The sequence below is a fragment of the Solirhodobacter olei genome, from assembly GCF_004010155.1.
Classification (GTDB): domain Bacteria; phylum Pseudomonadota; class Alphaproteobacteria; order Rhodobacterales; family Rhodobacteraceae; genus Solirhodobacter; species Solirhodobacter olei.
In genome coordinates this window covers 224055-322490 of sequence record NZ_RRYH01000007.1, presented here as the reverse complement: position 1 = coordinate 322490, position 98436 = coordinate 224055, and the positions used below count along the sequence as shown (strand labels likewise).

Sequence of the window (98436 nt, the reverse complement as noted above, 5' to 3'; positions counted from 1 at the left end):
CGATGCCGTCAGGGGAGGGCGGCAACCATCCCATCTTGGGCCAGGCGAAGACCCTGCTCCCTTCCTGGCACGTATCGGCTTTCCGGCGCAAAAGGTGATCGTTCGACCGGGCCATAAGGACGTGGGCCCCCGAATAAGCAAGGGCATCGGCAACCGGGCGGAACTGGCCGAGGCCATGGCGCAGGCGAGCCGTCTTTCGCCCGACCGCAAGGCGTTCGTGCAGACCGACATGCGCGCCCGTTGCAATCCGCGCAGGATGGAGACGCTTGGACGGCTCGCACAGAAACTGGCCGCGCGGCTGGAAGCGCCGTGCCCTGCCTGCGCCGCCCCCGGTTTTGGCCGAACCTCGGTCGAGAGAGGCCTGCCCTGTTCATGGTGCGGAGAGCCGACACACCTGGTGCGCGCCGAACTCTGGAGTTGCTGCGCATGCGCATACCGCGAGGATAGGCCGCGCTGCGATGGGCGCACGGAGGCAGACCCGGGTAGCTGCCCCCGCTGCAATCCCTGAGTGGAAAACCCCGCCGGCAGCGACCGACGGGGTCTCGATTTACATCTTGGGCATGATCACGCTGTCGATGACGTGGATCACACCATTCGAGGCGCTGATGTCGGGTTGGGTCACCTTGGCGTCGTCCACCATCACCGCGGGTTCGGTGTGGATCGTGACCTCAGACCCCTCGACGGTTTTCGCCATCATCCCATCGGTAAGGTCCGTCGACATCACCTTGCCGGGCACGACGTGGTAGGTGAGGATCTTGACCAGCTTGTCCTTGTTTTCGGGCTTGAGCAGGTCCGCGACGGTGCCCGCGGGCAGCTTGGCAAATGCCGCGTCAGTGGGCGCGAACACGGTGAGGGGGCCTTTGCCCTTCAGCGTCTCCACAAGGTCGGCGGCCTTAGCCGCGCTGACGAGGGTGTTGAAGCTGCCGGCTGCGACAGCGGTATCAACGATGTCCATCTCCTCCGCATGGAGCGGGGTAGAAGCGAGAGCGGTCACGGCGAAGGCCGTGGCAATGAACGTCCTTCTAAGCATGTCTTCGTCTCCGGTTGGGCATCCGTTTTGGAATGCATCAGGAATACGCGGCATGTGAGGGGTTGGATCACGGAAGCGTGATGTCAATCGTCCCGATCCGGGCGTGCCGGTTTTCCCGCCATCGTCTTCGAAGGCACGTTTCGCGGGACGGACAGCCCGATAGGCCAGATCCGCTGATCCAAAGTTGGGAGAGCGCCCCAAAAAGGGAGACCATCCAGACAATCGTCAAGTTGGGAAAATTGGTCGGAGTGAGAGGATTCGAACCTCCGACCCCCTGCTCCCGAAGCAGGTGCGCTACCAGGCTGCGCTACACTCCGACCGGTGCGCGGGAGTTATCGCCTCGCGCAGGCATTTGCAAGGGGTCAAGGACGCGCGCGGCCCCGGGAAAAGAGAGAAGGGAACCGCGCCGCCGGTCCCGTGTCAGGGCGGGCGCGGATATTGAGGGCTGGGCGATTCTCGGAGACCGTCGCGCGGCTCTCGCGGAACACAATGTAGAGGCCGGAGGCGACGATGACGGCAATGCCCAGCGCGGTCGTCGCATCGATTCGTTCGCCGAAGAACAGGTAGCCGTAAAGCGCCGCCCAGATGATCTGGGAATATTGCATCGGTGCGACCATCATCGCCTCTGCCGTTCGATAGGCCGCGATCATGCAGAGGCCGGCGAGGATGGCGAACAGCGCGATCAACGCCATGCCGCCGAGGTCGATCACCGGCATCGGCAGGTAGACCACTGGCATCAGCGCGCCCATGACAAGGAAGTTCGCCATCATCGGGTAAAGCAGGATCACTGCGCTGCGCTCCTCCTGCCCGATTTTGCGCGAGATGATCGAGGAGGTCGCCCCCCCGAGCGCAGAGATCATCGCGGCGATATGGCCAAGGCCGATCGGCTCCGCGCCGGGGCGCAGTACGATCAGCACGCCGACGAGGCCGGTGATCACCGCAATGCCGCGGCGCAGGCGCACCCGCTCTCCCAGAATCGGGATGGCCAGAACGGTGATCAGCAGTGGCGAGGCGAAAAGCATCGCGTAGACCTGCGCAAGCGGCAGCACAGAGAAGGCGTAGAAGGCCCCTGCCCCGGCGGTCATGTCGGAACAGATCCTCAGCGCGATCCACCAGGGATGCTTCGGGATGAGATTGGCGTCGGTCCGGTCGCGCATGAGCATGACGGTGACCACCGGGAAGCTCATCAACGTGCGGAAAAAGATGATCTGGAATGCGGAATAGGACCCGCCCAGATGCTTGATGATCGCATCATGAGTAGAGAACAGCGCGAAGCCGAGGAGCGCGAATAGCACACCCCGAACACTGTGATTCATCCGCATGGGTGAAGGCCTGCCGAACGGGTCATCGGGATGTTAGCGCTGTCGCAGGAGGATGCCCAGAGCGGGCGTTGCCTCAATTCTCGGTTGTCTCGGGCGCCGGGTCGGGGCGCATGGGGGCCGGCAGGCCCCCAGCTTCGGCGGGCGCGCCGCGCGGGTCGCGCGCGGCGCTGCCGGGATCAGAGGCTCGCGTCGAGCGCGGCGAGGACGGCGTCGCCCATGCCGGTGGTGGAGACGGGCACGCCGCCTTCCGGGCCCATCAGGTCGGCCGTGCGCACACCGTCGGCCAGCACCTTCTCCACCGCCTTCTCCAGCCTGTCGGCCTCGGCGCCAAGATCGAAGGAGTAGCGCAGCGCCATCGCGAAGCTGAGGATGCAGGCGATCGGATTGGCCTTGCCCTGCCCCGCGATGTCCGGGGCGGAACCGTGGACGGGTTCGTAAAGCGCCTTCGGCCGGCCGTTCTTCATCGGCGCGCCGAGCGAGGCGGAAGGCAGCATCCCGAGCGAGCCGGTCAGCATCGCCGCGCAGTCCGACAGGATGTCGCCGAAGAGGTTGTCCGTCACGATGACGTCGAACTGCTTGGGCGCGCGCACCAGCTGCATGGCGCCGTTGTCGGCATACATGTGCGAGACGGCGATGTCGGGATATTCCTCGGCCGCGATCTTGGAGACGACATCCCGCCACAGGACGCCCGATTCCATCACGTTGGCCTTTTCCATCGAGCAGAGCTTCTTGCTGCGCTTGCGCGCCAGCTCGAGCGCGGCACGCGCCACCCGGGCGATCTCGCTTTCGGTATAGCGCTGGGTGTTGATGCCCACGCGCTCGTTGCCCTCGGTGAAGATGCCGCGCGGCTCGCCGAAATAGACCCCGGAGGTCAGCTCGCGCACGATCATAATGTCGAGCCCGGCGACCACGTCCTTCTTGAGCGAGGAGAAATCGGCCAGCGCGTCGAAGCATTGCGCGGGGCGGAGGTTGGCGAAGAGGTCCATCTCCTTGCGCAGGCGCAGAAGGCCCCGCTCCGGCTTCACCGAGAAGTCGAGATTGTCGTATTGCGGCCCTCCGACGGCGCCGAGCAGCACGGCGTCGACCGCCTGCGCCTGGGCCATCGTGTCGTCATGCAGGGGCGTGCCGTACTTGTCGTAGGCGCAACCGCCGACGAGGCCTTCGGAGACATCGAAGACGATCCCCCGCTTGGCGCCCAGCCAGTCGATGACGCGACGCACCTCGGCCATGACCTCGGGGCCGATGCCGTCGCCGGGCAGGATCAGAAGGGAGGGATTGGACATGTCGTGCTCCTCGAAAACGTTGGTTCCGCCTAGCCCGCAGCCGCGGGAATTTCAAGCGGCGGTCAGGGGGGCGAGCCCTTCGGCCAGCGCATCCCAGACCCGGCGCAGCCTGGGCGTGTGACGCAGCGCCTCCGCCGCGGTCAGCCAGAGCGGCAGGCTCGGCAGCGGCAGATCGGGCACGATCCTGCGCAGGCCCGGGGTGGCATGCCCGATGGCGAGCTGGCCGATGCCAATCCCGGCACCGGCGGCCAGCATCGCCCAGCCCGCCGCCTGATCGTCGCAGCGCAGGCCGAAGTCGTGGCGGCCCATCTGCCACCCGTAGGCCCGCAGGCCCTGAATCAGAAGCTCCGACCGGTCGAGGCCGATCCAGTCGTGGCCGCGCAGATCCTCGACCGTTTCGGGCACACCGCGGCGGGCCAGGTAGCTTTCGGCCGCGAACAGGCCCAGCGGGCTGTCGCCCAGGTGCCGGGCGATCAGTGCGCCCTGCTCGGGGCGGTACATGCGGATGGCGATGTCGGCCTCGCGCCACAGCAGGTTGTCAGAGGCGTCGGTCGGGTTGAGCTCCAGCTCGATCTCCGGCGCTTCGGCGCGCAGGCGCGCGAGGATCGGCGGCAGCACGAAATGCGACACGATCAGGGAGGCGCTGATCCGCACCGTGCCGGCCAGCCGCGCGTCGCGCCCGGCAGCGGCAAGCGCCAGCCGTCCCGCCGCCGCACGCATCTCGCGGGCCGGGGCGATCAGTCCCGCGCCCTCCTCGGTCAGCGCGAGGCCCTTGGCGTGGCGACGGAAGACCGGGAAGCCGAGCGACGCCTCAGCCGCCTGCACCTGCCGGCCGAGCGTTGGCTGGCTGAGGCCCAGCTCGCGCGCCGCGGCGGAGAGCGAGCCCGTCTCTGCCACGGTCAGCAGGATGCGGATCTGGGACCAGTCGAGCGGGTCTGAGCTATGCATAGATGAATGAATAACATGCAGCATCGGCGAATTTCAATGCATGCGCGCATGGCTTAGCAATTCACCGATCAACGCGAACAGGAGAGAGCCATGACCAAGACCGTCCTCGTGCTCGGCGCCTCTGGCGGCTTCGGCTGCCGCGCCGCCGAAGCCTTCGACGCCGCCGGATGGGAGGTGCGCCGCTACCGCCGCGGCACCGACATCCATTCCGCCGCGAAAGGTGTCGATGTCATCGTCAACGGGCAGAACCCGCCGATGTATCACAACTGGCGGGTGCTGGTCCCGCAGATCACCGCCCAGGCCATCGCCGCCGCGAAGTCCTCCGGCGCGACGCTTCTGGTGCCCGGGAACGTCTATGTCTACGGCGATACGCCCGGCCCCTGGTCCGAGGCGACACCGCATCGCTTCACGGCCCGGAAGAGCCGGATCCGGTCGGAGATGGAAGCCACCTACCGCCGTGCGGTGCAGGAGGACGGGATCCGCGTGATCCTGCTTCGCGGCGGCGATTTCATCGACCCGGAGAACCCCGCGACGGTAATGAACATGCTGATCCTGAAGCGGCTGAAGCGGAACCGAATGACCCGTATGGGCCCGATGGGCACCGCGCGGGCCTATGCCTACCTGCCCGACATGGCCCGCGCCGCGGTGGCGCTGGCCGAAAAGCGCGACACGCTTTCGGCCTATGAAGAGGTGAACATGCCCGGCCTGACCTTCACGCTCGACGCGTTCCGCCTGGAAATCGGGCGCCAGACGGGCCGGACCCCGCGTGTCTACGCCTTCCCCTGGTGGGCGATGCGGCTCGCGGCACCGTTCCACGAGCTTTCTCGGGAGCTGCTGGAGATGCGTTACCTCTATCGCACCCCGCACAGGATGGCGGGCGAGGCCTTCGACCGCCTGCTGCCCGGCTTCCAAGAGACCGCGTTCGAGGAGGTCGTCGCCCGCGAGATCGCGGCGCTTGTGCCGGATCCGCGCGCGCCGCGCGCGACGGGGCGCGCAGCGGCCTGAGGGATCGCGTCAGCCGGCCGGGCCGCCGAAGCGGCCCGCCGGATCAGGCGGGCTGAAAGGAGGCGCGTTCGGCGGCGCGATTCTGGCGGCGCTTCTCGCGGATCATCTGCGCGATCCGTCCCATCGCGATGCCGCGCATGAACAGGCTCGCCGGCAGGAAGGCCCAGGCCGAGACCGTCCAGACCAGCGTCTGCGGCGAAGAGAGCGTGATCGGCTGGAACGACGACATCGCCAGCTTCACCACGGCCGGGATCAGGAAGGGCAGCAGGAAGCCCAGCGCGATGTTGAACCGCGCGTCGCGTTCCAGCCGGGCCACCACGTCGCCGCCGGCGGTGGGATCGAAGGTCGGCAGGTTGACCCAGACGTTGAACGCGCCCAACCGGTTCGGCCAGTTGAAGATCTTCAGAACGATCACGAAGACCGCCAGCATGACGAGCGAGATGAGGTAGGCCATCCCCGCAGCCGTGCGCACCAGCATGACATGTTCGACCGGTGTCTTTGCCGGCAGCATCAGCGTGATCAGGCGCACCGGGCTGTAGGGCACGTCGATCGCCCCGCCCACCAGCGTGCCCACGGCCTTCACGAAGGCGCCGAAGGGGGTGGGATCGGTCTGCGCCTGGCAGATCACGGTGATCAGGAAGACGCTCAGGAACAGCGCGAGGAAGCGGATGCGGTTGAAGGGCGGCGCGTAGCGGAACTCGATCAACCCGGGATAGGTCGATGCGTATTCGGCAAACGTCAGCGCGCCGGCGAAGAGGCCGAAGAAGGCCACCACCTGCGTCGAATCACTGTTACCCTGCGACAACATGAGCGACGGAGTCGCGATCAACAGCATAACCAATACGGCACGCACAAACGCGCCCGGAATCCTCTGGAGCACTGCCCGTCTACCCTCAACCCGGCCGGGGGAGGTACGATGCCGCCCCCTTTTTCCTTGTCGATCGCGCCAATTATGGCGCTGCGCCTCATTCGTGCCCAATTTTTGCCTACTTTCCCAACCCTAGCAATCCCTTGTTGAGAAAAGCGTGCCGGTTCGGCGGTTTGAGGGCGATTCTGTCGCCGCAATGCATCAATATTGCAGCGAAAAGGGGGCGCCCGATCCGGACGCCCCCTCATTTTTGCCCAGATCTGGATCAGACCCAGGGGCGCAGCGTTTCCGCCTTCGCCTCAAACGTGTCGATCGCCGAGGCCTTCTCCAGCGTCAGACCGATATCGTCCAACCCGTTGAGAAGGCAATGCTTCTTGAACGGATCCACCTCGAAGTGGAAGGTGTTCCCGTCCGAGGAGGTGACCGTCTGGCTTTCCAGATCCACGGTGATCCGCGCGTTCGACCCCTTACGCGCATCCTCCATCAACTCGTCGATGGCCTCTTGCGGCAAAACGACCGGCAGGATCCCGTTCTTGAAGCAGTTGTTAAAGAAGATGTCGGCAAAGCTCGTCGAGATAACGCAGCGGATGCCAAAATCGAGAAGCGCCCAGGGCGCATGCTCGCGCGAGGAGCCGCAGCCGAAATTATCGCCCGCCACGATGATTTCAGCATGGCGATACGCCGGCTGGTTGAGCACAAAATCCTCACGCTCGTTGCCATTGTCGTCATAGCGCATCTCGTCGAACAGGTTCTTGCCGAGGCCCGAACGCTTGATCGTCTTCAGGAACTGCTTGGGGATAATCATATCGGTGTCGATATTGACCAAGGGCATCGGGGCCGCGACCCCGGTGAGCTTTTCGAACTTGTCCATGCTCAGGCCTCCTCGCCCATCAGCTCGCGCACATCGGTCAGATGCCCCGTCACGGCGGCAGCCGCCGCCATCGCCGGGCTCATCAGATGCGTCCGGCCCCCGCGGCCCTGGCGGCCCTCGAAGTTCCGGTTCGAGGTTGCCGCACAGCGCTCGCCGGGCGAGAGCTGGTCGGGGTTCATCGCGAGGCACATGGAGCAGCCCGCGAGGCGCCATTCGAAGCCCGCGTCGATAAAGATCTGGGCCAGCCCTTCCTGTTCAGCCTGCTCGCGCACAAGGCCGGAGCCCGGCACCACCATCGCTCGCATGCCGGGGGCGATCTTCTTTCCCTTCAGGACGGCGGCAGCGGCGCGCAGGTCCTCGATCCGGCCATTGGTGCAGGAGCCGATGAAGACGGTGTCGATCTTGATATCCGTCAGCTTCGTGCCCGGCTTCAGGCCCATGTAGTCGAGCGAGCGCTTCGCCGCCTCGACCTTTCCGCCGTGGAAGCTCTCCGGCGCCGGAACCTCGCCGGTGATCGGCAGCACGTCCTCGGGCGATGTGCCCCAGGTGACGACCGGGGCGATATCCTCGCCCTTCAGCGTTATGACCTTGTCGAAATGCGCGCCCTCGTCGGAGAAGAGCGTCTGCCAGTAGGCCATCGCCGCTTCCCACTTGGCGCCCTTCGGTGCGTGGGGCCGGCCCTTGACGTATTCGAAGGTCTTCTCGTCCGGCGCGATGAGGCCCGCGCGGGCGCCGCCCTCGATCGCCATGTTGCAGACCGTCATGCGGCCTTCCATGGAAAGCTCGCGGATCGCCTGGCCGCAATATTCGATGACATGGCCGGTGCCGCCCGCGGTGCCGGTCGCGCCGATGACCGAGAGCGTGATGTCCTTCGCGGTGACCCCGGGGCGGAGCGACCCGGTGATCTCCACCTTCATGTTCTTTGATTTCTTCTGAATCAGCGTCTGGGTGGCGAGCACATGCTCGACCTCCGAGGTGCCGATCCCGTGCGCCAGCGCGCCGAAGGCGCCGTGGGTCGCGGTGTGGCTGTCACCACAGACCACGGTCATGCCCGGCAGGGTCCAGCCCTGCTCCGGCCCGATGATGTGGACGATGCCCTGTCGGATGTCCGAGACCGGGTAGTAGACCACCCCGAAGTCCTTGGCGTTCTTGTCGAGCGCCTCGACCTGGATGCGGCTTTCCTCGTTCTCGATATGCCCCTCGCGGCCCGGCGTGGTCGGGACATTATGGTCGGGCACGGCGATGGTCTTTTCCGGGGCGCGGACGGTGCGGCCGGTCATCCGAAGGCCTTCGAAGGCCTGCGGGCTGGTGACCTCGTGCACCAGGTGCCGGTCGATATAGAGCAGGCAGGTTCCGTCGGGGTCCTGCTGGACGACATGATCGTCCCAGATCTTGTCATAGAGTGTGCGTGGAGCGGACATGGCTCATTCTTTCGCTTGAAGGTTACGACATCGGGTGCGGGCGCGCAGAGGGGCGCCGGCGGCTCAGAGTCGAGCGAGTACGGAGCGAGCTGCCCCGTAGAAGCGCCAAGGAAGGCGGGCGCGGTCGCCGATGTCGAAATAGCGCGTCATGCGCCGTAGATAACGCCAGCGCCCCTGTCAGGCAAGGCTGCTGGCGCGACGGGCCGGTTCCGTGCAGAATGACCCAAACGGGACCGGCATGAACCAGTTGCAACCGATCGCCCAAAGCGCGCAGGGCCTGTTCGCACAGGTCCTTCTGGTGCTGCAGCGGCTTCTGCTTCCGGCGCGGCTGGATCAGGTGCTGCTGCTGATCGTGCTGGTGGCGGCGGCGCAGCTCACGAAACGGTTTGGCGGCCCGGTCTTCTACGCCTGGATGAAGGGGCTGGAAGGGCGGCCGAAATGGCAGCTTCGTACCCTCATCCTGCTGCATAAGCGCCTCGCCATACTCAGTTTCGTTGTGCTCTCCTGGACCGCCGTGGCAGTGCTGACGCAGATCAGCCCGTTCCCCTCGCGTCGCTACGTGGTCACGATCGCGGCGACGCTGGCGACGGCCTGGTTCGTCGTCGGCCTTGCGGGGCGGGCGATCCGCAACCGCTTCCTAAGACGGCTGGTGACCTGGGGGGCCTGGGCCTATGTCACGCTGCATTTCCTGGGGCTGATCGAACCGACGGCGAATTTTCTGGACGAGTTCGCAATCACCCTCGGCGGCTTCCGCCTGTCCGCGCTGGCGGTTCTGAAGGCGCTGGTCGTCACGGGGATCCTGTTCACCGGGGCGCGGCTTCTGTCGCAGACCGCCACAAAGAGGATCGGCGAGAACGAGGATATCTCGCCCTCGATGCGCGTGCTGGCCGTGAAGTTCCTGCAGATCGTGCTTTACGGCTCGGCCTTCTTCATCGGGCTGAAGGCGGTAGGGTTCGACCTGACCGGCATCGCGGTCTTCTCCGGCGCGATCGGCGTCGGTCTGGGCTTCGGCCTTCAGAAGGTGGTCTCGAATCTCGTCTCGGGCGTGATCATCCTTCTGGACAAGTCGGTGAAGCCCGGCGACGTGATCTCGCTGGGCGAGACCTTCGGCTGGATCAACGCGCTTGGAGCGCGCTACGTTTCGGTCGTCACGCGGGATGGCAAGGAATACCTGATCCCGAACGAGGACCTGATCACCGGCCAGGTGGTGAACTGGTCGCATTCGAATGACTTCGTGCGGCTCGACGTGTTCTTCGGCACTGCCTACGCCGACGATCCCCACAAGGTGCGCCAGATCGCGGTGGAGGCCTGCGCGACGGTGAAACGGGTACTGAGGACCCGCGCGCCGGTCTGCCACGTCGTCGGGTTCGGCGACAGTTCGGTCGATTACATCCTGCGGTTCTGGATTTCGGACCCGACAGAGGGGCTGACGAATATCCGCGGCGCCGTTTACCTGGCGCTCTGGGATGCGTTCAAGGCCAACGACATTTCCTTTCCCTTCCCGCAGCGCGAGGTCCGACTTCTCAGCCACGACGCCCACGACCGCGCGCCGCCCCTGCCGGGGGACTAGGCCGCTTCAAGAAGCGCACGCAGAGGTGTGGGGATCCGCTCACTCACCCTGCCCCCTTTCCGGCGCCTCAGTAGAGCGGGCCTACAACCAGCCTCCTCCCCGCTGCGCGGAGCGAGAGCTTGCGATCCACGGCGACCTTCGCCCAGTCCGAGGTCGCGCCATCCGGCCAGACCACGCGCACCTCCGCGGCATCGGCCGATCCGAGGCCGAAATGGATCGGCGTCATGTGGCCCGAGGCATGGCCGCCGCCGACATCGATCTCCTGGTCCTGCATCCCGGCCTTGGTGCGCACCTGGACCCAGGCACCGACGGCATAGGCGTTGCCGCCCTTGTCCATCCGCGGCTGAACCTCCAGCCAGTGGTTGGCGGTGGGCGTGTCGTTCTGCCAAAGCTCCATCGGCGCGCGGCGGTTGACCACGACGAGGTCCAGCAGCCCGTCCCCGTTCAGATCCACAAGCGCCGCCCCGCGCGACCGCGCGGTGGTGCCGACCCCGGCCACATCGGCCTTTTCCACGAACTGCCCGTCCGGCTGCTGGATCAGCAGGTTGTTCGGGTCTTTCGAGGCGTTCGACATCATCTGGTCGACGTTACCCTTGGCGATGAAGAGATCGGCACGCCCATCGTTGTTCACGTCCGCGAACTCCGCGTGCCAGCCGGTGGAGGGGCGCCCGTCATCCCCCTTGTAGGGCCGCTGCGCATAGGTGCCGATCGAATACGGCGCGGGCGAGAGCGCCCCGCCGGAGTTGATCTGAAGCAGCTGGTCCCCCATCGAGGTTGTCATGATGTCGGGATAGCCGGTTCCCTTCAGGTCCGCGCTCGCGATCCCCATGCCCCAGAGCGAGACATGCGGCCAGCCCTCTGCCTCAGTGAATTCGCGGGGGGGCGAGGAGAGGTGCCACATCTGCTCGTACCCGCCCTTGACGTAATACTGCCGGTCATTGGCGATCCTGAGCGTCCGCTCGCCATTGTGCCGCCAGTCGGAGATCAGCATGGAAAGGGCGCAGAACCCCGGCTTCAGCGGGATCTTGGCCCCGAACTTCCGCCCCTCGGGCCGGATCAGGTAATTCACGTCGCAGGCGAAGAAGGGCCCGTTCGGGTTCTTGCGGTCGACGTAGTTGCCCACCGCGATGGTGGGCCAGCTTTGCCCCTTGTCCCAGGTGGCGGAGAAGGAAGTGGTCCACTTGTCCCCGGGATCGAGGCCCCAGGCCTTGGTGACGTCGGTGAACGTGCAATCCGGCCCGCCCTTCAGTATCTCGTTGCCGCCGACCCGCATCACGAAAAGATCGACCCAGCCGTCGCCGTTGATGTCGATCGGATAGGCGCCGGTCGTCTCGCTGATCGCGGGGATCTGGCCCAGCTTGAAGCTGATCGGCGCGCCGGGGTGCGCGGTGGTGTTCACGAAAAGCCGCGAAGGGCCGGAGCCGCCGGCCACATACATGTCGGGATAGCCGTCGTGATTGCAGTCCATGACCGCTACACCACCGCCGACGAAGTGCTCCCACCCGCCGGAATAGACCTGTACCGCCGGCAGCGCCTGCGCGTGGCTGGTGAAATGCGGATCGGACGGCCCCGGCAGCGCGGCGGCGGCAAGGGCGGAGAGGAACCAGAGCACAAGACCCTTCATTGCGCCGCGACCTCGCGCGCCGTCGTCAGCTGCGCCTCGGTCACTTCCGACAGCGCCAGCGCCGCCGCGCCATGGGCCCAGAGCATGTCGCCCCAGGCGTGGATCTCGATCTTCGGCGCAGGGCGCCCGGTATTCAGCATCAGGGCCTCCATCTCGGCCAGGGTGTCCGCGGCGTAGAGGTAGTCATAGCGCATCCGCTCGCCCGAGAGGATGATGAGTTCCGGATCGAAGAGATTGACGACATTGGCGAGGCCGACCGCCAGGTACCTCCCCGCCCGCCGGAAGATCGACCGCGCGGCGGCATTGCCGGCCTTGGCATGGTCGTAGAGGCTTTCGAGCAGCACGCCGACCGGCTGACTCTCGCGATGGGTCCAGTTCAGCGCGGTCGTGGCCTCGCGCACCAGCGCGTAGTCGGCGACATAGGCCTCCAGACAGCCGCGCTGGCCGCAGCGGCAGAGTGCCCCGTCGAGTTGCACTTTCGTGTGGCCAAGCTCCATCCCGAGCCCCTGCGCCCCGCGATAGAGCCGGTGGTTGAGCACCAGCCCCATTCCGACGCCATGCTCGATGGTAAGCACCGCGAAATCGGGCAGCTTGCGGCCGACGCCGAACCACAGCTCTGCCATGGCGACGAGGTTGGCGTCGTTGTCGATATGGACGGGCAGGCCGAAGCGGGCGGTGGCGGCGGCGGCGAAGGGGGCGGGCAGCTCGGCCAGGACCGGCGACCACAGTACCAACCCCGCCGCGCGACTGACGAAGCCCGGCACGCCGATACCCACTGCGCTCAGCTCCCGCCGTGCGAGGCCGGCCTTGGCGCAGACCTTGTCGAGCAGAAGCTCGCCCGCATCGAGCAGCGCCGACATGTTCATCGCGCCCGGCACGCGGGGCACCGAGTCGCTTGCGATCAGACGGCCCGAGAAATCGACGACCACCGCGGTATGTTCGCGGTCCGAGAGCTTCATGCCGGCGGCGTAATGCGCCTCCGCCCGCACGCCCAGCGCCACGGCGGGGCGGCCGCGGCCGGTCTCGGGGTCGCGCGGGGCGCGGACCTCTTTGATCAGCCCGGCCTCGATCAGCTCCGAGGTGGCGGTGGTCACCGAAGCCGGGCTGACGCCCAGGTCCTTGGCAAGCTGCACCCGGGCGATCAGCCCGGCGGCGCGGACGCGCTCGAACACCTGCTGGCGCAGCGGGCGCAGCACCTCGGAGGGCGGCGGAATGAGGGGGCCGCAACCGGTCACGGCGCCGGCCGATTCCATCCTGGCCACGGTAGCGCGCGGCGTCATTTATTCGGCCTCCGAACAAAAAGGCAGGTCTGCGATGCCAGTTTCGCCGAAAAATTCCTGCAGCGCAGCAGTTTTCGCCCAAAGCCCGCACATCACAATACATCACGAATCATTTTTATTTTGACAACTAAATTTATTGCCGCCATCCTCGATTGGTCCCGGCGTGTTTGCCGGACAGGCCTACGCAGGCCGCATCCATTAGGGAGGATCACATGCGTAAATCGTTCCTGACCACCGCCGTGCTGGCGGTTGGTCTTTCCTTTCCGCTGGTCGCGAATGCGCTCAAGGTCGGGGTGAGCTGGTCCAACTTCCAGGAAGAGCGGTGGAAGACGGACGAGGCCGCGATCAAGGGCGCGCTGAAGTCCGCCGGCGCCGATTACATCTCGACCGACGCCCAATCGTCCTCGGCCAAGCAGATCACCGACGTGGAGAGCCTGATCTCCCAGGGCGCCAACGCCCTGATCATCCTGGCGCAGGACAACAAGGCCATCGCCCCGGCGATGAAGGCCGCCGCGGACGCCGGGATCCCGGTCATCGCCTATGACCGCCTGATCAGCGACCCGCGCGCTTTCTACCTGACCTTCGACAACATGGAAGTCGGCCGGATGCAGGCGGCGGAAGTGCTCGCCGCCATGCCGCACGGCAACTACGTCTTCATCAAGGGCTCGCCGACCGACCCGAACGCGGACTTCCTGCGTGAAGGCCAGCAGCAGGTCCTGGAGCCGTTCATCGACTCCGGCGAGATCAAGGTGGTGGGCGAGCAGTACACCGACGGCTGGCTGCCCGCGAACGCCCAGAAGAACATGGAGCAGATCCTGACCGCGAATAACAACAAGGTCGACGCGGTCGTGGCCTCCAACGACGGCACCGCCGGCGGTGTCGCCGCTGCGCTGGCCGCCCAAGGCATGGTGGTTCCGCTCTCCGGTCAGGACGGCGACCACGCCGCACTGAACCGCGTTGCGCTCGGCACGCAGACCGTCTCGGTCTGGAAGGACTCGCGCGTCCTCGGCAGGAAGGCGGGCGAGATCGCCGTCGAACTCGCCAAGGGCACCAAGATGGACCAAATCAAGGGCGCCACGAAGTGGAACTCGCCCGATGGGACGGCCATGACCGCCGAGTTCCTGACCCCGCAGGCGATCACCAAGCACAACCTCGACGTGGTGGTGAAGGCCGGCTGGATCACCAAGGCGGAGCTCTGCCAGGGCGTGAAGAACGGCCCGGCGCCCTGCAACTGAGCCGGGACTGCCCTTCAAGACTGACCTGAAGCGCCGCCCCGACCCTGTCCGGACCTCGCGTCCGGGCCGCGTCCGGGGCGGCGCAACCCTTCAGAGGCCTCTTCCGAGGATCATCTCCATGACCGCATCGGCCGATGTCGCGGGCGCGCCCCGCAAGAAATCCTTCATCGAAACCCTGGAACTCGACACCCGCATGCTGGGCATGGTGGTGGCGTTCATCGTGCTGACGGTGGGCTTCCACCTTGTCACCCACGGCCTGTTCCTAACCCCGCGCAACATCTTCAACCTGACGATCCAGACGGTTTCCATCGGTATCATGGCCACCGGCATGGTTTTCGTGATCGTGATGCGCGACATCGACCTGTCGGTCGGCTCGCTGCTCTGCCTGTGTTCGGCGGTGATGGGCCTGCTGCAGGTCCGCCTGCTGCCCGACATCGGCATCCCGCTCGGCAGCCCGCTTATCGCGCCGCTGGCGATCGTGTCCGGGCTCGCCGTGGGCGCGATCATTGGCGCGCTGAACGGCTGGCTGGTGGGCTATCTCGCCGTGCCCTCATTCATCGTCACGCTCGGCGGTCTCCTGGTCTGGCGCAACGTCGCCTGGTACATCACCAGCGGCCAGACGCTGGGCCCGCTGGACGACAACTTCCAGCTCTTCGGCGGCATCAACGGTACGCTGGGTGCGCCGGCCTCGTGGGCCTTCGGCATCCTCGCCTGCGCCGGCGCGCTTTACGCCCTCTGGCATGGCCGCCGCGCCAAGATCCGGCACGAGTTCCCGGTGAAGCCGGTCTGGGCAGAGGTGGTGATCGCCGCGGTGATCGTCGTCGCCATTCTCGGCTTCGTCTGGATCCTGAACTCCTACCAGATCCCGCCGGCCGTGCTGCGGCGCCACTTCGCCGCGATCGGCAAGCCGATGCCTCAAGGCTATGCCGACGTCTACGGGCTTCCAATCTCGGTCTTCCTGCTGATCGCGGTGGCCATCGCGATGACGCTGGTCGCACTGAAGACCCGCTTCGGTCGCTATGTCTTCGCCACCGGCGGCAACCCCGACGCGGCAGAACTTTCGGGCATCAACACCAAGCTGCTTACGGTGAAGGTCTTCGCGCTGATGGGGGCGCTGGCCGCGCTTTCGGCCGTCGTCGCCTCTGCCCGGCAGACCTATCACACCAACGACATCGGCACGCTGGACGAGCTGCGCACCATCGCCGCCGCCGTCATCGGCGGCACGGCGCTGGCCGGCGGTGTCGGCACGATCTACGGCGCCATCCTCGGCGCGCTGATCATGCAGGCGCTGAACTCCGGCATGGCCATGGTGGGGGTCGACTCGCCGTTCCAGAACATCGTCGTCGGCAGCGTCCTTGTGCTCGCCGTCTTCGTCGACATCGTCTATCGCAAACGCACGGGGGCCCTGAAATGACGGCCATGAACGAACGCGGCACGCCCCTTGTGGAGATGCGCGACATCTCCATCGCCTTCGGCGGGATCAAGGCGGTCGACCATGTCTCGGTCGACCTCTACCCCGGCGAGGTGGTCGGTCTTCTGGGCCACAACGGGGCCGGCAAATCGACCCTGATCAAGTGCCTGTCGGGCGCCTACCACCAGGACGCGGGCGAGATCTTCATCAACGGCCAGAAGGCCACGATCAACAACCCGCGCGACGCCCGCGCCTACAATATCGAGACGATCTACCAGACGCTGGCGCTGGCCGACAATCTCGACGCCTCCTCGAACCTCTTCCTGGGGCGAGAGCTGGTGACGCCGATGGGCTTCGTGGACGACGCCCACATGGAGGCCGAGACGCGCAAGATCATGCACCGTCTCAACCCCAACTTCCGCAAGTTCAAGGACCCGGTCTCGGCCCTCTCAGGCGGGCAGAGGCAGTCCGTGGCGATCGCCCGCGCGGTCTATTTCAACGCGCGCATCCTGATCATGGACGAACCCACCGCGGCCCTTGGCCCGCATGAGACGCAGATGGTCGCGGACCTGATCCACGAGCTGAAGCGTCAGGGCCTCGGCATCTTCCTCATCGACCATGACATCCATGCGGTGATGGAGCTTTGCGATCGGGCCAGCGTGATGAAGAACGGCCAACTTGTCGGAACCGTGAACGTCAAGGACGTGACGGAAGACGACCTTCTGGGCATGATCATCCTAGGGAAACATCCGGAAAAGGCCGCATAAAATGTATCTCGGGCTCGATCTGGGCACTTCGGGCCTCAAAGCCATCCTCATCGATGACGCGCAGAAGATGGTGGCGGAGGCTTCGGCCCCGCTCACCGTCAGCCGGCCAGCCGACGGCTGGTCGGAACAGTCGCCGGCGGACTGGATCGCCGCCGCCGAACAGGTCTTCGACGCGCTGGCCGCACAGCATTCGCTGTCGGCCGTGCGCGGCCTGGGCCTGTCTGGGCAGATGCACGGGGCGACGCTGATCGACGCCTCCGGCGAGGTGCTGAGACCCTGCATCCTTTGGAACGACACCCGCGCCTTCGCCGAGGCGGCGGAACTGGACGCCGATCCGGTGTTCCGCGAGGTTACCGGCAACATCGTCTTCCCCGGCTTCACCGCGCCGAAGCTGGTCTGGGTCCGCAAGCACGAGCCGAAGATCTTCGACCGCATCGCCAAGGTGCTGCTGCCGAAGGATTACCTGCGGCTCTGGCTCACCGGCGATCATGTCGCCGAGATGTCGGACGCGGCGGGCACCAGCTGGCTCGACACCGGCGCGCGGGACTGGTCGGACGGGCTTCTGGCCGCGACAGAGCTGTCGCGCGACAATATGCCGAGGCTGGTCGAAGGTTCCGAGGTGTCGGGCATGATCCGGCCGGAGCTTGCTACCCGCTGGGGCCTGCCGCGCAACGTGGTGGTGGCCGGTGGTGGCGGTGACAATGCGGCCTCGGGCGTCGGCGTCGGCGTGGTGCGGGCGGGCGAGGCCTTCGTCTCGCTCGGCACCTCGGGTGTCCTCTTCGCGGCGAACGACGGCTACCAGCCGGATCCGGAAACCGCCGTCCATACCTTCTGCCACGCCCTGCCGGACACCTGGCACCAGATGGGCGTGATCCTCGCCGCGACTGACGCACTGAACTGGTTCGCTGGTCTCGTCGGCTCCGACGCGGCGGATCTGACCGGCGGCCTCGGAGCGCTGGAAGTCCCGGGCAAGACCCTGTTCCTGCCCTATCTCGGGGGTGAGCGGACACCCCTGAACGATGCCGCGATCCGCGGCGCCTTCCTGGGTCTCGAGCATGCGACCGACCGCGCGGCGGCGACGCGGGCTGTGCTGGAGGGCGTGACCTTCGCCATCCGCGACTGCCGGGACGCGCTGGCCGCGACCGGCACGAAGATCGAGAGCCTGCAGGCCGTCGGTGGCGGCTCGCGGTCCGACTACTGGCTGAAGGCGATCGCGACGGCGCTCGGCACGCCCGTGCAACTGCCCGTCTCGGGCGATTTCGGCGGCGCCTTCGGCGCGGCGCGGCTGGCCCTGATGGCCGCGACCGGTGCGGGCGCAGAGATCGCCACCGCCCCGGCCATCGCCAGGGTCATCGAGCCCGAACCCAATCTTTCCGCGGCATTCGACGCGGCCCATGCCCGTTACCGTACCGCCCAGCGGGCGGTGTCGGGCCTGACCTCCTGAGGACTGACCATGAGTGACTTTTTCAAGGGAATCCCGGCACTTCGCTACGAGGGGCCGGACAGCGCCAACGATTTTGCCTTCCATCATTACAACCCCGACGAGGTGGTGATGGGCAAGCGGATGGAGGATCACCTCCGCTTTGCCGTGGCCTACTGGCATTCCTTCGCCTACGAGGGCGGTGACCCGTTCGGCGGGCGCACCTTCCAGCGGCCCTGGTTCGACGGCGGCATGGCCGGCGCCAAGCAGAAGGCGGATGTGGCCTTCGAGATGTTCGACCTGCTCGGCGCGCCGTTCTTCTGCTTCCACGATGCCGACGTACGCCCGGAAGGCGCTGATTTCGCAGAGAATACCCGCAACCTGGAAGAGATTGTCGACTATTTCGCCGCCAAGATGGAGCGGTCCAAGACGCGGCTTCTCTGGGGCACGGCGAACCTCTTCACCAACCGCCGATACATGGCGGGCGCGGCGACGAACCCCGATCCGGACATCTTCGCCTTCGCCGCGGCGACGGTGAAGACCTGCATCGATGCGACCCACAAGCTCGGGGGCGAGAACTACGTCCTGTGGGGCGGGCGCGAAGGGTACGAGACGCTGCTGAACACCGACCTCGGGGCCGAGGCGGAGCATATGGCGCGGTTCCTGCACATGGTCGTCGACTACAAGCACAAGATCGGGTTCAAGGGCACGATCCTGATCGAGCCGAAGCCGCAGGAACCCTCGAAGCATCAATATGATTACGATGTTTCAACGGTTTACGGGTTCCTGAAGCGGTTCGGGCTGGAGAATGAGATCCGTGTGAACATCGAGCAGGGCCATGCGATCCTCGCCGGGCACAGCTTCGAGCACGAGATCGCAATGGCCACGAGCCTGGGCATCTTCGGGTCGATCGACATGAACCGGAACGACTACCAGTCCGGGTGGGACACCGACCAGTTCCCCAACAACGTGCCGGAGGTGGCCGTGGCCTATTACGAGATCCTCAAGGCCGGGGGTTTCACCACGGGCGGGACCAATTTCGACGCGCGAATCCGCCGGCAAAGCCTTGATCCGGAAGACCTTATCCTGGCGCATGCCGGCGCGATGGACGTCTGCGCGCGCGGCCTGAAGGCGGCCGCGGCGGCGCTGGAGGACGGGTCCCTGGAGGCCGCGCGCAAGGCGCGCTACGCGGGCTGGGAGCGGGCTGAGGCGCAGGAGATGCTGGCCTCGGGAACGCTCGACGGGATCGCCGCGCGGGTGCTCAAGGACGGGATCAACCCGCAGCCGAAATCCGGGCGGCAGGAGCGGCTGGAGAATATCTGGAACCGCTTCGTCTGAACCGACGCGGGGACCAAACGGTTGGGAAAGCAGGAAAAATAGGGGCACCGATAGAGCACCGATTTGCTACCGCTTTCGCACCGTAAGATACCGTATTTCGGGACGGTGGGGCGGCGCTTCGCACAACGCCCCGCCGGGCGGCGTGAATCCTGCCCCGTCATGCCCTAGGTATGGCGGGCAGTGACCACAGGAGCGCACGATGCATCCCGACCTTTTTCTGATCTTTCTTGCGGCCTCGGCGGCCGGGGCGGCGACGGGCGTGCTGTTCCCGCCCGGCGCCTGGTACAGTTCGCTGAACAAGCCCACCTGGACGCCGGGGCGCTGGGTGTTCCCGGTCGCCTGGTCGGTCCTCTACCTGCTGAGCAGCTATGCGGCGAGCCGGGTGGCGGCGCAGCCCGGCAGCGGCATGGCGCTGGCCTTCTGGGCGATGCAGATCGCGTTCAACACGCTCTGGACCCCGGTCTTCTTCGGCGCGCACCGGATGCGGATGAGCCTTGTCGTGATGGCGATCCTCTGGCTGGCGGTGGCGGCGATGTTCGTGACCTTCTGGCCGCTCGACTGGGTGGCGGGGCTGCTGGTGCTGCCGTATCTCGGCTGGCTGACGCTGGCGGCGGCGCTGAACCTCTGGATCGTGCGGAACAACCCGAGGGACGGGACGGCGGGCTGAGGAGGGGCTGCGCCCATCCGCGGGGGGGGCGGTGAACGGTGCGCAATGAATGCGCACCCTACGGCGTCTTGCTCGGATAAGAGGGCCGGTGCCCGCCCGTCAGGCCGGAGGCGTGCCAACGTATGGTGGCGCACCGAAGGTGCGACGGGGCGGACGGGCGCTGGCCCCGCGGGGCTCTCGCACCGCTGTTTCGGGCCGAGGGGCCCACTCCCCCGCGAAGGCGCTTGCAGACTCACCCGCGCTGGCCTATATCGCCTTCAACAGCGGCGCTTCGGGGTCCAAACCTGAAGCCCACCGGAGGGATGGACGGGCCGCGCGCCCGTCTTTTTATTTTCGGATGCCGGATGACCGACCTGATCGCCAAGACTGCCATCGACCGGCGCCTCGCCGAGATCGTGACCCCGACCATCGAGGGGCTCGGCTATGAACTGGTGCGCATCCGCCTGATGGGCGGCAACACCCGCACGCTGCAGATCATGGCCGACCGCCCCGAGGGCGGCATCGAGGTCGAGGACTGCGCCAAGATCTCTACCGCCGTGTCGGCCGTGCTGGACGTTGAAGACCCGATCGAGGAGAACTACGTCCTCGAGGTCTCCTCCCCCGGGATCGACCGGCCGCTGACCCGGCTGAAGGATTTCGACATCTGGTCCGGCTGGGAAGCGCGGATCGAGACCACCGAGCTGATCGACGGCCGCCGCCGCTTCAAGGGGTTCCTGCAGGGCACCGAGGGCAACGAGGTGCTGATCGAGATCGAGGGCGGCAAGGACGAGGACCCGGTGACGATCGGCCTGGACTTCGACTGGCTCTCGGACGCGAAGCTGGTGCTGACCGACGAGCTGATCACCGAGATGCTGCGCCAGAAGAAGGCCTCCGGCGTGATCGACGAAAGCCAGTTCGACGAGATCGAAGACGACGAGGATGAGGGCGGCGACGAGGACACACCCGCGCCCGTGAAACACTGAGCCCCAGGAGACGATGATGGCAATCACCTCTGCCAACCAGCTGGAACTTCTGCAGACCGCCGAGGCGGTGGCGCGGGAGAAGATGATCGACCCGGACCTGGTGATCCAGGCGATGGAGGACAGCCTCGCCCGGGCGGCAAAGTCGCGTTACGGGGCCGAGCTGGACATCCGCGTGCATATCGACCGCAAGACCGGCCGCGCCACCTTCACCCGCGTCCGCACCGTCACGCCGGAGGAGGAGATCGAGAACCACTCCGCCCAGCTGACGCTGGACCAGGCGAAGCGGATCAAGCCGGATGCCGAGATCGGCGAGGAGCTGATCGACGAGGTGCCGCCGGTCGAGATGGGCCGGATCGCGGCGCAGTCGGCCAAGCAGGTGATCCTGCAGAAGGTCCGCGAAGCGGAGCGCGACCGCCAGTTCGAGGAATTCAAGGACCGCAAGGGCACGATCATCAACGGGATCGTCAAGCGCGAGGAATACGGCAATATCGTCGTCGATATCGGCCGTGGCGAAGGCGTGCTGCGCCGCAACGAGAAGATCGGCCGCGAAAGCTATCGCCCGAACGACCGCATCCGCTGCTACATCAAGGATGTGCGCCGCGAGGCGCGGGGCCCGCAGGTCTTCCTGAGCCGCACCGATCCGCAGTTCATGGCCGAGCTGTTCAAGATGGAAGTGCCGGAGATCTACGATGGCATCATCGAGATCAAGGCCGTCGCCCGCGACCCGGGCTCGCGCGCCAAGATCGCCGTGATCTCCTATGACGGTTCGATCGACCCGGTCGGCGCCTGTGTCGGTATGCGCGGCAGCCGCGTCCAGGCCGTGGTGAACGAGCTGCAGGGCGAGAAGATCGACATCATTCCGTGGAACCAGGACCAGGCCACGTTCCTTGTGAACGCGCTTCAGCCGGCCGAGGTTTCCAAGGTCGTCATCGACGAGGAAGCCGGCAAGATCGAGGTCGTGGTGCCGGACGAGCAGCTGTCGCTCGCCATCGGGCGGCGCGGGCAGAACGTGCGGCTGGCGTCGCAGCTGACCGGGCTCGATATCGACATCATGACCGAGGCCGAGGAAAGCCAGCGCCGGCAGGCCGAGTTCGCCGAGCGTACGCAGCTGTTCATCGACACGCTGAACATCGACGAGATGATGGCGCAGCTTCTGGTCGCCGAAGGCTTCACCAACCTCGAGGAAGTGGCCTATGTCGAGCAGGACGAGCTGCTGTCGATCGACGGTTTCGACGAGGACACCGCCGAGGAGCTGCAGGCCCGCGCCCGCGACTTCCTGGAAGAGCAGAACCGCAAGGCGCTGGAACATGCCCGCGAGCTGGGCGTGGAGGACAGCCTGGTTCAGTTCGAGGGGCTGACGCCGCAGATGGTGGAAGCGCTGGCCGAGGACGGGGTGAAGACGCTCGAGGACTTCGCGACCTGCGCCGACTGGGAGCTGGCCGGCGGCTGGACCACAGTCGACGGCGAGCGCCAGAAGGATGAGGGCGTCCTCGAAAAGTTCGAGATGAGCCTGGAGGAAGCCCAGCACCTGATCATGACCGCTCGGGTCATGCTTGGCTGGGTCGACCCGGCGGAGCTGGAAGCGCTCGATGCCGAGCCTGAGGAGGGCGAGGCGCTCGAGGGTGCGGCCGCCGAGGGCGCGGAGGAGGCCTGAGAGCATGACGCGCGGCGGCGCCGGAAAGGCGGCGGACGAGCCTGAGCGCCGCTGCATCGTGACTGGAGAGGTTCAGCCCAAGGGTGGGCTGATCCGCTTCGTCGTCTCGCCGGCCGGCGAGGTCGTTCCCGACATTCTCGGGCGGCTGCCAGGGCGGGGCATCTGGGTCTCTGCCGACCGGGCGGCGATCGAGAAGGCGGCGAAGAAGGGACTGTTCGCGCGTGCGGCCAGGCAGGCCGTGACGGCGCCCGAGGGGCTGGCGGCGGATGTCGAGGCCCAGCTCGCGCGCCGGGTGGTCGATCTGGTCTCGCTCGCGCGGAAAGCGGGCGAGGCGGTCGTCGGCTACGAGAAGGTGAAAGACTGGCTTGGCAAGGACCGCGCGGCGGTCCTGATCCAGGCCTCGGACGGGTCTGAACGGGGCAAGTCAAAGCTCCATCCACCGGCGGGTCCGGACAGCCTCATCGGCTGTCTGAGCCGTCAGGAAATGGGTTTGGCATTCGCCCGGGAACATGCGATACACGGCGCGCTTGCGGCTGGTGGACTCGCAACCCGTGTTGTAGAGGAAGCGGCAAAGCTCGCGCGGTTGCGCGGGCTGAACGGCGGCGGCGCTGCCGGGAAGGATACGAAAGACGCATGAGCGATACTGACGGCAAGAAAACGCTGGGGCTGGGAACGCGGTCGGGTCAGGTGAAGCAGAGCTTCAGCCACGGCCGGACGAAGAACGTCCTGGTTGAGACCAAGCGCAAGCGCGTTGTGGTGCCGAAGCCCGGCCCGGCCGGGGGTGCTGGTGCAGGCAAGGCGGGGCCGGTCGGCGACCCGTCGCGCCGTCCCGCGGGCATCAGCGATGCGGAGATGGAACGCCGGCTGAAGGCGGTTCAGGCCGCCAAGGCGCGCGAGGCCGACGAGACGGCCGCGCGCGAAGCCGAGGCGCGCGCCCGCGAGGAAGAGCGCCAGCGCAAGCGCGAGGAGATGGAAGCCAAGGAGCGCGAAGAGCGCGAGCTGGCCGAAGCCCAGAAGCGCAAGGCCGAGGAAGAGGCCCGCGCCAAGGCGGAAGCCGAGGCCGAGGCCGCCCGCGAGGCGGCTGCCAAGTCCAGCCCGGCTGCGGCCGCGGCCCCGGGCGAAGCGCCCGCCGCTCCGCGCGGCGGCGCCCCGGCCCGGCCCCCGGTCCAGCGCAAATCCGAGCGCGAGCGCGAGGAACGCGGCGACAACCGCAACGGCAAGGGCCGTGCCGGCGACGAGGGCCGCCGCGCGGGCAAGCTGACCCTGAACGAGGCGCTTGCGGGCGAAGGCGGGCGTCAGCGCTCGCTGGCCGCGATGAAGCGCAAGCAGGAGCGGGCCCGCCAGAAGGCCATGGGCATGAACGTCAAGGCCGAGAAGCAGGTCCGCGACGTGCAGCTGCCGGAGACGATCATCGTCTCCGAGCTTGCCAACCGGATGGCCGAACGGGCCGCCGACGTGGTCAAGTCGCTCATGAAGATGGGCATGATGGTCACCATGAACCAGACCATCGACGCCGACACCGCCGAGCTGGTCATCGAGGAATTCGGCCACCGCGCAACCCGCGTCTCCGAAGCCGACGTGGAGCAGGTGATCGACACGGTCGAGGACAAGGCGGAAGACCTCGTCTCCCGTCCGCCGGTCGTGACCATCATGGGCCACGTCGACCACGGCAAGACCTCGCTTCTGGATGCGATCCGCAAGGCGAACGTCGTTTCCGGCGAAGCCGGCGGGATCACCCAGCACATCGGCGCCTACCAGGTGACGACCGAATCGGGGGCGGTTCTGACCTTCCTCGACACGCCGGGCCACGCTGCCTTCACCTCGATGCGTGCCCGCGGTGCGCAGGTGACGGATATCGTCGTGCTCGTGGTCGCCGCCGATGACGCCGTGATGCCGCAGACGATCGAGGCGATCAACCACGCGAAGGCGGCCAAGGTGCCGATGATCGTGGCGATCAACAAGATCGACAAGCCGTCGGCCAATCCGCAGAAGGTGCGGACCGACCTGCTGCAGCACGAGGTGGTCGTGGAGGCCATGTCGGGCGACGTGCAGGACGTGGAGGTCTCGGCCACCACGGGCCAGGGCCTTGACCAGCTGCTGGAAGCGATCGCGCTGCAGGCGGAAATCCTGGAACTGAAGGCGAACCCGAAGCGGGCCGCGCTTGGCGCCGTGATCGAGGCGCAGCTGGACGTCGGCCGTGGGCCGGTGGCGACCGTGCTGGTCCAGAACGGCACGCTGCGCAAGGGCGACATCTTCGTCGTCGGCGAGCAGTGGGGCAAGGTGCGCGCACTGCAGAACGACCGTGGCGAGCGCGTGGACGAGGCCGGACCTTCGGTTCCGGTCGAGGTTCTCGGCCTCAACGGCACGCCGCAGGCCGGTGACGTTCTCAACGTCGTCGAGACCGAGGCGCAGGCGCGCGAGATCGCGGACTATCGCGAGAGCGCCGCGAAGGACAAGCGCGCGGCGGCGGGTGCTGCCACGACGCTGGAACAGCTGATGGCGAAGGCCAAGGCCGATGCCAACGTGGCCGAGCTGCCGATTCTGGTGAAGGCCGACGTGCAGGGGTCCGCCGAAGCGATCGTGCAGGCGATGGAGAAGATCGGCAACGACGAGGTCCGGGTGCGGGTTCTGCATTTCGGCGTCGGCGCGATCACCGATACCGACGTGGGTCTGGCGGAAGCCAGCGGCGCGCCGATCCTGGGCTTCAACGTCCGGGCCAATGCCTCTGCCCGTGCCAGCGCCAACCAGAAGGGCGTGGAGATCCGCTACTACTCGGTGATCTACGACCTGGTGGACGACGTGAAGGCGGCGGCCTCGGGCCTGCTGTCGGCCGAGGTGCGCGAGCACTTCATCGGCTATGCCCAGATCAAGGAGGTCTTCAAGGTCTCCGGCGTCGGCAAGGTGGCGGGCTGCCTGGTTACCGAGGGCGTGGCGCGGCGGTCTGCCGGCGTGCGGCTTCTGCGCGACGACGTGGTGATCCACGAGGGCACGCTGAAGACGCTGAAGCGCTTCAAGGACGAGGTCAAGGAGGTCAACTCCGGCCAGGAATGCGGCATGGCCTTCGAGAATTACGAAGACATCCGCCCCGGCGACGTCATCGAAATCTTCGAGCGCGAGGAGGTCGAGCGCAAGCTCGCCTGATTCCGCCCGGAACGGACGAAAAGCGAAGGCCGGGGGTACATTGCCCCCGGCCTTTCTTGTTCTTGCCAAGACAGTATCAGCTGGAAGAGCGGCCCGGTCCGGCGCGACACCCTTGCGCCGCGGGTGCGCGGACCCCGGGCTGCGCGGCGCCCAACATATTGTTGCCCGCCGCCGCAACACCCCCAACGATTGCAATTTTACCGGAGCGGGCGCGGAATGGCACATCAATTCCGCCACATTCCCGACAAAGTTCGACGGCGTTGCCCTTCTGCGTCAGGACGGCCCGCCAGGGCCTAGAGCCAGTCGCGCAGGATCGGGATCAGCGGCAGGTCGGCGGGCGGCATAGGGTACTGGCGCATCTCGGCCGGGCGGACCCATTTCAGCACCTGGCCCTCGCGCGCCTGGGGCGTACCCTCCCAGCGGCGGCAGGCGAAGAGCGGCATCAGCAGATGGAAATCGTCATAGGCGTGGCTGGCGAAGGTCAGCGGCGCGAGGCAGCTTTTCCAGGTCTCGATGCCCAGTTCCTCGTACAGTTCGCGGATCAGGGCGGCCTCGGGGCTTTCCCCGGGTTCGACCTTGCCGCCGGGAAACTCCCAGAGGCCCGCCAGCGACTTGCCTTCGGGCCGCTGTGCCAGCAGCACGCGGCCGTCGACGTCGATCAGGGCGACGGCGGAGACGAGGATGACCTTCATGCGCGTCCCCTGCCCTGCCCGGCCCGCCCGCGGGTCACGACCGGTAGTCGGCGTTGATGTCGATGTAGCGATGGGTGAGGTCGCAGGTCCAGACGGTCTTCGCGCCACGGCCGAGACCTAGGTCGACGCCGATCCGGATCTCCGGCAGCTTCATCGCGGCGGCGCCGTCGGCCTCGCTATAGGAAGGCGCGCGCCAGCCCTTCTCGGCCACCAGGATGTCGCCGAAGTGGATGGTCAGGCGGTCGCGGTCGGCCTCTGCCCCGGATTTGCCGACGGCGGCGACGATGCGGCCCCAATTCGGATCCTCGCCCGCGATGGCGGTCTTCACCAGCGGCGAGTTGGCGATCGACATGGCGACCTTGTGGGCGTCCTCGCGGCTGGCGGCGCCGGTGACGCGGACCTCGACGAACTTGGTTGCGCCCTCGCCGTCGCGGACGACCTGCTGGGCGAGGTCGGTCATGACGGAGCGGAGCGCGGCCTCGAAGGCGCGGGCCTCGGGCGTGCGGGGCTTGATCTCGGGCAGGCCGGACTGGCCGGTGGCGGCGAGGATCAGCGCGTCGGAGGTGGAGGTGTCGCTGTCGACGGTGATGGCGTTGAAGCTGTCGTCGAGGTTGCGGCTGAGCATCTTCTGCAGATTGGCGCGGGAGATCTTCGCGTCGGTGAAGATGTAGACCAGCATGGTCGCCATGTCGGGCGCGATCATGCCCGAGCCCTTGGCGATGCCGGCGATGTGGATCTTGCCGTCCGTGCCCTCGATCTCGGCCGAGGCGCCTTTCGGGAAGGTGTCGGTGGTCATGATGGCGCGGGCGGCCATCTCGATCCCGTCCGCGGAAAGCGCCTCGCTCAGCTCGCCGATCTTGGCGGTGATGCGGTCATGCGGCAGCGGCTCTCCGATCACGCCGGTGGAGGAGGAGAAGACGCGGGCGGCGGGCATGCCGAGCGCCTCTGCCACCGCGCCGGTGACACGGTCGACAGCTGCCTGGCCGTTCGCGCCGGTGAAGGCATTGGCATTGCCGGAGTTCACGATGATCGCGGCGCCGGCGGCTTCGTCGGGCGTCTTGATCGCGAGCTTGGCCTGGCAGTCGAGCACGCAGGCCGCGCGCGTGGAAGAGCGGGTGAAGGCCCCGGCGATCACGGTGCCGGGGTCGAGGCGGACCAGCATCACGTCGGTCCGGCCCTTGTAGCGCACCCCGGCCTCGACAGCGGCGAAGCGCACGCCGGCGATGACGGGGAGCGCCGGGAAGGCGGCGGGGGCAAGCGGGGAGACGATGACCGTCTTGGCCTTGGCGACCGGAGCCGGGGCCGAGGAGGAAGCGGCGGCGGGGGCCTCGGCGGCCTCCGCCCCTTCGTCCACCGGGGCGTCCTTCAGCTTCTTGCGAAGCTTCGAGAGCTTGGAGCGGAGGGTCTTGGCCTCCGTCTTCCAGTCCGTCTTCTCGACCTTGGCGCTCTTCTTGGCCATCGCCGCCTCCGCTGAAATTGCCCCCGCAGGGGAACCTAGTTGGAAATCAGGCTCTCGTCGCTCAGAAGTTTCGGATCGATGCCGCTATCCGTCTTCTCGATCTTGGCGCCGTCGGTGAGCGTCTTGATCTTCGCGGCCACGGCCTCGGACTGAAGCTGCTTGGCGAGGTCGTTGCGCACGTCGTCCAGCGTCGGCTTCTTGGCCGGGCGGGTGGCGATCAGCTTGATGATGTGCCAGCCGAACTGGGTCTGCACCGGGTCGGAGATCTGGCCGGGCTTCAGCTTCATCACGGCGTCCTCGAAGGGCTTCACCATCATGCCGGCGCCGAACCAGCCCAGGTCGCCGCCGTTCTGGGCGGAGCCGTCCTTGGAATCCTTCTTCGCCAGCGTGGCGAAATCGGCACCCTTGTCGAGCTGGGCCTTGATGTCCTTGGCCTCCTTCTCGGTCGGGACGAGGATATGGGCGGCGTGATATTCAAGGCCGGGCTGGAAATTCGCGAATTTCTTGTCATAGGCGGCCTGAAGCGCCTTTTCCGAAGTGGCGTCGGCGGTCACGCCTTCCAGCACCAGGTTGGCCACGAAGGCGCGCTTGGTGTTGGCGAGCTGAAGCTGCTGGCGGGTGGACAGCTTGCCGGCGACCGACTGCTCCAGCATGGTCTGCTGGATGATCTGGTCGAGGATGCCCTTGAAGAGGACGGCATCGTCGAGCTGCTTGTACTGCGGCGGCAGCTGGTCGCGCAGGGCGATCATCTCGCCGAGCGTGATCTTCTGGCCATTGACCGTGGCGACGACGGTTTTCGCCGTGACGGTCGCGCCGGTCTTGGAATTGGTGGTGGAGGGGGCCGCATCGGCGGCGGTGGTGGTGCTGCCAGAGGTGGTGGCCGTCGCGCTGTCTGCCATGACCGGGGTGGCCATGCAGAGCGCAAGCGCACCGGCAAGGCACAATTTCGCAATTTTGAGCATGTTGGGCTGACTCCTGCTAGGGACGCGGGGTCCCGCGACGTTGACACTCTTCCGGCAGCCGCTTACATCGCCCATGTCGTGTGAGCAATGGACGCCGGGTCCGCCCCGGTGTTCTAGGCAAGGCCGCGCCTGCGGGCAAGGCATAGCCTCAGGCGCGGCGTCAGGACGGAACGCGGAGACAACATGCTCGGGCTCGGAACTCTCGCCAAGAAGACGTTCGGCACGGCCAACGATCGCAAGGTCAAGGTACGGCGCCCGCTGGTGGCGAAGATCAACGCGCTGGAGCCGGAGTTCCAGAAGCTCAGCGACGACGAAATCCGCGCGAAGACGCTGGAGTTCAAGGACCGCTACGCCAACGGCGAAACCCTGGACAGCCTGCTGCCGGAAGCCTTCGCGAACTGTCGCGAGGGGGCCCGCCGGGCGCTAGGCCTGCGCGCCTTCGACGTGCAGCTGCTGGGCGGGATCTTCCTGCATCAGGGCAATATCGCCGAGATGAAGACCGGTGAAGGCAAGACCCTCGTCGCGACCTTCCCAGCCTATCTGAACGCGCTGGCCGGCAAGGGCGTGCATATCGTCACCGTGAACGACTACCTCGCCAAGCGCGACGCCGACTGGATGGGTAAGGTCTTCGGCCAGCTCGGGCTGACCACGGGTGTGGTCTATCCGTTCCAGGCCGACGAGGAGAAGCGGCTCGCCTACCAGGCCGACATCACCTATGCGACCAACAACGAGCTGGGCTTCGACTACCTGCGCGACAACATGAAGTCCGAGCTCTCCGAGATGGTGCAGCGCGATCACTTCTACGCCATCGTGGACGAGGTCGACTCCATCCTCATCGACGAGGCGCGGACGCCGCTGATCATTTCCGGCCCGAGCCAGGACCGTTCCGAGCTTTACAACACGATCGACAAGATCATCCCGGAGCTGGTGGAAGAGCACTATACGCTGGACGAAAAGCAGCGGACGGCGACCTACACCGAGGACGGCAACGAATTCATGGAGCAGCGGCTCCACGAGACCGGGATCCTGCCGGAGCACCAGACGCTCTACGATCCGGAATCGACCACCATCGTTCACCACGTCACCCAGGCGCTGAAGGCGCACAAGCTGTTCCAGCGCGACAAGGACTACATCGTGCGCGATGGCGAGGTGATGCTGATCGACGAGTTCACCGGCCGGATGATGAAGGGCCGGCGGCTTTCGGACGGCCTGCACCAGGCCATCGAAGCCAAGGAACATGTCGAGATCCAGCCCGAGAACGTGACGCTGGCGAGCGTGACCTTCCAGAACTACTTCCGCCTCTACGACAAGCTGGCGGGCATGACCGGCACGGCGATGACCGAGGCCGAAGAGTTCATGGAGATCTACAAGCTCGGCGTGATCGAGGTGCCGACCAACAAGCCGATCGCCCGGCAGGACGACCACGACCAGGTCTTCCGCACCGCGCGCGAGAAGTACGACGCCATCGTCGAGACGATCAAGGACGCCAGCAGCAAGGGCCAGCCGATCCTCGTCGGCACGACCTCGATCGAGAAGTCGGAATTCCTGTCGGACATGCTGAAGAAGGAAGGCATCGCGCATAACGTTCTGAATGCCCGCCAGCACGAGCAGGAAGCCAAGATCGTTGCCGATGCCGGCAAGTTCGGCGCCGTGACGATCGCCACGAACATGGCCGGGCGCGGCACCGACATCAAGCTGGGCGGCAATGTCGAGATCTCGGTGATGGAGGCGCTCGACGCCAATCCCGACGCCGACCCCGACGAGTTGCGCGCCAGGATCGAGGCGGAACACGCCGAGGAAGAGAAGAAGGTGCTGGAGGCCGGCGGCCTTTTCGTGCTGGCCACCGAGCGGCACGAAAGCCGGCGGATCGACAACCAGCTGCGCGGCCGTTCGGGCCGCCAGGGCGACCCGGGCCGGTCGTCGTTCTTCCTGTCGCTGGAAGACGACCTGATGCGGATCTTCGGGTCGGAGCGGCTTGATTCCGTCCTCTCCAAGCTGGGGATGAAGGAAGGCGAGGCGATCGTCCATCCCTGGGTGAACAAGAGCCTGGAGAAGGCGCAGGCGAAGGTCGAGGGGCGCAACTTCGACATCCGCAAGCAGCTTCTGAAGTTCGACGACGTGATGAACGACCAGCGGAAGGTGATCTTCGGCCAGCGTCGCGAGATCATGGAGACGGAGGACCTGTCCGACATCGTCCAGGACATGCGGCATCAGGTGATCGACGATCTGATCGACGATTTCATGCCGCCGAAGACCTATGCCGACCAATGGGACACCGAGGGCCTGCACACCGCGCTGATCGAGCACTGCGCGCTGGAGCTGCCTGTCGCCGAATGGGCGGACGAAGAGGGCGTGGACCAGGAAGTGGTGCGCGACCGGATCTACGAGGCCGCCGACAAGCTGGCGGCCGAGAAGACCGAGCAGTTCGGCGAAGAGACCATGCGCTCTGTCGAGAAGCAGGTTCTGCTGCAGACCATCGACGGCAAGTGGCGCGACCACCTGCTGACGCTGGAGCATCTGCGCTCGGTCATCGGGTTCCGGGGCTATGCCCAGAAAGACCCGCTGAACGAGTACAAGACCGAGGCGTTCCAGCTGTTCGAATCGATGCTGAACGCGCTGCGGATCGACGTCACCCAGCGCCTGGCGCAGGTGCGGCCGCTGACCGAGGAAGAACAGCAGCAGATGATGGAGCAGTTCCTGGCCCAGCAGCGGGCCGAGGAAGCGTCTGCCCAGGCCTCGCATCCGGCGCTGGAAGGCGTGGGCGCGGGCGAAGGCGGCGCCGCCCCGGAACCGCTGGTCGCCGGCTTCGACGAGGCCGATCCCGCGACCTGGGGCAACCCGGGACGGAACGAGCCCTGCCCCTGCGGATCGGGCCTGAAGTTCAAGCATTGCCACGGCCGGTTCGTCTGATCGACTGAGTCGCCGGCCCACCGAAAAAAGGCGCGCGGCCCGGCCTGGGCCCGCGCCTTTTGCCGTTTCCCCGGGCCCCGGCCCAATTCTCCCCGCCCGACGCCACAGGCCTGCCACGCAGGTGCCTTAATCATTTATTAACCCGTCTGAAACCGCCACATGAGGACGGTTCCATGACGGACCATAGACGCAATATAGCCATGGTTGCCGCCACCTTCCTTCTGGCAGCCGCAACCGGCCAATTTATGCAGAACAGCGCCCCCGCTGGCGGGCACCTGCCCGGGGTGCCGCATCTCGTGGCGCCCGAGGCCCTGGCGGGGCTTCCGACCGCGCAGCCGGTGCCAGCCCTTCCTGCGCGCGGCCCTGTCGCCCTCGATCTGCCCGGCGAGACGAACGGGCCGGTGGTGGCACCGGCTGACCTTTCCTGCGCGGCGCATCTGGCGCTGGCGCCCGAGCCGGGGGCGATGCTGCATCTCGGCCTCTCCGCGCCCTGCAACGCCGACGAACGGGTGGATATACGGAGCAACGGGCTTGAGTTCACCCAGGCGACCTCGCCAGAGGGCACCCTGACGCTGGACATGCCGGCGATGGCCGATCCCGCGCAGGTGTCTGTCCACTTCCCCGGCGGGGCAGAGGTGGTGGCGCGCGCGCCGGTACCGGATCTCGCCGCGGTCCGCCGCGTGGCGGTGAGCTGGCGGGGCAACGCCGGCTTCCGCCTTGACGCGCTGGAATTCGGCGCGGGGGCGGGGAGCGCGGGCGATGTCTCTGCCGACAACCCGCGTGGGCCGGGGGCAGATGGCGGCTTCCTGACCCTGCTTGGCGATGCCGGGCTGCCGTGGCCGGCGCAGGCGCAGGTCTATACCGTGCCGAGGGCGCTGGACGCCGGTGGGCGGGTGCGGGTCGACGTGGCGGCCCCGGTGACCCAGGCCAGCTGCGGGCGGCAGATCGCGGGCCGGATGCTGCGCGCCGATGGCGCTGCGCCGGTGCAGGTGACGCTGGCGATGCCGCGCTGCCGGGCCGGGATCGAGGGCCAGTCGGTGGCGCTTGCCGGCCTCGGCCCGGTGCTGCGCATCGCTGCGCGCTGATCAGATATAGCCGTCCGAGCGCAGCGAGACCTCGCGCGACTTGCCTATGATCAGGTGATCGTGGAGCTGCAGCGACAGCGCCTCTGCCGCGTCGCGGATCTGCAAGGTCATGGCGATATCGGCCTCTGACGGCGTGGGATCGCCCGAGGGGTGGTTGTGAACCAGGATCAGCGCCGAGGCGTTCAGCTCCAGCGCCCGCTTGACCACCTCGCGCGGGTAGACGGGGACGTGGTCGACCGTGCCGCGGGCCTGTTCCTCGTCGGCGATGAGGATGTTCTTGCGGTCGAGGTAGAGGACGCGGAACCGCTCGACCTCGCGATGCGCCATGGCGGTGCGGCAGTAGTCCAGAAGCGCCTCCCACCCCGAGAGGACGGGGCGGTGCATCACCCGGGCGCGGGCGAGGCGCTGGGCCGCGGCCTCCACGATCTTCAGCTCCTGTATCACGGCGGAGCCGGCGCCCTGCACCTCGGCCAGCCGGTGGGTGGGGGCGGTGAGGACGCGGTTGAAATCGCCGAAGGTGTCCAGCAGGCGGCGGGCGAGCGGCTTGACGTCCTGCCGCGGGATGGCGCGGAAGAGGACGAGTTCGAGCAGCTCGTAATCCGGCATCGCCGCGGCGCCCCCCTCCATGAACCGGGCGCGCAGACGGCTGCGGTGACCCTCGATATAGGAGGGCAGCCGCCCGGGCCCGAGCGGCGCTGGCGGCGCTTCGTCGGGCGCGAAAAGCGAGGGGGAGGCTTCCCGAAAGGCAGGCGGACGCGGCGGCATGCGGAAAGGGTGCGCGCGCTCGGTGAAGGAAGAGTTAATGGGGGCCAGTGCCGCTTGTAGGCCCCCGGCCCTTCGCTTGCGCTCCGGGCGTTCGGTCCTGAAAACGCTCCACTGGAGCGTTTTCGCCCCGGCTAAGCCGGGGCCGGACCTCACCCCTTCATACCCTCCCAGAAATTCTTCACCTTGGAGAAGAACGTCTGGCCTTCCGGGTTGTTGTTGTTCTCCTCGGAAATCTTGGCGAATTCCTGGAGAAGCTCCTTCTGCCGCGCGGTGAGGTTCACCGGGGTCTCTACCGCGAGCTCGATCAGCATGTCGCCGGAGCCGCCGCCGCGCAGCGCCGGCATGCCCTTGGAGCGCAGGCGCATCTGGCGGCCGGTCTGGCTGCCGGACGGCACCTTCACCTTGCTGCGGCCGCCGTCGATCGTCGGCACCTCGATCTCGCCGCCGAGCGCGGCGGTGATGATCGAGAGCGGCACCCGGCAATAGAGCGTCATGCCGTCACGCTGGAAGATCGGGTGCTCGCGCACCTCGAGGAAAATGTAGAGGTCGCCCGGCGGCCCGCCGCGCAGGCCCGCCTCGCCCTCGCCGGCAAGGCGGATGCGGGTGCCGGTCTCCACCCCCGCGGGGATATTGACGGAAAGCGCGCGGTCCTTCTCCACCCGCCCGGCACCGCCGCAGACGCGGCAGGGGTTCTTCACGATCTGGCCCATGCCGCCGCAGGTGGGGCAGGTGCGTTCGACAGTGAAGAAGCCTTGCTGGGCACGGACCTTGCCCATGCCCGAGCAGGTCGGGCAGGTGACGGGTTCCGCCCCGCCCTCGGCGCCCGAGCCGCTGCAGGCGGCGCAGGTGACCGAAGCCGGTACGTTGATGGTTTTCTGGACGCCCTGATAGGCCTCCTCCAGCGTGACGCGGAGGTTGTAGCGCAGGTCGGAGCCACGCTGCGCCCGCGACCGGGCACCGGCCCCGCCGCCGCCACGGCCCATGAAATCGCCGAAGAGATCCTCGAAGACGTCGGAGAAGGCGGAGGCAAAATCGCCACCGCCCGGGTGGCCGCCCATACCGCCCATGCCGCCGCCCTCGAAGGCAGCGTGGCCGAAACGATCATAGGCGGCGCGCTTCTGATCGTCCTTCAGCGTGTCATAGGCCTCGTTCGCTTCCTTGAACTGCGCCTCTGCATCCGGGTTCGAGGCGTTGCGGTCCGGGTGCAGTTCCTTTGCCTTCTGACGATAGGCTTTCTTGATCTCTTCCGGCGACGCACCCTTCGCGATGCCGAGAACCTCGTAGTAATCCCGCTTTGCCATCCGGTACCCCTTGACGGCGGAAGCGGCCCGATGCGTCCGGGCCGCTTCCCCCTCGTGATTGTGCCGTTACGAGCGGTTCTTCTTGTCGAGGTCCTCGAAGTCGGCATCGACGATATCCTCGTCGACCGACCGCGGGCCATCCTCGTCGGCAGGCTCGCCGGCGCCGGTGTCCGCCTCGGACTGCTGGGCCTTGTAGATCGCCTCGCCGAGACGCATCGACGCCTCGGTGACGTTCTGGATGCCGCCCTTGATCTTGCCGACATCCTCGGTCTTCAGCACGTCTTCCAGCGCGCCGATGGCAAGCTCGATGGCTTCGATGGTCGACTGGTCGACCTTGTCGCCATGCTCTTCGATCGACTTGCGGGTGGAGTGGATCAGGCTTTCCGCCTGGTTCTTCGTCTCCACCAGCTCGCGCCGGGTCTTGTCGGCGTCGGCATTGGCCTCGGCGTCCTTGACCATCTTCTCGATCTCGTCATCCGAGAGGCCGCCGGAGGCCTGGATGGTGATCTTCTGCTCCTTCCCGGTGCCCTTGTCCTTGGCGGAGACCGAGACGATGCCGTTGGCGTCGATGTCGAAGGTCACCTCGATCTGCGGCATGCCGCGCGGGGCGGGCGGGATGTTCTCGAGGTTGAACTGGCCGAGCAGCTTGTTGTCGGCCGCCATCTCGCGTTCGCCCTGGAAGACCCGGATCGTCACCGCGTTCTGGTTGTCCTCGGCAGTGGAGAAGATCTGGCTCTTCTTCGTCGGGATCGTGGTGTTGCGGTCGATCAGCCGGGTGAAGACGCCGCCCAGCGTTTCGATGCCGAGCGAAAGCGGCGTGACGTCGAGCAGCACGACGTCCTTCACGTCGCCCTGCAGAACGCCGGCCTGGATCGCCGCGCCCAGCGCCACGACCTCATCCGGGTTCACGCCCTTGTGCGGCTCCTTGCCGAAGAACTTGGTGACCTCTTCGATCACCTTCGGCATCCGGGTCATCCCGCCGACGAGCACGACCTCGTCGATGTCGTCCTTGGAGACACCGGCATCCTTCAGCGCGGCCTCGCAGGGTTTCATCGACTTCTTGATCAGGTCGCCGACGAGGCTTTCCAGCTTCGCCCGGGTCAGCTTCATCACCATGTGGAGCGGCGTGCCGCCGTTCGGATCCATCGAGATGAAGGGCTGGTTGATCTCGGTCTGGCTCGACGAGGAGAGCTCGATCTTGGCCTTTTCGGCGGCTTCCTTGAGCCGCTGCAGGGCCATCTTGTCCTTGGTCAGGTCGACGCCATGCTCTTTTTTGAACTCCTCGGCGAGGTAGTTCACGATGCGCATGTCGAAGTCTTCACCGCCGAGGAAGGTGTCGCCGTTGGTGGACTTCACCTCGAAGAGGCCGTCGTCGATCTCGAGGATGGTGATGTCGAAGGTGCCGCCGCCGAGGTCATAGACGGCGATGGTCTTGGTTTCCTTCTTGTCGAGCCCGTAGGCCAGCGCGGCGGCCGTCGGCTCGTTGATGATGCGGAGCACCTCGAGCCCGGCGATCTTGCCGGCGTCCTTGGTGGCCTGACGCTGGGCGTCGTTGAAGTAAGCCGGGACGGTGATGACGGCCTGCGTCACATCCTCGCCCAGGTAGCTTTCCGCGGTTTCCTTCATCTTCTGAAGGATCATCGCGGAGACCTGGCTGGGGGAATATTTCTCGCCGCGGATTTCAACCCAGGCGTCGCCGTTGCCGCCGTCGGTGATGTGGTAGGGGACGAGCTTCTTGTCCTTCTCCACTTCCGGGTCGGTCAGCCGGCGGCCGATCAGGCGCTTCACGGCAAAAACGGTGTTGGTGGGGTTGGTCACGGCCTGACGCTTGGCCGACTGGCCGACGAGCCGTTCGCTGTCGGTGAAGCCGACGATGGACGGCGTGGTGCGGGCCCCTTCGGAGTTCTCGATCACACGCGGCTGCGACCCGTCCATGATGGCGACGCAGGAGTTCGTGGTCCCGAGGTCGATCCCGATGACTTTAGCCATTTGTGTTCCTCTTCCTTCGGCGATGTTGAGGGGCAGGCCCGGATACGGCACCCGTCCCAGATCCCAAATCCTGACCGGGCGCAGATGGCCCGACCGTGCTTCCCGGCGTATATAAGAGGGGGGCCTAGGGGCTGCAAGCGCCCCATGGGCCTGAAAACCGTGTCGGGACAGGGAAAGACGCGCATGGCGGAGGCATCGGCGCTGGATCTGAACGGGGTGGCGGTGCATCCCGGCTATCTGGACGCCGGGGCGCAGGCGGCGATGGTGGAGGATCTGCGCGGCGTGATCCGCGCCGCGCCGCTCTACGCGCCGGTCACGCCCTCGGGCAAACCGATGAGCGTGCGGATGACGGCGGCGGGCCGCTACGGCTGGTTCACCGACCGAAAGGGATACCGCTACGAGGAGCGCCACCCGGCGGGCGGCGCCTGGCCCGCGATACCGGAAAGCGTGCTGTCGGTCTGGCGCGATCTCGTCTCGGCCGAGCGCATGCCGGATTGCTGCCTGGTCAACTTTTACGCCGAGGGCGCGCGGATGGGCCTGCACCAGGACCGGGACGAGGCCGATTTCACCTGGCCGGTGCTGTCGATCTCGCTGGGGGACGAGGCGCTGTTCCGGGTCGGCGGGACCGCGCGGAAGGATCCGACGCGGAGCGTCTGGCTGCGCTCGGGCGACGTGGCGGTGATGGGGGGCGCGGCGCGGCTGGCCTATCACGGCATCGACCGGGTGCGGCCGGGAAGCTCCGCCCTGCTGCCGAAGGGCGGGCGGATCAACCTGACGCTGCGGGTGGTCGATTAGGCAGAAACAGGGACTGATGTTGGCCCGGCGGCGCTGCGCAAGGGGGGCCCGCTATCGCCCCATCTCCCAGCTCACCGAGGCGTGCTGGCTGGTATAGAACTCCGCGATCAGCCCGATCATCAGGCAGGCGAGCGTCACGTAGACCGGGTAGAGGGTCGAGGTGAAATGCGGGGTGTAGTTCTCGAACACGAAGCCCCGGCACTGGTCGATGGTGTGAAAGAGCGGGTTCCAGGAGAAATAGCCCCGGATCCTCGGCGGCAGGCTGTTTGCGACGAACATCTTGCCCGAGGCAACCATGTTGGCGCGCATGAAGATCAGCGTGGCGATGGTGGCGAGGTCCGGCTGCCAGGGCCGCAGCGCGCGGAAGAGAAGCCCGATGCCGATCCCGCTCGACCAGGCCAGGAGCACCATGGCCATAGCCCCCACCGGATCGGCGATGCTGACCGGATGGAAGCTCAACGAATAGACCCCGAGCACCAGACCCATCGAGAGGAGCTGCACGTAGAGCGTACCGAGTGCGGCCGAGAGTACCGAGACGATCGGGTTCATCGGCGCGTGTTTCATCATCGCCGAGGTGGAGCCATCGGCCGAGGAGACCGCGCCCAGCGTCCGCGTGTGCGTCATGAAGAGGAAGATGCCGGACATGATGTAGAGGACGAAATCGCCCCGCACCCGCATCGAGGTCAGTCCCAGCACCTTGTACATGATGTAGAAGACGACGATCATCATCACCGTCTGCATCATGTTCATCACCAGCCCGATGATCGCGTTTCCGTGGCTCTTGCGGACATGGCGCACCGCGGCGTGGTAGATCAGGTCCATCTGCCGGAAGAGGCTTGTCGCGGTATTGGCCGTCACACTCGGGCTGAACATCGCACGGGTCTGCCTGTACTGGGAACGCTTGCTTACTCGATCACTCAACGAAGGCGTGCCAAAACTTGCCGAAGCCTTGGCGATGAAGCATAGGAAGTGGCGCGATTTTATTCAACATTGCAGACAATCTGAGGCGGAAAGGCGGTTTCATGGAGTTCGATCGGCTCGAGGCGGTCTTCCGGCGGCTGGCGCTGGCGGCGGGCGACCGGATCATGGAGATTTACGGAGCGGAGGATTTCGCCGTCCGCTCCAAGGCGGATGCGAGCCCGGTGACGGAGGCCGACGAGGCCGCCGATGCGCTGATCTCGGCCGGGTTACGGGAGGCCTTCCCGGACCTGCCCCTGGTGACCGAGGAGCAGGCCGGGACGCATGAACAAGAGGTCTCTACCTTCCTGATCGTCGACCCGCTGGACGGGACCAAGGAATTCGTCCAGCGGCGCGGCGATTTCACAGTGAACATCGCCTATGTCGAGGCGGGCGTGCCGATCCGCGGCGTGGTCTACGCGCCGGCCAAGGGGCGGCTGTTCTACACCCGCGCCGATGGCACGGCGGTGGAGGAGGCGGGGCCGTTCGACCCTGTGCAGGTCGGCCGGCTGACGCCGCTTGCGGTTTCCACCCCTGACAACACGGCGCTGATGGTCGTGGCCTCCAAATCCCACCGCGACGCGGCGACGGACGATTACATCGCGAAATACGCGGTGAAGGACATGACCTCCGCCGGGTCCTCGCTGAAGTTCTGCCTCGTGGCGACGGGCGAGGCCGACCTCTACCCGCGCCTCGGCCGCACCATGGAATGGGATACGGCGGCGGGCGACGCGGTGCTGCGCGCGGCCGGGGGCCGGATGGTCCGTTTCGAGGATCACGCGCCCTTCACCTACGGCAAGCCCGGCTTTGCCAATTCGTTCTTCATCGCTTATGCGCCCGGCGTGGCGCTGAAGGAGGCCTGATGTCGGTCCTGATCGCGATCCCCGCCCGCTATGCTTCGACCCGCTACCCGGGCAAGCCGCTTGTGGCGCTGAAGGGGCCGGATGGCGTCTCCAAGACCCTGATCCGGCGCAGCTGGGAGGCGGCGATGCAGGTCAGGGGCGCCGACCGCGTGGTGGTGGCGACCGATGATGAGCGCATCCGGGCCGAGGCGGAGAGCTTCGGGGCGGAGGTCGTGATGACCTCCGACACCTGCCGCAACGGCACCGAGCGCTGCGCCGAGGCCTTCGACCGGCTCGGCGGCGGTTTCGACATCGTGGTGAACCTGCAGGGCGACGCGCCGCTGACGCCGCCCTGGTTCGTGGAGGAGCTGGTGGCAGGCCTGCGCGCCGATCCCGTGGCCGAGGTCGCGACGCCGGTGCTGCGCTGCGACGGGGCGGCGCTGAACGGGTTTCTCGACGACCGCCGCAACGGCCGGGTGGGCGGCACGACCGCCGTCTTCGGCTGGGACCGCAAGGCGCTCTATTTCTCCAAGGAAGTCATTCCCTATACCGGCAAGACCTATGCCGATGACGAGGAGACGCCGGTCTTCCACCATGTCGGCGTCTATGCCTACCGGCCCTCGGCGCTGGCCGCCTATCCGCGCTGGCAGCCGGGCCCGCTGGAGAGCCTGGAGGGGCTGGAGCAGCTGCGGTTCCTGGAGCGCGAGCGCCCGGTGCTCTGCGTCGAGGTGGAGGCGCGCGGGCGGCAGTTCTGGGAGCTGAACAACCCCAATGACGTCGCCCGGATCGAGGCGATGCTGGCGGCGATGGCGGCGGGCTGAGCCGGCGGGCGGCCGCTGGCGCCTGGGCGCCCAGCGGCGGGCTTCGGCCTAGCGCCAAGGGCGACGGGTGCCGAGCCGTGACGGCTCTGCTAGGCCTTGCGGGGAGAGGCGCGCCTGCACTGCGCCCTTCCCCAACCTGCGGATTTCAGACAGAATGTCGGGTGCCCGCTCCGGTTGGGGATCCCGGCACAGGCGGGCGGCTGTAGGACAAGGATTTTGATGTGACGACTCGGAAAGTGACGAAAGCGGTGTTCCCCGTCGCGGGGCTGGGCACGCGCTTCCTGCCGGCCACGAAATCGATTCCCAAGGAGATCATGACTCTGGTCGACCGGCCTTTGATCCAATACGCGATCGACGAGGCCCGGGCGGCCGGCATCACGGAATTCATCTTCGTCACCTCGCGCGGCAAATCCGCGCTGGAGGATTACTTCGACGATGCGCCCGAGCTGGAATCGAGCCTGGAGGCGGCCGGCAAGACCGCCCTGCTGGAGACCCTGCGCAGCACCTACATGCCCTCGGGCGCGATCGCCTATGTGCGCCAGAACCGGGCGCAGGGCCTGGGCCATGCCGTCTGGTGCGCGCGCCAGCTGGTGGGCCACGAGCCCTTCGCGGTGATCCTGACCGACGACGTGATCGCCGCCGAGAAGCCCTGCCTGCAGCAGATGATGGAGGCCTATGCCGAGACCGGTGGCAATGTCGTGGCCGCGATGGAGGTGGCGCCGGAGAAGACCTCCTCCTACGGCGTGCTCGACATCTCGGAGGAGCACGGCGCGCTGGTGCGGGTGCGCGGCATGGTCGAGAAGCCGAGGCGGGAGGATGCGCCCTCCAACCTCGCCGTGATCGGGCGCTATATCCTGACGCCCTACGTGATGGAGACCCTGAACCAGGCCAAGAAGGGCGCGGGCGGGGAGATCCAGCTGACCGACGCCATCGCGGCGGAGATCGACTCGGGCCGGCCGGTTCACGGCTTCCGCTTCCGGGGGCAGCGGTTCGACTGCGGCTCCAAGGCCGGGTTCCTTCAGGCCACCGTTGCCTACGGGCTGGCGCGCGAGGATCTGAACAAGGATTTTCGGCAATACCTGGAAGAGACTCTGTCGCTGCGCGCGGCGGCCCAGTAGCGGTGCCGGGCCGCGCGGACGCAGGGCGCGGATGACGGACCTCTGGCGGAGCTACCGGCAGAGGCTTCGCCGCCGGCGGCTTGTGCTACGCGCCTTCGCGAAGCGGCGGGAACTTCGAGCCGTCTCGGCCCGAAGGGGCGCGATCCGACCGGGCACGATCCTCGCCTTCGCCACGATCCGAAACGAGGACGGTCGGCTGCCGGTCTTCCTGGCGCATTACCGGGCGCTTGGCGTCGGGCATTTCCTGATTGTCGACAACGCCAGCGACGACGGCAGCGCGGAGCTGCTGGCGGGGGAGGCCGATGTCTCTCTCTGGTGGACGGAGGCGAGCTACCGCGCCTCGCGGTTCGGGATGGACTGGCTGAACTGGCTACTGTTCCGCCATGGCGCGGGGCACTGGTGCCTGACGGTCGATGCCGATGAATTGCTGGTCTATCCCGGCTGGAACGCGCAGCCGCTGGCCGCACTGACGCGCTGGCTCGACAGCCAGGAGATTCCGGCGATGGCGGCGCTGATGCTCGACCTCTATCCGAAGGGGCGGCTTTCGGAGGGCGGGAGCGATGGCGACCCGACCCGCAGCCTCGGCTGGTTCGACGCGGCGGGCTATCACTGGGAGCGGCAGGCGCGCTACGGCAATATCTCGATCCGCGGCGGGGTGCGGGAACGGGTGTTCTTCCCCGACCGGCCAGAGCTGGGGCCCCATCTGCACAAGACCCCGCTGGTGCGCTGGAAAAGACCCTATTCCTATCTCAGTTCCACCCATATCGCCCTGCCCCGGCGGCTGAACGCTGGCTTCGACGCGCGGCTGGAGCGGCCGACGGGGGTGCTGCTTCACACCAAGTTCCTGCCCGAGATCCTTGCGAAATCGGCGGAGGAGAAGCTGCGGCGCGAGCACTTCACCCATGCCGAGCGTTACGACGGCTATTACGACGGCATCCTCGGCGACCCGGCGCTCTGGTGCGGGACCACCTCCGCCCGCTACGAGGACTGGCGGCAGCTTGAGCGGCTGGGCCTGATGGCGCGCGGGCGCTGGCCGGCGGGGATGTAGCGCCGCCGCGACAGGCGGCACCGCGCGCGGGATTGCCGGTTTACCAGATCGGGCGGCACGGCTAATCTCTCGCTAAACGCGAGTGATGTGAGATACATTCAACCGCAGTTACGGATAGCTTGATAGACCGGCCGCGAGGCAGGGGCGGGGGCCGAAGGGCGTACGAGTGGGTCTGTGGAATTCATACCGGCTGCGTCTGAAACGGCGGCGATGGCGGCTGCAGGCCCTCCTGAAGCGGCGGGAGCTGACCGCCTTGGCCGACCGGACGGGACGGATCGGACCACAGGACATCCTCGTCTTCACCACGCTTCGGAACGAGCGGATCCGCCTGCCCTATTTCCTCAGCTACTACCGCGCGCTGGGGGTCGATCATTTCCTGATGGTCGACAACCTTTCCACCGACGGGTCGCGCGAGTACCTGGCGGCGCAGCCCGATGTCTCGCTCTGGTCGGCGAAGGGCAGCTACAAGGCCGCGAATTTCGGGGTCGACTGGCTCAATGGGCTGCAGATGCGTCATGGCCACGGCCATTGGGTGCTTGTGGTCGATCCCGACGAGTTCTTCATCTACCCGTTCTGCGACACCCGGCCGATCCGGGCGCTGACGGACTGGCTTGACGCGTGCGAGATCCGCTCTTTCGGGGCGATGCTTCTGGACATGTATCCCAAGGGCTCGATCCGGGCGCAGGCCTACCGCGAAGGGCAGGACCCGTTCGAGATCGCCTGCTGGTTCGACAGCGGCAATTACACGATCAAGCGCAACCACTGGATGGGGAACCTGTGGATCCAGGGCGGGCCGCGGGCGCGCACCTTCTTCGCCGATGCTCCGGGCCGGGCGCCGGCGCTGAACAAGATCCCGCTGGTGAAGTGGAAGCGGCACTACACCTATGTCAGCTCCACCCACATGCTGCTGCCGCGCGGACTGAACCACGTCTACGACGAATGGGGGGGCGAGAAGACCTCGGGCTGCCTGCTTCACGCCAAGTTCCTGAACACCTTCGCCGCCAAGGCGGAAGAGGAGCTGACCCGCCGCCAGCATTACGGCGCGAGCAAGGAATACATCGCCTATGACAGCGGCCTGAGGGACCGCGACGACCTCTGGTGCAAATGGAGCGAGAAATACATCAACTGGCGCCAGCTGGAGATCCTCGGCCTGATGTCGAAGGGAAACTGGGCGTGAGCGTGGGCTTCATCATGCTCTGCCACACCGCCTTCGACCGGGCGGAACAGGTCGCGCGCTACTGGGCGGAGCGGGACTGCCCGGTGGTGATCCATGTCGACCGGCGTGTGGGCGCGGACCGGGCGGAGGGTTTTCGCGCCGCGCTTGCCGGCCTGCCGAACGTCGCATTCGGCCCACGCTTCGCCTGCGAATGGGGCACCTGGGGCATGGTCGCCGCCACCCAGGCGGCGGCGGAGCTGATGCTGGCCCGCTTCCCCGACGTGCGGCATGTCTACCTCGCCTCCGGCGCCTGCCTGCCGCTGCGCCCGGTGGAGGAGTTGCAGCGCTACCTCGACCAGCGGCCGCACACGGATTTCATCGAATCGGTGACGACGGAGGACGTGACATGGACCGTCGGCGGGCTCGACGCCGAGCGCTTCACGCTGCGCTTCCCCTTCGCCTGGAAACGCCATCGCAAGCTTTTTGACCGTTACGTGCGGCTCCAGCGCCGCGTCGGCTACCGGCGGCGGATCCCGAAGGGGCTGGTGCCGCATATGGGCAGCCAGTGGTGGTGCCTGACACGGCAGACCCTCTCCGCCATCCTGGAGGATCCGCGGCGGCCGGTCTTCGACCGCTACTTCCGGCGCGTCTGGATCCCGGACGAGAGCTATTTCCAGAGCATGGTCCGGCTTTATTCGCGCAACGTGGAAAGCCGGTCGCTGACGCTCTCGAAGTTCGATTTCCAGGGCAAGCCGCATATGTTCTACGATGACCACCTGCAGCTGCTGCGCCGGTCGGACTGTTTCGTCGCGCGCAAGATCTGGCCGCAGGCGGAGCGGCTCTACCGCACGTTTCTGGCGCCCGACCATGCCGGTTCGGCCATGGCAGAGCCCAATCCCGGCAAGATCGACCGGCTTTTCGCCAAGGCGGTGGAGCGGCGGACACGGGGGCGACCGGGTCCTTACATGCAAAGCCGATGTCCGAACGAGAACTGGGAGAACGGGCGGACGGCGGCGCCCTATTCCGTTTTCGAGGGCTTCACCGAGCTATTCGAGAATTTCGAGACCTGGCTGGCCAAGTCGATCGGCGGGCGGGTGCATGGCCATCTCTTCGCCCCCGACCGGGCCCATCTGGCGGGCGAGGAAAGGGTCTACAACGGAGCGCTTTCCGATTCCGCCGGGCTGCGGGACTATGACGCGCGGGCGTTCCTGACGAACCTGATCTGGAACACGCGGGGCGAGCGGCAGTGCTTCCAGTTCGGCCCCGCCGACAACCAGGCGGTCAGCTGGTTCATGGCGCTCGACGCCAATGCGCAGATCTCGGTCATCTCCGGCGCCTGGGCGGTGCCGCTTTTCCAGTCCAACGTCAACTTCTCAGAGATCCGGCGCGAGGCGGCACGGCTGCAGAAGATCGAGGGGGAGCATCTGTCGATCCTGCGCACGCCCCACCTGAAGGCTCGGGTGCGCGTCTGGACCATGGCCGATTTCGTCGAGAACCCGATGGAGCCCCTGCAGGCGATCGTGGACGAGATCAGCCCGCGCACGGCCCGCCGTCTGACCGAGGCGCCGCGGATGGTGGACCTGACCGGCTTCGGCCGGTTCCTGCAGAACCTGAAGAACCAGGGCATGCAGCCGCATCTGATGGGCGATTTCCCGGTGGGCGAGGATCCGCAGGAACCGCCGGCCCGCCATGGCCGGCCCTATCTGGTGAAGGGGGCCCGGTGACGCAGCCCTTCGATTATTTCGTTATCTTTGCAGAGATGCGCACCGGCTCGAACCTGCTGGAACAGAACCTTGGCGCGGTTCCCGGGATCCTGTGCCACGGCGAGGTCTACAACCCCACCTTCATCGGGCGGAAGAACAGGGAGGAGCTTCTGGGCGTGACGCTGGCGATGCGCGAGGCCGATCCGCTGGGACTGCTCGACCGGATCATTGCCGCCGGTGGCGGGCTGCCGGGGTTCCGCTTCTTTCACGACCACGATCCCCGTGTGCTGGCCCGCTGCCTTGAGGACCGACGCTGCGCCAAGGTGGTGCTGACGCGCAACCCGCTGGAAAGCTATATTTCGCTTCGGATCGCGTCGCAGACCGGGCAATGGCGGCTGGCCGACGTGAAGACCCAGAAGACCGCGCTGGCCCGGTTCGAGGCAGAGGGGTTCGAGCGGCACCTGGAGGCGCGGCAGGCCTTCCAGATGCATATCCAGCACGCGCTGCAGGTCTCCGGCCAGACGGCATTCTACGTCGATTACGAGGATCTCGCCGATCTGGCAGTCCTGAACGGGCTGGCCGCCTTCCTTGGTGTCGTGGGGCGGGCGGCGGCGCTGCCCGACAAGCTGAAAAAGCAGAACCCCGAGGCGCTGGTCGAGAAGGTGGAGAACCCGGAGGAGATGGAGGCGGCGCTGGCGCGGCTCGACCGCTTCAACCTGTCCCGCACCCCGAATTTCGAACCGCGGCGCGGGGCAGGCGTGCCCGGCCTTGTCGCGGCGGAGGGGGCGGGGCTGCTGTACATGCCGATCCGGCCGGGGCCCGACGCGCGAATCCGCGGCTGGATGGAGGCGGCGGGTGGCGGGCTTCGCCGCGGGTTCAACCAGAAGAGCCTGCGCGCGTGGCGCCAGGAAACCGGGCCGCATCGCAGCTTCACCGTGCTGCGCCACCCCCTGCCCCGCGCCCATGCCGCCTTCTGCCAGCACGTCGTGCTGGGCCGGTTCGCTGGGGTCCGCCGGGTACTGCGGCGGCTTTACAAGGTGCGACTACCACAGGAGATGGAGGCCGGGGCCTATGACCTCGCCGCGCACCGGGCGGGCTTCCTCGCCTTCCTGAAATTCGCGAAGGCCAGCCTGAACGGACAGGCGAGCCTGCGTGTCGATGCCGTCTGGGCCAGCCAGGCCGCGGTGCTGGAGGCCTATGGCCGCCTCGCAGGTCCCGACCTGGTGCTGCGGGAGGAGCGGCTGCAGGAGGGGCTCGACTTCCTTGCCGCCGAGGTCGGGTGCAGCGCGCCGAAGATCGCGCCGGCGGAGGCGGAGGCGCCCTTCGCGCTGGCCGATGTGGTGGATGACGAAATCGAGGCCGCCTGCCGCGAGGCCTATCAGCGCGACTACGCGACCTTCGGCTTCGGGCGATGGCGGGGGTAGGCCGGGGAAACTGCGGGACCTGCTACCCCGCGCGGGTGAAGAAGCGCGCGCCCGTCCGGGCGGTCGGGCGCTGCCCGGTGGCGCTTCGCGCCACGTATCCGGCGGGGCCAAGCCGCTCAGGCGGCCTGGTGGTCGGTCTTCGCCTCTGTCAGCACGGCGTAGAGCTTGCCCGGATCGGTATTGGCGCGCAGCTTGGCGCAGGTGCCGGCATCGCGCATGGTGCGCGAGACCAGCGCCAGCGCCTTCAGGTGGTCAACCCCGGCATCCTTCGGCGCGAAAAGCGCGAAGATCAGGTCCACCGGCTGACGGTCCACCGAATCGAAATCCATCGGCCGTTCCAGCCGCACGAAGACGCCGATGATGTCGGTGAGGTTGTCGATCCGGGCGTGGGGGAGCGCGATGCCGTGGCCGACGCCGGTGGCGCCGAGGCTCTCGCGCTCCTGCAGCCCGTCGAAGGCGAGAGCGGATTCAATGCCGTAGACCGATCCGGCCAGATCGGCGATTTCCTGAAACAGCCGTTTCTTGCTGCTCAGTTGTCCGATGACCTTGAGGGCCCCGGGCTTCAGGATTGCCGATAGGTCCATTCCCGATCCACTTCGCGCCGCTCTTCGACGGCTGTTACCTCAGGTATTAGCAGGATCGATCCAGCCGATGTTGCCATCGTCCCGACGATATACCACGTTGACCCCGCTGTTCTTCTCGTTCCGGAAGACCAGCACATTGGCCCCCGCCAGTTCCATCTGCATCACCGCCTCGCCGACCGAGAGCGCCGGGATGCGCGTCTCCATCTCGGCAATGATCATCGGCTGCAGGCTGTCCGGCTCGGGCGCGTCGGATCCTTCGGTTGACGCGAGGATATAGGCGGAGCCCCCGCCGAATTCAACCGGCTCCTCACGCCGATCGTGATGGTCGCGCAACCTGCGCTTGTAACGGCGGAGCTGCTTGTCCATCTTCTCGCGGCAGCCCTCGAAAGCGGCGTAGACCTCGGTCGCGCGACCGCTGGCCGAGACGGTCAGACCGGTCGAAAGATGCACCGTGCTTTCGCAGACGAACTCATGCGCCATGCGCGAGAACACCACCAGCGCCTCGGTCGCGCGCTGGGCGTATTTGCTGACGACCTCGTCGAGTTCGGATTTCACATGGGTCTGCAGAGCATCACCGATGTCTATCTGCTTTCCGCTGATTTGGTAGCGCATCATGGTTCCTCCGGGCGGACGGTCCAGGCCGCCCTCTGCTCTCTTCTGGACCGGTTTGGGATGGGAAGCCTTTGCAGGCCGGTGTTTTCCGCACGCGCGGCCCGAAGGGTTCAACCCTTGCGACGGCGGCGTTCGGAAGAGGATGGAATCCGCATGCATTGCCTGTATTTGGCGACCGTTCGCCGCGAAATGTCAACGCCATCATCGCGCAACCTTTCACAAATCCTCTCATCGGACATCGGCCGCTCGGGCGGCTCGGCATCAATCAGCCGGCGAATGGCGACACGGACCGAATGAGCGGAGATCGCGCCGCCGTCGGGGCCGGGCAGCCCGGTGGAGAAGAACATCGACAGCGGATAGAGCACGCCACCGGCCAGGAGCGCCTTGCCGGCGATGGCGCGTCCGACCGTCGCCGGATGCAACCCCAGGTCGAAAGCGAGATCCTGCCGGCGCCGTGGCTCGAGATGGTCGGGACCATCGGCAAAGAAGCGTGGCTGGTCATGCACCAGCCTTTCACCGATTCGCTGCAGCGTGCGCCCGCGGGCGCGAACGGCCCGGATCAGCCGCCGCGCGGTCTCGCGCCGCTCGGCGACGAAGGGGTCGGTGCTGCCTTCGACCCGCGCCAGCATTGCGCGGTCGAGCGACAGGACGGGCAGCGCTTCCCGCCCCAGCCGGACGGCAAAGCCGCCCGAGCTCTGCCGCTCGACGACGAGATCGGGCAGCAGCGGTGCGGCGGGCGCACCGGGCGCGGTCACCGGCTCTGGTTTCAGCTCGCGCAGGGCGGCGGCGATGCGGGTCAGCTCCTCCCGCGGCAGGCGGAGCGCGGCGGACAGCGTGGCCCAGCGCCCGGCGGCGAACAGCGGCAGGCGGTCCACGACGGCATCGGCCAGACCGCGTTCGAGCCCGTGATCCCCGAGTTGCAGCGCCAGGCATTCGGCCAGGTTGCGGGCGCCGACCCCGGTCGGCTCGCAGCGCTGCAGGACGGCGAGGCCCTCCTCCACCCGCTCCACCGGGACATTGGCGAAGGCAGCGATCTCCTCCACGCTGCTGTCGAGGTAGCCATCCTCGCGCAGCTCGCCGGTGAGGTATTCGGCCATGGCGCGCAGGCCCTTCGGCAGGGCCATGGTGCCGATCTGCGCCCGCAGCGCCTCGCCCAGTGACGGGGCGGCGGCGACGGTTTCCAGCGCCACGTCGAAGGAGGAACGGGCGCCCGCCCCCTCGCGCGGCAGGCTGAGGAAGGGGTTCTCGCCCGCTTCGCGCGCGATCTCGGCCACTAGGTCGGGCGCGGGCATCCTGAGGATGCGCAGCGCGTAATGCATTGCCGGCGTCATCGCCAGCCGCTGCCGCGCCTCCGGCCGGAGGGCGACGCGCGCTGTCATGTGGCAATCCGCCGCTGGTCAGGAGATGCGGAAATTCTGACCGAGATAGACGCGACGCACGTTCTCATCGTGGATCACCTCCTCCGCCGTGCCGCTCATCAGCACGCGGCCCTCATGCAGGATATAGGCGCGATCGACGATTTCCAGAGTCTCGCGCACGTTGTGGTCGGTGATCAGGATGCCGATGCCGCGGGTCTTGAGGTCATGAACGAGGTGCCGGATCTCGCCCACGGCGATCGGGTCGACGCCGGCGAAGGGTTCGTCGAGCATCAGGTATTTCGGATCGGCGGCCAGGCAGCGCGCGATCTCCACCCGCCGCCGCTCGCCGCCGGAAAGCGACAGCGCTGGCGCCCGGCGGAGGTGGGTGATGGAGAAGTCCGACAAGAGCTCCTCCAGCCGCTCGCGCCGCTTGTGCGGATCGTTTTCGGTGATCTCGAGCACGGCGAGGATGTTCTGTTCCACCGAAAGTCCGCGGAAGATCGAGATCTCCTGCGGCAGGTAGCCGATGCCGAGCCGCGCGCGGCGGTACATGGGCAGAAGCGTAACGTCCCGCCCGTCGACCACGACCTCCCCGCCCTCCGGCGGGACGAGGCCCGCGATGGCATAGAAGCAGGTCGTCTTGCCCGAGCCGTTCGGACCCAGGAGCGCCACCACCTCGCCCCGGTCGAGGCGCATGGAGACGTCGCGGATCACCAGCCGCTTGGAATAGCTCTTGCGCAGGTGCGTGACGCGCAGCCCGCCGGTGCCCTGGGCGACGGAAAGTCCGGACGCGGCGCTCATGGTTTGGTCGCCTGTGTGGCGCCGGGCTTCGCGGCCGGGTGGAAGACGGTCTGGACGCGGCCGGTCATAACGCCGGTGCCCTTGGTCATGTCGATGTCGAGGCGCTGGCCGGACATGGCGTTCTGGCCTTGGGTCAGCACCACGTCGCCGGTCATCACCACGATGCCGGTGGAGACGGTATAGACGGCGTCCTTGCCCTCCGCCGCCTCGGTTGGCGTGGTGATGGTCACCCCGTTCTTGGCATGGACGAGCGAGATCGTGCCGCGCCCGCCGCCGGTCGCCTTGGCATAGTCGACCTGCACCCAGGGCGCGGTCATCCGCATGTCGCCCTGGCCGACGACGACATGGCCGGTGAAGAGCGCGGTTCCGGCGGCCTGGTTCACGCTCAGCTGGTCGGCCGTCACCTGTACCGGCTGGTTCGGGTCCTGTTTCGGGCCGAACTGGATCTGGGCGCCGCCGGTCTGCGCCAGCGCAGCGGCCGGCAGGGCGAGCGCGAGAAGCGCGGCCCGGAACGTGCGGAGCGGCTGCGGCATCAGGTCACCTCTTTTTCCCGGGGTCGTATACCAGCTTCACGCCGCCGTTGAAAACAAGAACATAAGACCCGGAGGCGGCGGGATCCGGCGTGATCTGCATCTGTGCGGCGGTGATCCGCCCGAAGGGCGCCGTCGCGGTCACCCCGCCGGTGGCCAGGACATGGGTCTTGTCGAGCGCGGCCTCCATATGCGGGGCGGTGACCTGATAGCCGCCCGCCTGGGCGACGCGGGCCTTGCCGTCGAAGGTGACGAGATTACCGGGCGTGTCGATCTTGCCGCGCTCGGACGTCAGCACGGTGGTTTGCCCGGCAGGCGAGGTCAGCGTCGCGACCACGTTCGTCGCCGTCGCATGGCCCGGGCGGGCGGGCTCGGGCCGGGCCTCCGCCGCGGTGATGTGGAGCGAGGAGCCGTCGGAGGTGACGGAGGAGTATTTCGGCCCCGTGATCCGGGGCTCGCGGGCAAGGCTGCGAACATCGACCTTGGCAAAGGGGATGGCGCGCGAGGGGTCGATGGTGCGGGCGACGAGGAACATCGTCGACAGGATGACGAGGGCGGCCAGCGGCAGCAGGATCTTCAGCCAGAAGACCAGACGCGAATAGGCGTTGTCCCGGCCGCCCATCGTGTCAGACCACGCCGGCGCGCAGGCAGTCGTGGATATGCAGGAGGCCCTGGACCGCACGGCTGCCCGCCGGATCGACCACGAAGAGGCAGGTGATCTTCTTCTCGTTCATCAGCGCCACCGCCGCCTCGGCCAGCGCCTCTGGCCCGATGGTGCGGGGGTCGCGGGTCATCACCTCGGCCGCGGTCAAGTCGAGAAGGCCCGACATGTGGCGACGAAGGTCGCCGTCGGTGATGATGCCGGAGAGCCCACCGTCGCCCCCGATCACGCCGACCACGCCGAAGCTCTTGCGGCTCATGGTGATCAGCGTCTGGTCCATCGGCGTGGTTTCCGCCACCAGCGGCAGCGCCTCGCCCCGGTGCATCAGGTCGGCGACCTTGGCGAGCCGCGCGCCCAGCTTGCCGCCCGGGTGGAAGGTGCGGAAATGCTCCGGCGTGAAGCGGCGATGTTCCATCAGCGCCAGCGCCAGCGCGTCGCCCAGCGCCAGCGTCATCGTCGTCGAGGTGGTCGGCACGATCCCGTTGCCACAGGCCTCCGGCGCCTCGGGCAGCAGGATCGCCACGTCCGACTGCCGCACGAGGGTCGATTCCGCCCGGCTCGCCACCCCGATCAGCGGAATGGCGAAGCGGCGGGTATAAGCGATGACGTCGGCCAGCTCCGGCGTTTCGCCAGAGTTCGACAGCACCAGCGCCACGTCGCCCTGCCCCAGCATGCCGAGATCGCCGTGGCTTGCCTCGGCCGGGTGGACGAAATGCGCCGGGGTACCAGTGGAGGCCAGCGTCGCCGCGATCTTGCGCCCGACATGACCCGACTTGCCCATGCCCGAGACGATCACCCGGCCGGGCGCGTCGAGGATCAGCCGCGCGGCCTCGGCGAAGCTATCGCCCAGGTGATCGCCCAGCCGGGCAAGGGCCTCGGCCTCTGTCGCGATCACGCGGCGGGCGGTGGCGAGGAAGGCGTTACTGTCGGTCATTTGCTGGGTCATGGCATACATGCCGCATATCTAGGCATCCAATCGCACCAGTTCATCATCCCGGCTTCGATTGCAAGACGGCCGGGGCGCGCAATCGGCCGCAGTCCGCCTCTGGCGGGGAGATTCGGACCAAGCCGATAAGGCCCCGTCGCTCCGGCAGGCTGTCTTTTGGAGCTAGGCCGCAGGCCGGGGCCCCCTTCTCCGCGTCCGGGCCTCAGTGCCGGAAGATATCGCCCTCGTCGCCGTAACCCATCAGGTCCAGCGTGGCCTTCGAGGGCAGGAAATCGAAACAGGCCTGCGCCAGCGCCGTGCGGCCCTCACGCTCCAGCCGCCGGTCAAGCTCGGCCTTCAGGCGATGGAGGTAGAGCACGTCGGAGGCGGCATAGTCCTGCTGCGCCTCGCTCAGCTCCTCGGCGCCCCAGTCGCTGGTCTGCTGTTGCTTGGAGATGTCGACGCCGACGAGATCGGCGAGCAGGTATTTCAGCCCGTGACGGTCGGTGAACGTGCGCACCAGCTTGGAGGCGATCTTGGTGCAGTAGACCGGTGCCGTCACGACGCCGAGGGCCTGTTGCAAGGCGGCGATGTCGAAGCGGGCGAAGTGGAAGAGCTTCAGCACCTTCGGATCCGCCAGCAGTCGTTCCAGGTTCGGTGCCCGGGTCTGGCCGCGGGCGATCTGCACCAGATGCGCGTCGCCATCGCCGCCCGAGAGCTGCACGAGACAGAGCCGGTCGCGATGCGGCAGAAGGCCCATCGTCTCGGTGTCGATCGCCACGACCGGGCCGAGGTCGAGCCCGGCCGGAAGGTCGCCCTTGTGAAGATGGTTGGTCATGCGCGTCTCCTGTCGCAGGCAGCGTTGGCGGTCAGACCGGCACGAAGCCGCCCTGCGCGGGGTCGTAATGCTCCAGCCCGCCCTCGCCAAGCTCGGTCCAGAGGCCGTGGAGGGTCAGGTTGCCCGAGTCGACGCTTTCCTTCACGAAGGGGAAGGTCATCAGGTTTTCCAGCGAGACGAGCACTGCCTCGCGTTCCAGCGCCTTCAGCCGTGCGGCCTCGTCCGGGATCTCCTTGATCCGCTCGTAGCCGGGACGAAGGATGTCCATCCATCGGCCGATGAAGCTGGTCTTCTCCTCCAGTTCGGGCGCTTGGCCCGAGCACATCGCGTGGCAGGCGCTGACGCCACCGCAGCTGGAATGGCCGAGCACGATCAGATGCGCGACCTTCAGCGCGGTGACCGCGAATTCGATCGTGGCGGAGGTGCCGTGACGGTCGCCGTCGGGCTCGCAGGGCGGAACGAGGTTGGCGATGTTGCGGTGGATGAAGAACTCCCCCGCGTCAGCACCGAAGATCGAGGTGACGTGAACGCGCGAGTCGCAGCAGGAAATCACCATGGCGCGCGGGTGCTGTCCTCCCAGGGCGAGCTGCCGATACCAGGCCTTGTTCTCGGCATAGCTGGTGGCTTTCCAGCCGTGGTAGCGCTGTGCGAGATAATTGGGAAGCGGGCGGGCGTGGATCATCTGCGCTCCTTTCCTGTCATCCCGAGGGTCTAAAGCGCAAACGGGAAAGTTGGAACCGCTTTTCGCATCCCCGGCCCCGGCGGCGCGGCGCGCGGGAATTGAGACAAGTTCGCGGGATTTTCCGCCGCCAGGCAAGCCTTTCTTCAGGCCGATCGGGCAGTCTGCGCATCAGCCAGGGGCAAGGTGCAAGGGCGGGATCCAGCGTGGCAGAGGTGGTGGTGCTTTATCCGGTGGAGAGGGTGACGCTGGATCCCGCTCGGCTCTCGTCGCTTTGCCGCGTGTTCGGCATGCCCGAGGCGGAGCGCATCCTGTGCCGCGGGATGACCGAGATCGCGTTGCAGATGACCGCGCTCGTGCGGCTCTACAACAGCGGCGATGTCGAAGGGTTCGGGCGCGGCCTCGCCCGGCTGGGGCGGCTGGCCGATCACACGGGCTTCACCGGGCTTTCGCAGGCCGCAGGCGGCGTGGCGGACTGCCTCGGCGCGCCGCCGCGGTGGCATTGCGACACCACCGCGCTGGCCGCCACCTGGGCCCGTCTCATGCGGCTTGCGGCGCACGCGATGTCGAGCGCCGGCGGACTGCGCGGGCTTTCCGGCTGAGGGCCCGCCGCGCGCCCTTGCGGGTGGCACGGGAAGGACTAGGCTGGGCGCAATTCAGCCTTGAGAGAGACCCATGACCCTGAGCTTCGCACCCGCCGCCGCCCCCTCCCTGCCGCTTCACGTTGTCGCCAAGGAGGATCTGGAGGACTGGCGCGCGCGCCTGCCGGAGGCGCAGGCGGCCTGGGTCGCGGCCTCGGGCTTTGCCGCGGGCGCGGGCGAGGTGGTTCTGATCCCAGGGGTCGGCGGGGCCCTGGCCGGGGCCGCCGTGGGTCTTGGCAATGCCCAAGCGCGGACGCGTGGGCGCTTCACAGTGGCCAAGGCCGCCGGTGAGCTGCCAGAGGGCGCGTGGCACCTGGAAGGCGCGCTCGCGCCGGACGCGGCGGAGGAGGCGGCGCTCGGCTGGCTCCTCGCCTCCTACCGCTTCGACCGCTACCACGCCGGCAGCGCGCCGAAGGCGAGCCTGAAAGCCCCGGAGGGCGTCGACGCGGCGCGGATCGAGACGATCGCGGCAGGCGAGGCGCTGACCCGCGACCTCATCAACACCCCGGCCTCCGACATGGGGCCGGAGGAGCTGGAAGCCGCTGTCGTCGAGCTCGGCCGCCGGTTCGGCGCACGGGTGGAGGCGGTGCGCGGCGAGGAGCTGCTGAGCCGGAACTTCCCGATGATCCACGCAGTCGGGCGGGCCTCCCCCCGTGCGCCGCGGCTGATCGACCTGCGCTGGGGCGATGCCGGACCGCGGCTGACGCTGGTCGGCAAAGGGGTCTGCTTCGACACGGGCGGGCTCGACATCAAGCCGGCCGCCGGGATGCTTCTGATGAAGAAAGACATGGGCGGCGCGGCGACGGTGCTGGGACTTGCCCATATGATCATGGCGCTGGATCTGCCGGTGCAGCTGCGGGTGCTGGTGCCGGCGGTGGAGAACGCGATCTCCGGCAACGCGATGCGGCCGAGGGACATCCTGACCAGCCGCAAGGGCCTGACGGTGGAAGTGAACAACACCGATGCGGAGGGCCGCCTGGTGCTGGCCGACGCGCTGGCGCTGGCCGATGAGGAGGCGCCCGACCTGGTGATCTCCATGGCGACGCTGACCGGCGCGGCGCGGGTCGCCGTGGGCCCCGACCTTGCGCCCTTCTACACCGATGACGACGTGGCCGCGGCGGCGGTGTCGGAGGCGGCCCGGGCCGTGCGCGACCCGGTCTGGCGGATGCCATTCTGGGCGCCCTACGAGACGCTGATCGAGCCCGGCATCGCCGATCTCGACAATGCGCCGGGGGGCGGCATGGCGGGCTCGATCACCGCGGCGCTGTTCCTGAAGCGGTTCCTCTCGGCGCCCTACATGCATTTCGACATCTACGGCCACATGCCCAGTGCCGCCCCGGCGCGGCCTAAGGGTGGCGTGGGCCAGGGCGCACGGGCGCTGCTGCAGGCCCTGCCGCGGCTGCTGGCGCTCTGACGATGGACCGCAGGCTGACCCCGGCCAATGCCCGCGTCGCCCATGTCTCGCTTCGCGGAGAGGTGAGCGCCGGGCGCTTCGTGGAGGGCACGCCCGCGCGGATCGCGTTGCCCGTGGTAGACCTGCTGCGCGCGCCCGGCGGGACGCGGGAGCGCCAGCTTCTTCTCGGCGCGCGGGTTCTGGTGCTGGAGCGGGCCGAGGGCCACGCCTTCGTGCAGGCGGAGCGGGACGGCTATGTCGGCTATGTCGCCGAGGCCGCGCTTGGCCCGGATGCGGAGGTGACGCATCGGGTGGCCGTCCCCGCCACGCATCTCTACCCCGCGGCCGACCTCAAGCGGCACGAGGTGGCGCGGCTCTCCTGCCTCTCCGAACTGCGGATCACCGGCACCTCGGGCCAGTTCAGCGAGACGGCGGCGGGGCTGTTCGTGCCGACCATCCACCTGCAGCCGCTGGCCGAACGGGCGGACGATCCGGTCGCGGTGGCGGAGGGGTTCCTGGGCACGCCCTACCTCTGGGGCGGGAATTCGCGCGACGGGATCGATTGCTCCGGGCTGGTGCAGGTCTCGCTCTGGGCCTGTGGCCTGCCCTGCCCCGGCGACAGCGACCTGCAGGCGGGTTCGGTCGGCCGCGCGCTGGAGGAGGGCGAAGGGCTGCAGCGCGGCGACCTCCTGTTCTGGCGCGGGCATGTGGCAATGGTGGTGGATGGCACCCGGCTGATCCATGCCAATGGCCATGCCATGGCTGTCAGCTACGAGGGGATCGAGGCCGCCATCGCCCGCATCCTTGCCGCCGGAGAAGGCCCGGTGACCGCGCGGCGGCGGCCGGTGGGCTGACGCCCTGATGGCCGGGGCCGCTACTCGATCGCGCGGAAAAGCTTGCGTTCGAGGAACCGCAGCACCAGCGCAAGGTCGTGGCCGCGGCGCAGCACCTGGCCGTCCGGCCCGATCAACGCGTACATGCCCTGACGCATCCTGAGCTTTGGATGCTTCTCGATCCGGTAGAGCGGCACCTCCGCCGTGCGCCGGAAGACGGAGAAGATCGCCGCGTCGCGCAGGCTGGAGATCGCGTAATCCCGCCATTCGCCGGTGGCGACCATGCGGCCGTAGAGCCCGAGGATGATGCCCAGCTCGCGACGGTCGAAGGCGACCCGATCGTAAGGGCGCGAACCGAAGGGCAAGGGCTGCGGGGTCTGGACCGTCATGGGCAAAGATTGCCCGGCGGTTTTTGACAAATCAAGCGCCGCCAGAATCGCGCCGCCAAAAGCGCGGGAAAGTACCTCGGAAGTCACCTATTTTCGCCGCCATCCCGCACGATCTTCGCCCCCAGAGCAAATGAGCTTGCCCGGGGTCGCGATCATAGCCCCCACCCATAGCGGACCCGGGTTGGAAGAGGGGCCCCTGCCGGAGACGGTGGGGGCCTACTCTCCGCCTCAGGCGAATTCGCCGTGGCAGAACCACCCCCCCGAGACCGCCCCGCCATGGGCATAATAGAGCCAGAGCCGCTCTCCGGAACCGGTTTCCACCCGCCAGTAGTCGCGCGGGCCGGACCGCCAGGCGGGCTCGTCCAGCCACCATTCCGGCGCGATCCGCTCCGGCCCTGTGGCGGAGGCCAGCGCGAAGTCCCGCCGGCGCCAGCGGAAGCGGGCGGGCGGTGCCGGGCCCTCGGCGCCCTCGGGGCAGCTCACCGGCTCCGGTGGGAACATCAGCAGGGGCCGCGGCGCCGGGGCCGCGGGCCAGGCGCCGGCCGGTTCCGACCAGGCGGCGGCGAGGGTCTGGGCCGCCTTCTCCGGGATATGGCTGTCACCGGGATGGGCGCGGGTCAGCGCCTCCATCCCGATCCGCGCGCCGATCCGGGCGATCAGCAGGTCGAAGCCGCGATCCTCCGCCGCGCCACCGTCGAGCGGGCCGCGGATCTGCCGGGCCGGCAGCGGCTCCACCACCCGCGCCTCCAGGCGCAGGCAGTCGATGCCGAGACCGGGGTCGATCGCCTCGATCTTCATCGCCAGCAGCGGGCGGATATCGGCGGCGAGCGCCGAGGGGCGGGCGAGGCCGACCTCCACCGCCTCGGTCCCGTGGTCGCTGCGGAAGGCCTGCAGCCTGAGCCGCCGCGCCCCGCGCCCGGCGGCGGCGAGCTTGCGGGCCAGCGGCGGAAGCAGCCGGTCGATCCCGGCGAGGATATCCTCGGCCAGGCCGATCGGCTCCGGAAAGGTCAGGCGGGTGGCGAAATGCACCTCCGGCCGGGGGGCGGAGACCGGCTCCGCCTCCAGCCCCAGCGCCTGGTCGAGCCGCCGGATGAGGGCAAGACCGTAGCGGCGCGACAGCGCGGCGCGGGGCATGCCGAGGATATCCTCGATCCGGTTCAGGCCGACCCGGGCCAGCGCGGTCACCACTTCCGGCGGCAGCCGCAGCGCGGCGACCGGCAGGGGGCCGAGCGCCTGGCGGATATGGCCCGGGGGGGCGATGCGGGCCTGTGGCGCGGCGGGCGCGGCGAGGACCGGGCGCTGGCCGCCCCGCGTCCAGTGCCGCCGCCCGGCACGGGAGCGGGTGGCCCGCGCCTCCTGCGCGATATCGTCGCCCGAGCGCAGCCGCCCCGGCGCCCGCCCGGCGAAACGCGCCAAGGCCCAGGCCGCGCCAACCGTATCGGCCAGCCCGATCTCCGCCATGAGCCCGAGCCGGGCGCATTCCCGCTCCAGCAGCGCGACCATCCCGGCCTCGCCGCCGAAGAGATGGGCGCAGCCGGTGATGTCGAGCACCAGCCCGTCCGGCGGCATCTCCCCCACCCAGGGCGAGAGCTTGCCCGCCCAGCGCCGGAGGTGGGAAAGAAACACCGCCTCCGCCTCCGGATCGGCGGGGCGGGTGACGAGCGTGGGGCAGAGGCCGAGCGCGTCCCTCAGCGGCTGGCCGGGGGCGAGGCCCGCCGCCTCCGCCTCGGCCGAAAGCGCGGAGAGGAGGCGCATGTTGCCCACCTCGGCCACCACCGCCACCGGCCCGGTCAGCCTGTCGCGCCGGATCAGCCGTTCCGCGGCAAGGCGCGGAAACCAGAGCGACAGAATGCGGCGGGTGTCGTGCATGACCAGATGTTCTCCATACGTTCCAATTTAGGCTCGCCCGTGGGGGGAGTCGAGTCCGCCCCGGCGAGGGGCGGGCCGGCCGTCGGAAACGGGGCACCGCCTGCCGCGCGGGCGGTTGCATCGCGCCCGCCTTTCGCCCAGCATGCGCCCCGACACGCACAGGGAGGACACCATGAGAACCCGCGCCGCCGTGGCCGTTCAGGCCGGCAAGCCGCTCGAGATCATGGAGGTGAACCTCGACGGGCCGAAGCCCGGCGAGGTGATGGTGGAGATCAAGGCCACCGGCATCTGCCATACGGACGAATTCACCCTTTCGGGCGCCGACCCGGAGGGCCTGTTCCCCGCCATCCTCGGCCACGAGGGCGCGGGCATTGTCGTCGAGGTCGGCGAAGGCGTGACCAGCGTGAAGAAGGGCGACCACGTGATCCCGCTCTACACGCCGGAATGCCGGGAATGCCCCTCCTGCCTCAGCCAGAAGACCAACCTCTGCACGGCGATCCGGTCCACCCAGGGGCAGGGCGTGATGCCCGACGGCTCCAGCCGCTTCTCCACCCTCGATGGCGATCCGATCCTGCATTACATGGGCTGTTCGACCTTCTCGAACTACACCGTCCTGCCGGAGATCGCGGTGGCGAAGGTGCGCGAGGACGCGCCCTTCGACAAGATCTGCTACATCGGCTGCGGCGTGACCACCGGCATCGGCGCCGTCATCAACACCGCCAAGGTGGAGATCGGCGCGAAGGCCGTGGTCTTCGGGCTGGGCGGCATCGGCCTCAACGTGATCCAGGGCCTGCGGCTTGCCGGCGCGGACATGATCATCGGGGTCGACCTGAACCCGGCCAAGAAGGAAATGGCCGAACGCTTCGGGATGACCCATTTCGTCAACCCGTCCGAGGTGGAGGGCGACCTTGTCCCCTATCTCGTCAACCTGACGAAGACGCCCTTCGACCAGATCGGCGGGGCGGATTACTCCTTCGACTGCACCGGCAACGTGAAGGTGATGCGGGCCGCGCTGGAATGCACCCACCGCGGCTGGGGCCAGTCGATCATCATCGGCGTCGCACCTGCGGGCGCGGTCATCGAGACGCGGCCGTTCCAGCTGGTCACAGGGCGGATCTGGAAGGGCACGGCCTTCGGCGGTGCGCGCGGCCGGACCGACGTGCCGAAGATCGTCGACTGGTACATGGACGGCAAGATCGAGATCGACCCGATGATCACCCACACGCTGAGCCTGAACGAGATCAACAAGGGGTTCGACCTCATGCATGCGGGCGAATCGATCCGCAGCGTCGTCGTCTACTAGGCAGATGGCCCGAGGGCGCGCGGCCGAGACCCGGCGCGACAGGCTCCGTGCCCTCTACGAGGGCCGGAGCAGGCGCGCCCATACCTTCCGCTACGCACTGCTGATCTTCGACCTGGTGACGATCGTCTTCGTGATCGTCACCTCCTTCCTGCCGCACGGGCTGGCGACGACGCTGGGCGACGCGCTGTTCGGCGCCGTCATACTTGCCGATTTCGGGGCGCGGCTGGCAATCTCAGGCAGCCGGCTGCGTTTCTTCGCCCGGCCGGCTGCCTGGGCCGATCTCGCCGCGGTCCTGTCCTTCCTGCTGCCGCTGGCGGAGGAGGGCCTCGGTTTCCTGCGCATCCTGCGGACGCTGCGGCTTCTGCGGACCTACCAGCTTCTTGCCCGGCTCAGGGTCGATTTCCCCTTCTTCCGCCGCAACGAGGCGGTGGTGCTGGCGGCAATCAACCTTCTGGTCTTCATCTTCGTGATGACCGGGATCGTCTACACCACCCAGCACGGCAGCAATCCGCAGATCCGCAACTATGCCGACGCGCTCTATTTCACCGTGACGGCGCTGACGACCACGGGCTTCGGCGACATCACGCTGCAGGGCACGCTGGGGCGGATGATCTCGGTCGTAGTGATGATCTTCGGTGTCACGCTGTTCCTGCGGCTGGCGCAGGTTCTGTTCCGGCCCAACAAGGTGCGCGCGCCCTGCAAGCAATGCGGTCTTCTGCTGCACGAGCCCGACGCGATCCATTGCAAGCATTGCGGCGCCCCGGTGCGGATCGAGACCGAGGGCGGTTGAGGGCCGGGCTGTCGCCGGGGCCGCAGGGATGCTAGAAGGGCAGCCCAAAAGAAAGGTACCCCTGATGGCCCGCGCCGGCATCCCCCTCCTCGCCGTCCTGATCGACGCCGACAACACGTCCCCCGCCTGGGCGGAGGCGATCTTCGAGGAGATCGCGGGGCTCGGCGAGGCCTCGGTCCGGCGGATCTACGGCGACTTCTCCCGCCCCGGGCTGAAGGGCTGGTCCGACCGGCTGGCGACCCTGGGCCTCGTGCCGCACCATTCGCCGATGAACACTGTGGGCAAGAACGCCTCGGATATCGCGCTGGTGATCGACGCGATGGACCTGTTGCATTCGGGCCGGTTCGACGGCTTCGTCCTTGTCTCCTCCGACAGCGACTTCACCCGCCTCGCCTCGCGCATCCGCGAGCAGGGGCTCGACGTCTACGGCATCGGCCAGCACAAGACGCCCGAGGCCTTCCGCCGCGCCTGCAAGCGCTTCATCTTCGTGGAGAACCTGACCGCGCCGGCCCCGGCGAGCGACGGGGCAGCCGCGGCCAGCGCGGGCCGGGACGAGGTATCGGCGAAGAAGGAGCCACCCTCAAAGGCGATCCCGCTGATCGTCGGGGCGATGCGGGCGATCGGCGATGACGAATGGTATTCGCTGGGCCAGATCGGCCAGTTCATCACCCAGGCCAACCCGGAATTCGACGCCCGCACCTACGGCAGCGCGAAGCTTTCCGACCTGATCCGCAAGACGGGGCGGTTCGACGTACGCCAGGAAGGCAACCACCTTCTGGTGCGCGACAAGGCCTGAGCAAGTTCGGCGCCTGAGCCGCCCGAGGCCCTGCCCTACCGCACCCCGTAGCGCGCCAGGAACATGTCCACCGCGCCTTCGATCGTGCGTTCCAGGTCCTGGCGGCAGCAGGCGGCGGCGCCGAAGATCAGCTTGGAGTGGATGCCCGCCTTGCAGAGCTCGGCGAACTGGTCGGCGGCCAGAGCCACGTCGTCGATCTTCAGCTCGCCCCGGTCGCGCGCGGCGCTCAGGTAATCGGCGATGCGGCGATGGACCAGTTGCGGGCCGGATTCGTAGAAGGCGCGGCCAAGCTCCGGGAACCTGTCGCTTTCGGCGACGCAGACACGGAAGATCTTCTGAGAGAAATCCGAGGTGACCAGCGACACAAGCCGCCGGGCGGCCGCCGTCAGCACCTCGCGCGGGGGGGCCTCGGGGTTGGTCAGTTCAAGCGCCGTCTGCGCCTGGCGGGCGCATTCGGTACGCGCCACCTCGAGGAACAGAAGCCGCTTATCGGGGAAGTAGCTGTAGAGGGTCGCCTTGGAGACGCCGGCCTCCTGCGCGATGTCATCGACGCTTGCGCCCTCGAACCCGTCGCGGAGAAAAACCGTCCGGGCGCCGGCAAGCACCTGATCGTATTTTCGGCCCTTCTTGACGCCTGCAACGGCGATGGTCATGGCATCTTCCCCTTTCCGTAAACGAGATATAAACAGAACGGTTCAGTGAAACAAGCGCCTGTGCCAGCCTGCCACAGGGTTGCATCTCCATGTCCTCCTGTTAACTTAGAAACATTCTAATAAGGAGTCCGTGATGATACCCGGTGTGTCGAACCGCCGTCGCTTCTCAGACTTGAGTGAACAGGAGATTCTGGCGCTCGCGATCTCCTCGGAAGAGGATGACGCACAGATCTACCGCACCTATGCGCAACGGCTGCGATCGGATTTCCCCGGCTCCGCCAAGATCTTCGACGGCATGGCCGAGGAGGAGGACGACCACCGCCGCCGCCTGATCGAGCTGCACAAGAAGCGCTTCGGCGACGTGATCCCGCTCATTCGGCGCGAGCATGTTGCGGGCTTTTACGCAAGGCGTCCCATCTGGCTCGTGCAGAACCTCTCGCTTGAAACGATCCGCGACGAGGCGGCCGCGATGGAGCGGCAGGCCGGCGCCTTCTACAAGCGCGCGGCGGAAGGTGCCAAGGACGCTGACACCCGCAAGCTTCTCGGCGATCTCGCCGCCGCCGAGGTCGGCCACGAGCACCGGGCCGAGGAACTGGCCGAGAAGCACCTCGGCGCCGACGAACGTGACGAGGAGGATCGTGCGGCCAAGCGCCAGTTCGTTCTGACCTGGGTGCAGCCGGGCGTGTCGGGGCTGATGGACGGCTCCGTCTCCACCCTTGCGCCGGTCTTCGCGGCGGCCTTCGCCACCCGCGATCCGCACCAGACGCTGCTCGTCGGCCTCGCCTCGGCCATCGGCGCGGGCATCTCGATGGGCTTCGCCGAATCGGTCGGCGACGATGGCGAACTGTCCGGCCGCGGCAGCCCGCTGAAGCGCGGCATCGCGTCGGGCGTGATGACGGCGCTTGGGGGCCTGGGCCATGCCCTGCCCTATCTGCTCCCGGATTTCTGGACCGCGACGATGGTCGCCTTCGCGGTGGTCGCGGTAGAGCTTTGGGCGATCGCCTTCATCCAGAACCGCTACATGGAAACGCCGTTCCTGCGGGCCTCGATGCAGGTGGTGCTTGGCGGCGCGCTGGTCTTCGCGACCGGCATCCTGATCGGGGGCGGTTGAGGCGCAAGATGTATTCGAAGGACGACCTGGGCTATAGCCCGCTGCCCCTGCCCGATGACGTGAGCCTTGGCCCGGCGGCCTCACTCGCCCATGCGACACGCTTCCGCGACGCGATGGCCAAGCGCCACACGGTGCGCGATTTCGCACCCACCCCCGTGTCCGAGGAGGTCATCGCCGCCTGTATCGCCACCGCGGGCGGCGCGCCTTCCGGCGCCAATCACCAGCCCTGGCATTTCGTGGCGATCTCCGACCCTGCGATGAAGTCCCGCATCCGCGCCGCGGCGGAGGAGGAGGAGCGTGCCTTCTACGCCGGCGGCGGCGGCGACGAATGGCTGCGCGCGCTGGAACCGATCGGCACCGGCGTCTCCAAGCCGCATCTGGACATCGCGCCCTGGCTGATCGTGGTCTTCGCGCAGCGCTGGGGCACCACCGCAGAGGGGCAGCGCTACAAGAACTATTACGTGCCCGAAAGCGTCGGCATCGCCACAGGCTTCCTGATTGCGGCGATCCACCACGCCGGGCTGGTCTGCCTGACCCACACGCCGAACCCGATGAAGTTCCTGCCCGAACTCTGCGGCCGCCCGGCCTCGGAAAAGCCGGTGATGATCCTGCCGGTCGGCTACCCGGCCGGGGGCGCGACCGTCCCCGCCGCGGCCAAGATCAAGAAGCCGCTGGGCGAGATCATGACGGTGCTGAAACCCGGCGCCTGACGCGCGGCCCCTTGCCCTTTCACCCTGGTCCAAATATCCCCGCCGGTGACACGAAGACTTTATCACCGGGATTTTTCTCGCCTCCGGCGGGGATATTTTCGCCAGGATGAACGCGAGGGGGATTTATGATCGAGGTGCTGATCCGGGTCCTGCCGTTCTTTGCCCTGATCGGCGTCGGCTATCTCTCCGGCCGCTCCAGTTTCCTGTCGGAAGAGGGCGTGGCGGCGATCACCAAGTTCGTCTTCTACTTCGCGCTCTCGGCGATGCTGTTCAAGTTCGCCTCCAACCTCTCGCTGAGCGAGATCTATTCCACGCCCTTCGTGCTGGCCTATCTCTCCGGGACCACGACGGTCTACCTGCTGGCCTATGCGGTGGCGATGCTACGCAAGGTCAGCCGGGCCGAGGCGGCGGTCGAGGCGCAATGCGCGGTGATCGGCAATACCGGCTTTCTCGGCGTGCCGCTTCTGATCGCGCTTCTGGGGCCCAAGGCGGCGGGGCCGGAGCTGATGGTGCTGACCATCGATCTCTTCGTCTTCTCCTCGGTCATCACCATCCTGATCACCGCCGCGCGCGAGGGCCGGGTTCACTGGCGCATCCTCGGCACGCTCGGGATGGGTCTTCTGAAGAACCCGATGATCGTCTCTATGGGCCTCGGCGTGCTCTGGTCGGTGACAGGATGGCCGGTGCCGCGGCCGATCAACGATTTCATGGGGATCCTTGGCGGCGCGGCGACCCCGGGGGCGCTTTTCGCCATCGGCGCTTCGCTCGCCGCGCGGTCGGCCGAGCGGCTGGAGGTGGCGGGCTGGCTGAGCTTCTGCAAGCTGGTGCTGCACCCCACGGCGGTGGCCATCGCGGCGCTCCTTGTCTTCCCGGTGGACCGCTTCGCCGCGCATGTGATGGTGGCCGCGGCCTCGCTGCCGGTGGCCGGCAATACCTATATCCTGGCACAGCATTTCCGGGTCGCGCCGCAGCGCGTCTCGGCCTCGATCCTGGTCTCCACGGCGATCTCTGTGCTGACGGTCTCGGCCGTGCTCGCCTGGATCACCGCAGCCTGACGGAGGACGACAGATGAGAACGATCAGCGAGAACCGGGCCTTCGGTGGCGTGCAGGGCGTCTATGCCCACGACTCCGACGCCTGCGGTTGCGAGATGACCTTTGGTCTTTTCCTGCCCGAAGCCGCGCAGGAGGAGCCGGTGCCGCTGCTGTGGTATCTCTCCGGCCTCACCTGCACGCATGAGAACGCCATGGTGAAGGCCGGCGCGCAGGCCTGGGCGTCCGAGCACGGGATCGGCCTCGTCTTCCCCGACACCAGCCCCCGCGGCGCCGGCGTGGCCGACGACGAGGCCTATGACCTCGGCCAGGGCGCGGGCTTCTACGTCAACGCGACCGAAGCGCCCTGGGCGCCCCATTACCAGATGTGGGATTACGTGGCCGAGGAACTGCCGCGGCTTCTATTCAACGCCTTCCCGGTGGAGGAGGAGCTGCAGGCGATCACCGGCCATTCCATGGGCGGCCATGGCGCGTTGACGCTGGCCATGGCCTATCCCGGCCGCTTCCGCTCCGTCTCTGCCTTCGCGCCTATCGCGCATCCGGCGGCCTCGGACTGGGGACGCAAGCAGTTCACGGCCTATCTCGGCCCGGACGAGGCGAAATGGGCGGCGCATGACGCGACGCTGATGATGAAGAAGCGCGGCTTCGACGGGCCGCTGCTGATCGACCAGGGGACCTCGGACCAGTTCATCGACCTTCTGATGCCCGAAGCCATCGCCGAGGCCATCGCACGCCGCCGCCAACCGGGGCGGATCCGGCTGCAGAAGGGCTACGATCACAGCTATTTCTTCATCTCGACCTTCATGGAGGACCACATCGCCTTCCATGCCGAGGCGCTCTTCGCGTGATCTATGTCGATGCCGACGCCTGCCCGGTGAAGGCCGAGGCGGAGAAGGTCGCGAGCCGCCATCTCGAACGCCTTGCCTTCGTCTCGAACGGCGGGCTGCGGCCCTCCGAGAACCCGCTGGTGGAGATGATCTACGTTCCCGACGGGCCGGACGAGGCCGACAAGTGGATCGCCGAGCGCGCCGGGCGGGGCGACGTGGTGGTGACCGGGGACATCCCGCTCGCCGCGCGCTGCATCGAGGGGGGCGCCCGCGTCGTGCGGCACAATGGCGAGATCTTCACGCCGAAAAACATCGGCACGATCCTCGCGACGCGCGACCTGATGGCCGATCTGCGCGCCGCCGACCCGTTCCGGCAGGGTGGTGGCAGACCCTTTACAAAGGCCGATCGCTCGCGTTTTCTGGAGGCCCTAGACCGAGAACTGAACGCGGCCCGGAGAGAGAGAACGGCATGACCCGTCCCGAGGCGGTCGTCTTCGATATCGGCAATGTCCTCATCGAGTGGCAGCCGCTGCGGTTCTATGACCGCGTGCTGGGCGAGGCCGCCCGGCGGGAACTGTTCAAGGCCGTGGACCTGGACGGCATGAACCTTTCCGTCGACCGGGGGGCGGATTTCGGCGCCAGCGTGGCGGCCTTGGCCGATCGGCACCCGGAGCATCGCGAGGCGATCCTGATGTGGCGGGACAACTGGCTGGAGATGTGTACGCCGGTTATCGACCACTCCGTCCGCCTGCTGTCCGCGCTTCGTGCGCGGGGCGTGCCGGTCTTCGCACTGACGAATTTCGGCGCCGAAACCTTCGAGATCGCCCGCGCCCGCTATGCATTCCTCAACGATTTCGACCGGCATTACGTTTCGGCCCATCTGCAGGTGATGAAGCCCGAGCCGCGGATCTACGAGATCGTCGAGGAAGACTGCGGCCTCGCCCCCGAAGCCCTGCTTTTCGCCGACGACCGGCCGGAGAACATCGCGGCGGCCCAGGCGCGCGGCTGGCGTGGGCACCTGTTCGAGGGGCCGGCGGGCTGGGCCGAGCGGCTGGTCTCGGAAGGACTTCTGACAGCGGAGGAGGCGGCATGAGCATCCAGATCATCGGACCGGAAATCGAGCCGCGCCTCGACTGGGCAAAGCTGACCGAGGCATTGGAGGCAGGCCACAGGATGCCCCGTGCAGCGATCGGCGACACCCTTCTGCATCAGGGCAAGAACACGATCCTGTCCCGCTCCGCCTGGATCGCGGGGATGGGTGCGCTGGTGAAGACGGCGACGATCTACCCCGGCAACCCGGGCAACGGGCTGCCCAGCATCAACGGCTCCGTCTGCCTGTTCCGGGACGAGACCGGGGTGCTGGAGGCGCTGGTCGATTTCGGTCTGGTCACCAAGTGGAAGACGGCCGGCGACAGCCTGCTTTCCGCCAAGCGCCTTGCCCGCCCCGACAGCCGAGTGATCCTGCTGGTGGGGGCCGGGGCTGTCGCGCGCTCGATGGTGGAGGCCTATGGCTCTGCCTTCCCCGGGGCGCAGTTCATCGTCTGGAACCGGTCGGCCGAGGGCGCGTCGCGCTTCGCGGCAGAGGTGCCCTACGTGACCATCAGCCATGACCTGCCCGGCGCGGTGGCGGCGGCGGATATCATCTGCACCGCCACGATGTCGAAGGAACCGCTGATCAAGGGCGAATGGCTGAGCCCGGGCACCCACCTCGACCTGATCGGGGCCTATACACCCGAGATGCGGGAGGTGGACGATACCGCGTTGAAAAAGGCGCGTATTTTCGTCGATTCGCGGGACACCACGCTGCATGACATCGGCGAGCTGAAATCGCCGCTGTCGCGTGGGGTGATCGCCCCGCAGGACGTGCTGGCGGATTTCTACGACCTCGAGACCGGCGCCTACGCGCGGCGCTCGGCGTCCGAGATCACCATCGCCAAGAACGGTGGCGGCGCGCATCTGGACCTGATGACGGCGCGCTACATCCTGGCCACGGCGCGCGGCACATGATCTGGGCGCTTCTTGCCCTGATCCTTGTCCTCCTGCTTCTGCCGGTGGTGGTGGAGGCACTCCGCAAGCCCATGGACGCGAAGGCGCGGCGCCTGGCAACGGGCGATTTTATCGAGCTTTCCCGAGGGCTTACCTATTACGAATGGCGTGGCCCCTCGCGCGGGCCGATCGTGGTCTGTGTGCATGGGCTGACCACGCCGAGCTATGTCTGGACCCCGCTCGCGGTGGCGCTGACGGGGCTTGGGATGCGGGTTCTGACCTATGATCTTTATGGCCGGGGCATGTCGGACCGGCCGCCGGGGCGGCAGGACCGGGCTTTCTTCGTCACCCAGCTGGAGGAGCTGCTTGCGGCGCTGGAGATTACCCAGGGCGTGACGCTCATCGGGTATTCCATGGGCGGCGCCATCGCCACCGCCTATGCCGAGGATCATCCCGAACGCGTGGACCGGCTGGTGCTGGTGGCGCCGGTGGGGCTGGGCCACCGGGTAAGCCGGTTCCTTTCCTTCTGCGCCCGGGTTCCGGTTCTGGGCGACGGGCTGATCCGCGTCCTGGGCGATATCATGCACCGCCGCTCGATCAACCGCGCCCTGCCTGCCCAGCCGGAACTGCCTGATTTCGTTAAGAGATCTGCCGCGGAAATGGGCTATCGCGGCAGCCTTCCGGCGGTGCTGTCCAGCCTGCGGAACATGATGCGGGAAAACCTCGCACAGACGCATCGCAAGCTGGGCGAGACCGATCTGCCGGTCCTCGCCGTCTGGGGCGAGGTGGATGCGGTGATCCCGCTTTCCGCCATGGGGCGGCTGGCGCAGATCAACCGCAACGCGCGGCAGGCCGAGGTCCCGGGCGCCACCCACGCCCTGCCCTACACCCATCCCGAGGCGATCATGGCCGCGATGACGGACGTGCTGCGCGATCCGGTCTGAAAGCTTAACGACATTGGAAGGCGGCGTGCGATGGGCCTGGCCCTGACCCGCCAAATTGCGCCTAAACGGCTGAAAAGGCCACAAAATCCGAATACCGAAATAACACCGCTTTTGCACCGCTTTCGCACCGTAACCGGCCGCAGACCCTGGCACAGCTGTTCGCGATTAGGAAACATTCCTGCTCCAGGAACGGATTGTCCGCGATCCGGAAAGATATGCCCGGCCCCGCCTTTTTGACTTTGGGCCCCGCCCCGGACCGCGCTATCTCTGGGGCCATGAGCGAGCACATCCTTTTCGCCTACATGCTGAACGGCCCCGAGCGTGGCGCCCGGCTGCGGCACGAGCCCGAGATCGTCGGTGCGCTGCAGGCGCCGGAGCTGGCCTGGCTGCACCTGCGCGCCAGCCATGCGCGGACCGAGGACTGGATGCAGGAGAATCTCGGCTGGCTGGACCCGCTGGTGCTGCGGGCGCTTCTGGCGGAAGAGACGCGGCCGCGCGCGGCGCCGCTGGGCGAGGGGATGCTGCTGATCCTGCGGGGTGTGAACCTGAACCCCGGGCAGGACCCGGAGGACATGGTCTCCATCCGGATCTACGCCGATCCGGCGCGGGTCGTCTCTACCGCCGTGCGCGATCTCGTCTCGGTCGGGGATCTGAGCGAGCAGGTCGCGGCCGGCCAGGGGCCGGAACGCGTCGGCAGCTTCATCTGCCGGCTGATCGAGCGGCTCAACGACCGGATCGAGGAGTTCCTGCACCGGCTGGAGGAGAACTGCGACGACCTGGAGGATGCGCTGCTGGAGGAACCGGAGCCGGAACTGGGCGCGCAGATTTCGGAGGCGCGGCGCAGGTTGATCCAGTTCCGCCGCCATATCGGGCCGCAGCGCGATGCGCTTTCGGGGCTGATCCGTGCGGAATCGGGTCTTTTCGATCCGCGCGAGACCCGGGCGCTGGTCGAAGCGCATGAACGGCTGACACGTACGATCGAGGATGCCGATGCGCTGCGGGACCGGCTGGCGGTCGTGCGGGACGAATTGCAGGGCGTGCTTTCGGGCCGGGTGGGGCGAAACCTCTACATGCTTTCGATCATCACGGTGGTCTTCCTGCCGATCAGCTTCGTCACCGGGCTTCTGGGCATCAATGTCGGCGGCATCCCGGGCGCCGAGAACAAGGCCGGCTTCTGGATCGTCTGCGCGATCCTGCTGGCCATCGTTGCACTGGTCTTCGCGCTGCTTCGGAAGCTGCGCTGGATCTGAGCGGGCCGGAGGGCGGCGCTCAGATCGGCCGGGCCTCCAGCGGTTCCTCCTGCACCGGCAGGTGGACGATGGCCGAGAAGGCGCCGACCGCCACGCCGATCCACCAGACAGCGGTGTAGCTGCCGTAGAGGTCGTACATCCAGCCGCCGAGCCAGACGCCGGTGAAGCTGCCGAGCTGATGGGACAGGAACACGATGCCGTAGAGCGTGCCCATGTAGCGCACCCCGTAGATCTGCGCGACGAGACCCGAGGTCAGCGGCACGGTGGCAAGCCACAGCGCCCCCATGGCGAAGGCGAAGAGCACCACCGTCGCGGGCGTCACCGGCGTCAGGATGAAGGCGGCGGAGACCAGGGTGCGCAGCGTGTAGATGCCCGAGAGCAGAAGCCGCTTGGAATAGATCCGCCCCAGCCAGCCCGCCGTGAAGGTGCCGCAGACATTGGCGATGCCGATGAAGGCGATGGCCGCCGCGCCCAACGCCGAGGTCGAGGAGATGCCGAGCGCCGCGAGTGGCCCGGTGGGCGAGATCGCACCGCAGCTTTCCGTCACCAGCGCGGGGAAATGCGCGGTGATGAAGCCAAGCTGGTAGCCGCAGGAGAAGAAGCCCACGAAGATCAGCGTAAAGCTGGGATCGCGGAAGGCGCGGGCGACGACGGTGGTTAGCTTCTCTGAAGGCTCTGTTCCGGCGTGATGCGGGGTCGGCGCGGTCAGGAAGGGCAGCGCGAAAAGCGCCAGCAGGATCGCCGCGGCAAGGACCAGGAAGACCGTCGAAAGCGGCATCCGGGCCAGCATCGCCTCTGTCGCGAGCGGCCCCGCGACCTGGCCGAGCGAGCCCGCCGCCGTTGCGATGCCCAGCGCGAGGCTGCGATGTTCCGGCGGGGCGGCGCGGCCGATGATGGCGAGGATCGTGCCGAAGCCGATCCCGGCGATGCCGAAGCCGACCATGACCTCCAGGAGCTGGTATTCGCCTGCCGTCGTGGCCCCGGCGGTCAGCACCAGGCCGCCGGCGTAGAGGATCGCGCCCAGCGTCACCGCGCGACGGTCGCCGAAGCGTTCGGCGAAGGCGCCGAAGATCGGCTGGCCGATCCCCCAGGCGAGGTTCTGAATGGCGATGGCGAAGGAGAATTCCTCCCGCGGCCAGCCGAAGGTCTGGCCGATGGGGATCTGGAACACGCCGAAGCTGGACCGGATCGCGAAGCTGACGATCAGCACCAGGCTGCCGGCGATCAGAACCGGGGTGACGAGGGGGGTGCGCGTCTGGGTCAACTCGGCCTCCGGAGGCGCGGGTCACGCGCGTGTTACCGAGCGTGAGATAGCGGCTGGGCCGGGCCTGTCCAATGACAAAATGTGCGCCCGCCGATCATCTTTCCTTATACCGGATCGAACGGTATACGGCGGCATGCGACAGACGCTGACAGAGCTTTACGACGCGCGGGTGGCGGCAGGTGATCTGCGGCCCGACGCGGCGCAGCGCGCGGTTCTGCCGGCGCTGGAGGAGGTGCGGCATTGGCTGGAGGAGACCTCTGCCAAGCGCCGGGGCCTTCTGGGTGGATTATTCGCCAAGCCTCCGGCGGCGCCGAAGGGGCTTTACCTCTGGGGCGGGGTCGGGCGCGGCAAGTCGATGCTGATGGACCTGTTCATGGCCGCGACGGGGATCGAACGGAAGCGGCGGGTGCATTTCCACGCCTTCATGCAGGAGATCCAGAAGGGGCTGGAGGCGGCGCGGAAGACCGAGACCGCGGACGCGCTGCAGCCGGTGGCAGAGGCGGTGATCGCGAAGACCCGGCTTCTGTGCTTCGACGAGATGCAGATCACCGATATCGCCGATGCGATGATCGTGGGGCGGCTGTTCCAGAAGCTCTTCGACGCCGGGGTGGTGATCGTCACCACGTCGAACCGGGTGCCGGAGGATCTTTACAAGGACGGGCTGAACCGCGGGATCTTCCTGCCCTTCATCGACCTTCTGCGCGAGAAGATGCAGGTGGTGGAGCTGGAGGCGGAGGGCGATTACCGCCAGCATCGCCTGGCCGGGGCGCAGGTCTGGTTCACCCCGGCGGGGGCGGAGGCCGGCCGCGCGATCTCCTCCATCTGGGCCGAGCTGACCGGGGGCGACCGCGGCAGCCCGCTGGTCCTGCCGGTGAACGGGCGGGAGCTGGTGGTGGAGGCGTTCCACAACGGCGTTGCCCGCGCGTCGTTCTGGGAGCTTTGCGCAAGGCCGCTGGGGCCGGCGGATTACCTTGCGCTCGCGGGCGCCATCCGGGTGCTGGTGCTGGAGAACATCCCGCACCTGACCGCCTCGAACTACAACGAGGCGAAACGCTTCGTCACGCTGATCGACACGCTTTACGAGGCGCGGGTGCGGCTGATCGCATCGGCCGCCGATGCGCCGGAGAACCTGTATGTCGAGGGCGAAGGGTCCTTTGAATTCGGGCGCACGGCGAGCCGGCTGCGCGAGATGCAGGCGGCGGACTGGGGTTAGCCGGGCGCGTGGTCGCGGAGCTGTATGTCGATCCGGCAGATGTGGCTGGTAAGCCAGCCTTCGACCTTGTCGAGCAGCGCTCCGGCCGTTTCAGGGCTGAAGCCCGCGCTGCGGTAGCGGATCGCCTCGCGGTCGAGAAGCGTCAGGAAGGCCGCGTGCTCCACCTTGTTGCGGGCGGCGACGGGGCATTTGCGGATGTGCATGCATTCGTCTTCCAGGCCGAAATGTGCCTCGGCATAGGCGGATAGAAACTGCAGGAAGAGGTCGTAGACCCCCGCGCCCTCGCCGGCGTTCAGGGCCTCGCGGAAACTGTCGGTCGAGGCGAAGAGCGTCTTGTGCTGCTCGTCGATCGACGCGAGGCCGGTTGCGTATTCGGGACGCCATTTCATGCTTTAGCCTCTCCTGCCTGCTCCACCACAAGGAAACCACGCGAAGGCGCACGGCCTTCCACCGTCTTGGTAGACGCGTGAAAGGGGCATTGCCCTGATGCAGATCAACACGTGATTGCAGGCAGGCCGGGCTAGGCCAGAAGGTCGTGAACCAGCGGGACGACCTTGCTGCCGTAAAGCTCGATCGAGCGCATCAGCTGGTCATGCGGCATCGGGCCCGAGGCGTATTTCAGGTCGAAGCGGGCGAGATCGAGTGCTTTCGCGGTGGTGGCGATCTTCCGCGCCACCGTCTCGGGCGAGCCGACGACGAGGGCGCCGTGATCGGCCTCGGCCTCGAACTGGGTGCGCTGCATCGGCGCCCAGCCGCGCTCCGAGCCGATGCGGTCATGCAGCTTCTTGTAATGCGGCCAGAGCTGTTCGCGGGCCTCGGCGTCCGTCTCGGCCACATGGCCGGGGGAATGGACGCCGAGCGGGCGGGGCGCGTGGCCGATCTGGGCGCAGGCCCGGTAGTAGAGGTCGACATGCGGGCGGAAGCGGCGGGCGTCGCCGCCGATGATCGCCAGCATCATCGCCAGGTCATGGACGACGCAGCGCACCACGGATTCCGGGCTGCCGCCGACGCCGACCCAGGCCATCAGAGGCTGGGACAGGCTGGGATAGATCCTTTGTCGGGTGAGGGCCGCGCGCGTCGTGCCCTTCCATGTCACCTCCGTCTCGCGCAGGAGCATCGCCATCAGCTCCAGCTTTTCCTCGAAGAGGCGCTCGTAATCGTTCAGGTCCAGCCCGAAGAGCGGGAAGCTTTCGGTGAAGGAGCCGCGGCCGAGGATGATCTCCGCCCGGCCCTCGGAAAGCGCGTTGAGGGTCGAGAACCGCTCGAACACCCGCACCGGATCGTCCGACGACAGCACGGTGACGGCAGTGCCGAGGCGGATGGACTTCGTGCGCGCGGCGATGGCGGCGAGTACGATCTCTGGCGCGGAGATGGCGAAATCGGCGCGGTGATGTTCGCCGAGGCCGATGAAATGCAGCCCGAGGTCATCCGCCAGAACCGCCTGCTCGACGACGTCGCGCAGCACCTGTGCGTGCGGCTTCAGGGCGCCGTCGGGGCCAAGGCTGTTGTCGCCGAAGGTGTCGAGGCCGAGTTCGAGGGTCATGGTCTGCGCTCCATCTGTCGGGCGCAAGTTAATGCGCGGCGGGCCGGGCCGGAAGGTGCGCGGATGCACAGGGGGGCTTCGTCGGGCTTCGGGACGCCGCGATGCGACGGTGGGATGGGGGGGGGGCTGCGCCTGCCGGTGGGCAGAGCAGGCGCAGCCCGGCGCCGGGGCGAGGGGGGAGGGTCCCTCAGGCCTCCCGGCGGCGACGGACAGCCTCTGCCAGCCGCTCCAGCACGGAAAGCGAGCTGGGCCAGTCGATGCAGCCGTCGGTGATGCTCTGGCCGTAGACCAGAGGCGCGCCGGGTTTGGCGGATTGCTTGCCGGCGCGGAGGTTGCTTTCGATCATCACGCCCTGAATCCGCCTGTCGCCGGCGGCGACCTGGGCGCTTATGTCACCCACGACCTCCGGCTGCCGGGCCGGGTCCTTGCCGCTGTTGGCGTGGCTGGCGTCGATCAGGATGCGGGGGGCGAGGCCGCGGGCCTCTGCCGCCTTCGCGGTCGCCTCCACATCGGCGGCGGAGTGGTTGGGCACGCGCCCGCCGCGCAGGATGACATGGCAGTCGGCGTTGCCCTGAGTGGTGGCGATCGCGGCGAGCCCCTCCTTCGTCACCGCCGGGAAGCGGTGCGGCTGCGACGCGGAGAGCATGGCGTCGAGCGCGATCTCGACGTTGCCCTCGGTCCCGTTCTTGAAGCCTACGGGGCAGGACAGGCCGGAGGCGAGCTGGCGGTGGATCTGGCTTTCGGTCGTGCGCGCGCCGATGGCGCCCCAGCTGACGAGATCGGCCATGTATTGGGGCGTGATAGGGTCGAGGAACTCGCTGCCCGCCGGAAGGTGCATGGCGTTGATCTCCAGCAGCAGGCGGCGGGCGAGGCGCAGCCCCTCCTCGATCCGGCAGCTGCCGTCGAGGCGCGGATCCATGATCAGACCCTTCCAGCCGACCGTGGTGCGCGGTTTCTCGAAATAGACCCGCATCACGATCTCCAGATCCTTCGCGTGGCGGGCGCGTTCGGCGGCGAGACGGGCGGCGTAGTCGCGCGCGGCGGCGGGATCGTGGATCGAGCAGGGGCCGATCACGACAAGCAGGCGGTCGTCGTCGCGGTGCAGGATGTCGCGGACGGCTTGCCTGCCGCGCATGACGGTGGCGGTTGCGGCGGCATCGCGTGGCAGTTCCGCCAGGACGGCGGCGGGCGAGGTGAGGGGCGTGATCTCGGCAATGCGGAGATCGTCGGTGGCGGTCAGCACGGCTGTCTTCTCCTTGGGGGTCCAGCCGCGCGAATGAAAACGCCGCCGGATGGACCAGCGGCTTTCGGGGTTCTCAGTCGGTTTGGGAAGATCGACTAGGCAGCACCCGGCATCCGCTGGAGACAGCGGTACCAATAAAACGATGCGGCATAGGCGTTCAGTGTCGACATGGGTGGACCATAGGACGGCCCGCCCGCGCTGTCACGAAGATTCGGCGCGGGGGCAGCCTCAGCCGTTTTCGCGCAGGATCGCGCCCGCGAGGTAGAGCGAGCCGCAGATCAGCACCCGGGCGGATGGGTCTTTCGCCACGATGGCGGCGAGCGCCGCGGCGGGGCTTTCGGCCTCATGGGCCTCGATCCCCTCGGCGCGGGCGGCGGCGCAGGTCTCTGCCCCCGTCAGCGTCGCAGGGTTGTCCGGGATGGTGACGCCGTGAAGCGTGCGGACGAAGGGCTTCAGCGGCCGCAGGTAGCCGCCGACATCCTTGGTGTTCAGCATGCCGCAGATCAGGTGCGTCGGGCGCTCGGCCATGGCCGAAAGCGTGCCCGCCACCGCCTGCCCGCCGGCCGGGTTGTGGCCACCGTCGAGCCAGAGCTCCACCCCCGGCGCGCTTTCCGGAAGCGGGCCGGTCTTCAGCCGCTGCATCCGGGCGGGCCAGAAGGCGCGGGTGACGGCGGCCTCGCAGGCGGCCTCGTCATGGCCGAGGTGGCGCAGCGCCATCAGCGCGGCGCCGGCATTCTCGATCTGGTGCGGGCCGGGCAGGTTCGGGCGCGGCAGGTCCAGAAGGCCGGTCTCGTCCTCGAAGATCAGGCGGCCGTTTTCTTCGCGCGCATGCCAGTGCTGGCCGTGGACCAGAAGCGGCGCACCGAGGCGGGCGGCCTTCTCCTCGATCACGGCGAGGCCTTCGGGCGACTGCGGGCCGACGACGCAGGGCGTCAGCCGCTTCAGGATGCCGGCCTTCTCGCCCGCGATCTCTGCCAGCGTCTCGCCCAGGTATTGCTGATGGTCGAGCGAGACCGGGGTGATGATGGTCAGCGCCGGCCTGTCGATCACGTTGGTCGCGTCGAGCCTGCCGCCGAGGCCGACCTCGAGCAGCAGCGCATCGGCCGGGGTGCGGGAGAAGGCGAGGAAGGCGGCGCAGGTGGTGATCTCGAAAAACGTGATCTGCCGGCCGCCGTTCACCTGCTCGCATTCCTCCAGCAGTGCCGAGAGGTCGGGCTCGGAGATCAGCTCTCCCGCCACGCGGATGCGCTCGTGAAAGCGGGCGAGGTGCGGCGAGGTATAGGCGTGGACGGTCTTGCCCGCGGCCTCCAGCCCGGCGCGGATCATCGCCTGGGTGGAGCCCTTGCCGTTGGTCCCGGCGAGGTGGATCACCGGCGGCAGCGTGCGCTGGGGATTGCCCAGCGCCTCGAGCAGGCGCCAGGAGCGGTCCAGCGTCAGATCCATGAACTTCGGGTGCAGCGACATCAGCCGTTCGAGGATGATATCGGAGGCGGGGCCGCCCTCGGGCGCCCCGGTAAGGGCCACGGTCACGTCTTGGCGGCTCCGGTTTCCGGCGCGGCGGCCGGGGGGACATCAGTCTTAGCGGCGCCGTCGGCCGGTTGCGGTGGCGGCAGGTCGCCCTTCACCGCCGGCGGCTGGCCGGTCAGCAGGCGGACGATGGAGATCAGCTCCTCCCGCAGATGGCCGCGGTGGGTGACGCGGTCGATCATGCCGTGGTCGAGCAGGTATTCGGCGCGCTGGAAGCCCTCGGGCAGCTTCTCGCGGATGGTCTGCTCGATGACGCGGGGGCCGGCGAAGCAGATCAGCGCGTTGGGTTCGGCGATCTGCACGTCGCCCAGCATGGCGTAGGACGCGGTGACGCCGCCCGTTGTCGGGTGGGTGAGCACCACGATGTAAGGCAGGCCCGCCTCCTTCAGCATCTGCACCGCGACGGTGGAGCGGGGCATCTGCATCAGGCTGAGGATGCCCTCCTGCATCCGCGCGCCGCCGGCGGCGGAGAAGAGGACCAGCGGGCATTTGCGCTTCACCGCGGTCTCGGCCGCGGCGATGATGGCATTGCCGACATAGAGCCCCATCGAGCCCGCCATGAAGCTGAAATCCTGCCCGGCGGCGACGATGCGGGTGCGGCCTATCTCGCCCTCGGCAACCAGCATGGCCTCCTTCTCGCCGGTCTGGCGCTGGGCGGCGCGCATCCGCTCGGGGTAGCGCTTCTGGTCGCGGAAATGCAGCGGGTCGGCGATCGGCTCTGGCACCTTCGCCTCGGTGAAGATGCCGCCGTCGAAGAGCGCGGTGAATCGCGCCCGGGGCGTGATCGCCATGTGGTGATCGCAGGAGCTGCAGACGTTGAGGTTGTCGGCCAGCTCGCGGTGGAACAGCATGGTCCCGCACTCGGGGCACTTGGTCCACAGGTTCTCCGGCACCTCTCGGCGGGAGAACAGCGAGTTGATCTTCGGCCGGACGTAGTTGGAAATCCAGTTCATCAGTTCTGCCGTGCTCGGGACCTTTGGCCGCGTGACTTAATCCCGGGGCGCGCGGATTGCAATAAATTGCCTGCGAGGCGGGTGTCCTTGACCCCTCGGCCCGCTTGTGCGGTGGCGCGGGGGCGGCTATTCGAAATCCGGGACAGGGGAAGGAGACCGGGTGACCGACGCCCGTTTGAACAGGACCCGACGGGCCTTGGCGGCCTGGCCGAGCGGAGGTGCCCGGCGCCGTCTGCGCGCCGCGGTCGCGCTTGGCGTGGCGCTGATGGTCGCAGGCTGCGATCCATCGATACTGATGGGCCAGGCCCCGACCAGCATGGCAGTGGCCGATGGCGCGGTCGTCATCGCCGGGCCGCCGGGCTTCTGCGTCGACACCAACGCCAGCCACCAGGGCAGCAAGGGTGCCTTCGTGCTGCTCGGCAGCTGCGCCTCGATCACCGATGGTGCGCAGAAAAGCCGCCCGCCGATCCGCGCCGTGCTGACGGCTGCCGTCTCGGAGGGCGCGCAGGGCGGATCGGTCGCGGGATCGGAGCGCCAGCTTACGGCCTTCTTCCAATCCGCCGCGGGCCGCGCCGTGCTGAGCCGGTCCGGCGATTCCCGGACTGTGAAGCTACTGGGGATCAGCCACTACCGCGGCGCGATGGTGTTGCACATTCAGGATGTCGCACCCTTCCCGGGGCAGGCGGTGCAGCCGGATTACTGGCGCGCGCTTTTCGACCTCGACGGGCATATCGTCACGCTGAACGTCTTCGGGGTGCCGGAGGTGCGCTTCTCCGCCGACGTGGGCCGCGCGGTCCTGCGGGTCTTCATCACCCGCGTCCGCGCCGCAAGCGCCGAAGCCGCCGCCGAAGCGGCCAAGGCGCAGGCCGGCGCGAAGGCCGGGGCCAAGGCGAGCGCCACCTCTGGCTGAGGCGCCGGAAAGGCTGGCGCGACAGGGCTTTCGCAGCAATACTAACCCGAACCGCAGCGGCAGGCTGGGGAGCATTTGCCGTGTAGGTGGTGGCGGGGTTCTGATGGGCAGCAAGCTCGGCGCGAGAGTGGAGCGGTATCTGCAGCAGCGGGCGCTGACCCGCTGGTCCCGGCTGGCGGAGACGGCGGAGAGCCTTGATCTGGCCCGCCTGCGCGCGCTGCACGGCCCGGCGCGGGCCCTGAAGCAGCAGGTGGACCGGGTTCTGCGTATCGCCGAGGGACGGCTGGCGACGGGCGGATCGGCGGCGGACACGGGCGGGATACCGCGGGCGGCGCGCGCCGACTGGGCCTGGCGGCCCGAGGCCTGGCGCGAGCCCCTGACCGTGCCGGGGCGCGCCGGGGTGGAAACGCGGACGGAGATCGGCCCCGGGCTGACGCTGCACCACGACTGCGCCGCCTCGGAGGTAACGCTGCGCCAGATCCGCAACCGCAGTGCGGCCGATCCTGCACCCTTCGGCCTGAAGATCGACGTGTTCGGCTTCGACGGCTCGTTCCTGTCGCTGGCCGTGGAGCTGCCGGCGGCGGCGGTGGAGGGGCTGCGAAACCGGCACCTGATGCGGCTCGATGCCGTGATCGAGACCGAGCGGCCGCTGGAGATCTTCGCGCGTCTGAACCTCAAGCATGGGCCGAACGTGGAGCAGACGGTGCGCGAACTGCAGCGGGGCGGGGGCGAGGTGATGGTGGAATTCGACCTCGCCTACATGAAGCTGAACGGGACGCGGGTGGAGCGGATCTGGGTGGACCTGATCTTCGAGGGTCCGGAGATGAACCGCATCACGCTCGGCGACCTGGCCTTCTGCCGGCGGCCGCGGGCGGAGCTCTGAGGGTGGGGAGACGGCGATGGAGCTGACGCTGACGAAGATCGCGATCCGCGACGGGATCTGGACCGGGGATCTGGTGGCGCGCGGGGGCGATGGCATGCCCCGGATCGAGGCGACGCATGATGGCCGCCCCGTGGCGGGGGTGGAGCTGGTGCCGGTGGAGGGGCGCGAGCGGGCCTGGCGTCTGCGCGTGCCGGTGCCCTCGACCGCGCTGACGGAAGGGGTGCAGGTGGTGCTGATCCGCGACGCGGCGAGCGGTGCGCGCCTGGCGAGCTTCGCTGTGCTGACCGGGGAGGAGCTGGACGAGGATCTGCGCGCCGAGGTGGCGCTGCTGCGGGCCGAGCTCGACATGCTGAAGCGCGCGTTCCGGCGGCATTGCGTGGAGACGGCGGGGTAGGGGCCCCCTCGCGGAAGGGCGTCAGCCCTGGCGAATCATCGCGGCGGCCTTCTCGGCGATCATGATCGTGGGAGAATTGGTGTTGCCGCTGGTGATCCTCGGCATGATCGAGGCGTCGGCGACGCGCAGCCCCTCGATCCCGTTGACGCGAAGCTGGGGGTCGACCACGGCCTCGGCATCCGTGCCCATGCGGGCGGTGCCGACGGGATGGAAGATCGTGGTGCCGATCTTGCCCGCGGCCTCGCCCAGGGCCCGATCGGTGTCGAATTCCGGGCCGGGGCGGAACTCTTCCGGCGCGTAGCGGGCCATCGGCTCCGCCGCCATGATCCGGCGGGTCAGGCGGATGGCGCGGGCCGCTGTCAGCCGGTCGCCCGGCGTCGAGAGGTAGTTCGGCGCGATCACCGGGGCGGCTTTCGGATCGGGCGAGGCGAGGCGCACGCTGCCCCGGCTTTCCGGGCGCAAGTGGCAGACCGAGGCGGTGATGGCCGGGAAGTCGTGCAGGGCCTCGCCGAAGGCCTCCAGCGAGAGCGGCTGGACGTGGTATTCGAGGTCGGGCGTCGCCACCTCCGGCGCGGAGCGGGCGAAGGCGCCGAGCTGGGAGGGCGCCATCGACATCGGACCGGAGCGTTTCAGGGCGTATTCCAGCCCGATCCGGGCCTTTCCGAAGAGCGTGGCGGCCATCGTGTTCAGCGTTCTGGCGTTGCTGACCTTCCAGGCGCAGCGGATCTGCAGGTGGTCCTGCAGATTGCCGCCGACGCCGGGCGCGTCGAGCGCGACCTCGATCCCCATCTGCTGCAAGAGCGCGCCGGGGCCGATGCCGGAGAGCTGCAGGAGATGCGGCGAGCCGATCGCGCCGGCGGAGAGGATGACCTCGCGGCCCGCGCGCTCTTCCCGCAGCATGCCGTTCTGGCGGAAGCGGACCCCCCTGGCGTGACGGCCTTCGAGGATCAGGCTTTCTGCCTGGGCGTGGGTCTCTACCCGCAGGTTGGGGCGGTGGCGGGCGGGTTTCAGAAAGCCCTTCGCCGTGTTCCAGCGCCAGCCCCGGCGCTGGTTGACCTTGAAATAGCCCACGCCCTCGTTGTCGCCGGTGTTGAAATCCTCCGTCGCGGGGATGCCGGTGGCCTCGGCCGCGCGGATCCAGTCGTCGAGGATCTGCCAGCTCAGCCGCTGCCGCTCTACCCGCCATTCGCCGCCGGCGCCGTGCAGGTCGGATGGGCCGTCGAAATAATCCTCGGACTTGCGGAAGAAGGGCAGCACGTCGTCCCACCCCCAGCCGGTGTTGCCCATCTGGCGCCAGCCGTCGTAATCGGCCGCCTGGCCGCGCAGGTAGAGCATGCCGTTGATGGACGAGCAGCCGCCCAGCACTTTGCCCCGCGGGTAGAGAAGTGTCCGGCCACCAAGGTTCGGCTCTGGTGCGGTGCGGAACATCCAGTCCGTCCGCGGATTGCCGATGCAGTAGAGATACCCGATCGGGATATGGATCCAGGGGTAGGTATCGCGACCGCCAGCCTCGAGCAGCAGAACCCGGGTGCCGGGGTCCTCGCTCAGGCGATTGGCCAGGACGCAGCCGGCAGAGCCCGCGCCGACGATGATGTAGTCCCACTCCGCCATGACCGTTCCTCCCCGCGGGTCACGTTAGGCAGGGCGATGCGGCCTCACAAGCCCCTCAGGCGAGGGCGTGCGCAAGCATCGCAGCGGCGCGCAGGGAAGAGACAGCCAGCGGCGGATCCGGCCGATCGGGCTGATCTGCAACTCCGCCTTGGCCAGGATCGTCTTCGGGTGCGCACTGCGCAGTCATATCCGGACATTCCGCAGCGTCAGGGTCTTGTTCGCCGCCGCGACGGACGAAAGCTTCGCCGGCGAGGGCGAGGCCCTCCGGCAGCGCAGGGTCGCCGGCTGGGCCGTTCAAGCCGGGCCAGGCTGGGGCGGCAAGACGGGCGCACCGGCGGTCGGGTTGCCGGGAAGCCGCGGGCGACGTGGCGTTCGGCGTGACAAGGCTGCCCCGCCCCGGCAGGATCGCGGGCGGGAGGACCCGTCATGACACAGTATCCGCATCTTCTGGCGCCGCTCGACCTCGGGCATCTGGTGCTGCCGAACCGTGTCCTGATGGGCTCGATGCACACCAACCTGGAGGAGACCGGCGACTGGAACCGGATCGCCGAATTCTATGCCACGCGGGCACGGGGCGGGGTGGGCCTGATCGTGACGGGTGGCATGGCGCCGAACCGCGAGGGCGGGGTCTTTCCCGGCGCGGCAGGGCTTTTCAGCCCGGTGGACATCGCCAATCACCGCCTGGTGACGGAGCGGGTGCATGACGCGGGCGGGCGGATCGCGATGCAGATTCTCCACGCCGGGCGCTATGCCTATGGGCCGGAGTGCGTCGCCCCCTCGGCGATCAAGTCGCCGATCTCGCCCTTTCCGCCGAAGGAGCTGGACGAGGCCGGGATCGAGAAGCAGATCGTCGATATCTCCACCGCGGCCGCCCGCGCGCGCGAGGCGGGCTATGACGGTGTCGAGGTGATGGGATCGGAGGGATATTTCCTGAATCAGTTCCTCGTCCGCCACACCAATCGGCGCGAGGATCGCTGGGGCGGGTCCTACGAGAACCGGATGCGGCTGCCGGTGGAGGTGGTGAAGCGGGTGCGCGCGGCGGTGGGCCGCGATTTCATCGTGATCTACCGGATTTCTCTGATCGACCTTGTGCCGGACGGGTCCACCTTCGAGGAGGTCGTGACGCTTGCGAAGGCGGTGGAGGCGGCGGGCGCCTCGATCCTGAACAGCGGCATCGGCTGGCACGAGGCGCGGGTTCCGACGATCGCCACCTCTGTCCCGCGGGCGGGCTTTGCCTGGGTGACGAAGAAGCTGATGGGGAAGGTGACGATCCCGGTCATCACCTCGAACCGCATCAACACGCCCGACGTGGCGGAGGCGGTGCTGGCGGAGGGCTGCGCCGACATGGTCTCCATGGCGCGGCCATTCCTGGCGGATCCAGAGTTCGTGCGGAAGGCGGCGGAAGGCCGGGGGGCAGAGATCGCGCCCTGCATCGCCTGCAACCAGGCCTGCCTGGATCACACCTTCGGCGGCAAGATCTCCTCCTGCCTTGTCAACCCGCGGGCCTGCCACGAGACGGAGCTTGGGATTGAGCCGGCGGCGGAGCCGAAGCGGATCGCCGTTGTCGGCGCGGGGCCCGCGGGGCTTTCGGCGGCGCTGGTGGCGGCGGAGCGGGGGCATCGCGTGACGCTGTTAGAGAAGGCCGGCGAGATCGGCGGGCAGCTGAACCTTGCCAAGAAGGTGCCGGGCAAGGAGGAATTCCAGGGCCTCGTCGACTGGTACGCGGGCGAGGTGGCCCGGGTCGGGATCGAACTGCGGCTGGGCCGGGCGGCGGATGCGGCGGCGCTGGCGGGATTCGACGCGGTGGTGCTGGCGACCGGGGTTCTGCCGCGCGACCCGGAGATTGCCGGGCAGGCCGAGGGGCCGGTCCTGGGCTATGGCGACGTGCTGCGGGGCGCCGAAGTCGGGCGGCGGGTGGCGATCGTCGGCGCAGGCGGGATCGGCTTCGACGTGGCCGAGTTCCTTGTCGAGGGCGGGCGGCATGTGACGCTGCAGCCCGCCGAGTGGCGGCGGGAATGGGGCGTGGCCGACCCGGCCGAGGCGCGCGGCGGGCTGGCGCCCGGGGGCCCCCGGCCGGAGGCGCCGGCGCGCGAGGTGCTGCTGCTGCAGCGCAAGGCGGAGAAGCCGGGCCGGGGCCTTGGCAAGACCACCGGCTGGATCCACCGCGCCAGCCTGCAGATGAAGCGCGTCAGGATGATGGGCGGGGTGAATTACGAGGCTGTGGAACCCGGCGGGCTGCGCATCAGCCACGGCCCGGGGCGCGAGCGGCCGGAGCTGGTGGAAGCCGACACGATCGTCCTTTGCGCGGGACAGGAACCGGCACGGGGCCTGGCGGCCGAACTCGAGGCCGCAGGCATTGCCTTTCACCTGATCGGAGGGGCGGATGTGGCCGCCGAGCTGGACGCGAAACGGGCCATAGACCAGGGCGCCCGGCTTGCCGCGGCGCTGTAGCCGGGGCGGAAACGGTCCGCGAGAGGCCGGAGCGCCCTGAAAACGGGGCGAGATCGGGGCACCAGGCCCCGGTTCATGAAGAAACCAAGGCGATGCGGATCATACTGGCGCCGCATTCCCGGAAAATATTGAACGCGACCGGTGCCCGAATCGTTGCGGCCTGGGCATCGATGCGACGCGGACAGTGCTAACCCTTCATTAAGACAACAATAAATACCCCAGTATTGTCCGTACACCTCCGCATTCCTGCCCGAATTGGCTTCAATAACTCGCCCCGAGAGTGAAGCGTACCCGGAAGGTGCACAATGGACAGACTGACTGAAATGGAAGCCTTCGCAACTGTCGTCGACCAGGGTGGCTTCACCGACGCGGCGAAGAAGATGGGCATTTCCAAATCTGCCGTCTCCAAGCATGTCTCCTCGCTCGAAGCGCGCCTTGGCGCACGGCTTTTGAACCGCACGACGCGGCGGGTCAGCCCGACCGAGATCGGTCTTGCCTATTACGATCGCGCCCGGCGGGTGCTGAACGACGCGGGCGAGGCGGATGCGCTGGTGACCTCGATGCAGACGGCGCCCTCGGGGCTGCTTCGCATCTCGGTCGCGACCGATTTCGGGGTGAACCTCTTGTCGCCGATCCTGGGGGAATTCCTGCTGGAATACCCCGAGATCACCGTGAACATGGTGCTGAACAACCGTTACGTGGAGCTGATCTCCGAAGGCTTCGACATGGCGATCCGGATCGGCGAGCTGGAAGACAGCTCTCTGCGCGCCCGCAAGCTGACCGAGACGACGAAGCGGATGATCGCGGCGCCGAGCTATTTCCAGCGCTACGGGCGGCCCGACAAGATCGACGATCTGAACGAGCACAAGCTGCTGCACTATTCCAACCAGGCCAATGGCAATGTCTGGAAGCTGACCGCGCCTTCGGGCGAGCGGCGGCAGGTCCGGTCGGCCGGCTGGCTGACGGTGAACGACGGCCAGTCGCTGCTGCATGCGGCGATCTCGGGCCTCGGCATCGCCTATCTTCCCAGTTTCCTCTATTTCAGTGCGATGAAGGACGGCCTTATCGAAGAGGCCATGCCGGGTCTGCCGGTGGATATGCAGGGCATCTATGCCGTCTATCCGCCGGGCCGGTTTACCCAGCCCAAGGTGAGGGCCTTCATCGACTTCCTGGCCCGGAAGTTTGCCGAGAAGGGCCCGGATACCTGGTAAGGTTCTCCCGCGAAGGTGCAAGACTGGGCCGAGGTGCAGACTGCCTCGGCCCCTTTTCTTTTTGAGGGGCGGAACCCCGGCCCGATACAGCGGGGGCGGCGCTACTTGGTGGTCAGCATCACCTCGACGCGGCGGTTCCTGGCGCGGCCGGCCTCGGTCAGGTTGGTGGCGCGCGGGGCAAGGTAGCCCACGCCCTCTGCGTCGAGCTGGCCCTTGTCGACGCCGTAGCGCGTGACCAGCCGCTGCAGCACCGAATCCGCCCGGCGCCGCGACAGCGCGATATTGGCCGCCAGCCCGCCCGAGTCGTCGGTATGGCCGACCAGCGTTACGTCGCGGTTCGGATTGGCCTTCAGCCAGGCCGCCAGCGCCGCGAGCGAAGGGTACTCGCCAGGCGAAAGTTCCGACGATCCGCTGTCGAAGCGGAGATCGTCCAGCGCGACGGAGCCCTGGGAGAGAAGGAGCTTGCCCATCGCGGCGGGCGTCGTCTCCGCCGTCGCGGCGCCGACGGCGGCCGGGGTCTTGGCCAGCGCGGCATTGGGGGTCGTGCCGCCGGCCGCATCGGGCGGCGGGGCGACGGCCGGGTCGCGGCCGACCTGGATCATCTGCACGAAGGCGTCGGCCGCGCTGCGGCTGACCAGGAGGCTGACGTATTGCAGCCCCTTCGCGTCGGGCCGTTCCGCCGCGAGATAGCGGAAATCGCCGAGATCGACATGCATCTCGGGCTCGGGCAGCACGAAGGTATCGTAGCGGAAGTCGAACCCGCCGCAGTCGCGCGTGTCGCATTCGTAGAGCACCGCGAAGCCCTGCTTCAGCAACTGGTCGCGCAACGATTTGAGCACCTGCAGTGTCGTCAGCGTCGCCGTGTTCAGCCGCCAGGCGATGCGGGTCAGCGGGCCCTCCACATGCAGCGTGTCGATCTTGCCGCCGCGCCAGGGGCCGACCGGCAGATCGTAGCTGCCCAACGCTTCGTCATGGCGGGCGGCCGGGGTCGCGGGCGCGGGAAAGTTCAACGTCACAGCCCCCGCCGCGGCGGGGAGAAGGACGAGGAGGAGGGCAAGCGCCTTGCGGATCAACGGGCCTGCCCGTGGTATTCGTCGTTCGGCTGCATCTCGGTTGCCGAGGCCAGCCGGTTGGTCATGTTGAAGAAGCCCGTGACCGCACCGATGTCCCAGATGTCGCGATCGGTGAACCCGGCATCCCGCAGCGCGGCACGGTCGGCCTCGACGATCTTCGCGGGCGCCTCGGTCAGCTTGGTGACGAAGTCCAGCATCGCGACATGGCGGCTGCTCAGGGGAATCGCGCGCCAGTTCATCACCATCGCCTCGCCCAGCTTCGGATCGCCGGAAAGCGCGCGGACGGCGGCGCCATGGGCGACCTGGCAGTACCAGCAGCGGTTGATGGAGGAGACCACGACCGCGATCATCTCGCGCTCCAGCTTGCTGAGGCCGGAGTCCGCCAGCATCAGATCGTTGTAGATCGCGGTAAAGGCGTCGAGCTTGGCGATGTCGAAGGCATAGGCCTTCAGTACGTTCGGCACGAGGCCGAGCTTTTCCTCGCAAATGCCGAAATAGCGCGCGGTGGCCTCCGGCAGGGGGTCGACCATGGGAAGGTCGAGCGCTGTTACTTGGCTGTCCTGGGTCACGTCTGGGCCTGTTTCATCCGGTAGTGGTACTGTCCCACAACCTCCAGGCCGAGGGAAGCGTAGAGCGCGCGCGCGCCGGTGTTGGCGCGGGTCACGACGAGTGAAAACCGCGTGGCGCCCTGGGTTTCCGCCCAGTTCGCCGCGGCACGCATCATGGCGAGGCCCGCGCCCTGGCGGCGCTGCGCCTTGAGCACCTCGAGCGCATGGAGCATGGCGGTGCCCTGATGGATGGCGACGAAGCCGGCGCCGGAGGGCCGGTCGCTGCTGCGCGCGAAAAGCGAGGTCTTGGGGCCGGTGACCCGTTCCATCACCGCGACACGCTCGGGGCCGATATGGCCGGCCCCCCAGATCTCGCGCTGAATGGCGAGCGGCGGCCAGTGGGCGAAGGCGGCGAGCGGCGGCAGCTCCGCCACCAGCCGGCCGACCGGGGCGGCATAGCCGATCACGGGATCGACCACGGCGTAGCCCGCCTTTTCCAGCATGGCGTCAAGCGCCTTGTCCTTCTCGCGCACCATGACGAGGGGCGGCTGGCCCAGCGCGGCCTGCGCCGCCTCCAGTGCGGGAAAGACTTCCGGACTCACGGGCGCCTCGGCGGTGGCGGCGGAGACGCGCTTGCCGCCGCCCCGCCCCTCGCGCACAGCCCAGGGACCGGCACGGTGGATCGCGGCGGCGGGCCAGGTGGCCTCCAGAACCTCCGTCAGGTCCGGGGTCATTCCGGCGCGACCATCCGGCCGAGCCGGGCCATCGCCGCGTCGAGCCGCGCCGGATCGGTGCCGCGGACGACGAGGTTGGTGCCATAGGCGCCGTTCTGCTGGAACGGGTAGGAGCCGAAGGAGAGATCGGGAAACTCCGCCGCGAGCGCCGCGAAGGGGGTGGCGATCTCTCCCTCGCCACGCAGCACGCGCAGGCTCTGCGACAGCATCGGGTCGCCGCCGGATATGGTGGCGAGAACCGAGACCAGCATCGCCTCGAACACCGCAGGCACGCCCGCCATGACATGCACGTTGCCGAGGCTGAAGCCCGGCGCGCGGCTGACCGGGTTGTCGATCAGCGTGGCGCCATCCGGGATACGTGCCATGCGCAGCCGGGCCTCGTTCAGCTCAGCGCCGGTCGTGGCGTAATGGGCGGCGAGGATGGCGCGGGCATCATCGCGCACGCCGATGTTGACGCCGAAGGCCGCCGCGATCGCATCGGCGGTGATGTCATCATGCGTCGGCCCGATGCCGCCCGAGGTGAAGACGTGGTCATAGGCCGCGCTGAGCGCCGTGACCGCGGCCCCGATTGCGGAGGCATCGTCGGCCACCACGCGCGCCTCCTTCAGCAGGATACCGCGGCGCGTCAGCTCTCCGGCGAGGTGGTGGAGGTTCGAATCCCGCGTCCGGCCGGACAGGATTTCGTCGCCGATGACCAGCATGGCGGCGGTTGGATTGGGCATGATGCGCTCCCTGCGGCTGCAGCTTGGGGTATAGGGCCGGGGCGCGGGGCTTTCAAACCCCGGGCCTGGTGCCTGACCGGGCCGCCGCCCGCGTTGCGCAGGACTGGCCAAAACCGCGCCTCTTGACTATCTAGTGGCTCAAACAGGCACGGAAAGGACCAGAGTTGGACGAGTCGAGGGGCCGCATCACGCGGGACGGCATCAGGATTTACGAACCGGCTGACTTCGCCGGGATGCGTGCGGCTGGCCGTCTGGCCGCGCAGATCCTCGACGAGGTCGCCGATCTGGTGGAACCCGGCACGACGACCGAGGTGCTGGACGATTTCATCCGCAACCGGGTCACCGAGCTGGGCGCGACCTCGGCCACGATCGGTTACAAGGGCTACCAGCATGCCTCCTGCATCTCGGTCAACCATGTGGTCTGCCACGGCATCCCGGGGCAGAAGATCCTGAAGAACGGCGATATCCTGAACATCGACGTGACCGTGATTCTGGACGGCTGGTACGGCGACACCAGCCGGATGTACGTGGCCGGAACCCTGTCGCGGAAGTCCGAGCGGCTGATCGAGGTCACTCATGACGCGCTGATGCGCGGGATCGAAGCCGTTCGCCCCGGCGCGACCTTCGGCGACATCGGCCATGCCATCCAGAGCTTCGTCGAGGCCAACCGCATGTCCGTGGTGCGCGATTTCTGCGGCCATGGCCTTGGCCGGGTGTTTCACGCGCCGCCGAACGTGCTGCATTACGGCCGCGCCGGCACCGGGCCGGTGCTGGAGGAGGGCATGTTCTTCACCATCGAGCCGATGGTGAACCTCGGCCGGCCCGAAACGAAGGTGCTCGCCGACGACTGGACCGCCGTGACGCGGGACAAGTCGCTCTCCGCGCAGTTCGAGCATTCGGTCGGGGTCACCGCCGATGGCTGCGAGATCTTCACGCTCTCGCCCGCCGGCCGCTTCCACCCGACCTATCGCTGAGGCCCGGACGAAGGCGCGCCGCGCCCCCGGGCCTTATCGCACCCCCGTCTTATCGCACCCCCGTATTGTCACGCGCGCCGCACCAATCGCGCGCTTGCGGGGTCATTCCTCGCCAGTGGCGGCGCCTCGTCTTGGTAGCGCTGCAATCGCGTCCAAGGATTTTCACCTTCCGGCGATCACGTGATCCCATCCCGCCGGCGCAGGACCGGGCCGGGACCGTACCGGAGAGCGCAATGAGGGTGACCGAGACCTCCCGCCAGGACGCCGAACTGGACGCCGCCCCCGCGCGGCCGGTGAAATCCGCCGGGCTGTTCCAGCACCGGCCGGCGCAGGCCAAAAGGGCGGCCTTCGCGTCGCTCCGCGCCGCGGAGGCGGAGGAGACGCTGCAGGATCCGGCACGGCATACGGCCCGGGCACGGCGAATCCTGGCACTCGCCCGAACCGCCGAGGAAGCGGAAGAGCTGGTCGCGGCCCCCCCGGCCCGCCGCGCACGCCCGTCGCTTTTCCGCGGCTAGGCGGGCGCCCGGCCGGGGTTGCCCCCCGGCCCCCTTTGTCCTAGCCCGGGCGGCGAGGCGAAACGGCAAGGGGCGAGGCAGTCATGCGGACCTATGCGATCGGCGACATTCACGGCCAGATCCGGCTGCTCGGGGCCGCGCATGAGCGCATCGCCCGAGACAGGGCAGAGACCGGCGATGCCGAGGCCCCGGTGATCCATATCGGCGACCTCGTCGACCGCGGCCCCGACAGCGCCGGCACAGTCGACTACCTGCGGACGGGAATGGCCGAGGGCCGGTCCTGGGAGGTTCTGAAGGGCAACCACGACCGGATGCTCGAGGGCTTCCTGTCCGATCCCCATTACAAGGACCCCGGGCTGAAGAGCGATCTGAGCTGGTTCGACCCGCGGCTTGGCGGGGCAGAGACGCTCGCCTCCTACGGCGTGAAGAACGCGGGCGAGCGGCCGGTGGCCGCAGTGCATGCCGAGGCGCTGGCCAAGGTTCCCGAGTCGCATCGCGCGTTCCTGCGCGCCCGGCCGACCTGGATCCGGCGGGGCGAGGTGGTCTTCGTCCATGCCGGTATCCGCCCGGGCGTGCCGATGGAGGATCAGGTGGAGGACGACCTGGTCTGGATCCGCGCCGGATTCCTCGACGATCCGCGCGACCATGGGTTCCTCGTCGTCCACGGCCACACCGCGATCGAGGCGCCGACCCACTACGGCAACCGGGTGAACATCGATTCGCGCGCAGCCTATGGCGGGCCGCTGACGGCGGTGGTGCTGGAGGGCCGCGAGGTCTTCGTGCTGACCGACGAGGGCCGCGTGCCGCTGCGTCCCTGACTGCCCGCCCGTCTTGCGCCCCGCGGCCTTCCGTGCCCAGATGCCGGCGGAGGCGATCATGACCATACTTTACGACTACTGGCGCTCGTCCGCCGCCTACCGGGTGCGCATCGGGCTGGGCCTTGCCGGGATCGCGCATGAGCGAGTCGCCGTGAACCTGCTGACGGGCGAGAACCGCCAGCCCGCACATCTGGCGCGCAATCCCCAGGGGCTTGTTCCGGCGCTGGAAATCGACGGGCAGATGCTGACCCAGTCGCTCGCCATCCTCGAATATCTCGACGAGACCCGGGCGGCGGGCTTTCTGCCGAAGGACCCGGCTGGCCGCGCCCGGGTGAGGGCGCTCGCCTATGCCGTGGCGATGGAGATTCACCCGGTCTGCAACTCCTCCGTCGCAAGGTTCGCGGTGGAGGCCTCTGCCGGCGCGATCACCACGGAGGCCTGGATGGCGAAGTTCATCCCGCGCGGCATGGCGGCGCTGGAAGAGATGCTGAACCATCCCGGCACCGGCCGTTTCTGCCATGGCGAGAGCGTCAGCCTTGCCGACATCTGCCTTGTCCCGCAGCTTTACAACGCAAGGCGCTGGGGGATCGACCCCGCGCCCTGGCGGCGCTGCCTGGACATCGAGGCGCGGCTGCTGGCGTTGCCGGCCGTCGCCGCCGCCCATCCCGACCATTTCAACCCGGAGACCCCATGAGCGATATCGTCATCCTGTCCGGCGCCCGCACCGCCATTGGCACGTTCGGCGGCGCGCTCGCCTCGGTTCCGCCGATCGAGCTTGGCACCACGGCCGCGAAGGCGGCGATGGCACGCGCGGGCGTGGAGCCCGGCCAGATCGGGAGCGTCTTCTTCGGACACGTCATCAACACCGAGCCGCGCGACATGTACCTCAGCCGCGTCGCCGCGATGCAGGCCGGGGTGCCGGACAGCGTGCCGGCGATGAACGTGAACCGGCTCTGCGGCTCCGGCGCCCAGGCCATCGTCTCTGCCACGCAGGCGCTGATGCTGGGCGATGCCGATTTCGCGCTGGCCGGCGGGGCGGAGAGCATGAGCCGCTCGCCCTATATCGTGCCCACCGCCCGCTGGGGCCAGAAAATGGGCGATGTCACCGCGATGGACATGATGCTGGGCGCGCTGAACTGCCCCTTCGGCACCGGGCATATGGGCATCACCGCCGAGAACGTCGCCTCCGAACACCAGGTGAGCCGCGAGGCGCAGGATGCCTTCGCGCTGGAAAGCCAGGCCCGCGCCGCCCGTGCCATCGCCGAGGGGCGGTTCAAGGAGCAGATCGTTCCCGTGGAGGTGCCGGGCCGCAAGGGGCCGGTGGTCTTCGAGGTCGACGAGCATCCGAAGGCGACCTCTGCCGAGGCGCTCGCGGGTCTGCGCCCGGCCTTCCAGAAGGGCGGGACGGTGACGGCCGGCAATGCCTCCGGCATCAACGACGGGGCGGCGGCACTGGTTCTGGCCCGCGCCGAGGCGGCGGAGAAGGCCGGGCTGAAGCCACGCGCCCGGATCCTCGGCTATGCCCATGCCGGTGTGCGGCCGGAGGTGATGGGCATCGGCCCGGTCCCGGCCGTTCGTGCGCTTTTCGCGCGCACCGGGCTGTCGGCCGGCGATTTCGACGTGATCGAATCGAACGAGGCCTTCGCCGCCCAGGCGCTTGCCGTCTCTGCCGAGCTGGGGCTGGACCCGGCACGGGTGAACCCGAACGGCGGAGCCATCGCGCTTGGCCATCCGGTTGGCGCGACCGGGGCGATCATAACGGTAAAGGCACTGGCGGAGCTGGAACGCACCGGCGGAAAGCGCGCGCTGATCACCATGTGCATCGGCGGCGGCCAGGGCATCGCGCTGGCGATCGAGCGGTTGTGAGGGTACAATTGGGCCGGAACAGTGCCTTTCCCGGCAGGGCGCGCCGATGACCGCACGCCCGCTGATCCAGAATGCCCGCGCCCGGCGGCTGTTCCTCGACCGGCACCTGCTGGGCGACGTGGTGCCCGGCAAGCCGGACGCGGCGGCACTGCTGGATCTGATCACCCGCCTCGGCTTCGTGCAGATCGACAGCATCAACACCGTCGCCCGTGCCCATCACATGATCCTGCGCGCGCGGATGCCGGGCTACCGCCCCGCCACGCTCGACCGGCTGCTGGAGGACCATCGCAGCCTCTTCGAGCACTGGACGCATGACGCCTCGGTCATCCCGACCGAGTTCTTTCCGCATTGGCGCCTGCGCTTCGACCGCTCGCGCGAGACGCTGGCCGACCGCTGGAGGACCTGGCGCGATCCGGCCTACCTGGACAAGCTCGACGAGGTGCTGGCCAAGGTCGCCGAGGGCGGTCCCGTGACCTCCGGCGAGGCAGGCGAGGACGAGCCGAGAAGTTCCGGCGGCTGGTGGGAGTGGCACCCGTCGAAGACCGCGCTCGAGTACCTCTGGCGCACCGGTGCACTGGCGGTGGCGCGGCGCGAGGGGTTCCGCAAGGTCTATGACCTCACCGAGCGGGTGATCCCGGAGCCGCACCTTACCCACCGCCCCGAGGCGGAACACACGATCGACTGGGCCTGCAACGCCGCGATCGACCGGCTGGGCTTCGCCACCTCGGGTGAAATCGCCGCGTTCTTCGCCACCGTCAGCCCGGAAGAGGCGAAGCGCTGGTGCGCCCGGGAACTCGCCTGCGGCGCCCTGATCGAGGTCGATGTCGAAGGCGCCGACGGCGCACGGCGGCGCAGCTTCGCGCGGCCCAGCCTTCCGGGCGAGGACGCCGCCGAACCCACCGGCCGGCTGCGCATCCTCAGCCCCTTCGACCCGGCCCTGCGCGACCGCAACCGGGCAGAACGGCTTTTCGGCTTCCACTACCGGATCGAGGTCTTCGTGCCGGAGCCGAAGCGCAAATACGGCTACTACGTCTTCCCGGTGATCGAGGGCGACCGCATCACCGGCCGCATCGACGCCAAGGCCGACCGCCAGGCCGGCGCGCTCGCCGTGCGGGCCTTCTGGCCCGAACGCGGCGTGAAGATGGGCGCCGGGCGGATCCGGCGGCTGGAAGTGGAGCTGGACCGGCTGGCGCGGTTTTCGGGCTGCGACAGGGTCGATTTGGCGCCGGATTGGCTGCGGGAGAGCCTTTAGACACGCGCGGGGAAAGGTGCGCAATGAATGCGCACCCTACCGTGCGGGATCAGTCGTAGAACGGGGTGACCTGGGCGACGACGACCGAGTTCTCGGCCAGTGCGCGGTCCATCAGCTCCTCCTCCTCGGCGCTGATCTCCTCGCCCTGCTCCTGCCGCTCGGCGAGGGTGCCGTAGCCGGTGACGTCGAGCGGCGCCATCTCGGCGGCCTTCAGCAGCGCCACCGTCTCGCGCACGGCCTCTGCCTCGTCGACGCCGGTCGCGTAGCAGAGCAGCCCCGCGCCGGTCGCCTTCTCCGGCAGCCCGTCACCCTTGCAGCGGCCGACCTCCACCAGAAGGGTGAAGACCTGCTGGGGCCGCTTGGGCTTTTCCGGCGCGTCGCTCATGTCAGTCCCGCAGAAGCTCGTTGATCGAGGTCTTGGAGCGGGTCTGTGCGTCCACCTTCTTTACGATTACCGCGCAGTAGAGGTTCACGCCCCCCTTCGACGGCATCGAGCCGGAGACGACGACGGAGCCGGCCGGCACCTCGCCATACATGACCTCGCCGGTCTCGCGGTCGACGATCTTCGTCGACTTGCCGATGAAGACGCCCATGCCGAGGACGGATCCTTCGCGCACGATGCAGCCCTCGACGACTTCCGAGCGGGCACCGATGAAGCAGTTGTCCTCGATGATGGTGGGGCCGGCCTGCATCGGCTCCAGCACCCCGCCGATGCCGACACCGCCGGAGAGGTGGACGTTCTTGCCGATCTGCGCGCAGGAACCGACGGTGGCCCAGGTGTCGACCATCGTGCCCTCGTCGACATAGGCGCCGAGGTTCACGAAGGAGGGCATCAGCACCACGCCCGGCGCGATATAGGCCGAGCGGCGGACGATGCAGTTCGGCACGGCGCGGAAGCCCGCGGCCTTCCAGTGCTCGTCGCCCCAGCCGGAAAATTTCGAATCCACCTTGTCCCACCAGCTGCCGCCCTGCGGGCCGCCGGACTGCTGGGCCATGTCCTTCAGGCGGAAGCCGAGAAGCACCGCCTTCTTGGCCCACTGGTTGACGTGCCAGTCGCCGTTCGCCTGCCGCTCCGCGACCCGGAGCTTGCCGGAATCGAGCGCTTCCAGCGTCGCGGCGATGGCGTCGCGCGCCTCGCCTTTGGTGGCCGGTGTGATCGTGTCGCGCGCCTCCCAGGCGGCTTCGATGGCGGTCTCAAGGGCGGCGTTCGACATGGGGGCCTCGCGTCGGTCTGGTTGAGGGCAGGTGAAGCACTGGCGTCACTGGGCCCGAGGCTATAGACGAGGCAGGCCCCCCGCGCAATCCGCGCCGGCTTCGACAGGGAGTGCCGAGCATGACCAGCGATCCCCGCATCAGCCAGTTCCGCGACGCCGGAGAGGACATGCGCCACGCCCGCGGGCTGCCGGATACGCCGCAGGGCCGCTCCCCGACCTACCGGCTGGCCTATGCCGATACCGATTTCCTGCTGCGCGACGAGATGCGCGGCGTGCGGCTGCAGCTGGAGCTCTCGAAAGCGGAGATCGACCTGACGGAGCGGGGGATCGACTCGACCGTGGTGATCTTCGGCAGCGCCCGGATCCCGGAGCCGCGGAAGCGCGACAGCGCCCCCTCGCCCGGGCTGGCGGCGCTGGCGGATTACTATGGCATCGCGCGGGAATTCGCGCGCGCCATCGCCGAGCGCTCGATCGCCTCCGGCGGGCGCGACTACGTGATCGCCACGGGCGGCGGCCCGGGGATCATGGAGGCCGGGAACCGCGGTGCGGCCGATGCCGGCAGCGACACGATCGGGTTCAACATCGTGTTGCCGCACGAGCAGCGCCCGAACCAGTACGTGACGCCGGAGCTCTGCTTCAACTTCCACTATTTCGCAGTCCGGAAGATGCATTTCCTGATGCGCGCCCGGGCGATCGCGGTTTTCCCGGGCGGATTCGGCACGCTCGACGAGATGTTCGAGGCGATCACCCTGATCCAGACGGGACGGATGAAGCGGGTGCCGATCGTGATCTTCGGCGCCGCCTACTGGAAGCGCATCGTCAACTTCCCTGCGCTGGTCGAAGCGGGGGTGATCGCCGAGGCCGACCTCGGGCTTCTTTCCTTCGTCGAAACGGTCGATGAGGCGCTCGCCGTCATCGACTCCGGCCTCTGAAGCGGGGCCGCGCGATGGAACGCCTTGCCGCCGGGATCGAGCGCTGGGTGCCGCGACTGCCGCGGGCGGTGATGGCGGCCTTGCTGGTCGTGCTCGCCCTCGGGGCGGCGCTGCCGGCCTTCACGGGCCTGCCCCCGGTCGACCGGGACGAGCCGCGCTTCGCCCAGGCCTCGAAGCAGATGGCGGAGACGGGCAATCTGGTCGACATCCGCTTTCAGTCCGGCACGCGCTACAAGAAGCCCATCGGCATCTACTGGCTGCAGGCCGCGACCGTTGCCGCGATCGGCAAGGCCGGGGACCGGGTGATCTGGCATTACCGCCTGCCCTCGCTGCTGGCGGTGCTGCTTTCGGTGCTGCTTTCGGCCAGGATAGGGTCGATTTTCGGCGGCTTCGCCGCTGGCCGCACCGCCGGGCTGATGATGGCCGGGGCCTTCCTGCTGCTGGCCGAGGCGCATCTGGCGACGACGGACGCGAGCCTTCTGGCCGCGATCTTGGCGGCCCAGACGGTGCTGGCCGGGCTTTATGCAAGGTCGCGCGCCGTGGGCTTCGCGCGGGACGAGACGGCCCTTCCAACCCCGGCGCTGGTCCTTTTCTGGGGCGCGCTCGCCGCCTCCGTGCTGCTGAAGGGGCCCGTCGGGCCGATGGTGGTCGGGCTGACCGTCGCGGCGCTGGCGCTGCTGCACCGGCGGGCAGGCTGGCTTCGCGCGCTGAGGCCCCTGCCCGGCTTTCTGGGCTTCCTCATCGTCACTGTGCCGTGGTTCGTGGCGATCACGCTGCGCTCTGGCGGCGCGTTCTGGACCGCCGCGCTGGACCATGACCTGCTTGGCAAGGTGATCTCGGCGCAGGAGAGCCACGGCGCACCGCCGGGCAGCTACCTTGCGATGCTCTGGTTGACGTTCTTCCCCGCCTCGGTGCCGCTGGCGCTGTCGCTGCCCGCGATCTGGCGCGGGCGGGCCAGCGCGGGGACGATCTTCGCCGCCGCCTGGGTCATTCCCGCCTGGATCGTGTTCGAGGCGAGCCCGACGAAGCTGATGCATTACGTGCTGCCGCTTTATCCGGGCCTCGCGCTCGCCGCCGCGCTGGCCTGGCCGCGGGTGATGGAGGCCGGGCTGCGGCGCTGGCAGAAGATCGTCACGGTGGTGCTGATGGCGATCCCCGTGATCGTCCTTCTGGCCGCGGCGGGGTATGGCGTGAGCCTCGGCCACCTGCCGTTCCTGCCCGCCCTGCTCGGCCTCGCCGCGCTGGCGCTTGGGGCCGCACTCGCCTGGCCCGCGCTCCGCGCCGGGATGGGCACGGCGGCGCTGATCGGCCTCTGGCTGATGGGCGCGGGCTTCGCGGGCGGGCTTCTGTCCGCCGCTGCCGCCATTCCCGGCCTCTGGCCCTCCCCCGCGATCGTGGCGCTGGCCGCGCCGAGCCCCGCCTGCCCGGCCCGGCCGATCGTGACCGATGGATATGACGAGCCCTCGCTGGTCTTCCTCGCCCCGTCGACGGAGGAGGCCACGACGCCCGAGGGCGTGGCGCAGGCAATGGCGAAGGATCCCTGCACGCTGGGCGTCGTCGCGGATCCCGGGGCGTTTCTGTCAGCGGCGAAAGGGCTCGGCCTGACCCCGGTTGTGAAGGGCCAGGTCAAAGGTCTGAACCTGGGGTCCGGCCACCGGGTGTCGCTTACCGCCTACGCGGCGCGCTGAGCCTACGTTCCGTCCGAATATAACGAGGCGGCGGCTTCAGAGCCCGGCGTCCGCCGCGATCTCGGCCCGGCTTTTCCGCGCCCGTTCGGTCGCCGATTTCAGCTGGCCGCAGGCGGCCATGATATCCTCGCCCCGCGGGGTGCGGATGGGCGAGGCATAGCCGGCCTTGTAGATGATGTCGGCGAAGGCCTCGATCCGCTCCCAGTCGGAGCGCTCATAGGGCGCGCCGGGCCATTCGTTGAACGGGATCAGGTTGATCTTGGCCGGGATGCCGGCGATCAGCTTCACCAGCCGGCGCGCGTCGGCGTCGCTGTCGTTCACGCCCTTCAGCATCACGTATTCGAAGGTGATGCGTTCCGAATTCGACAGCCGCGGGTAGTCGCGGAGCGCGTTCAGCAGCGTCTCGATGTTCCAGCGCTTGTTGATCGGCACCAGCCGGTCGCGAACCTCATCGGTCGTGGCGTGGAACGAGACCGCCAGCAGGCAGCCGATTTCCTCTGCCGCCCGCGCGATTTCCGG

94 protein-coding genes and 1 tRNA gene (1 of these 95 cut by a window edge) are annotated in these 98436 nt (G+C 68.0%); 52 read left to right on the top strand and 43 right to left on the bottom strand.

Annotated elements, in window-relative coordinates:
• Nucleotides 1-508: DUF6671 family protein (locus EIP85_RS23000; protein WP_338325340.1), on the top strand; the 508-nt coding region annotated here is incomplete at its 5' end.
• Nucleotides 509-547: 39 nt separating this feature from the next.
• Here the strand turns inward: EIP85_RS23000 and EIP85_RS07055 are convergent.
• The 5 genes from EIP85_RS07055 to EIP85_RS07035 all read right to left on the bottom strand — a co-directional run bounded on the left by EIP85_RS07055 (nucleotide 548) and on the right by EIP85_RS07035 (nucleotide 4583).
• A complete protein-coding gene (locus tag EIP85_RS07055; RefSeq protein WP_127901452.1) occupies nucleotides 548-1030 on the bottom strand; it encodes a fasciclin domain-containing protein in 483 nt (160 codons plus the stop codon).
• A gap of 240 nt (nucleotides 1031-1270) precedes the next feature.
• Nucleotides 1271-1347, bottom strand: a tRNA-Pro gene (locus EIP85_RS07050).
• Between the two features lie 45 nt (nucleotides 1348-1392).
• Complete coding sequence (locus tag EIP85_RS07045; RefSeq protein WP_127901473.1) at nucleotides 1393-2346, bottom strand: DMT family transporter; 954 nt, start codon at nucleotides 2344-2346, stop codon at nucleotides 1393-1395.
• A gap of 182 nt (nucleotides 2347-2528) precedes the next feature.
• Nucleotides 2529-3635 carry a 3-isopropylmalate dehydrogenase gene (gene leuB, locus EIP85_RS07040; RefSeq protein WP_127901451.1) on the bottom strand — a complete coding sequence of 369 codons (1107 nt, stop codon included), beginning with the start codon at nucleotides 3633-3635 and terminating at the stop codon, nucleotides 2529-2531.
• Nucleotides 3636-3686: 51 nt separating this feature from the next.
• Nucleotides 3687-4583, bottom strand: coding sequence for a LysR family transcriptional regulator (locus EIP85_RS07035; protein WP_127901450.1), 897 nt, complete (start codon nucleotides 4581-4583; stop codon nucleotides 3687-3689).
• A gap of 90 nt (nucleotides 4584-4673) precedes the next feature.
• Here EIP85_RS07035 and EIP85_RS07030 point away from each other — a divergent pair, with 90 nt between their 5' ends.
• Complete coding sequence (locus EIP85_RS07030; protein ID WP_127901449.1) at nucleotides 4674-5588, top strand: NAD-dependent epimerase/dehydratase family protein; 915 nt, start codon at nucleotides 4674-4676, stop codon at nucleotides 5586-5588.
• Between the two features lie 43 nt (nucleotides 5589-5631).
• On the opposite strand, the gene EIP85_RS07025 is transcribed toward EIP85_RS07030, so the two are convergent.
• From EIP85_RS07025 to leuC, 3 genes are all read right to left on the bottom strand, one after another.
• Nucleotides 5632-6423 carry a hypothetical protein gene (locus tag EIP85_RS07025; protein WP_241559913.1) on the bottom strand — a complete coding sequence of 264 codons (792 nt, stop codon included), beginning with the start codon at nucleotides 6421-6423 and terminating at the stop codon, nucleotides 5632-5634.
• Nucleotides 6424-6721: 298 nt separating this feature from the next.
• Complete coding sequence (gene leuD, locus EIP85_RS07020; protein ID WP_127901447.1) at nucleotides 6722-7327, bottom strand: 3-isopropylmalate dehydratase small subunit; 606 nt, start codon at nucleotides 7325-7327, stop codon at nucleotides 6722-6724.
• Between the two features lie 2 nt (nucleotides 7328-7329).
• Nucleotides 7330-8748 (bottom strand): 3-isopropylmalate dehydratase large subunit, encoded by a 1419-nt coding sequence (gene leuC, locus EIP85_RS07015; RefSeq protein WP_127901446.1) that lies wholly within the window; start codon nucleotides 8746-8748, stop codon nucleotides 7330-7332.
• Between the two features lie 238 nt (nucleotides 8749-8986).
• On the opposite strand from leuC, the gene EIP85_RS07005 reads away from it, so the two are divergent.
• Nucleotides 8987-10318 carry a mechanosensitive ion channel family protein gene (locus EIP85_RS07005; protein WP_127901445.1) on the top strand — a complete coding sequence of 444 codons (1332 nt, stop codon included), beginning with the start codon at nucleotides 8987-8989 and terminating at the stop codon, nucleotides 10316-10318.
• 67 nt (nucleotides 10319-10385) lie between these two features.
• Here EIP85_RS07005 and EIP85_RS07000 read toward each other — a convergent pair whose 3' ends face one another.
• Both EIP85_RS07000 and EIP85_RS06995 read right to left on the bottom strand, forming a co-directional pair.
• Complete coding sequence (locus EIP85_RS07000; RefSeq protein WP_127901444.1) at nucleotides 10386-11942, bottom strand: CRTAC1 family protein; 1557 nt, start codon at nucleotides 11940-11942, stop codon at nucleotides 10386-10388.
• On the bottom strand, nucleotides 11939-13222 hold the full coding sequence (locus EIP85_RS06995) for an ROK family transcriptional regulator (RefSeq protein WP_241559912.1): 1284 nt from the start codon (nucleotides 13220-13222) through the stop codon (nucleotides 11939-11941). Before EIP85_RS06995 ends, EIP85_RS07000 begins: the two co-directional genes overlap by 4 nt.
• Nucleotides 13223-13434: 212 nt before the next feature.
• Here EIP85_RS06995 and xylF point away from each other — a divergent pair, with 212 nt between their 5' ends.
• The 10 genes from xylF (at nucleotide 13435) to infB (ending at nucleotide 25817) form a co-directional block, all read left to right on the top strand.
• Entirely contained in the window at nucleotides 13435-14457 is a 1023-nt protein-coding gene (gene xylF / locus EIP85_RS06990; protein WP_127901443.1) for a D-xylose ABC transporter substrate-binding protein, read from the top strand.
• 118 nt (nucleotides 14458-14575) lie between these two features.
• Nucleotides 14576-15871, top strand: coding sequence for a sugar ABC transporter permease (locus EIP85_RS06985; protein ID WP_127901442.1), 1296 nt, complete (start codon nucleotides 14576-14578; stop codon nucleotides 15869-15871).
• A 5-nt stretch (nucleotides 15872-15876) separates the two neighbouring features.
• Nucleotides 15877-16635 carry an ATP-binding cassette domain-containing protein gene (locus tag EIP85_RS06980; RefSeq protein ID WP_127901470.1) on the top strand — a complete coding sequence of 253 codons (759 nt, stop codon included), beginning with the start codon at nucleotides 15877-15879 and terminating at the stop codon, nucleotides 16633-16635.
• Between the two features lies 1 nt (nucleotide 16636).
• A complete protein-coding gene (xylB, locus tag EIP85_RS06975) occupies nucleotides 16637-18079 on the top strand; it encodes a xylulokinase (protein WP_127901441.1) in 1443 nt (480 codons plus the stop codon).
• 9 nt (nucleotides 18080-18088) lie between these two features.
• Nucleotides 18089-19393 carry a xylose isomerase gene (gene xylA, locus EIP85_RS06970; protein ID WP_127901440.1) on the top strand — a complete coding sequence of 435 codons (1305 nt, stop codon included), beginning with the start codon at nucleotides 18089-18091 and terminating at the stop codon, nucleotides 19391-19393.
• Between the two features lie 199 nt (nucleotides 19394-19592).
• Entirely contained in the window at nucleotides 19593-20060 is a 468-nt protein-coding gene (gene tspO / locus EIP85_RS06965; protein ID WP_127901439.1) for a tryptophan-rich sensory protein TspO, read from the top strand.
• 344 nt (nucleotides 20061-20404) lie between these two features.
• The gene (rimP, locus tag EIP85_RS06960) at nucleotides 20405-21022 is read left to right on the top strand and encodes a ribosome maturation factor RimP (RefSeq protein WP_127901438.1); all 618 of its coding nucleotides are present in this window, start codon (nucleotides 20405-20407) and stop codon (nucleotides 21020-21022) included.
• A 16-nt stretch (nucleotides 21023-21038) separates the two neighbouring features.
• Complete coding sequence (gene nusA / locus EIP85_RS06955; protein WP_127901437.1) at nucleotides 21039-22676, top strand: transcription termination factor NusA; 1638 nt, start codon at nucleotides 21039-21041, stop codon at nucleotides 22674-22676.
• A 4-nt stretch (nucleotides 22677-22680) separates the two neighbouring features.
• Entirely contained in the window at nucleotides 22681-23313 is a 633-nt protein-coding gene (locus EIP85_RS06950) for an RNA-binding protein (protein WP_127901436.1), read from the top strand.
• Nucleotides 23310-25817: a translation initiation factor IF-2 gene (infB, locus tag EIP85_RS06945; protein WP_127901435.1), complete on the top strand. Its 2508-nt coding sequence runs from the start codon at nucleotides 23310-23312 to the stop codon at nucleotides 25815-25817. The genes EIP85_RS06950 and infB overlap by 4 nt, the downstream gene beginning before the upstream one ends.
• A 293-nt stretch (nucleotides 25818-26110) precedes the next feature.
• Here the strand turns inward: infB and EIP85_RS06940 are convergent, their stop codons facing one another.
• Genes EIP85_RS06940 through EIP85_RS06930 form a run of 3 tightly spaced genes read right to left on the bottom strand, consistent with a single transcriptional unit; the run spans nucleotide 26111 to nucleotide 28930 of the window.
• Nucleotides 26111-26509, bottom strand: a complete 399-nt coding sequence (locus tag EIP85_RS06940) for a (deoxy)nucleoside triphosphate pyrophosphohydrolase (RefSeq protein WP_127901434.1) — start codon at nucleotides 26507-26509, stop codon at nucleotides 26111-26113.
• A gap of 34 nt (nucleotides 26510-26543) precedes the next feature.
• Nucleotides 26544-27968: a bifunctional glutamate N-acetyltransferase/amino-acid acetyltransferase ArgJ gene (gene argJ / locus EIP85_RS06935; RefSeq protein WP_127901433.1), complete on the bottom strand. Its 1425-nt coding sequence runs from the start codon at nucleotides 27966-27968 to the stop codon at nucleotides 26544-26546.
• Nucleotides 27969-28003: 35 nt separating this feature from the next.
• Nucleotides 28004-28930: a peptidylprolyl isomerase gene (locus EIP85_RS06930; protein ID WP_241559910.1), complete on the bottom strand. Its 927-nt coding sequence runs from the start codon at nucleotides 28928-28930 to the stop codon at nucleotides 28004-28006.
• A 183-nt stretch (nucleotides 28931-29113) separates the two neighbouring features.
• On the opposite strand from EIP85_RS06930, the gene secA reads away from it, so the two are divergent.
• Together secA and EIP85_RS06920 are read left to right on the top strand one after the other, a co-directional pair.
• Nucleotides 29114-31840 carry a preprotein translocase subunit SecA gene (gene secA, locus EIP85_RS06925; RefSeq protein WP_127901432.1) on the top strand — a complete coding sequence of 909 codons (2727 nt, stop codon included), beginning with the start codon at nucleotides 29114-29116 and terminating at the stop codon, nucleotides 31838-31840.
• A 173-nt stretch (nucleotides 31841-32013) separates the two neighbouring features.
• Nucleotides 32014-32925: a hypothetical protein gene (locus tag EIP85_RS06920; RefSeq protein WP_127901431.1), complete on the top strand. Its 912-nt coding sequence runs from the start codon at nucleotides 32014-32016 to the stop codon at nucleotides 32923-32925.
• Here EIP85_RS06920 and radC read toward each other — a convergent pair whose 3' ends face one another.
• The 3 genes from radC to dnaK form a co-directional block, all read right to left on the bottom strand.
• A complete protein-coding gene (gene radC, locus EIP85_RS06915) occupies nucleotides 32926-33690 on the bottom strand; it encodes a RadC family protein (protein WP_127901430.1) in 765 nt (254 codons plus the stop codon).
• Between the two features lie 149 nt (nucleotides 33691-33839).
• Entirely contained in the window at nucleotides 33840-34991 is a 1152-nt protein-coding gene (gene dnaJ / locus EIP85_RS06910) for a molecular chaperone DnaJ (protein ID WP_127901429.1), read from the bottom strand.
• Nucleotides 34992-35057: 66 nt separating this feature from the next.
• On the bottom strand, nucleotides 35058-36980 hold the full coding sequence (dnaK, locus tag EIP85_RS06905) for a molecular chaperone DnaK (RefSeq protein ID WP_127901428.1): 1923 nt from the start codon (nucleotides 36978-36980) through the stop codon (nucleotides 35058-35060).
• A gap of 183 nt (nucleotides 36981-37163) precedes the next feature.
• On the opposite strand from dnaK, the gene EIP85_RS06900 reads away from it, so the two are divergent.
• Nucleotides 37164-37775: an alpha-ketoglutarate-dependent dioxygenase AlkB family protein gene (locus tag EIP85_RS06900; protein ID WP_164871658.1), complete on the top strand. Its 612-nt coding sequence runs from the start codon at nucleotides 37164-37166 to the stop codon at nucleotides 37773-37775.
• A gap of 51 nt (nucleotides 37776-37826) precedes the next feature.
• Here the strand turns inward: EIP85_RS06900 and EIP85_RS06895 are convergent, their stop codons facing one another.
• Nucleotides 37827-38648 carry an ABC transporter permease gene (locus EIP85_RS06895; protein ID WP_127901426.1) on the bottom strand — a complete coding sequence of 274 codons (822 nt, stop codon included), beginning with the start codon at nucleotides 38646-38648 and terminating at the stop codon, nucleotides 37827-37829.
• Nucleotides 38649-38797: 149 nt separating this feature from the next.
• On the opposite strand from EIP85_RS06895, the gene cysQ reads away from it, so the two are divergent.
• The 7 genes from cysQ to EIP85_RS06860 all read left to right on the top strand — a co-directional run bounded on the left by cysQ (nucleotide 38798) and on the right by EIP85_RS06860 (nucleotide 46844).
• Entirely contained in the window at nucleotides 38798-39595 is a 798-nt protein-coding gene (cysQ, locus tag EIP85_RS06890; protein ID WP_127901425.1) for a 3'(2'),5'-bisphosphate nucleotidase CysQ, read from the top strand.
• Entirely contained in the window at nucleotides 39595-40395 is an 801-nt protein-coding gene (locus EIP85_RS06885) for a 3-deoxy-manno-octulosonate cytidylyltransferase (RefSeq protein WP_127901424.1), read from the top strand. The genes cysQ and EIP85_RS06885 overlap by 1 nt, the downstream gene beginning before the upstream one ends.
• A gap of 221 nt (nucleotides 40396-40616) precedes the next feature.
• Complete coding sequence (gene galU / locus EIP85_RS06880; protein WP_127901423.1) at nucleotides 40617-41513, top strand: UTP--glucose-1-phosphate uridylyltransferase GalU; 897 nt, start codon at nucleotides 40617-40619, stop codon at nucleotides 41511-41513.
• Between the two features lie 31 nt (nucleotides 41514-41544).
• Nucleotides 41545-42561 carry a glycosyltransferase family 2 protein gene (locus tag EIP85_RS06875; RefSeq protein WP_127901422.1) on the top strand — a complete coding sequence of 339 codons (1017 nt, stop codon included), beginning with the start codon at nucleotides 41545-41547 and terminating at the stop codon, nucleotides 42559-42561.
• Between the two features lie 166 nt (nucleotides 42562-42727).
• Nucleotides 42728-43738 carry a glycosyltransferase family 2 protein gene (locus EIP85_RS06870; protein WP_127901421.1) on the top strand — a complete coding sequence of 337 codons (1011 nt, stop codon included), beginning with the start codon at nucleotides 42728-42730 and terminating at the stop codon, nucleotides 43736-43738.
• The gene (locus tag EIP85_RS06865) at nucleotides 43735-45441 is read left to right on the top strand and encodes a DUF5927 domain-containing protein (RefSeq protein ID WP_127901420.1); all 1707 of its coding nucleotides are present in this window, start codon (nucleotides 43735-43737) and stop codon (nucleotides 45439-45441) included. Before EIP85_RS06870 ends, EIP85_RS06865 begins: the two co-directional genes overlap by 4 nt.
• A complete protein-coding gene (locus tag EIP85_RS06860) occupies nucleotides 45438-46844 on the top strand; it encodes a nodulation protein NodH (RefSeq protein WP_127901419.1) in 1407 nt (468 codons plus the stop codon). The genes EIP85_RS06865 and EIP85_RS06860 overlap by 4 nt, the downstream gene beginning before the upstream one ends.
• A 116-nt stretch (nucleotides 46845-46960) precedes the next feature.
• Here EIP85_RS06860 and EIP85_RS06855 read toward each other — a convergent pair whose 3' ends face one another.
• The 9 genes from EIP85_RS06855 to EIP85_RS06815 all read right to left on the bottom strand — a co-directional run bounded on the left by EIP85_RS06855 (nucleotide 46961) and on the right by EIP85_RS06815 (nucleotide 53835).
• On the bottom strand, nucleotides 46961-47428 hold the full coding sequence (locus EIP85_RS06855) for a PTS sugar transporter subunit IIA (protein WP_127901418.1): 468 nt from the start codon (nucleotides 47426-47428) through the stop codon (nucleotides 46961-46963).
• A gap of 39 nt (nucleotides 47429-47467) precedes the next feature.
• Nucleotides 47468-48040 (bottom strand): ribosome hibernation-promoting factor, HPF/YfiA family, encoded by a 573-nt coding sequence (gene hpf / locus EIP85_RS06850; protein ID WP_127901417.1) that lies wholly within the window; start codon nucleotides 48038-48040, stop codon nucleotides 47468-47470.
• Between the two features lie 110 nt (nucleotides 48041-48150).
• Nucleotides 48151-49419, bottom strand: coding sequence for an RNA polymerase factor sigma-54 (gene rpoN, locus EIP85_RS06845; protein WP_127901416.1), 1269 nt, complete (start codon nucleotides 49417-49419; stop codon nucleotides 48151-48153).
• Nucleotides 49420-49437: 18 nt separating this feature from the next.
• Nucleotides 49438-50199 carry an LPS export ABC transporter ATP-binding protein gene (gene lptB, locus EIP85_RS06840; RefSeq protein ID WP_127901415.1) on the bottom strand — a complete coding sequence of 254 codons (762 nt, stop codon included), beginning with the start codon at nucleotides 50197-50199 and terminating at the stop codon, nucleotides 49438-49440.
• Entirely contained in the window at nucleotides 50196-50732 is a 537-nt protein-coding gene (locus tag EIP85_RS06835; RefSeq protein ID WP_127901414.1) for an LptA/OstA family protein, read from the bottom strand. Before EIP85_RS06835 ends, lptB begins: the two co-directional genes overlap by 4 nt.
• Before the next feature lie 4 nt (nucleotides 50733-50736).
• Entirely contained in the window at nucleotides 50737-51351 is a 615-nt protein-coding gene (lptC, locus tag EIP85_RS06830; RefSeq protein WP_127901413.1) for an LPS export ABC transporter periplasmic protein LptC, read from the bottom strand.
• 4 nt (nucleotides 51352-51355) lie between these two features.
• A complete protein-coding gene (locus tag EIP85_RS06825) occupies nucleotides 51356-52336 on the bottom strand; it encodes a KpsF/GutQ family sugar-phosphate isomerase (protein ID WP_127901412.1) in 981 nt (326 codons plus the stop codon).
• 202 nt (nucleotides 52337-52538) lie between these two features.
• Complete coding sequence (locus EIP85_RS06820; protein WP_127901411.1) at nucleotides 52539-53153, bottom strand: ribonuclease D; 615 nt, start codon at nucleotides 53151-53153, stop codon at nucleotides 52539-52541.
• A gap of 31 nt (nucleotides 53154-53184) precedes the next feature.
• Nucleotides 53185-53835 carry a carbonic anhydrase gene (locus tag EIP85_RS06815; RefSeq protein ID WP_127901410.1) on the bottom strand — a complete coding sequence of 217 codons (651 nt, stop codon included), beginning with the start codon at nucleotides 53833-53835 and terminating at the stop codon, nucleotides 53185-53187.
• A gap of 203 nt (nucleotides 53836-54038) precedes the next feature.
• On the opposite strand from EIP85_RS06815, the gene EIP85_RS06810 reads away from it, so the two are divergent.
• The 3 genes from EIP85_RS06810 (at nucleotide 54039) to EIP85_RS06800 (ending at nucleotide 56720) form a co-directional block, all read left to right on the top strand.
• Nucleotides 54039-54434: a hypothetical protein gene (locus tag EIP85_RS06810; protein WP_127901409.1), complete on the top strand. Its 396-nt coding sequence runs from the start codon at nucleotides 54039-54041 to the stop codon at nucleotides 54432-54434.
• A gap of 73 nt (nucleotides 54435-54507) precedes the next feature.
• The gene (locus tag EIP85_RS06805) at nucleotides 54508-55887 is read left to right on the top strand and encodes a leucyl aminopeptidase family protein (RefSeq protein WP_127901408.1); all 1380 of its coding nucleotides are present in this window, start codon (nucleotides 54508-54510) and stop codon (nucleotides 55885-55887) included.
• Nucleotides 55888-55889: 2 nt separating this feature from the next.
• Nucleotides 55890-56720, top strand: coding sequence for a C40 family peptidase (locus EIP85_RS06800; protein ID WP_127901407.1), 831 nt, complete (start codon nucleotides 55890-55892; stop codon nucleotides 56718-56720).
• A 20-nt stretch (nucleotides 56721-56740) separates the two neighbouring features.
• On the opposite strand, the gene EIP85_RS06795 is transcribed toward EIP85_RS06800, so the two are convergent.
• The gene (locus EIP85_RS06795) at nucleotides 56741-57088 is read right to left on the bottom strand and encodes a DUF2794 domain-containing protein (RefSeq protein ID WP_127901406.1); all 348 of its coding nucleotides are present in this window, start codon (nucleotides 57086-57088) and stop codon (nucleotides 56741-56743) included.
• Nucleotides 57089-57316: 228 nt separating this feature from the next.
• Entirely contained in the window at nucleotides 57317-58957 is a 1641-nt protein-coding gene (locus tag EIP85_RS06790; RefSeq protein WP_127901405.1) for a Y-family DNA polymerase, read from the bottom strand.
• A gap of 172 nt (nucleotides 58958-59129) precedes the next feature.
• Here EIP85_RS06790 and EIP85_RS06785 point away from each other — a divergent pair, with 172 nt between their 5' ends.
• From EIP85_RS06785 to EIP85_RS06775, 3 genes are all read left to right on the top strand, one after another.
• On the top strand, nucleotides 59130-60260 hold the full coding sequence (locus EIP85_RS06785; protein ID WP_127901404.1) for an S-(hydroxymethyl)glutathione dehydrogenase/class III alcohol dehydrogenase: 1131 nt from the start codon (nucleotides 59130-59132) through the stop codon (nucleotides 60258-60260).
• 4 nt (nucleotides 60261-60264) lie between these two features.
• Nucleotides 60265-61050, top strand: a complete 786-nt coding sequence (locus EIP85_RS06780) for a potassium channel family protein (RefSeq protein ID WP_127901403.1) — start codon at nucleotides 60265-60267, stop codon at nucleotides 61048-61050.
• A gap of 64 nt (nucleotides 61051-61114) precedes the next feature.
• Nucleotides 61115-61846 (top strand): NYN domain-containing protein, encoded by a 732-nt coding sequence (locus EIP85_RS06775; RefSeq protein ID WP_127901402.1) that lies wholly within the window; start codon nucleotides 61115-61117, stop codon nucleotides 61844-61846.
• Between the two features lie 35 nt (nucleotides 61847-61881).
• Here the strand turns inward: EIP85_RS06775 and EIP85_RS06770 are convergent, their stop codons facing one another.
• On the bottom strand, nucleotides 61882-62499 hold the full coding sequence (locus EIP85_RS06770) for a TetR/AcrR family transcriptional regulator (protein WP_127901401.1): 618 nt from the start codon (nucleotides 62497-62499) through the stop codon (nucleotides 61882-61884).
• 133 nt (nucleotides 62500-62632) lie between these two features.
• Here EIP85_RS06770 and mbfA point away from each other — a divergent pair, with 133 nt between their 5' ends.
• From mbfA to EIP85_RS06725, 9 genes are all read left to right on the top strand, one after another.
• Nucleotides 62633-63610: an iron exporter MbfA gene (mbfA, locus tag EIP85_RS06765; RefSeq protein ID WP_127901400.1), complete on the top strand. Its 978-nt coding sequence runs from the start codon at nucleotides 62633-62635 to the stop codon at nucleotides 63608-63610.
• Between the two features lie 8 nt (nucleotides 63611-63618).
• Complete coding sequence (locus tag EIP85_RS06760) at nucleotides 63619-64320, top strand: nitroreductase family protein (RefSeq protein ID WP_127901399.1); 702 nt, start codon at nucleotides 63619-63621, stop codon at nucleotides 64318-64320.
• 125 nt (nucleotides 64321-64445) lie between these two features.
• Nucleotides 64446-65375, top strand: coding sequence for an AEC family transporter (locus EIP85_RS06755; RefSeq protein WP_127901398.1), 930 nt, complete (start codon nucleotides 64446-64448; stop codon nucleotides 65373-65375).
• Between the two features lie 13 nt (nucleotides 65376-65388).
• On the top strand, nucleotides 65389-66219 hold the full coding sequence (gene fghA, locus EIP85_RS06750; RefSeq protein WP_127901397.1) for an S-formylglutathione hydrolase: 831 nt from the start codon (nucleotides 65389-65391) through the stop codon (nucleotides 66217-66219).
• Nucleotides 66216-66671 carry a YaiI/YqxD family protein gene (locus tag EIP85_RS06745; protein WP_127901396.1) on the top strand — a complete coding sequence of 152 codons (456 nt, stop codon included), beginning with the start codon at nucleotides 66216-66218 and terminating at the stop codon, nucleotides 66669-66671. Before fghA ends, EIP85_RS06745 begins: the two co-directional genes overlap by 4 nt.
• A complete protein-coding gene (locus EIP85_RS06740) occupies nucleotides 66668-67291 on the top strand; it encodes an HAD family hydrolase (RefSeq protein ID WP_127901395.1) in 624 nt (207 codons plus the stop codon). Before EIP85_RS06745 ends, EIP85_RS06740 begins: the two co-directional genes overlap by 4 nt.
• On the top strand, nucleotides 67288-68205 hold the full coding sequence (locus EIP85_RS06735; protein ID WP_127901394.1) for an ornithine cyclodeaminase family protein: 918 nt from the start codon (nucleotides 67288-67290) through the stop codon (nucleotides 68203-68205). The genes EIP85_RS06740 and EIP85_RS06735 overlap by 4 nt, the downstream gene beginning before the upstream one ends.
• The gene (locus EIP85_RS06730) at nucleotides 68202-69128 is read left to right on the top strand and encodes an alpha/beta fold hydrolase (protein ID WP_127901393.1); all 927 of its coding nucleotides are present in this window, start codon (nucleotides 68202-68204) and stop codon (nucleotides 69126-69128) included. Before EIP85_RS06735 ends, EIP85_RS06730 begins: the two co-directional genes overlap by 4 nt.
• 275 nt (nucleotides 69129-69403) lie before the next feature.
• The gene (locus tag EIP85_RS06725) at nucleotides 69404-70378 is read left to right on the top strand and encodes a zinc transporter ZntB (protein WP_164871657.1); all 975 of its coding nucleotides are present in this window, start codon (nucleotides 69404-69406) and stop codon (nucleotides 70376-70378) included.
• Between the two features lie 19 nt (nucleotides 70379-70397).
• On the opposite strand, the gene EIP85_RS06720 is transcribed toward EIP85_RS06725, so the two are convergent.
• A complete protein-coding gene (locus tag EIP85_RS06720; RefSeq protein WP_127901391.1) occupies nucleotides 70398-71642 on the bottom strand; it encodes an MFS transporter in 1245 nt (414 codons plus the stop codon).
• A gap of 133 nt (nucleotides 71643-71775) precedes the next feature.
• Between EIP85_RS06720 and zapE the strand changes: the two genes are divergently transcribed.
• Nucleotides 71776-72855 carry a cell division protein ZapE gene (gene zapE / locus EIP85_RS06715; protein ID WP_127901390.1) on the top strand — a complete coding sequence of 360 codons (1080 nt, stop codon included), beginning with the start codon at nucleotides 71776-71778 and terminating at the stop codon, nucleotides 72853-72855.
• On the opposite strand, the gene EIP85_RS06710 is transcribed toward zapE, so the two are convergent.
• The 5 genes from EIP85_RS06710 to accD all read right to left on the bottom strand — a co-directional run bounded on the left by EIP85_RS06710 (nucleotide 72852) and on the right by accD (nucleotide 78121).
• A complete protein-coding gene (locus tag EIP85_RS06710; RefSeq protein WP_127901389.1) occupies nucleotides 72852-73244 on the bottom strand; it encodes a bacteriohemerythrin in 393 nt (130 codons plus the stop codon). The genes zapE and EIP85_RS06710 overlap by 4 nt on opposite strands.
• A 131-nt stretch (nucleotides 73245-73375) precedes the next feature.
• Complete coding sequence (locus EIP85_RS06705; RefSeq protein WP_127901388.1) at nucleotides 73376-74398, bottom strand: LLM class flavin-dependent oxidoreductase; 1023 nt, start codon at nucleotides 74396-74398, stop codon at nucleotides 73376-73378.
• Between the two features lie 187 nt (nucleotides 74399-74585).
• Nucleotides 74586-75641, bottom strand: coding sequence for a 3-deoxy-7-phosphoheptulonate synthase (locus EIP85_RS06700; RefSeq protein WP_277749287.1), 1056 nt, complete (start codon nucleotides 75639-75641; stop codon nucleotides 74586-74588).
• 228 nt (nucleotides 75642-75869) lie between these two features.
• A complete protein-coding gene (locus EIP85_RS06695; protein WP_127901467.1) occupies nucleotides 75870-77105 on the bottom strand; it encodes a bifunctional folylpolyglutamate synthase/dihydrofolate synthase in 1236 nt (411 codons plus the stop codon).
• 62 nt (nucleotides 77106-77167) lie between these two features.
• Nucleotides 77168-78121: an acetyl-CoA carboxylase, carboxyltransferase subunit beta gene (gene accD / locus EIP85_RS06690; protein ID WP_127901387.1), complete on the bottom strand. Its 954-nt coding sequence runs from the start codon at nucleotides 78119-78121 to the stop codon at nucleotides 77168-77170.
• Between the two features lie 160 nt (nucleotides 78122-78281).
• Here accD and EIP85_RS06685 point away from each other — a divergent pair, with 160 nt between their 5' ends.
• The 3 genes from EIP85_RS06685 to EIP85_RS06675 all read left to right on the top strand — a co-directional run bounded on the left by EIP85_RS06685 (nucleotide 78282) and on the right by EIP85_RS06675 (nucleotide 80308).
• Nucleotides 78282-79031 carry a hypothetical protein gene (locus EIP85_RS06685; protein WP_127901386.1) on the top strand — a complete coding sequence of 250 codons (750 nt, stop codon included), beginning with the start codon at nucleotides 78282-78284 and terminating at the stop codon, nucleotides 79029-79031.
• 103 nt (nucleotides 79032-79134) lie between these two features.
• Nucleotides 79135-79914: a DUF6478 family protein gene (locus EIP85_RS06680; protein ID WP_127901385.1), complete on the top strand. Its 780-nt coding sequence runs from the start codon at nucleotides 79135-79137 to the stop codon at nucleotides 79912-79914.
• Nucleotides 79915-79930: 16 nt separating this feature from the next.
• Nucleotides 79931-80308, top strand: a complete 378-nt coding sequence (locus EIP85_RS06675; RefSeq protein WP_127901384.1) for a hypothetical protein — start codon at nucleotides 79931-79933, stop codon at nucleotides 80306-80308.
• A gap of 21 nt (nucleotides 80309-80329) precedes the next feature.
• On the opposite strand, the gene EIP85_RS06670 is transcribed toward EIP85_RS06675, so the two are convergent.
• Nucleotides 80330-81919 (bottom strand): GMC family oxidoreductase, encoded by a 1590-nt coding sequence (locus EIP85_RS06670; RefSeq protein ID WP_127901383.1) that lies wholly within the window; start codon nucleotides 81917-81919, stop codon nucleotides 80330-80332.
• 426 nt (nucleotides 81920-82345) lie between these two features.
• Here EIP85_RS06670 and EIP85_RS06665 point away from each other — a divergent pair, with 426 nt between their 5' ends.
• Entirely contained in the window at nucleotides 82346-84370 is a 2025-nt protein-coding gene (locus EIP85_RS06665; RefSeq protein ID WP_127901382.1) for an FAD-dependent oxidoreductase, read from the top strand.
• Between the two features lie 305 nt (nucleotides 84371-84675).
• A complete protein-coding gene (locus EIP85_RS06660) occupies nucleotides 84676-85581 on the top strand; it encodes a LysR family transcriptional regulator (RefSeq protein ID WP_127901381.1) in 906 nt (301 codons plus the stop codon).
• 101 nt (nucleotides 85582-85682) lie between these two features.
• On the opposite strand, the gene EIP85_RS06655 is transcribed toward EIP85_RS06660, so the two are convergent.
• From EIP85_RS06655 to EIP85_RS06640, 4 genes are read right to left on the bottom strand one after another with little or no spacing between them, the layout of a single operon-like run.
• A complete protein-coding gene (locus EIP85_RS06655) occupies nucleotides 85683-86654 on the bottom strand; it encodes an OmpA family protein (RefSeq protein ID WP_127901380.1) in 972 nt (323 codons plus the stop codon).
• A complete protein-coding gene (locus EIP85_RS06650) occupies nucleotides 86651-87223 on the bottom strand; it encodes a peroxidase-related enzyme (protein ID WP_127901379.1) in 573 nt (190 codons plus the stop codon). Before EIP85_RS06650 ends, EIP85_RS06655 begins: the two co-directional genes overlap by 4 nt.
• Nucleotides 87220-87936, bottom strand: a complete 717-nt coding sequence (locus tag EIP85_RS06645; RefSeq protein WP_127901378.1) for a GNAT family N-acetyltransferase — start codon at nucleotides 87934-87936, stop codon at nucleotides 87220-87222. The genes EIP85_RS06650 and EIP85_RS06645 overlap by 4 nt, the downstream gene beginning before the upstream one ends.
• Complete coding sequence (locus EIP85_RS06640) at nucleotides 87933-88658, bottom strand: competence/damage-inducible protein A (protein ID WP_127901377.1); 726 nt, start codon at nucleotides 88656-88658, stop codon at nucleotides 87933-87935. The genes EIP85_RS06645 and EIP85_RS06640 overlap by 4 nt, the downstream gene beginning before the upstream one ends.
• A 164-nt stretch (nucleotides 88659-88822) precedes the next feature.
• Between EIP85_RS06640 and map the strand changes: the two genes are divergently transcribed.
• The 6 genes from map to EIP85_RS06610 all read left to right on the top strand — a co-directional run bounded on the left by map (nucleotide 88823) and on the right by EIP85_RS06610 (nucleotide 94083).
• Nucleotides 88823-89632, top strand: a complete 810-nt coding sequence (map, locus tag EIP85_RS06635) for a type I methionyl aminopeptidase (protein WP_127901376.1) — start codon at nucleotides 88823-88825, stop codon at nucleotides 89630-89632.
• 233 nt (nucleotides 89633-89865) lie between these two features.
• Nucleotides 89866-90147, top strand: coding sequence for a hypothetical protein (locus tag EIP85_RS06630; RefSeq protein ID WP_127901375.1), 282 nt, complete (start codon nucleotides 89866-89868; stop codon nucleotides 90145-90147).
• Nucleotides 90148-90230: 83 nt separating this feature from the next.
• The gene (locus EIP85_RS06625) at nucleotides 90231-90965 is read left to right on the top strand and encodes a metallophosphoesterase (protein WP_127901374.1); all 735 of its coding nucleotides are present in this window, start codon (nucleotides 90231-90233) and stop codon (nucleotides 90963-90965) included.
• A 58-nt stretch (nucleotides 90966-91023) separates the two neighbouring features.
• Nucleotides 91024-91659, top strand: coding sequence for a maleylacetoacetate isomerase (gene maiA / locus EIP85_RS06620; protein WP_127901373.1), 636 nt, complete (start codon nucleotides 91024-91026; stop codon nucleotides 91657-91659).
• Entirely contained in the window at nucleotides 91656-92831 is a 1176-nt protein-coding gene (locus tag EIP85_RS06615; RefSeq protein ID WP_127901372.1) for an acetyl-CoA C-acyltransferase family protein, read from the top strand. Before maiA ends, EIP85_RS06615 begins: the two co-directional genes overlap by 4 nt.
• Nucleotides 92832-92877: 46 nt before the next feature.
• Nucleotides 92878-94083 carry a winged helix-turn-helix domain-containing protein gene (locus tag EIP85_RS06610; protein ID WP_127901371.1) on the top strand — a complete coding sequence of 402 codons (1206 nt, stop codon included), beginning with the start codon at nucleotides 92878-92880 and terminating at the stop codon, nucleotides 94081-94083.
• A 49-nt stretch (nucleotides 94084-94132) separates the two neighbouring features.
• Here EIP85_RS06610 and EIP85_RS06605 read toward each other — a convergent pair whose 3' ends face one another.
• Nucleotides 94133-94468: a hypothetical protein gene (locus EIP85_RS06605; protein WP_127901370.1), complete on the bottom strand. Its 336-nt coding sequence runs from the start codon at nucleotides 94466-94468 to the stop codon at nucleotides 94133-94135.
• 1 nt (nucleotide 94469) lies between these two features.
• The gene (dapD, locus tag EIP85_RS06600) at nucleotides 94470-95297 is read right to left on the bottom strand and encodes a 2,3,4,5-tetrahydropyridine-2,6-dicarboxylate N-succinyltransferase (RefSeq protein ID WP_127901369.1); all 828 of its coding nucleotides are present in this window, start codon (nucleotides 95295-95297) and stop codon (nucleotides 94470-94472) included.
• A gap of 119 nt (nucleotides 95298-95416) precedes the next feature.
• On the opposite strand from dapD, the gene EIP85_RS06595 reads away from it, so the two are divergent.
• Entirely contained in the window at nucleotides 95417-96229 is an 813-nt protein-coding gene (locus tag EIP85_RS06595; RefSeq protein WP_127901368.1) for an LOG family protein, read from the top strand.
• A 14-nt stretch (nucleotides 96230-96243) separates the two neighbouring features.
• Nucleotides 96244-97917, top strand: a complete 1674-nt coding sequence (locus EIP85_RS06590; RefSeq protein ID WP_127901367.1) for an ArnT family glycosyltransferase — start codon at nucleotides 96244-96246, stop codon at nucleotides 97915-97917.
• A gap of 36 nt (nucleotides 97918-97953) precedes the next feature.
• Here the strand turns inward: EIP85_RS06590 and rlmN are convergent, their stop codons facing one another.
• Nucleotides 97954-98436, bottom strand: partial view of a dual-specificity RNA methyltransferase RlmN gene (rlmN, locus tag EIP85_RS06585; RefSeq protein ID WP_127901366.1) — the 3' portion only. The gene runs 699 nt beyond the window's last position; only the last 483 of its 1182 coding nucleotides appear in the window; its start codon lies beyond the right edge, outside the window; it ends in the stop codon at nucleotides 97954-97956.

Bases quoted from the DNA above. Each gene is read 5' to 3' on its own strand.
- EIP85_RS06730 (WP_127901393.1), top strand. From the start codon at position 68,202: ATGATCTGGGCGCTTCTTGCCCTGATCCTTGTCCTCCTGCTTCTGCCG.
- nusA (WP_127901437.1), top strand. From the start codon at position 21,039: ATGGCAATCACCTCTGCCAACCAGCTGGAACTTCTGCAGACCGCCGAG.
- rimP (WP_127901438.1), top strand. From the start codon at position 20,405: ATGACCGACCTGATCGCCAAGACTGCCATCGACCGGCGCCTCGCCGAG.
- EIP85_RS06930 (WP_241559910.1), bottom strand. From the start codon at position 28,930: ATGCTCAAAATTGCGAAATTGTGCCTTGCCGGTGCGCTTGCGCTCTGC.
- dnaJ (WP_127901429.1), bottom strand. From the start codon at position 34,991: ATGGCAAAGCGGGATTACTACGAGGTTCTCGGCATCGCGAAGGGTGCG.
- EIP85_RS06855 (WP_127901418.1), bottom strand. From the start codon at position 47,428: ATGGACCTATCGGCAATCCTGAAGCCCGGGGCCCTCAAGGTCATCGGA.
- rpoN (WP_127901416.1), bottom strand. From the start codon at position 49,419: ATGACAGCGCGCGTCGCCCTCCGGCCGGAGGCGCGGCAGCGGCTGGCG.
- radC (WP_127901430.1), bottom strand. From the start codon at position 33,690: ATGCCGCCGCGTCCGCCTGCCTTTCGGGAAGCCTCCCCCTCGCTTTTC.
- xylA (WP_127901440.1), top strand. From the start codon at position 18,089: ATGAGTGACTTTTTCAAGGGAATCCCGGCACTTCGCTACGAGGGGCCG.
- EIP85_RS06995 (WP_241559912.1), bottom strand. From the start codon at position 13,222: ATGACGCCGCGCGCTACCGTGGCCAGGATGGAATCGGCCGGCGCCGTG.
- EIP85_RS06805 (WP_127901408.1), top strand. From the start codon at position 54,508: ATGACCCTGAGCTTCGCACCCGCCGCCGCCCCCTCCCTGCCGCTTCAC.
- infB (WP_127901435.1), top strand. From the start codon at position 23,310: ATGAGCGATACTGACGGCAAGAAAACGCTGGGGCTGGGAACGCGGTCG.
- EIP85_RS06605 (WP_127901370.1), bottom strand. From the start codon at position 94,468: ATGAGCGACGCGCCGGAAAAGCCCAAGCGGCCCCAGCAGGTCTTCACC.
- dapD (WP_127901369.1), bottom strand. From the start codon at position 95,297: ATGTCGAACGCCGCCCTTGAGACCGCCATCGAAGCCGCCTGGGAGGCG.
- tspO (WP_127901439.1), top strand. From the start codon at position 19,593: ATGCATCCCGACCTTTTTCTGATCTTTCTTGCGGCCTCGGCGGCCGGG.
- EIP85_RS06985 (WP_127901442.1), top strand. From the start codon at position 14,576: ATGACCGCATCGGCCGATGTCGCGGGCGCGCCCCGCAAGAAATCCTTC.
- EIP85_RS07025 (WP_241559913.1), bottom strand. From the start codon at position 6,423: ATGCTGTTGATCGCGACTCCGTCGCTCATGTTGTCGCAGGGTAACAGT.
- EIP85_RS07055 (WP_127901452.1), bottom strand. From the start codon at position 1,030: ATGCTTAGAAGGACGTTCATTGCCACGGCCTTCGCCGTGACCGCTCTC.
- EIP85_RS06780 (WP_127901403.1), top strand. From the start codon at position 60,265: ATGGCCCGAGGGCGCGCGGCCGAGACCCGGCGCGACAGGCTCCGTGCC.
- EIP85_RS07030 (WP_127901449.1), top strand. From the start codon at position 4,674: ATGACCAAGACCGTCCTCGTGCTCGGCGCCTCTGGCGGCTTCGGCTGC.
- EIP85_RS06670 (WP_127901383.1), bottom strand. From the start codon at position 81,919: ATGGCGGAGTGGGACTACATCATCGTCGGCGCGGGCTCTGCCGGCTGC.
- EIP85_RS06785 (WP_127901404.1), top strand. From the start codon at position 59,130: ATGAGAACCCGCGCCGCCGTGGCCGTTCAGGCCGGCAAGCCGCTCGAG.
- dnaK (WP_127901428.1), bottom strand. From the start codon at position 36,980: ATGGCTAAAGTCATCGGGATCGACCTCGGGACCACGAACTCCTGCGTC.
- EIP85_RS06660 (WP_127901381.1), top strand. From the start codon at position 84,676: ATGGACAGACTGACTGAAATGGAAGCCTTCGCAACTGTCGTCGACCAG.
- EIP85_RS07000 (WP_127901444.1), bottom strand. From the start codon at position 11,942: ATGAAGGGTCTTGTGCTCTGGTTCCTCTCCGCCCTTGCCGCCGCCGCG.
- EIP85_RS06895 (WP_127901426.1), bottom strand. From the start codon at position 38,648: ATGTTCAGCCCGAGTGTGACGGCCAATACCGCGACAAGCCTCTTCCGG.
- EIP85_RS07035 (WP_127901450.1), bottom strand. From the start codon at position 4,583: ATGCATAGCTCAGACCCGCTCGACTGGTCCCAGATCCGCATCCTGCTG.
- xylF (WP_127901443.1), top strand. From the start codon at position 13,435: ATGCGTAAATCGTTCCTGACCACCGCCGTGCTGGCGGTTGGTCTTTCC.
- EIP85_RS06775 (WP_127901402.1), top strand. From the start codon at position 61,115: ATGGCCCGCGCCGGCATCCCCCTCCTCGCCGTCCTGATCGACGCCGAC.
- EIP85_RS06755 (WP_127901398.1), top strand. From the start codon at position 64,446: ATGATCGAGGTGCTGATCCGGGTCCTGCCGTTCTTTGCCCTGATCGGC.
- lptB (WP_127901415.1), bottom strand. From the start codon at position 50,199: ATGAGCGCCGCGTCCGGACTTTCCGTCGCCCAGGGCACCGGCGGGCTG.
- leuD (WP_127901447.1), bottom strand. From the start codon at position 7,327: ATGGACAAGTTCGAAAAGCTCACCGGGGTCGCGGCCCCGATGCCCTTG.
- secA (WP_127901432.1), top strand. From the start codon at position 29,114: ATGCTCGGGCTCGGAACTCTCGCCAAGAAGACGTTCGGCACGGCCAAC.
- EIP85_RS06950 (WP_127901436.1), top strand. From the start codon at position 22,681: ATGACGCGCGGCGGCGCCGGAAAGGCGGCGGACGAGCCTGAGCGCCGC.
- EIP85_RS06760 (WP_127901399.1), top strand. From the start codon at position 63,619: ATGTATTCGAAGGACGACCTGGGCTATAGCCCGCTGCCCCTGCCCGAT.
- EIP85_RS06920 (WP_127901431.1), top strand. From the start codon at position 32,014: ATGACGGACCATAGACGCAATATAGCCATGGTTGCCGCCACCTTCCTT.
- EIP85_RS06735 (WP_127901394.1), top strand. From the start codon at position 67,288: ATGAGCATCCAGATCATCGGACCGGAAATCGAGCCGCGCCTCGACTGG.
- EIP85_RS07005 (WP_127901445.1), top strand. From the start codon at position 8,987: ATGAACCAGTTGCAACCGATCGCCCAAAGCGCGCAGGGCCTGTTCGCA.
- zapE (WP_127901390.1), top strand. From the start codon at position 71,776: ATGCGACAGACGCTGACAGAGCTTTACGACGCGCGGGTGGCGGCAGGT.
- accD (WP_127901387.1), bottom strand. From the start codon at position 78,121: ATGAACTGGATTTCCAACTACGTCCGGCCGAAGATCAACTCGCTGTTC.
- leuB (WP_127901451.1), bottom strand. From the start codon at position 3,635: ATGTCCAATCCCTCCCTTCTGATCCTGCCCGGCGACGGCATCGGCCCC.
- hpf (WP_127901417.1), bottom strand. From the start codon at position 48,040: ATGCGCTACCAAATCAGCGGAAAGCAGATAGACATCGGTGATGCTCTG.
- EIP85_RS06590 (WP_127901367.1), top strand. From the start codon at position 96,244: ATGGAACGCCTTGCCGCCGGGATCGAGCGCTGGGTGCCGCGACTGCCG.
- EIP85_RS06825 (WP_127901412.1), bottom strand. From the start codon at position 52,336: ATGACCCAGCAAATGACCGACAGTAACGCCTTCCTCGCCACCGCCCGC.
- EIP85_RS07045 (WP_127901473.1), bottom strand. From the start codon at position 2,346: ATGAATCACAGTGTTCGGGGTGTGCTATTCGCGCTCCTCGGCTTCGCG.
- EIP85_RS06980 (WP_127901470.1), top strand. From the start codon at position 15,877: ATGAACGAACGCGGCACGCCCCTTGTGGAGATGCGCGACATCTCCATC.
- EIP85_RS06695 (WP_127901467.1), bottom strand. From the start codon at position 77,105: ATGTCGCTGCACCCGAAGTTCATGGATCTGACGCTGGACCGCTCCTGG.
- maiA (WP_127901373.1), top strand. From the start codon at position 91,024: ATGACCATACTTTACGACTACTGGCGCTCGTCCGCCGCCTACCGGGTG.
- EIP85_RS06835 (WP_127901414.1), bottom strand. From the start codon at position 50,732: ATGCCGCAGCCGCTCCGCACGTTCCGGGCCGCGCTTCTCGCGCTCGCC.
- EIP85_RS06625 (WP_127901374.1), top strand. From the start codon at position 90,231: ATGCGGACCTATGCGATCGGCGACATTCACGGCCAGATCCGGCTGCTC.
- EIP85_RS06610 (WP_127901371.1), top strand. From the start codon at position 92,878: ATGACCGCACGCCCGCTGATCCAGAATGCCCGCGCCCGGCGGCTGTTC.
- argJ (WP_127901433.1), bottom strand. From the start codon at position 27,968: ATGGCCAAGAAGAGCGCCAAGGTCGAGAAGACGGACTGGAAGACGGAG.
- EIP85_RS06800 (WP_127901407.1), top strand. From the start codon at position 55,890: ATGGACCGCAGGCTGACCCCGGCCAATGCCCGCGTCGCCCATGTCTCG.
- lptC (WP_127901413.1), bottom strand. From the start codon at position 51,351: ATGGGCGGCCGGGACAACGCCTATTCGCGTCTGGTCTTCTGGCTGAAG.
- EIP85_RS06900 (WP_164871658.1), top strand. From the start codon at position 37,164: ATGGCGGAGGCATCGGCGCTGGATCTGAACGGGGTGGCGGTGCATCCC.
- EIP85_RS06640 (WP_127901377.1), bottom strand. From the start codon at position 88,658: ATGCCCAATCCAACCGCCGCCATGCTGGTCATCGGCGACGAAATCCTG.
- EIP85_RS06770 (WP_127901401.1), bottom strand. From the start codon at position 62,499: ATGACCATCGCCGTTGCAGGCGTCAAGAAGGGCCGAAAATACGATCAG.
- EIP85_RS06705 (WP_127901388.1), bottom strand. From the start codon at position 74,398: ATGACCCTCGAACTCGGCCTCGACACCTTCGGCGACAACAGCCTTGGC.
- EIP85_RS06675 (WP_127901384.1), top strand. From the start codon at position 79,931: ATGGAGCTGACGCTGACGAAGATCGCGATCCGCGACGGGATCTGGACC.
- EIP85_RS06665 (WP_127901382.1), top strand. From the start codon at position 82,346: ATGACACAGTATCCGCATCTTCTGGCGCCGCTCGACCTCGGGCATCTG.
- EIP85_RS06885 (WP_127901424.1), top strand. From the start codon at position 39,595: ATGTCGGTCCTGATCGCGATCCCCGCCCGCTATGCTTCGACCCGCTAC.
- EIP85_RS06875 (WP_127901422.1), top strand. From the start codon at position 41,545: ATGACGGACCTCTGGCGGAGCTACCGGCAGAGGCTTCGCCGCCGGCGG.
- EIP85_RS06820 (WP_127901411.1), bottom strand. From the start codon at position 53,153: ATGACCAACCATCTTCACAAGGGCGACCTTCCGGCCGGGCTCGACCTC.
- EIP85_RS06790 (WP_127901405.1), bottom strand. From the start codon at position 58,957: ATGCACGACACCCGCCGCATTCTGTCGCTCTGGTTTCCGCGCCTTGCC.
- mbfA (WP_127901400.1), top strand. From the start codon at position 62,633: ATGATACCCGGTGTGTCGAACCGCCGTCGCTTCTCAGACTTGAGTGAA.
- EIP85_RS06680 (WP_127901385.1), top strand. From the start codon at position 79,135: ATGGGCAGCAAGCTCGGCGCGAGAGTGGAGCGGTATCTGCAGCAGCGG.
- EIP85_RS06940 (WP_127901434.1), bottom strand. From the start codon at position 26,509: ATGAAGGTCATCCTCGTCTCCGCCGTCGCCCTGATCGACGTCGACGGC.
- xylB (WP_127901441.1), top strand. From the start codon at position 16,637: ATGTATCTCGGGCTCGATCTGGGCACTTCGGGCCTCAAAGCCATCCTC.
- EIP85_RS06645 (WP_127901378.1), bottom strand. From the start codon at position 87,936: ATGACCCCGGACCTGACGGAGGTTCTGGAGGCCACCTGGCCCGCCGCC.
- EIP85_RS06615 (WP_127901372.1), top strand. From the start codon at position 91,656: ATGAGCGATATCGTCATCCTGTCCGGCGCCCGCACCGCCATTGGCACG.
- EIP85_RS06630 (WP_127901375.1), top strand. From the start codon at position 89,866: ATGAGGGTGACCGAGACCTCCCGCCAGGACGCCGAACTGGACGCCGCC.
- EIP85_RS06815 (WP_127901410.1), bottom strand. From the start codon at position 53,835: ATGATCCACGCCCGCCCGCTTCCCAATTATCTCGCACAGCGCTACCAC.
- fghA (WP_127901397.1), top strand. From the start codon at position 65,389: ATGAGAACGATCAGCGAGAACCGGGCCTTCGGTGGCGTGCAGGGCGTC.
- EIP85_RS06725 (WP_164871657.1), top strand. From the start codon at position 69,404: ATGAGCGAGCACATCCTTTTCGCCTACATGCTGAACGGCCCCGAGCGT.
- cysQ (WP_127901425.1), top strand. From the start codon at position 38,798: ATGGAGTTCGATCGGCTCGAGGCGGTCTTCCGGCGGCTGGCGCTGGCG.
- EIP85_RS06595 (WP_127901368.1), top strand. From the start codon at position 95,417: ATGACCAGCGATCCCCGCATCAGCCAGTTCCGCGACGCCGGAGAGGAC.
- EIP85_RS06740 (WP_127901395.1), top strand. From the start codon at position 66,668: ATGACCCGTCCCGAGGCGGTCGTCTTCGATATCGGCAATGTCCTCATC.
- EIP85_RS06795 (WP_127901406.1), bottom strand. From the start codon at position 57,088: ATGACGGTCCAGACCCCGCAGCCCTTGCCCTTCGGTTCGCGCCCTTAC.
- EIP85_RS06710 (WP_127901389.1), bottom strand. From the start codon at position 73,244: ATGAAATGGCGTCCCGAATACGCAACCGGCCTCGCGTCGATCGACGAG.
- leuC (WP_127901446.1), bottom strand. From the start codon at position 8,748: ATGTCCGCTCCACGCACACTCTATGACAAGATCTGGGACGATCATGTC.